Here is a 115,343-nt window from a genome sequence, read left to right as displayed (position 1 = left end):
TCGGGTGACAGCGAAGCAGGGAAGTCGCCGGGTTTACGCCAGCCGCATCCGGGGCCATATGTATCCGTAATAATATAGCGTTCGAAGCGGGCATATCCGGCAGCACCAAGCTTTTTACCATTTGAACCAACTGGATCCGTTACCTGCACTTTTACGCCGGGAACAGAATCGATTGTCCAGAGCAGGACCTGGGCAGACAGACGTTCGCCCTGCCATCCCCTCAGGTGCATCGTCTTTTCAGCAGGGATATCCGGCGCTTCTGATTTGGCAAAACGCTTGTCGATCGAAACAAACGAGGCATGGAGACCGGGTTTTACAGAAAGCCAGCTCTGTCCGCCGGATAATACCGGGTCCGGAGCTTCGGTAAAGGTTTGTCCTTTGTCCCATTCAGGCTGTTGAGAAAACGTGGCCAGGGAAATGCCGCCGCACAGACCCAGGCAAAGGATTCGGTTCATCTGTTTTCTTGCAATCGCTAACATAAAAATGACACATTATATGTTTGATAAAAAAGTGTAAGGGCGAAAGTTACAAAAGTTTGGAAACAATTGATCAACAGGAAGCGATTGTTCACGCTACTGTCATGAATAAAGGGACCTTATTCATGACATATCTGAAGGTAAAAGAAGTTTGGGACAAGTACATGGAGATCGTGTTTGTATAATTAACACCGCGTGAACATAGAAATATCACTCCCGTTTCCCTTCGTTTTTGCGTTTCATCAGGCAAACCATTCTTTTAGCTGGCTTATCCTGGACTGGCTTACCGGAATTTTTTCATTGCTGTTCTTAAGCAGTACGGTGTAGTCGCTCGCCTCCTCAATGCGGATGGATTTAATAAAGCGAACGTTGACCACATCCGACCGGTTCACACGGAAAAATTGCTGTGGATCTAATTGTTCTTCAAGTGCGGAAAGTGTTTCTTCCATCAGCGGGTATTTTTTCTTTTCGTCCACTACAGCAAAGACGACGCCGTTCACAATACGGAAAAAAATAACATCGGCTGCATCAATTACAAAAAGCTCGCTGCCCACCCGCACCGGGAACCGCTTTCTGTAACCCGCACCAGGGTTCTGTTGCAATATCCCCGACAGTTGTTTCAGTATCTGGTTATCCTTGGTAAAAATACGCTTCAACGTTACGACCTTATCCAATGCGGCATGTACTTTTTTAGCGGTAAGGGGCTTTAGCAGGTAGTCAATACCGTTATGTTTTAAAGATGCATTCCAGAACTGATCATAGGCTGTTGTAAAAACAATCACTGTTTTCAGGTTGATTTTCTGCAACGCAGTAAGGGCATTCCCATCCCGCAGTTCGATATCACAAAATATCACATCAACCATTTCATTGTCATCAAGGTATTTCACAATCTCCGAGCAGGTACTGTACATCCCGGTAATGGCTACCGGCTCCCGGTAAGCAGTTACAAACCTGCGTAGCTGCTCTGAAGCAGGCAATTCATCTTCTACAATAACAATATTCATTCGTTCATTTTTAATACAGAAAATTTTATGCTCCCGGCAATTTCAATTGTTTAATTAGTGGCACCTGCACACGGAATATGCCGTTTGTAATTCCATAAACTATTTTTTTCCCGGTTAATATCTGGTACCGGTGCTCAAGGTTCTTCAGCCCGATCCCTTCGGATACTGCTTCGCGGGGATACACCTTGTTTTCTATTATAAGTTCTTCATTATTGATGCTTATTCTAATGGTAACCGGCTGCTGCAGCGAGGCCGCATTATGTTTTACTACATTTTCCAGCAATAATTGCAATGTGCCGGTGATGATAAACAGGGCGTCATTGGAAATGGTTGCTGTTGTAAACATGCGGAGGGGAAAGGCTTCCCCAAAACGGCATTTTAAAAGATAGAGATAGTCCTGCATATATTGCAGCTCGCCTGTTAGTGTAACCAATTGCTGCTTGCCCGAACGGAGATGATACCGGTACAGTTCTGATAATTTTTGAGAAAATAACTCGGCCTGTTCCGGAGACTGGCGGATCAATGCGGAAAGGATGTTAAGGTTGTTGAATAAAAAATGAGGATCTACCTGTTGCTGCAGTTGCACCAGCCGCGCTTCAGACAGCATATTTTCTTTTTCAATGATATCCTGATTGAGCTGAAACACTTTCTTATTATACAGGCCGAGTATTACCGCAAAACATATCGGCACCTGAAATACGCCGATCATGGTTTTTGCTTCATTAAAAATCAAAGTGATGGAGGCGCCACCACGGTATATAACCCGGTTAACGAGTACTCCATAATACAGGCCGTAAAAAACCGGGAATAAAAGGAAACTGAGCAGGAACAGGAGGCCATAAAACAAGCCAACAGGTATTTTGCCTTCTTTTTTCCGGATGATCCGGTAACTGATGTAAATAAGAAATAGCGTACCGGATCCGGCCCCTGTAAAAAAGAAAAAACTCTGCCAGTCTGATGGTGTGCCCTTGGGATGCAATCGTGCAAACAAATAAAAAATAAAAGCGGAATAGACCTGTGTGAAAATAAGCGCAAAATACCAGGGATTTATATAACGGATACGTTTCATGATCGCAGCTATTTACCGGAGAATATCATCATTTGCAACATCTTTTTTTCGTTTCACTTCCTGATGAAGTTTACCAAAGGTATATTGAATCCCTAAAAAAATAACCCTGTATTGATTCTTTACGGTCGTCCTGCTATCTACTTGGGTATCATTAAAACTGGTATGCTGTGTATAATAGCTGCCATGCAGGTTATTCCAGTTTACTGTGGCGTACAGTTTGTCCTTTATAATATGATACCCTGAATTTACCTGGTAAAAATAATAGGGGCTTTTACGTCCCAGCAGGGTTATATCGCTTACATTCATACCGCCGCTGCCGCTCAGGTTAAAATGTTTCGTTACATCCCAGTTAAAAAAGCCGCTAATAATACCAGAACTGCCATAATTGTGCTGCTTTTCCTGTATACGGTTCCGCACATCCACGTACCGCAACTCGCCTCCCACACCTGCATTGAAGGCTTTGGAAAATTCGTACCGGCTGTTTATTCCGAACCCTGCCAGCTGTTCCACACCCACATTACCAAACGTGGTGGTGCTGATGCCTGTAGCGGCATCAAACAACCGGTAAGAAAGTATTTTGTCCCTGCTCCCGCTTCCGGTAAGTGTTGCTGTTACAAATATCTTATCATTGTTATAACGCAGCTGCATCACCAGTTTATGTATTTGCTGCGGCCCCAATTCAGGATTGCCGTAACTTATATTAAAAGAATCGGTATTGTTCACATAGGGATTCAGGTTGGTTATATAAGGACGCTGAAGATTGAGATTATATGACAGGGAAACGGAAATTGCCCTGCCAATTTTACGGCTCCAGTACAGGTTAGGAACCAGGGAGAGGTAATTGTCTTTTACCGGGACCGGCAGGTTACTAAAGTAGCCCCCGATACCCGTTTGCTCCAGCCGGATGCCAGCCCGCAGGCTATTCTTTTTAAACCGGGCAGACAGGGCGGCATAGCCCGCATATACCTGCTGACGATACGTAAAGCTGTTGCTGTTATTGTTATCCTTCGTATACTTGTACGTCTCGTCAAATGTGAACAGGCTTGTGTAATCGGCCGATGCCCGGCGGATAATGGTTTTCGCGCCCGCTTCCACCGTAAATTTTTCCAGGGCCACAGGAATGGCATCTAATTGAAACGTATATTCATCATTCCTCGCCAGTGAATGATTGAGCATCCATTTACTGAAAGCGCCATACTGCTGTTCCGTAGCATTATCAATGGTATTGCTGGTGCCATTCCAGTTGAAGCGGAATGACAATTCCTTCGCCGGATTCTTTCTTGATCTCTGTGTATAATCCAATCCGGCAGTAAAGCCGGGTAATTTATCCGAGCTGTTCGATTTAATTGATCCATTCTCGCTGTTCCCTTCAGATAATTGTGTGTATACCTGCTGATCGAGGACATTATCCGCCGACGCCCTGTCCGCTGTTATATATCCTATTACGGAATGCAGGCTGTCAATTTCGTAGTTCAGTTCCAGGGTACCGCTGGTGCTCGTTCTCCGGGTGGTATTTTCGCCGCTGACCGTTCGCTTTTCAAATGCTGAGGGCACCAGGGGGGTGGTAACCGTTGTCTTAAATCCATTCAGCGGTTTCCATGTGCCGTCAATCATTGTATTCAGGGTGATTCCCAGTTTACCTGCACGGCCGGTAACCGTAAGCCCATCTGAGAAGTGCGTACGATCGCTGGCATATGCTATGGCAAATCCTTTGTACCCGGTAAATTTTTTTGTTATGATATTGATAATTGCCGTTACCCCTTCCGCATCATAGCGGGCGCCCGGCGCTGTAATAAGCTCGATGCGGGAAACAATTTCTACAGGATAACTGCGAAGCGCCTGGGCAATACTCTTTACAAACAACGTGGTTTCCTTTCCGTTGAGCAATACTTTGTAAGTGCTTTGCCCGGCAACCCGCACCTCGCCCGTTCCGTCTACCGTTACAAAAGGGAGGTTGTTTAACACCTGCGATACCGATTTTGACCGGGCTGAACTATCCGCACTTACATTATAGATAAACCGGTCGTCATGCACCTCCAGTATTTTTTTACGGCTGCTTACCTGCACTGTCGCCAGCTCTTTAAAACGCTTCCGGAAGCTATAGTGCAGGGTATCAACTTTTCCATCTGCTATTACTGTGTCATCAATAGGCTCCATGTTACTAAAGGCGGCTTTCAAATGGTATTGCATGCTGTCCGTTGTTAATGGAATAATGCCATTTTTATCCGCAATCAACGCCGTTACCTTGTTTTCGGGTGTTAATGAAATCAATAGTATCGTCGCTTTTTCCGCAGGTTGGCCGTTTTCGAGTTTAAATTGGATATAAACCTGCCGGTTTTGAGCTATTGATGGTGCAGCCCCGCTAATAATAATAATAATAATAAAGATTGTCAACGCTACTGCCTTTTGAAACATTTCTGTTTTTTACACAAGATTAGCGACAACAAAAGGCCTATCAGGAAAGAAAGGATCGAGTGACGTAAAAAAAGAATTAAATGACGGTTTTATATAATTTGATCGATTTAAGCAAATCGCTTATAGCATGGTAAAGCCCGGTGGCGATAGTTCAATAAGAGTCATTTCTAAATTGATTTACGACCTGTTTCAGGGACGAATGTGCGGACCGGAACAAAAAGCCGCTGGCTTTTGACGATAGCTTAAAACAGAGATGCGGCCGCTATACTGCTTTATTAATTTTTCGTTGCATCCTGAATTGCACAACAGAACCTGCAATAAACAGAACAAAAAGGACAAGAAGTGTTTGACCGATCAACGGATCCTTTGGTCCGTTGGCCAGGGGATGACCGACGGGAATACGGTTAAAGGTTTCATTAACCGTGGGTATCAGCGATAAGAAAAAACTAAAAGAAAGAAAGAAGTTCTCTACAAAGCGGGCCCGGTTATTCCCCCGCTTTTTGGCGTAAAGAAAATAAGCGATCAAAATCAAAACTACGATCAACAAAGCAAGAATATGTCCCGGATTAATACCGGTAACACTTGATAACCCGAGCGCTGTTAACGAAGTGACTAACGTACAATAAAAATATATCTTCCCGGTAAGCCTGCCCAGATCTATTTTACCCTTTTTTATTAAACCGATAACTGCTGCAACAATTGCAGCAACACCTATAATTGTGTGAAAAATCCCTAAACCTGATAATGTCATGATTTGAGTTTTAAAAGTTTACTGATTACACAAAATTGCACTACAAAAAACAGAAGGCTTTTGTCGACCGGGTCAATTATTTGGCGACCTGGTTCAAAAAAGCCTGATTTGAATATATTTTAATCAGGCATTATCTACCGTCCACGAAAAGTATGAAGCGAATGCGTTCGCTATTGCTGGCTATTTTGCTTCAGCCGGTAATTCGTTGGCGAAACCTTGTATTTATCATGAAAACTTTTAGTGAAATTGGCCAGGTCATTAAATCCGCAATCAAGGGCAATGTCTGTAATACGTTCACCGGAGACTGCCAGCAATTCTGCCGCTCTTTCCAGTCGTTTGGTTTTGATATAATTGGCAGGGGAATCATCGTATAATTTTTTAAATTCCCTTTTGAAGGAAGAAAGGCTTAGATTGGTTTTTTGCGCCAGCGTTTCGATCCCGATTTGTGAAAACAGGTTGGCTTCTATAATTTGTTTGAACGTATAGGCAGCGGGCGAAAAAAGCTGGGATAATATGACCTGTATGGTTTCCACCTCCTGTGTCTGCGATAATAAAAGGATGATTTCTTTCAATTTCAAAATCAGAATTTCATCATTTACCAAAGAGGGATTTTCAAAATAAAAGAGAAGGCCTTCTATATATTTCTGAATCAAAAAATCATTATTGATTTTTGCGCCTGACTGATTGGTTATTTTATTACTGGGCTGGAACAACAGGGGAAGCTCCCTTTCATAAATTTTCCTCAGGATGTCAGGATGAAAAGTAACAATTACGATCTCTCCATTCCTGTTAGCCTTTGATTGCTTTATTTGTTTACCGGAGTTTATGCAGTTCAGCAACAGGGAATGGCTGGCGGGAATATGGATATGGTCGTCTTCAAATTGGTATTGCATCGCACCCTTCAACATATATAAAAAACAGGCTTGTTCGGAAACAGGAAAAGCAAATTCAAAAGGCGGTTTTAACTCCACTTTTTGAATGCATGTTTTCCCAAACAAATCGATTTTTTTATACTTGGTAACCACCTTAAACTATTTCCTATTCTGACTGCCGCTTACCCTGATAATAAATGTTGAACCCTTGTAATAATGTGCGGCTAAATACAAAACGTTCATTCAGCACGAAATCAAACTTAGAAAAAATTGCTTACTTGGGCACAATTATTTAAGGGACAGTTTAAGGAATCACATCACGCGTAACATTGTTGTGGCGCCATACGGGGCCCTATCATACGCACCGCTATCCTGAAATAAAATACGCTTATGAAATGGCCGGTCTTTCAAAAGGTTGGCGGTTGTGCATGACTGTTCCGCGCTTTTTGTGGCAGTCTTAAATTCTTCCGGACCAGAAATTTAAAAATGATCTGCTCCGGAAATTGGAGAACAAAAGCCGTTGCGGGGGTTAGGATCGTACAGATAATTGAGGCATAAATCCCGCGGAGGCGAACAAGACGGGCAGAAGATCTTTACTATTATTTTGTATTCCGCAGGTAGATATTTCCGAATTTTGAGCTTAGGTCGTATGCCGGTCCTTTGCCGGGAACAGCAGTGATGGAAGAATAAAAGGATCTTTCCTCCTTCTCGACCGGCTTCAGATTAAAATCGGAGTAGATCTTTCCAAACCGGTTCGTCAGTTTAACTCTCCCGACATTGGATTCTTTCAGTTTAGCGTCAATTTTTCCAAACTCGGTTTGAACGGTCAGCGGGCCGGTATAGTTCTGTACTTCCACCAATCCAAATTTGGATTTTACTTTTATATAGTCTTTTGCAGGCAACACCACTTCAATTTCGATATCGACATTGTTGGTAGAATACGAGCTGATTTTTTCACCTTTGTGCGCCTCTTTATAGTTTTCAAAATCTGCTTTACTTTCAAAGCGTTTTTTTATGCCATCAACCTCTACATAATATTGCTGGTCAATATGTTTGAAATCGATCGTATCGGTAATGATCAATTTCCCGTCAACAGTTTGATCCAGCAATTCAAAACGGTCGTTCTGCTTGTTGTCGTTGATAGTAACCGTTGCTTTGACATAGATCTCATCTTTGTTCCAGCTGCTAATTTTTACCTTCGGAAAGTCAAACTGCAACAGTACCGGCTGACTGTTAGAGGTTTTGTATGTTTTTTCAATAACTCTTTGTGCAAACAAGATCTGTGTCATGCCTGTCAGCAACAGGCAAAGCAATACCTTTTTCATAGTAGTATGAATTTAAAAAAGCAAGAAATAAATATGAGATCCGCGGATAGTTTATTATACTATGTATCCGGTTTAATTTTTACGCAGGTAGATTTTTCCATAGCTGGTTTTCAAAATCAGATCCATACCGCCGCCATTGAGTGTGCCTGTTATATCTGAAGACCTGCTCCATTCCGTTAACCCTGTAAGATCTTCTCCATCACTGTCCTTTTTCTCCTTAGAGACTTCCTTTTTAATATCCAGGCCATCAGCAGCATAAATATTTCCGTTTTTCGTAGAAATATTCACATTGGCTTTCAGACTGGAAGGAATGCTTACATCAACGAATTTATAGACCGAAACCAGTGACACCGGGCCTTTTACCAGGGAAGCAAATGTTGCAGTCAGCTCTCCGTAAATTGTTTTCGCATTAACAGGTCCTGTAATATTGTGCAATGAAATAGCATTGTACATGGTACTGATTTCCAATTCTCCTTTAAAATCTTTTATGTCTACAGATCTGCCAGCATTCATGGCACCTGTCGTTGCAACTTTTACCGACATGGTGTTTGGTACTTTAATTGTAATGAGCTCTCGGTCTCTTCTACCTACTTCGTCTACATCAATAACTCCTCCATTTTCCCGGACACTTAGATTCAGGCCGGTATTGTCTGTTAAACCGGAGCCGGAAACCAATCTGAGACCTGCGGCTCTTTCATCTTTCTCCTCCCGCTTAAGCTCCGGTGCAGAAAAAACGACTTCATTACCATCATATCCTTCAATCGTTACACCAGGAATATTTACTTTCAGTGTACCTGTTTTTTTAGGCAATTTAAATTGCCGCTCCTGCGCACCGGCCAAAGAAACGAGTGCTATAGACAAAATAATGGTTGCTACTATTTTTTTCATTTTTGATACCTTGTTATTTTTAAAAATTGGTTTTCGACCGAAGCAGTGCTGCATAGGCTTCGTTGCGTACTGCATCAATATTCATGGGGTCCTGGGTTATATCTAATAGTTGTTGTTTGACTTTTGTAGCTTCATCGGAAGATAGAGAAGCCAATAATTCCATTTGTACAACAGGATCATCCTGTTTGGCAACAGATTGCAGGATCAAATTCTTTACGCCCTCCCGGTTTTCCTGTTGTTTCAGCACCTCCAGGGCGGCGAGGCGTACATTGCTGTTTTCGTCATTGTTCATGGTATTGGAGAGCGTCTGCAAATCGCTGCCGGATAATAAAGTATTTCTTTTCCCGGTGGCCAGGATCGCTGCCAGGCGTGCAGATGAACTTTCGTTTTGTAACGCGGTTTGCCAGTCATTCGTTATTATATTCGATGCGGCTGTTTCCGCTTTAGAACCTGTGCTGGCGGTTACATTTTTTTCATCCCTGATTTTTTGCCGCTTTTTTACACCCGTTTTCTTTTCCTGCGGATCCGCAATGCCTGCCACCATTGATCGCAGGGTTGTTACTGAATCTTTTTTATCTGCACGAACGGCCGGTGACAGGGGCGCCGGTGCTGTTGTAGTTACGATTGAGTGCTCCTTTGTCTTCTGCTGCGGAAAAAAAACGGCAATCCCGATTACAACAACAATTAATGCTGCAGCAGCCCACCAATACGGAAGCTTCCTGACTTTTGCCCGGGGCGCAACAACAGGTTGTTCCATTCCCAATCTGGACTGGATCTTGCTGAGTACATCCAAACCAGGTTCCTGATCGTCAAAATCATCCCTGTTTTCGGATACAAATTCTTTTAAAATATCTTTCTTCATCCTATGCGACCTCCTTTTGTAATAGCGACAATATTTTCTTTTTGGCACGATGGTATTGTGTCCGTACCGTTGCATGGGAAATACCCAACAGACCGGCGATTTCTTCCTGTGGTAACCCTTCCATCACATAAAGGTTAACGATGGTCCGAAACCCTTCCGGCAGGGAGTTGATGGCTTTTTTCACCTCCTCCACCCGCATTTCAAAAAGCCCCTCGTCTTCCGCTTCCTCCTCTATCACATTTTCATGGGATTCTTCAAAAACCAAGGTGCGCTTCTGCTTCCGTAAAAAGCTGATTGCCTTGTTGGCGGCAACACGCCTCGAAAAGCCGCCGAAATGTTCAATCTGCCGGCCTTTCATAATTTCCTGATAAAGCGCAATGAACACCTCCTGCAACAGATCTTCCGCCTGGGCAAAATCAGTAACCAAACGCAGGATGGTATTGAAAACCGCCTTCTTGTACCGTCCGTAGAGTTCGGAAAAGCAGTCTGCATTACCTTCCCGGCACAGCTTCATCAGCTCCTGGTCATCTAAATTCTTCGGTAGTTGCAACACTTATACGCTGTTTTCCTTTTTTCCTGAACCCTTTTGTTTTCCGGTTCTCTGTATTTAAGGCGCCGGATGCGCTGAAATGTTGCATAAATTAAAAAAAAAATCAGAAATATTTTGAAAACGCGCTTTTTGGCGGCTTATTTAACCGGAAGAAAGCTGCTATCATTGCCGGGAAAAGGGGGATCCGGGTTCTCTGCTCCGGGGTCAGCCGATGTTGAATAAAGGGCAATGGGGGAAGATCTGCGGGAAGCATCAGGTGTTTTATCGTGCTAACGGTACTTTGTTCTTATTACCGGTAATGCCCTGGAAAACGTAAAGGGTCGCAAATGCGACCCTTGAATAACGGATTATCAGATCCTATTGAAGAAGTACAAAGAAAAAGCACCTCAAAAGCAAGGGAGGCGTCTTCGTATCTCTTTAATAATATGCCCAGTATATTTCGGACTCTTCTAATCCGCGATACACCAGTACCCCGCCACCGACGGTGATCCCGATCTGGGCTACAAACTTACTGCGGGCTGTAGTCGTTTGGAGATCTTTGGTAATGGGTTTAACGGTATTGCTTCCTACCCAGGTGCCTAAACTGTTCTTCCCGGTGCCGCCTAATGCACACTGGGTCAGGTTTCCGTTTGAAGAAGTGTACACCATAACAAATGCATCACTGGCATATGCTAAACCCATGCCGCGCTGCGTATAATGTTCGCCGTCAATATTGCCGAGTTTTTTCCAGGCAATATTCTTTTGATAGCGTTCGGGAGCGTTACTAGATGGAGCACCGACCGCCCACTGGATGATGGTGCCATCTTTTTTCTGATAGGTCATATACATATGAAAGGCGTCTGCGGCGAGCGCCGGCGTGTTGGGCGATTCCAGCTTTTCGCCCTCATGATCCAGGAGTCCTCCAAAATTCTTCCAGTCGCCCTGGCAGCCCGGATTTAAATCGTAGTAGCCCCAGCAAAGGTCGTTGCTCGAGTTTTTGTCCCGGTACACCAGGTAGATCCGGCCCTGAAAGAAGCAGACCGCCGGAGCCGCCTCACCCACTTTCAACGGTGCCTGATCTTTCCCATACAGATTTAGCGATGCCCACTCGGTGCCGTTTGCCGGCCTGGAAATCCCCTGCAGTATATTATCTTTATCAATATAGAATAGATAAAGTATACTATTGACGGCAATTATGGCCGGTGAATGTTTTGTGACGATCTTACTGCCTCCCGCCGCAATAGATTGCGGATCCTTCCAGTCGGCTTTCAATTGTTCGTTTTCTATATGAATGTCTTTGATCTTTACGGAACACATCACCAGCTCATTATTCTGGTTCCGTCCGTCTATATATGCTACATATAGCGTTTCATCCCACACGGCCACCGAGGGACTATGGTTGGTAACAACCACCTCCTTTTTAATGGGTATATCTCCGATCCAGCGTGGTTTAAGGCTCTTGAAGGAGGTTGACCTGATGGTTTCGGCCACCTCAGGTATCTCTTTCAATTGGGCATTGGCGGGCATATCCACCAGCTGCGACCATGCGGGGAACTGGTAGTACCGCACATCAATTTCCGAGTCTTTTAACGACATGATGGCTCCCACATGAGAATATAATTTTTTGTCTTTGTCTGCGCCGGTTTGATCAACAAGTTTTTCATCCATCCTGGGTGCAAAAACAACCATTTTATAATTGTTTTCATAGGGATCATCTGCCTTGTCCGTCACTTCGTAGCTGCTGCTGCCCAATAATCGCCCCTTATTTAAGCCCAGTACCCCATCATAGTATACCGCAAATGCATGCTCGTGCCCCCAATACCAGGCCGCGATCCGGTCTCTGAAGTAGGAACTGAACTGCGCATCCAGCCAGGTATTATGATATTCAGGAGATTTATGGTCAATCGTCGCCTTCCGGGAAAACAGCTGGTGATGCGAGAGCATGATCGTCTTTCCGCCAAATTCGTCCAATCGTTTCTTCACCCATTTAAGTTCGTTTTCCCGTAATTCCGGCTGGAACGGCCCCACATAATCTTCATATGTCGTTTCTGCCAGATTCGGAAGCCAGGTGATCCAGTCCCAGTCGGGCAGTACATCCATGATTTTATCTACCTTGCTTTTTACAGTGTCGCCAAAACTTTGCAGGAAGGATAGCAAGCCATTGCCATCGGCCTGACCGGTATCCATACCCAGGAACTGCCAATTGTTGTTTTCCGTACGCAGGCAAAAGAAACTGCATTTTTGTCCCTGGTTTAAATTATCAAGTAATTCGAAATACCCATACCCGTAGGAATAGTATTCGTGATTGCCCGGTATGGTGAAGATGGGTGGGTTTGGATCAAAATTATTGGGATCAATATCCCGGTCATTCTGTAACTCGGCACTTACGCGGGCAAATACATCCTGGAAGTTATAATAACATTCATAAGGCAATCCGCAATAGTAGATATCACCGAGGTGGAGGAAAACGATCTTGCGCCCCGGGTATTGCAGGTAGGCTCGCTTCCAGAGGGCTTTTAAAAACTCCCGGGCGTCATCCATTGAGGTGCCCCAGTCTCCGATCATGACGACCTGCGCATTATTGGGCACCCTCCAGTCGATGGCACCATAATTTTGATAGGCCGGATCCCCCGCATCCCGGTATTGCATTTCAGTCAGGCCGTAACGGGGCATATCCCAAAATTCCTGAATTTTATTCCGTTGCTCCTGTGTTAACATCGGAGCGTTTAAGAGGCTGTTGAGCAGGGCCTCTTCAAGCCGGCTCAGATTTTCCGGTCCTCCCAGCATCCATACGTATACCAATACACATAACCCAAAGCCGTACCAGTCATCCGTACTAAAATCGACGGTTCTGTCTATATAGTGAGTGGCTTCCAAACCCACCAGGTACAGTTCATATAATTCATCCCGGGCACTTCCGGTGTATACATAAGCAGCACCCGTGACGGCAACATCAAAAAAAGCCTGGGAATAATATGCTGCCTGGGCAACGCCCGCTGCATTGTCCGCTTCTTTTGCTTCCGCCCGATCCGGTGGTTTTGGCACCCGTTTTTTTTGCCTCAATTGATCCAGGTGTTCGAATACGCCCAGCATGAAGGGCAGGCGGCGAATTTCCTGGATGCTGAGATCGGGGTGTTCCTTACGCAGATACGATTCAGTCGCTGACGCCCACAAGGCGGCAAGAGGGTTCCGGGGATTTTGAAAACTTGATGACATTGTGGTTTATTTTTGAGGGTTATTTAAAATAAATGCTACCTATGTCAATATTTCAACAACATTGACCTTCCACAAAAAGGATTGAGTTCGAACATTTTTTAAAGGGTTTAAATAGGCAAAAACCGGTAAAGGGGCTTCACAAAACACATCGTCACATTTAAGCGACATTGACAACAATCATTTAGGCCAGAGGGGTTTAAGTCGATGGCTAATATACATAAAACTTTTTAAAACAAAGTTTTATGGTACAAATCAAATTTTCACGGAAGAACAATAAGAAGAATTTTAATGGCAAGCGTTGGGTAAACTGGCCGGTTTTTCGATCATAGGTGGTGTTTATAAAAATCAGGCAGGATTCAGGGTATCCGCTTTTCCGGATAATACTGGTGGGTTATCGAAATTTGCATGCTAAAAAAAGCACGTCATATAATGACAAACAATGAGCACCGGTGATAATGGCTTTTCGTTCTGCAAAAAAACGTAGCAGGCTACCGCGACCCGTCAGCGCTTGGAGGTCCGCCTGAACGAGCCATCTACTTTGATCGCCTCCTTTAAAAGTTTTATTATTGGTTGCGCATCTATCTCCTCAGGTTTGTAATATATTTTATAAAAGATCTGTTTGTTTGTGCCGTGGGTCAGAAAATTATCGCTGTCATTTAATTTATTGCCCTGCCAAAAACCCAGGAGCACTCCTTCTCTGATACCTCCGCGCGGCACTGCGGAAGGCCAGATAATGCATATCCCTTTATTGCCATAGAAGAATGGAACATTATAAGATATTTTTTCTTTACAGTATTCAGGAAGCGTTTCAAGAATTATCTGTCGCAATACGTCTACAATGATTCTTTCTTTCTCCGGAAGAACCGTAAATAATTCAATAAGGTTTTTAATTCGCATTGTAATTGTTTAAACGAGTTACGGCTACTCTTTTCAAATATTGCGGCAGTGGCATTCCGGGAAACCGCCGGTTGAATTTAGTACTGAAATTCCATAGTAACACAATTATTGAAGTTTGCCGCTGCAGATTGCGGATACCGGATTACCGGCAACCGCCCCTATAATCCTGTAATATGTATAGCAGTACCTGTAGTTGATAGATAAAAGGGAGCCGGTTTATGCCCGGAAATTACTTTTGTTCTCCGTGTTCAGTCAAAGGATCTTATTTATTTATAATGCATTGAAATTATGATACGATCGATTAATACCCTTCACAGGTGCGGAGCTTATCTGGTTACGGCACTCTTGTTTTTAGTTATTTTTTGCGGGGCCTGTCGTAAAGGATCTCCTGGTGACGCCGGGGAAAAAGATGATATATTGCTGGATGAGCAATTTGCTGATCAGGAAGCATTCTGGCCAGCCAGGGCTACTATTTCCCAGATAAAAAACGGCTATTTCAGCACCTGGTACAACAGTGACCAGCCGGGCACCGTTAGTATCTGGGCGGAGGGGAAGGATCTTTTTACTGAAAGCAAACAGTACCAGGAAATACAGATTGAACAAGAACATTACAGTGGTCATCAATATGATAAAGGAGGTCTTCTCTTTGGCCTGGAAAACCGGAATAATTACTATTCATTTCAAATCGGGGACAAAGACTTCCGGGTATTCCGCGTAGTGAATGGCAAGTCCACGAATCTCATCGACTGGACACCATCAACTGCGATAAAGGGAGCATTAAAGAATGTAAATAGATTGGCCATAAGAACAGCGAATAAAAAGTATTCATTTCTCATTAACGGAACCGTTGTGTATACCGCAACTATTGCTGATTTGTACCGGCTCGACAAGATCGGATTTCAATTTTTTAAATCTGCATTTGTAAGCCAGCACTGCGAATACCGTATACATCGTATTAAAGCCTTTGGGAAATAATCTTTACTGGACACTGCCCTTTGGCAGCAAGCGAAAAAAAACGCTTCCCGTAACAAGGAAGCGCTGTATACCATCAATCGTCCCAATCGCTTGGTTTCTTCCCGCTTCTGGAACCTGAAAAACGGATACCCAGCTCCGGAAAACAATCAACCGTCTCTTTATCATAGTAAATTAAATACAGCTTGCCGCCATTCTTTTTATTCAGAACAAGAAATCCATCCGCATCCGTTGTTACCGTGCAAAGCTGTGTTGGAAAATGCGATGTCTTCCCATTATCTGTGTAATGCAGATCCACTGTAGCAGTTTTAAGATCAGAAGACTTGACAACAATTTCTGCAGTCATTCCTCCCGCAGGCAAAGGGCTGATATCTCCGCCCGCCTCCACTTCAAAACATTTAAAGGTTCCGCTGATGGATTCCGGGCTGACTTCCTCATCCTTGTTCTTTTTACAGGAGAAATCCGAAATAACGGCCAGCGACAAAAGTATAACAAGACAGACTGATTTCATAAATTTTATTTTTTGTTTTTACCCGCACTGTATAGTTGAATTAAATACCCAACCCCGGGCTTCGGAAAAGTTTCCACTCGCTTCAAAAATATTTTTTCATTTATCAGGTGCTGACAAAAATCTACCAACACTCAATAACAACTTACAGAAACTACATTCATAAGAACAAAGAATACGGAATAAAGGGATATATAACATCCAAAATGTGAATAAATTAAAACAGAACAGCGCCGTCCTTACAGCAGGTAAAAATTTGCTTATTCAGGAATGGCTGATCATCAATGTTTCATACGACTATACAATACTTTCGGACTTATTAATTGGTATTTCGTATTACTTTTATACCAAATTGGTATTATTTTACTTTTTTGCATCCCGGGCTTCAGGTCCGCAAACGGATCAACCCTTCTGAAGACCCGTTGGATTTGATGTATGCATACAATGATACAATACCCGTTCTCGAAACGTGTACATCCCTGTTTGATACACCGGCTCAGGAACATACCTTTAAAATATTTTACAAAATCTGAAATTGATGAAACCGTTACAGTGCCTGATTGTTGAAGATGAACCACTCGCCAGTGAAGTCATCATGCATCATATCAAACAAATACCTTTTTTAAATTTGGCGGGTGTATGCACAGATGCCATCCATGCCATCGATTTTCTTCAAAATGAAAAGATCGACGTTATTTTCCTGGACATTCATCTTCCAAAACTAAAGGGTCTTGACTTTGCCAAATCTCTTAAAAACCCTCCGAAAATAATTATAACCTCGGCATATGCCGACTATGCATTGGAGGGCTATGAACTGAACATCATTGATTATTTACTGAAACCCATTGAATTCAGCAGGTTCTTTTCCGCAGTGAATAAATTACAGGCCGAGGCGCCGCCGGCATATATTCCGTCAGTTGAAAGCCTGCTTCCGGAGAGAAAATATATTTTCTTCAACGTCAATAAAAAAATGGTCAAGGTTTACCTTGATGAAATTCTGTTTATAGAAAGCCTTCGTGAATATTTAAAGATCACCACCGAAAACCAAACCATTCTAACGAAATTTCAGATATCTGAGATAGATGCGATCCTCCCGCATTCAGAATTTATACGCGTCCATCGTTCTTTTATCATTGCCCTGGAAAAAATAGATGCTTATTCTCAAACTGATATTGAGATACATAAACATATGATCCCTGTCGGAAGAAACTATAAAGAACTGGTGCATTCCATTTTAAAAAACAGGTTGTAAAAAGTTTAATCCCGATATGTTTAGCTTGGAGAAAAGAACATTGGGTCTGATTCATTGGGTCTTTTTGTCGAACCCCTTCTTAGTTATGATCCTTGCTCAACCGGGCGCCACGGTATCTCCATCAAAACCCGGTGTAACTGCCAAGATTGATTCTTAAGGATACTTCAAATTCGGTTTCAGAATTGGTTATATTGAAGTCGTAGTCGGTATACATGATTTCCAGCTGGCGTTTTACATTGTTCAGACCAATGCTTTTTACGATTTCTCCACTATCCTCATTTGTTTCTTTTGAATTCCTTATGGAAAAAACCAAAACCCGTTCTTCCAATGTTGCTAAAATCCGAATATAAGAATTGCTTCTCCCTTCGGAAACGCCATGTTTGAAAGCATTTTCCACCAGCGGAAGAAAAAGCAACGGAACAATCGGTTCCCCCTTATCGTCGATGTTCTTTTTAAAACTTATTGTCAGTTTATTCGAATACCGGATGGTTTCAAGATTAATATAATCCTCAAGGATCTTAATCTCCTCATCGATCGGCACAAATTTAGACTCAACAGTATACAGCGTATAACGAAGCAAATGAGAAAGTTTGATGATCATTTTAGAGGTATCCTCCGATCCTTTTAAGGACAGGGCATAGATACTGTTGAGCGTATTAAAAAGAAAATGAGGGTTCGTTTGGTTCTTTAAGAATTTCAGTTCTGTTTCCAGCTTTTCCTGTATAAGACGCTTTTCGTTCTCCGCAGCATTCAGTCGCAGAAACAGTTGTTTGATGGCTAATGCAATACCACTTATAAACCCCAGATCAATAGAAGCAAATATAAAACTGAATAAAGACCAAAGGGGACGGTGATACGGATATTTTGACAATAAATAGGGATATACAAAATCTGCTTCAATAATCCTTACCACCAAAACTGTAAGTACAAACCCAACCAGCCCCTTTATAACGATGCTCCTTGAAATCCCTTTTGTATGCCCGCCTATCAGGTTCATAATATAATACGTAAAAATTATTTTCGGGAGCAGCAGGGAGCAACATAAACAAATGGCTACCCAAAGCCGTTCTCTTACAGAATACTGAGACAATATGGAGCTGTCCCACAAAAAGGAAAGGGTGATATCCTGAACCAGATAGACAAGCCAGAATAAAATATGAAAGAAACCGCGCTTCATTTTTGCAAAAGTTGGAAAAACCTGGTTATTTGCTTATCAAAAATATAAATATCCCGCATTTAAGTACAAAATGCAGCTTTTGAAGCACATAAGATTTTTTGTTACCCCCCTGAAAATAACAATATTGAGCCGGAACGCATGCAATGAACACTGCGGCCAGCAGTAACTACAGGTTCCATGGATCCGGGGAAGTCATGCGTAGCCGTTGTGACCACAACCTGATAAACTGAGTTATTGGGTTTGAGAATCCCAGTGCATGCCATGCACTTAAATGTTTTATCTTTAATGCATGGGTAATAAAGACGGATATTACAGCTACCGGACCGCGGTACCACCGGCGTTTGAGGAGGTATTTACCGGTTTTTATTTTGCTGAAAACCGGTCTGACGCAATCATTACTCAAAAACTTTTACCTTCCTTTCAAACCATAATGGTATTTGGCTTTGGCACCCCTGCCGTTTTGTTTGCTAAACAAAACGAGGCCCTCACGCTAAACAAATGCCTGGTTATTGGCCCCATTAAACAGGCTTTTGACTATGCGCTACCTCCACAGTCGGAGCTATTGGTGGCCAATTTTAAAGGCGATGCTTTTTTTCGCTTTTTTGGTAATGTGCTGGCATCCGGTCCCCTTTTATTACACCCCGACGCCTTAGTGAGCGACAATTGCTTTACCGCCTTATGGTATGCACTGCATTTATTAAACGATAATAACGACCGCGTAAACTATATTCTTGATTTTTGTGTTCCTTACCTGCAGCGCCAGAACCCTATTGCCAGCCAGATGGCTGGTTTTAACAGCAGCAACCGGAGCCTGATAAAAGAAATATCAAAGCAGCAGCGTTTATCAGAAAGATCCATGCAAAGCTATCATAAGAAATATTTTGGCTATTCTGCAAAAGAAATGGATCGCTATCAACGTTTTTTAAAAGCCATTCAACGGTTACAAACTATAACGACATCTTCTGCTACCAAAGTTGACTGGTTTGAAATCATTGATCACTGCGGTTATTATGACCAGAGCCAGCTGATCCATGATTTTAAACATTACCTGGATCTAAGCCCCACTCAATACCTGAAACTGCAGGAGGCCATCTGCCACCCTGCAGATTGACCCGCTTTTACCTCCGCGTACTGCTCATGCCTGAATGCCCCTCTTACCGGCGTTTCGTTTTCTTACAATTCTGGACTGGCTACTATATGCAATTTTGAACCTGCAAAAAACAAAAAATCTTTATGGAAACAAAAATCTTTATTACCGGCGCTACAGGCGCTGTGGGCTCCCAGCTGGTTAAAAAACTTGCAGCATTACACATTCCTTTTAAAGCGCTGGTCCGTACAAATGACAAAGCGGACCTTATACGGCAGTTGCCAAATGCGGAAGTTCTGGTAGGTAGCCTGGCAGATGAGGCCTTTTTAGCAAACGCACTCCGGGGAACAGAAAAAGCCTTTTTGCTTACTAATTCTTCGGCAGAGGCAGCACAACTGCAGCTGAGTTTTGTAAATGCAGCCGGCAGGGCCGGTGTGCCACACCTTGTAAAGCTGTCCCAGTACGCTGCCAGCAAAAATTCACCGGTTCGTTTCCTGCGTTATCACGCCCAGGTGGAAGACCGGATCAAAGAGCTTGGGCTTACGTATACTTTTCTCAGGCCCAACCTGTTTATGCAGGGACTGCTTGCTTTTGCGTCCTCTGTTAAGACCGAGGGGCGGTTTTATGCTGCCATTGGCCATGCAGCGGTAAGTATTGTGGATACACGGGATATTGCAGCTGTTGCGGCCGCTGCCTTAACAAAGACCGGGCACGAGAATAAAACATATACGATTACCGGTCCTGAAGCACTTACCCATTACCAGTTAGCGGATATCCTTTCGGGGGTATTAGAAAAGCCAGTAAGCTTTATTGATGTAGCGCCTGAACACATGCAGGAAGCACTGAAGGCAGCCGGGCTACCGGAATGGCAGTTGGCCGGTATATTGGAGGATTACGCCCACTATGCCAGGGGAGAAGCCGCCGCAGTGGATGATACGGTAAGCAGGGTAACCAGTGCTCCTGCCACCCGGTTTGAACAGTTTGTTCGTGATCATAAATTCCTGTTTATTTAATAAAGAGCCGGCGTTCCTCATTTGCAGATGATACATCTGTAAATGAGGATTCTTTTAATTTAAAATCGGTTGCCCAACCTTGACGGGTATATAGGAAACAACAATTAAAATACCTGATTATCTTTGGCAAAAAACAAGGACGGCAAACCCCTGAAAGGGTCATGTTATTACTCCCTCGCTGAAGATGTTTTGTCCTATTCTAATAAATCCAAATAACAGAAAGCAAGTAGGTTTATATTATTTTTAATCTTCAAATTTCAAGAATCTCGTACTGTTTGAAAATACCTTCATTTCTTCTTCCTACATTCCTACCGGAAGAGAATGTGTATGCAAAAATTGTGGGAACTTAATCTACTTCAATACATATTCACCATACGGTCCACCAATTGTTTCATAAACCAAACACTGAAACCAGAGACTGGTGAATATACGCTTATGTAAAAATCGAATAGCGCTATTCACTACATTTACAGGTTTGCCCCCATTGATATCTTATCAAAATACTTCTTTTAGCCATGAAATGCTGGGTTGTTTCTTACCAGCACTCTCCATCGTATCGATTTTTGGCACAAAGAGAGTCCTTGTATTGCTTGGGAGATATCCCCGTTTTTGTCTTAAAAAAAGTTGAGAAGTGCGAATATTCATTGAACCCCAGCTCATACGCGATTTCTTTTATTGGTACATCATTTTCCTGGAGAAGTTGTTTAGCTTTAACAAGCCTCCTGTGATGAATGAAAGCCAGGGCAGAAGTCTTCAAGACCTTGTTGCAGAGAATTGAAAGATAATTAGCGCTTACGCCTAATTCTTTGGCATAGAATGCAACAGGGGTTTGTCGGTATAAGTTACTTTCAACGAGCAGTTGAAAATTGTAAATGATAGCAGGTCTTGGTCGTTGACTTAAATTATCAAAGGCCGCCCTATTGAGCGCTTTTAATAACTGCAGAACAATTCTACAGCGAAGCTCAATTAATCCTGAAACAATTGGTCTTACCTGAAGTTCTGTTTGCACCGACTTAAACTCGCCCAATAGCCTGAAGAAATATTCCTCATTCAATTGCTCTGAAGAATTATAATCTGCTCCGATATTTGCGAATTCTAATCCAACAATAACGTTTTGCAATGCTGATGTTCCAATAACTAGCTTATGTATTTTACAGGGCGTTTCAAAATTCCACTTATGCGATTGGCCAGGAAATACCATATGGATCTGAAAAGGAGCTAAATTTATCTTTTCGCCATTAATTTGATGTATACCATCTCCCTGTTCTATAAAAAGAAGCAGCAAAAAATCATGGATTTCAAAAATAGACATCTGGTGGGGGCCTGTTATTAATTCGCAGGCTATATCACTCCCTTTCGTATATACCTGGAGGTCAGCAAATTTTACTAGCTTGTATTTATTCATAAACGTTTTAGGAAAAAAACAAAACTTTATAATGGCAATCAGCTACTTTAACTTCCCTATTCATATTTAGAGCGTCAAAATAACCGGCGTATAATTCTGATCTGTTAAAAGGCAATGGCACAAATAATACCGAATGATTTAATTTCCGAATTTCTCTATTCTAATAAAAAAAGCGGCGATAAAAAAGCGACTTTTTGAGGTAAAAAAACGAAAATATTTATACGTAAAATGAAGAAGAGATTGAGCAGTATATAAATGATCTAAACCGTTACAGATCCACTTACCTCGTGAACTTAAAATATTTTTATGCTGATTGTTTTAACAGATTTAATTATTCTACACCCCTAAAAAAAGCCCTGCTTTTTTCAAACAGGGCTACCCTTAAACCGTACAACTAGTGCTATTCGCTTTTAAACTACTCCCTTGTTGCCAGGGTTATTTTGGAAGTTTGTCTTCCGCCATCTTTATCAATCTGCACAATTCTGATAAATAGTTTGGGCTCTTCGCCTGTTACCTCCGAGCTGGTTTTTTTACAGGAAGATATAAACAGACCCAGCCCAACAAACATACAACCCATAAAGAGTAGCTTGTTTTTTCGATGAAAGAGTAAGAGCATCAAACCGGCAGCAAGCAACGACAAGCCTGCGTAAGTCAGCGATTTGTCAATAGAATGATCGAACTCATAATTCAATTTACTGCCTGAAGTGCCATTTACTGCTTTTGATTTTACGGTGCCGATTGTTTTGAAATTAGTGCCGTCTGAGGAAGCCTGAATTTCAAAATGATCGTTGTTCTCTTCCGTTTCTGTTGACCATTTTACCTGAAGCTGACCTTTTATGATTGCAGCTGAAACAGGACCAAAAGTAACAGGAAGTGCCCCTTCCCATTGTACTTTATAAGTTCCGGGTGCCTGGCTCTGGCGTCCGGCGGCATCTACAAAGCTGTATTTGAAGGAAGTTGATGTTGAGCCGGCCTCCAGGTCTGTAAATGATAAAAGTGCGGGATCAAAGTTATCAATCATCTGGCCTGCGGTTACCACTGCTCCGTTATAGTAGAGGGTTCCGTTTGACGGCAATTCGGTAATTGCAACGGATTTTCCGTTGCCCAGGGTTCCGTCTTCCGGATCATTCCCTTTAACCGGAGCGGTAATTGTACCAGCAGGTATGCTATTACCGCTGGGGGTGGCTATGTTCTGCGTTACATCATCAGATGTGGGCGGTCGCTGTATAGCAAAATTAGCGCCGCTGACATTACCTGATATTGTAAGGCCGGTCAGATTACCATCCGGTGTACCATCCTGACCGGTTCCGGAGCCGAGATGTTCCCCCTCTGCAACCCAGCCACTTGGAAGTACAACTGCAGGAGCAGGACTTCCTACCGTTGCGGACTGCGTCGTGATCCGGAGAGAATATTCGCCAGGTAGTACAGAGTTATTAAAATTATACGTACCATCGGAATTAACCGGTACCGTCGCAAATACATTCCCATTAACATCTACCAACACTGCATTCAATCCGCCGGCATTTGTCCCGGTTCCATTCACCGTATTATCCTTTAAGCCATTGGCATCATTGAACACCGTTCCACTCAAGCTGTAAGCAGTTAAAGAAACGGCCATAAGGAACCCGTCTGCTGCAGCTCTGTTGGTGGCAGACCAGGCAGTTCCACCCCCATCTCCATCCATAGAAACCCTGAAAGTTAAAGCAGTAATACCCGTACCATTAACTACAACACTTCCGGAGGCCGCAGATGGGCTACTAGTGTTCGTACCAGCTGTGTATGCTGCTGATGAGTTGTTGATGGTAGTGCCGGAAACATTAAAAGCAAAGTTACCGGACAATCTCGAAACCGTATACCCGGAGCTGGTCAATTGGCAGCGCATTGAAAAGCCCTGAGTACCAGAAGCCCCGCCAAGACCGGTTAAGTGGATAACGGGATTATTTACCGGGCGGCTAAACGTAAGGGTGAGATCGGCAAAGTAGATGTTCTTTGTATTTGTCGCCACCTTGTTCGAACCATTGGCATTAATCAGGGCATCTGAATATCCGGCAACTTCAATTCCATAATCATTCGCTATGGCAATTGCCGGCGTTGATCCATTTGTAGCATATTGAGCATCCGCAGATCCCCCCAAAGCATTCATCAGCATATAATGGGCAACGCCGCCTGGCGTATTCGTCGTACTGGTATTGCCACCAAATACAAGTCCAGGTGTCGTGGCGCTGCCTTCTATCGACGGGTACTGCTGGTTGCTTATGCTATACGTTACCGTAGTAGCCGGACTGTATACCCCCGCATCTCCGTTATAAAAAGTAACTACTTTATTTGTAGTAGTCGGTCCGTTTCCCGAAGGCCCTCCGCCGTTTTCAAATTTCAGGGTTTTTTGCGCCTGCGCTGCATAAACCGCGAGAATAAGTGCCAATGCGCTTACAGCTTTAAAACATTTTGAGGTCATAGTTTTTGTATTATAATTATAGCTAGTTAAAAGAAGTTACAATATCGCTCCCGCCTTTACTTAAAAAAGTAATAACATACAGGATCCTAAAAAAAGAGAATTCTATGCATCGCCGGCAAAATAAGTATATAAGCGCCGCAAGTCATCTTAATGCTGTTAAACGCTACTGTACAGGAACGATTATGTCAATCTGGTTCTTAGTTCATTTGTTGGTATTTAAAGGTAACAGAACTCAAAAATCGGGCATTCTATTAGAAGCTTCCAAATACTGGATGTAAAAGCGCAAACCAAAAATAGAAATATATCCATATTCAAATGATATACGAATTATATCGATTGTTTAAAAAAATATGACAACTTGTGTTTTTCACTTTGTATCGCAGTGCAACGCATTATCTAAAAGTTATCAAACGGCTTCAGTACTGCCACCGTATAGTACATAGGAAAGTCTTTGGCCGATAAGACGTACTTTTTTTTATACTCTGGCTTATGCACTTTTATCTTCCCTATATTCATATAAAGTCATTTATCGCACACATAAAAACATTGCCGCACAGGGTAACAGCCGGATTCTTTATTTGATTATGTATTGTATTTGTGTTTTAAATTCATCTCCGCAGTAAATTGACGTTTGCATTGATCCTGATACTGTTTAGGCGACAATCCTGTTTGTAATTTAAAAAAGCTGGAAAAATGGGATAGGCTGCTGAAGCCAAGATCAAAACCAATTTCTTTTATTGATAATCCGAAAGAATTTATCTGCCTCTGTGCTTCGAGTATGATTCGTTCCTGTATAATGTCCAATGCCGTCATCCTGATCTTCTTTTTACACAGAACAGACAGGTAATTTGGAGTAATATTTAATTGGTCGGCATAGAATGCAACTGATTTTTGTTGCCGAAAATGCCGCTCAACCAGAATCAGAAACTGCCGAATTATCGGCTCATTTTTAAGCAGGTCCAAGTTGCAAAATCTTATTTCTGCAACATGTTTAATCAAAAGAGCAAAGATTCCACATCGAAGACTTACCAAATCCTCAAAAGTATTGATTTCCGTTAGTTCGGTCTTAACAAGTAGCAGCTCTGACAATAGCCGTTGATAATAATGATGCTCAAGTTGAGTGACCGGGCGATAATTAAAATCGGTAATCCAAAAGCCATAATGAGAAATCTTTTTTTGAAAGAACAATTTGTTTATCATCAGTTTATGACAAATTGTATTTGCAGCCAGTTCCCATTGATGCACCTGTCCCGGAAATAACAGGTGAATCTGACACGGTCGGACTTTATAGGTGATTTTTTCTATGGTGTGTGAACCACCACCATCTTCAAAAAGCAGGAATATGAAAAAATCATATGTCAGCGGGTCGATCATATGATCTTCTCCTTTAAATAAACGGTATAAGACTGGAGTCTTATTCGGATTCTCCTTAATTGATTCCCATTGTAATATGCGAGCTCTTTCTTTTGATTTCATATATTGATCCTATATCCTCTGCGGCAGTTTTACGTTTTCTCTCTTCATGTATTGTTTAAGCCAAAATGATAGATATTGTATGAAGATTTTTCAAAATCAAGTATAGCCAATACAATACTGGAATTCAAAGAACAAAGGTTAAGACTTGGCCGATTCCTTTAGCGATACAAAATAGTATTTGAATGGTAAGAAAGCGAACCTACAGCCGGAGAATGTTTCCGGTATAGTATTAATGTTTCATTGTTAAGTTGCTACAATGTGCGTCCGATCTTTTGGCATAGTACTTGTCAGATCAGGTATTTATCGCTGGTCTGTTTCTTTTCAATATATAGCTGTTCGCAGCGTCTGTCAGGTAAGGCTGTTCAAAATCAACAACACAAATAATCGAGTCGCCGGTTTATGAATAAATTTGAGATATTTCAACACAACTGCACCCCCCCAAAGGAGCACCAGATAAGTGCAACAACGATTAGTGATCTGCTGCACTATAAACCGCAACGTTTACATGTTCTTCATCGAATAAACTTTTATGTCATGCTCTTATTTACTACTGGTAGCGGCAGACACCAGGTAGATTTTGATGATGTAAATGTTATACCAGGGCATATGCTTTTTGTTGCAAAAGGCCAGATGCAAAGCTTTGATCCATTAGAAACGTATGACGGTTTTGGTCTCATGTTTACTGAAGAGTTTTTTTGCCGTGATAATTATTACCGTGAGCTTTTAAATAAAACCTTGCTTTACAATGACCCCTTACAGCTATCCTACTTTGATGTAGGAGAAAGGTTTGAAGAGCTTAAGGCGGCATTTCAGTACATTATTGAGGAGCAAAAGAGGCCGGCGCATGAGTTGCAGGAACTGCTGCTGCATAATTATCTGGTCAACATGATGCTTATTGCCGAAACGAAACACAACGCCAGGCAAAAGACGATGGTACCTGCTTATCAGAATTTGTTAATCATCAAATTCAAGGATCTTGTTGATAAACATCTGTCGGAACAATGGCCTATAGCAATCTACGCTAAAAAGCTAAATGTTACACAACGTACATTGGAAAATGCTTTTATGAAGGCTGAAGATACGACCCCCAAAAAGTGGCTTACAGATCGGCTGGTCCTGGAAATTAAGCGGCTATTGACACATGAAAACGTAACGATAAAAGAGATTGCCGACTATTTCGGCTTTAAAGAACTTACTAATTTTGTTAAATTCTTCAAAAAAGGCGCGGGTGTAACTCCGGCGGCATTTCGCCAATCCTTGCGAAGTTGATACCCAGGAATTCACTGTCGAATAAATAAATGGTACCCCAGCCAAAAAAGGGCTGCAATCTGTTTGTAAATGAATATTTTTTTATATGTTTCAGCTCTACATTCCTTTCGAATATGAGAAAAATTAGCAATGATGAGGATTGCCTGTTTTTTTTGAAACAGGATGCACCAGCGGCGCTTGAGTATCTAATACATATTTATTTTCCGGTTCTTTGCCGTTATGTCGAGAAAATAACGACAAATCGTGCAGAAGCAGAAGATGCTACAGAAGACGTGTTAATTAAACTATGGGACCGGCAATATTTTTGATGAAATCAAAGGGTTTCTGTATACCGCTGCTCGAAATGCTGGTTTGAATCTGCTGCGGTCCCGTAAACGCGGCGAGAAGCGAAACACAGCATTTACCGAAATAAACCAACATTTCATAATAGATGGCATTCTTGGAAAGTAGACTATGACTTAATCATTTATTCAAAAATTCTTCCTCTAAACTGTTCTTTCATCTCGTCAAAATTCTGATTTGGCCTTTTACAGACGTAAATATATTGGTAGAGTTCTTCGTCATTATCTGAATATGGGTTATATATAGTGCGTACTTTTTCTATATCTCCAAAATATGGCTCAAAATAATTACCAATTCTGTAGCTTAATGCAATCACTATATGGGGCATCTGCCCGGTCGGTGACCAGGTATAAAAGCTTCCGTGATAGGAGAAAGATTCAGGTAAGTTATATTGATCTCTAAACAAATTCACTGCTCCCGCTTGCCCATAATGTTTACCCCAAATCAAACAGTTTTCTTTTTCGCTTGTCGGCAGGTTATCATATACTTGTTTTAACTCCTGCATAGTTGTCCGCCATTTTTCTTTGGTGTAATATTCATCATATTTCACGCCATACGCTCCTCCATCAATATCTTTCCTTCCAAAAGGATAAATTTTTGACAGATAACGATTGAAACTATAAACAGGCATTCCAAATGGCACTAAAACACCGGCTAAAAGCATCAAAACTGTAACAGGATAAAAAACCCATTCTCTTTTTATAAATAGATACCGTTCCATAAATACAGCGCCAAAAGGAAGAACTGTTAATACAATTGGAAAGAAATAATATGCCTTCCCGTTTTTGTATAGAAGAGACAGAAAGGATAAACCTATAGCAACTGCCAATGGCGTTATTACTGATTTGTTTTTTGAGATAGCTAAATAATAAATTCCTGGAAGGAAGAGCAATAACGTTGTAATCGGGTTAATATCAATCAGGAGTTTTTTAATGTTGGCGGTTCGGCTCAGGCTTTCTAATTGCGTCTCGTAAAGCCTTGAAAACATTTGAAACGCTGGATAGTTATTAGAAATTTGCCAAATAGTATTGGGTAAAACGCAAATGCTAAAAACAAAAATGTTCCACCAGAATTTGTTTTGAATAAGCGCATTTCTGGTTCGCTTAAATATTAATAATGATGTTAAACCAAAAATGAAAAATACAGCGTCATATTTGGACAGGAAGCCCAGGGCACAAAATAAAGTAAGTAACCATAATGATTTTTTGTCGAGGTATTTTATAAACCTTAATAATTGATAAAAACCTAACACCCAAAATAACTGGCTGAAAACTACCGGTTGAAATAATTGTTGGGAGCGTTCAAAACCTGGTGCAATAATTAATCCCAGCAATACAAAAAACACCGCTCTATTATTTCCGCCCAATTCTATTGTAACCCTGGCTATAATTATTAAAATGATAACACCTGCTAAGTGTGAGAAAATATGATGAACAAAAACAGAATGTGAATGAAATAAATTCTGGATAAACGCCAATACACCAATTAAAGGGGGAAACTCCATGTAACCAAATGCAAGATGCTTACCGGTTTCTATATGTAGCAATTCATCTCCCTGGAAACCCGAATGATAGTCAGCTACAAGATGAAGTACCAGTTTTAAAAGGCAAATAATAAGAAGTGTAAGCTTTATTGGATTGGTCAATGATGAATTTTCAGGGAGTGGAAAATGAATTGTGCTCAGGTTATATTTTCTATATTTAACTGGCAATCTCTTTACCAAACGACAAGGTATTGCCGTCGGGGTCTCTGATAGCAAAATCTCTCATGCCATATTTTCGGTCAGCAAGCTCTACTAAAACAAATGCACCTTTTGTTATAATATCATGAAAATATTGATCCACTTCATCGCAAAAAATATAAACATTTCCTTCGCCCGTTGCTCTTCTGTTAATTCCTACACCAGGAGCCGATAGTTGGATCAAGACATTCCCGCACTTTAAACAACTCAAGGTTCCATATCGCCAATCGACGGCAAAACCAAGGACACCTGTATAGTATTTAATAGACGCCTCTAAATCACTAACGGAAAAAATAGTGGCTGAACATTCCGGGACCATATTCTATAAGTTTATAAAAATATTAGATATGAATATTTAGGCAATACCTGCATCAAAGAATGGATTTCTGTTTGTTATATAGCTTTTGCCCATAAAGATAGAGGTTATTGTAAATATCAAAAAAAACAGCCTCTTCTTTCTCATTTAGCGAAGTATTTGCAAAAAACACGACAGCAATTTGTTTATTCAGGTCAGAAAGCATAAAAGTCCTAAATTTACATTCGCCGGTTTGCGGACGGCTGTAAACAGAAAACGCACCAACTCTTCCGCAAGCTCTTTTTTAATACCCCGACGCCATTTATAAAGAATTTTGACAGATCCGCTACAGAAGTGTGCACACCTCCATCAGGATAGGTTATGGCTCCGTATAATGAAATATGCTTTATGGTATCTTTTGTTTTTGATACAGTTTTGAATGTCTATTTGTATCAATTTCTGAAAGGAACCAACCTGTTTGGTTCATATTTACGGTAATAAAAATATTTTTTTGTTATATTCATCCAGCCTTTCACCCGTGGCACATTCTACAATATGACCGGCAAGCCTCGCGTCAATATTCGAGTATTTCCGGTATGTGCCAGGTTTATGGTTCAAAAATTTTCCTTAGAGTAGTATTTTTCTCCAGTAATAAAATAATCTATCAGGAAGCTGTCCAAAGTTATAGGTGCGTCTTGTCCGTATAAAATGGATATCGATCTGCAAGCCCGGAAGTATGTGTAGCCAGCATTCTCAGCGTAATCTTTTCGTGCCGAAAGTATGGATGAACAATTTTAAAAGGAAAATATTGATTAATGTCTTCATCCAGAGTTGCCTTCCCCAGTTCCTCAGCTTTAATTATACAGGCGCCTGTTACTGTTTTGCTTATTGATGCAATGTTCATGATGGTGGAAATTGTGAAAGGCGTTCGCATCGTTTCGTTGGCAAAACCATAGGCGTTTTTTCAAATCAGTCTTTTATTTACTATAATTGCAGCGCCAATACCTACTATACCGCATTCTTCCATCTTTGTCTCAATGATGCTATCAATATTTTCAGAGGCTGAAACCAAAGGTTTTCCCTGCTGAGCATTCAAGTCCAGAAAATAAAATATGATCCCTTCGAAAATAATTAAACATGTATCTCTCATGGTAAATTAATCTTTTGCATTATGGCCCCGTGTTTTTCTAAAAACGATTTATTTCAATTATTTCGCGCTAAAATTCACTTCCAATACAGTTATATGAAGCCATTATCTAAAAAGGTTTATTGCCGGGATCTATTCATTATAAGTATACATTCTTAGATAGCCATGTGTTTGATCCACCGTAACACTTTGTTCATCCTTGACCGTATTTCCATTTACCTCGGCCCTATAACTGATTTTAAAAGGAGTTCCACTTTCTGCAAGCTCGCCTGCTAAGTTAATGCCTATTTTAAATAAAGGTTCGGTTATTTCTAAAACGTATGTTTTTGTATTTCCGGTAAAATTAGCGGCATTCAGGACGATGGCATCTTCTCCTGATCTAATCTGACCATTCACTTTCCAAATAGCTGTTTTCCCGGCGGTATTGTTGCCACTTGCACTAATGCTTACAACGCTGCCATTTGCCGCACCTGTAACAGTAAATGTAAATTTTGCTGTTTTTATCTTATTATCGTCAGCAGTACTTTTGTCCTTCCCACAGCTCGAAAACAAAGCGGGCAATGCGATCACCGTCATAAATAGGTAGATTTTAAAACGTTTCATAACATACAAGTTTTATTTCAATGAGAATGGACAAAGTTAGAATAGCCATGATACTCCGGCTATCCCTACAATCAGCCTTTTTAGTCAGCTATTTATAGGGGGGTAAAATCGACCATTATCATTATATTTTTGTGCGGAATCCTGATTATGAGTAAAAAAGATTAAAAATAAAATTCACTTTATGAAGCCTCTTTTACTATTGTTACCATTTATTATAAGTATAATGTGGGCAAATGGACAATCAGCTCCTGATAGTATATCAAAGGAGGTCCGGGATATATCGGATCCTCAAATATTCAGGCTTCCGTTTTCAAGAAGAAATGCTGATTTAAAAAAACAGCCAACTTTGGCTATTCTAAAAACAGGGCTTAATGTGATGCGGTATTCGGGTATCGCTATTGCTGCCGGAGGTGTTGTACTTTTGACGTATATGACTTTTTACGCCAAAAAACCTAATTGGGGAGAAAACAACAGCAGCGAGCCTTTTAACGGCCTGGACAGGGGTTTATATATCGGTGGCTATGTTGTAGGCGCGATGGCATTGGGTGGTGGGACTACCATGATTATTGTCAGTGGCAGAAAATTAAAAAAACTTAAAAGAAGCACAGTATATGTATCTCCCTCAAGCATGGGATTTACCTATCATTTTTAGCCTTACACGAACTATTTCCTTAACTGCGACACACTATCCTTTTTTTACAAGAGGTAGCAATTATGCGGGCTAATCATATTTTTGTATTAATTTTTATAATAATGCGCCTGTTACGCAGCCTGATCTGTTTGAGTTGTATATTTCCATTGTTGAGTAATGCCCAACAATACAACGATAATTATAAAGATAGTTTGCAACATGTACTGACAATTAATGCAACGGATAGTATTAAGGCCAGAGCTTGTTTTTTGCTATCGTACGAATGGTCATATACCGATACGGTAAAAGCGCGGCAGTTTCTCGAACTCGGCACAAAATTTTCGGGAAACAACAAGTACCTCCATGCGCTATCTGCCTGTTACGCAGGATTCCTATTTTTTGATACTGATACAAAAAGGGCGGAAAGATTATTTTTAAGATCAGATTCGCTGTTAACTCCGTTCACAACTCCCGAAGCTTATCTTTTCAGGTCAAAATGCTGGCGTAATTATGGAGCGCTAAGATTGAATGCAAATGATTCAAAAACAATGCTGGCTGTTTTGATCACTTATGCCATCCCTTTTGCGATCAAATCGGGAGATAAGGAATACCTGGCAAAAAATTATGCAGATATTGGCCTGGTTTTTATGAATCAGTTGCAATATGACAAAGCAGAAACATATTATGACAAGGCTATTTCGATTTTACAACAGACAGGGAAAAGCAAGTTAGACAACATGGATATTTTTATTAATGCTGCCAGAAACCTATTATACATAAATAAATTGAGTGAGGCAAAGGAACTGATTGATGATATAAGTCCTTTTGCGCCTTCAGGTACAGTTTATGAAACAGATGTTCTTATGAACACCGGTATTTATTTGATTGAATCAAACCAACATTCGGAGGCATTAAAAGTACTCGACGAGGCTCTATCGATTGCACACAAATTGCAAAATGCAGATCTTGCAGAAAGAATTATGTTTGAGCAATATAGGGCATATTCGGGTTTAGGAAATTATAAGAAAGCAATAGTCATTCTGCTCCGGCTTGTCAAAAACCCGGCAAGGAATTCCAGCCAAAACAAGCTAATGATATACCAGGAACTCGCAACAGCCTATGAGAAAAATGGCAATACGAAAGCAGCCTATAAATGGCAAAAAGAATATAGCAGGTTGCTCGACAGTGTGGATAAAAGTAAACTCAAAGAAGAAATAAACGGGCTTGAAATAAAATTCCATAGCGCTGAGAATCAAAAAAGAATAACGGAATTAAATGCCTCAAACATTACCGCAAAGCTAACAGCAAAAAACAGCCGTCTGGTTAATTGGTTATTAGGCTCGATAAGCCTTTTATTACTTGCTACAGTCTTATTCGTTTTGGTTTTTTATAGAAATAGTAAACAATCGTCAATACAGAAAGCTCAGATTGAAATTACAAAAGCTGTAGTACAGGCACAGGAAGGGGAAAGAACAAGGATCGCACGGGATTTACACGATGGCTTGGGCGGCATGCTGACAACAACGAAACTGAACCTGGAGCGCGTTGCTTATGAAAACGGAAGTCATCACGATAACGAAATACGTAATATCTTAAGACAGCTGGACAATTCTGTTTTGGAGCTTAGGCGTATTGCACGCAATATGATGCCGGAAATGCTGCTCAAACTAGGTCTTGAAGCAGCATTGAGGGATTTGTGCAAGCTCCTGGTAAAACGCAATCTCCATATTAATTTCCAATTTTTAGGGGAAGAAAATGCTATTAGTATGGAGACAAAAATTATCATCTACCGGATTGTCCAGGAGCTCCTGACCAACTGTGTCAAACATGCCAATGCCCAACATGTAATGCTTCAGTGCGCGCAGCATGGGTCTGTGTTTTTTATTACTGTGGAAGATGACGGAAGAGGGTTTGATAACGAGGATCCGGTTAACAGTATGGGCGTGGGACTAAGCAATATTCAAAGCCGGGTAGCCTACTTAAATGGCAAGATGGAAGTCCTTTCTAAAAATAGGCAGGGTACTTCCGTAAATATAGAGATCTATGTCACCTCCTGAACAAACGACAATTAATACAAAAATTTAAGTTTTATAACTGTAGCATTCATTCTATGGTAATAGTGCAACAACCAGGCGTTCCGTTTTTAGGCAATAATCAATTCGCGCGATCTGTCGGGGACTCAATCATTGCCCTCACTCATTATAGTAGTACGGCCGTTTTTGAAGAGTGGCATGCTCATACAACCTCAAGTATTAGCTTTTTACTTTACGGTACTTATGAAGAGCATTTGTTGGGCATGCGATACAAACGTATGCCAGGAGATATAAAATATGTTCCTTTTGGCGAAGCACACCGCTGTGTTTTTTATACGCCCGGCACACGCGCAATAAACCTGAACTTAACGCCCTCACTGTTAAAACAACTGGATCTAGCTGATAACAAAATCATGCAAGTACTACATGATTTTAAACACACCAAATTTGCCTTAGTTAAGCTATTTAAAGAACTGTTGACCGCTGACGAAAGTATGGAAGCAGTGAGTCAGTTGACGCTCCATCAACTTTTTTATCCGGGCATTCTATCTCTTAAAAAATATAATCAGCCTCCCCGTTGGGTCATCATTCTGAAAGAAATACTTCACGACGAATGGAATACTTCTTATGAATTGAATGACCTGGCCAACAGGTGTGGCGTGCATCGGATTACAATTTCCCGCTATTTTCATCAATATTTTTCAATCACATTAGGCAGGTATATCCATCAAATAAGGATTGACAAGGCCATGTCTATGATTAAAGCCACTTCGCTTTCACTAACTGATATTGCCTATAAATGTGGCTTTGCTGATCAGGCGCATTTTACCCGCACTTTTAAGAATATTACTGGCTTTCTTCCCAGGGATTTTAGAAAAATCTAATCGGATTTAAGGCTAATTACATTCAATTTTACAACGTGGTATACCATTATTTTTGCTCTTAATCTAATGTAATAGCATGCTAAAATATTCAACCTTTTTTCGGAAAGTACCAGTTTTACTTACTTGTCTGGTTTTGTTTTATAACAATGGCTATGCCCAATTATGCGACCCCTTTGACGGCAATGCTGACCTGTTCCATGCAAAACTAAATCGGTATTTTACCTCCCCGTCGATAGAGCTATCATTCAGAAAGAGACTTATAGACAGTATAAAATTGTTCGAAAAAGACAGCGTACTAACCTTAAATCGTTTGTCAAAGTGGCTGGATCAACGGGAACGACTGTTAGTTTCACTCCAAAAGCATTATCAATATCATATTTTGTGCAACTATATCAATGCCAAAGATTCCTTTGCAAAAGCAGGTATTAATGATCTGGGTGAAATTATCGGTACACTAAACAATCAGCTTACCAGAATTGCGCAGCAGTTTTCATCCAATAAACTCACCTATGATCAGCTAAAAAAGAACGGGTTACTAAAGTATCGGTACCTGATTGAAAAAGAACTAAAAAATACAGCGCATTTACGTCCGGCTCATGATGAAGCAATAATCAGGGAATTATCAGGTAACACTGTTGACCGGCTTGTTGATCGTTATGACACCCTAATGGGAAGTATAAGGGCCGATGACATACTTGTAAATAATAACAAGTATTTAAATCCCATCAAGGACAGAGGAATTTTGATGAAAGATACCAGCGCCTTTATTCGAGCGGCAGCGAATAAAGCTTATTACTTCGCTTATGAACCTTATATGTTACTGTTAGGAGCCACATTAATTGACATTACTCAACAGCATACAGCACAGGCCAAGATAAATGGTTTTAAAAATCATCCTGAAAAAATATATGCGCAGCGTCTGGAACTTTCCGATGACAGCGTAAAGCAATTATTAACAGGAATTTTCTCCTATGCAAATATCCTTAAAGATTATAAAAAATTGGTGCAAAGCCCTCCAATAAACTCCCAGGCAAAGTTCGATTGGAAACCCTTGTCTTTTACAAAAACAAAAACACTTTTAATAAGTGCGCTTACTCCTTTAGGGAAGGAATACTGTCGGCAATTTGCATGGTTGATAGAGCCTGCTAACGGAGCGCTGGAAATAGGTCCCGGCTTAAACAGGGTAAGAGACAACACTTCCGTTGGTTATCCGCAGGTGCCTGTCAGCCTTTATATGAGAAGCTATAACGGCTCACTAACCGCCCTACAGATATTAATACATGAGGGAGGACATGCCCTGCACACCCTATTAAAGGGCAATCAATTAAGCGTTCCTGCTTACAGCTATGGGCCGAATTTTCTATCTGAAGCCTATGCGATGCTCAACGAGCTACTATTGTTGGATTATTTGCAGCAACAGGCACCTTCTATAGAAAGCAAGGCTTTTTTTGCTAAACAATTTCTCGATAAACTTGCTTTTGAAATATTTACTTCAGCGCAGGAGGGTACATTTGAACAAGGCCTCTATGAGGGAGTAGCAGACGGTACTATTACTAATAGTAAAGATATAGATAGCTTATACTCCAGTATCATGATTCAATATGACAGCTCTTTTAACTATGAACCCAACAGGAGTATTGAATGGATACAGAAACGGCTTGTATTTTATGATCCGTTATATAATGTAACTTATCTTTATGCTATGTTGGTTAGCTGCAAGTTATTTACTATGCTTCAGGCAGATCCGGATAAAACTGCAATAAGGTACATTTCGATGTTGAAGAATGGTTTTGACGCGCCTGCTGAAACATTACTTAAACAATTCATGAGATTTGGCCTGGATAAAGAAAGCCTCCTTAATAGTGCTTTTCAGGTTATGCGGAATAAATCCGCCGAGTTAAAAAAAATGTATACAGATATGCACTGTAGCAACAACTTAAAGTAATATTAGGTCATAAAAAGGGCATGAACAGCACCTATGATCAGATTCGGATAAATAAATTAATTTGGACAATATTAAAGCCAGTATACATGGTTAAATGGCAAAAGAGACTTTACATTTAAGGGGAGATAAAGCAGCATCATAAATATAAAACTCAATGTTATCTGCCAAAATTAAATTAGCCATCGTTGATGACCATCCAATAGTAATAGAGGGGTTAACCAATCTTTTACAAAAAAAAGAGGAAATTAAGATTGTAGGCACTTTTACAAGTGGGCATCATTTTATTGACTTTTTAAAACAAACAGCTGTACAGGTAGTATTGCTGGACGTTTACCTGCAGGACATCAGCGGTATGGATTTGTGCAAAGAAATAAACGCTATATCACCCCAAACCATTATACTCGCATTCAGTAATCACGATGAATGGAGTGCTATCATGAAAATGTTGGAAAATGGAGCAAGAGGATATGTGCTAAAAAGTTCAACAATTGAAGAGCTGCTGAAATGTATTAATGAAGCAATATCTGGTGAAATAACATTTAGCTCAGCTGTGAAGGAAATTATTTCGCAACCACCAAAGAATGATAAATTTCAGGAAAACATAAAGCTCACCAATCGCGAAAAAGAAATTTTAGCGCTGATAGCTTCAGGAATGACAACCACTGATATTGCCAAACAACTTTTTTTAAGCAAATTCACCATTGACGGGCACAGAAAAAATCTGTTACAGAAATTCAGCGCAAAAAACGCGGTAGAATTAATTAATGCAGCCAAGCTACATGGATTTCTTTAAAATATGAAGGACGATTGTTGTTAACCACTCCTGCAAATTTTTTTCAGGGCGAGTACCCTTTTTATAACCGGCACCGCCTCAAAGCGATCGTAAATTCATTCTCTTAACAGCTTTCATTCATTGCCGCTACGCCACTGGCAAATTGCAGGCTCATTTAAAGGGTAGCGAATCGCACCCCTTGTAAATACTTGATTTAATAGAATTCTGCGAAAGACCAAACTCAATCTGACAAAAAGTTAAATGTCAGCCTGTACATCAGAGTTTATTTAATATAACAGAAAACGAGAAAAATTGTTTGGAACCAAAAACGTTCCTTAAATTAGCCCCATGGTTCTTGCCTTGTCCAACATACTTATCGTATTACTTACATTGAATTTGGCCAACAGGTTTTTACGGTGTGTTTCTACTGTACGGGTTGAAATAAATAGTTTTTCAGCGATCTGCTGAGAGCTCAATCCGCTTTTGAGAAAAAACAATAGTTCTTTTTCCCGACGGGTTACCAGCGGCTGTTCTTTCTGCAATGTATCGCTTAAAATAGAAGCAATCGTCTGCTGCATCTCTTCACTGTAATAAGTGCCCCCCAGATAAACCAGATTGATCGCATTTTCAATTTCTTCGACAGATGCACTTTTAAGCAGATAGCCAGACGCCCCGTTACGAATCATTTTAATAAGCGTGCTTCTGTCATCACGTGAACTTATTATCAAAATTTTAACCCGCGGGAATTGCTTCCTGATGGTAAGACATACATCCGTTCCGTCGCCATCAGGCAAATTGATATCGAGCAGAATAATATCGGGTTGCTTTTGCCGGAGTTTCTCAAATAGCTGTGATATAGTGGCAACAGCTTCAACAATAACCATATTGCTGATATTATTAATCATCTTCTGCAGTCCTTCGTTAATCAACGGATGATCATCGCAAACTATTATCTTTATTGATTCCATCTTTTATAATACAATTTCTATATTTACCACCGTACCTTTATCTTTTCCGGAGTCGATGTGAATATCTCCATTCAGCAGGCTTATACGGCTTCTGATATTATTCAATCCAAGACCCGCTTTTTCGAAAAAAGGGTCAAAGCCAATGCCATTGTCTTCTACAGTTAAAAGCAAAAGTTGGTCTTCCACAATACAATTTAATAAAATATTGCCGGCTTTTGAGTGCCTGATGGCATTCGTGATCAGCTCCTGTATAATTCTGAAGATCACTAACTCTTTATCACTATTCCGTAATATCTCCAACCCCTTAAAATAGAAATGAAAACCGACACCTGAGCCACGGAAAGAATGGCAGAAGTCTTTTATGTTGTTTTCCAGTCCGTTATTTTTCAGATGATCCGGTACCAGGCGATGAGTCGTTTGTCGAAATTCCCTGATGGCTCCCTCCAATAATCCAATAGCTTCGTTGATTTCACCAATGTCTGGTTTTCTGACAGCATTTTCCAGCTTCAGTTTAATGCCGGCGAAAGTGCCGCCGAGCCCGTCATGCAACTCCCTCGCCAACCGTTTACGTTCCTGCTCTTCACCGTAAATCAATGCATTTTTTACCGCTACCTCTTTTCCTGCAGACAATAGTTTTAGCTGCTGAAGGCTCCGCCTCCTCCTGTTGTGGAGCAGGATAAAGAATATAGCAGCCGACAGGAGCAGTATTAATACAGTAAGTACAATAATGGATTGTTTTTGCCGATTGGCGTTTTCCAATTTAAGTATCTTATTTTCTTGCTCCGCAACATCAAATTTGGCATAGATCTCAGCGATTTTGACCTTTTCCTGAACTGCATGAAGGCTATCTGAAGAGACTTCCGATGCTTTAAGAAAATGATAGGCAGATCTGTAATCGCCTAATTCGGCTTCCACCTCCGCCTGCAGCTTTAGGATATAAGTACGATTGTTGAGTGAAAAATCATTGGCAGTTTTTGTCAATAGGCTGTCCAGGATAAGCTTACTCTCCTTATACCGTTGCAGGTATTTCAGCGCATTGGCCTTTTCATAAGCCAGCCGGATGCCGGAAATAGTCATCGTTGGGCTTTTCCCGGCATACTCCAATCCCTTATTAAATTGTAAAAGCGCATTGGAGTAATCATTCCTCATTTCATAGTACCTGCCATAATTCAGATAATAGTCTCCATGATACACAGGATCGCCTACCTGGCCCAGGTATTGCCTGGCAGTATCCAGGACCTGCTTTACCTCATCCGGCTTTTTTTTCAGATACGTCATACATCCCGCGATTGAAGTATAAGCATCCGCCAGCACCCTTGATCTCCTGGCAGAAGGCGCTCCTTTAAGACCGGACCGGATCCCACGCCGGAAGTAGGTTATTGCGTTTCCATAATCCTCCTTATTGCTGTAAACCGTCCCGATAGCATTGTACGCAGATGCTATACTTAACAGGTCGCCGATCCGTTCTGAAAGAGGAATAACCTTATTGAGCAGGATACTGGCAAATTCGTCCTGCCTGCTGTTTATCTGCAAAAAGATACCACAGTTGTGCCAGGCTCTGGCCGTTGTCTGCAATGCTTTGTTGGTACTGTACGGCTTAAGCAGCTGAATGGACATTTGGTACAGGTGCTTGGCTTTTGCAGTGTCGCTCATCCAGATGATCTGAGCCTCATAAAAAGGGTCAAACGCCTGCAGATATTTATTCTCACCGGCCAGCGTCCGCGCCTGGTTTAACGTCTCATAGGCCGCTTTGCTATCGAATTCTGATTGCAGGTCTACTGTTTCATATAAAAGAAACACTTTTTTCTCGACGTTTTGCTCTTTAGCTGCAAGTTGTTGCAAGCTGTCTATAGCGTTGATCTGTGCTAAGGTCTGCAGGCAGCACGTCAGGTATAAAACCAATAATAAGTACTTAAGGTCCATCCGAACTAAATTTTCCACAAAGCTTATCAATAAAATCCGTTACCGGTATTTTATAACTAAATATACCGCTTTTACGGTATAAGAAATACCGTTTTTACTGTATTGATTGCCCTTCGGGGATGCCATAGCTTTGTATCAAAACATAATCATTATGAAAAATACAGATCGAAAAAGAACGCTCAGTGTATTCACGGTATTTTTTTTGATAGTATTGATTGCCGGATGCAGCAAAAGTGACAATGCCCCGGATAGCGATGATCCTGACGATCCCTCAAAGGCGACTATCTTTAAGCCTTCGGATTTTGAAATCTATAATCTGAAGAACATTTCACAGAAAGGCGTTCCCCATGAAAAACAATTCGGTTATAACGTTCGCAACAATTCGGACAAAGATTATATCGATAATCCGCAAAATGGAGACTTTGAGGTGTATATGCGTGTTAAGGGTTCTGATGGTGCATGGTATGACCGAACCGAACCAATAGAAAATCTGAATGCCGGGGCCTCTCAGTATGATCGGATGGTTATCAGTGCCCCCAACGGCATCACACTAAATGCTTCCACACTAGAGTACAAAGTAAGAGTTGATGAATAGTCTTAACAACGCTGTAAAAGTCTGTGGCCTCGCACAGGGAAAGATCAAATGATAATCATTTTTAAAATCAGGTCCGGAATCTGGCTCTTAAGGCCTGCTATAACAGCTTTCGAAATATATCCTCAATAAAAAACAACCCTAATGCTGAAAGAAGTATTTACGCTTGTCACCCTGCTTTATACAACTCATTTTGCAAATGCGCAATACACGCAGCCAGAAAAAGACGATACCATCCGGTTATATGCAAAAACCCCTTTTGATTCTCTGACTGCAAAAAAAGCCCTGGCAGAGGGCACAGGCACCATAAAAGGCCAGGCTTTTACAAGACCCCGCTTCGGCGGCTATCCCTTCAAATTCGGGGCAAAAATCCTTGCTAATAAAATTACCGTGCTGCTTTTCCCGGTCACACCCTATTTGCTCGATTACCTGCAGGTAAAAAAGAAGGAAAACCGCAAAAAACTCAAATACGCCTATATTGATGAAACCGCATTCCGGTACCGCCTAACAGCGGTTACCAATAGCGATGGCGAATTCACTTTTCCTAAAATGAAACCCGGCAAATATTATTTAGAGGCGATTCTCCCCTGGAGCGAAACAAAGTCTTACGATGCATATACAGGTACCGGCTATGGCATGTACAGTACTGTTAATTATTATGAAACCCGGTATTACAACCAATCCCACTATGATAAGCTTACTGAATTTGTGGAAGTGAAGGCTGAAGGTGAAGTGCTACATGTTAAACTGAAATAATTGTAATTTATATGCCAACAAAAATGAATACATCCTCTCTCCTTAAACTGGAAATGATAGCGCCGAACAAGCTTTACGCAGCAGTGTTAGGTACTAAGGTATATAGGACAGCAGCTCCGGGCAGCAGGCTGTGAGCATTAAGATAAACGGCGGAGTACTGATCAGGGAAAAATTTGTTAGCGCTGGCATGAACTTATACACTATGCAACGCTGGTATAAAATTAAAAACTCAACGGTATGCAATACAGACTTTTGTTATTTGGTGTTCTCTTTTTTGCGAAGGCCTCCAGCGGACAGGTAAGAACAATTGAGGCCGAGCCGAAAATAAAAACCCTTTACCCCGAAGCTACTTTTGATTCGGCAATGGCGCTTTCCATGCTGGCAAAGGGAACCGCTTCCATTAAGGGGCAGGTATCTATAAAACCGAGAAATCAGTTTGGGGGGAAAGCGCCTTTGGCAAAATCATATTTAGGTTCAAATATGGTGGTGTCCTTGTTCCCCGTAACCCCTTACCTTGAAAAGTGGTACCAGTACCGACAGCAGCGGGAAGGAAAGACTATAATAATAGCCATGTCACCCCTGGCATATCAATCCCGGATTGACACCAAAACCGACGATAAAGGATATTTTAAATTTACGGAGCTGAAGCCTGGAAAATACTTCTTACAAACTTATTTCGACGTTGATTATACAGCCGACGGTGGTTACAGCGTCTCCAGGAACCAGTTTTATACAAAAGAGGTCCATTATACGGAGCGAATAGAGAAATTCGTTGAAATACGGAATGGCGAAGACCCAGTGAATGTAAAATTAAACGATGGCAAAAAAATATACGACAACAGCTATCGTCGAAGAACTTTTTCGGATTAAACCTATGCCACACAGAAAGTCTACATCTTCCATTCTTAAACGCCTCGTTGATGGGTTCTTTATGTTTGTTAATATAAATTTTTGTACTATGAAAGGTATTGATAAACTGCCTTATAGATCCAAGGATATACAGGCCTTATACATATTGTTGCAGGCAACTTAGGGCAGGTAATCATCCTGAATGCAGGCATAAGGCGTTGAGGTCTATTCAATTCTTCAAAACCAATCTTTATAATATGTTCACAAAGTTATTTTCATTACAGGCTGTTGCCTTAATCTTATTTGCCGGTATCTTATTTACCGGCTGCAAGAAAGATCGTCATTTTTCTGCAAAAGATGCCGACGGTTATTATCTGATGACTGAAATAGAGTACCAAGGTAAGATATACACCCGGGCAGACGGTGTGGACGGAGACATCACTATTGAGGATAATGGCACGTATATGGAAATGTATGTAACTATGGATGATGAAGAAGTTGCAGACGACTACTTTACCATTGTTGTAAAAGCATCCGGCGACAAACTGAATATTTATGAGGCCGATGGAGTAACGCAGGTAGGGGATATCCAGGACAACGTACTCGAGCTGCGGGCGGGCAGCAGTAGATTCCGTGCTACTAAAAGATAACACGATTGTTACGCTATATTAATTTTTATACTCTAAGATGGTGCGTACTGTTTGTCTTCTGTATCCCTGTGTTGATTACAGGATGCTCCAGGAGCAAGATCCTGGTGGTATGAGGTTTATTACTTTAGATTCAAGGTTAATGGGCAACTAAAATAGATTTCAGCCGCACCGCTTCTTTTCAATTGGGGGAGGTAGATGGTCCGGGCGGACATTTTTTTGTGATAGGTGTTGAAGAGCCTACCCAATCAGGCACGAGTGATTAATGAATTCTTACTTTTTCTTATAGGGGAAAAGAAATTCTCCGCTTTTGACCTCTCTGAAAGTTTCCAAATTCCCGGAGCTGGTAACGCGTAGTTTTCCTGAGAATTTACCCTTCGCAATACCGTTTTCTATGGATATAATAGTAAGCGTAAAGCTATCTCCTGATAAGGCAGATCCCGTGGACGCTGTCCAATGATAGGTGTTGGGAACGTCATCTAAGAACTCTGTAAAAGATGCTGACATCCGGCAGCTTCCGTCATCCAGCTTATACGTCTTGACAGAGAGCGCCCCCTTTGCATCACGAATGTTAATGGTGAACCCTTTTTTACCCTTCAGCGAGTTACCACTGCCTGTAGTCAGTGCGTTCAGGTTCCATGTCTGGTTTTCCTTTTCTTCCATTTTGGCGAGATAGGGCATGTGCAATTGTTCTCCGTCAACCGTTACTTTGATATAACCCTGCAGATCATCTTTTTCGCCTTCTACATCACTTTTACTGCATCCTGTAACCAATAGAGCAGCAAATAATAACATCCACACGCCTGTAAACCGTATTTGTAATTTTGTCATTTTCTTGAAATTTTATTTTAAAGATTTATTTATCCTGAGCTACTTTTTGATAAATTGTGTTCGTTGTGTAAATGGCCGAGAGAACTCCGGTATTCTAGCTACAAGATCATATTTGTAAGCTTTTCTTATTGCCGGAGTCGTCGATTTTGTAGTAATTGTTATCCTGAATTAACAGGCCTTTGGTGTGTCCACTGTTGAGCCTCTCGCTATGTTCTACATCAATTTTGATCACTCTTCCGTTATACCCGGTGGAGATGTCATCCACAACGGAATGACCTATAATGATTCTTTCCGCGTCATAAAATTTAAGGATATACAACAAATCATTCATAGAGGTCGCTTCAGCATCAATTCGGTTTAGTCTATATGTCCACTTTATTTTCCAATCCAAATTGAGCCGCCGGTCCCAAAAAGGGCTGTTAATAGTGTTGGTAATCAGTTTATGCCGTTTATCCTGCAGTGTATCAGCGTATGGTTCTTTTCCTAAATGGTTTCTGGCGATGGTGTTCATTTCTTCTATTGACAATCTTTCTTCCAAATGGAACTTATTCAAGCCGCCGTGAACAAATAAATTGCCGCCTATTTTTTCAACAATATTTTTGCTTCTTAGCCAGCTACCCAATTCTGACTTCTCCGAGTAGAGGTATAATATCGCTTTATCCCAGTCAGATTGTCCGCTGATTCTTTTTGCTACCTCTATGTATTTAAAATCATTATCGGAAGCGTTCCCGGTCAAATTCATCACTTCGTGGTTACCCAGTATAAAATGAACCTTGCCCCCGCTTTGAGCGGCCTGATTTTCCAAATGATAAATAAACCAAAGCAACGGCACAACCTGGCTGCCTCTATCAAAAAAATCTCCATTCAGAACCAATGATCCTTTTCCAAAAATCCAGTTTCCTCTTTTGTCTATTACTTTATGGGCAAGAAGCAGGCTGTAAAATCCCGTCAGGTTGCCTTCCATGTCTGAAACAGCAATTAACCTGTCAGGTTTTTCATAGTTAAACTCTTCAACCGGATAATTGGAACGGAGCTGTACAGAAAAACGGGGAAACGCTTTGATACCTGTTTCTACGTCAACCCATCCAGTACTATCGATGATTTTTTCTTCCAGTTTATTTGCCCTGGTAACGCAATAACTTTTACGTCCGAAAATATACGGCCCATCAACTCCCTTAAGAAAAGTGGGGAATGGTTTGTTTATCAGAAATCCTGAAGCTTTATCTTCTCTGCCTAAATCATCCAGCCCCGACCAATAAAAGTGGGTAATACCCGTCCTGGAATCAATATCTCCATGTCCAAAATAGATGGTTGTAATTATATAATAAGCCGCAACTACAATCAACACCCATTTAAATATTTTTTTTTTGATAATCCTCATTTTAGTCAAAATCAGATAATCCTTAGGTTCTGTTATGTGAAGGTTACAATTTTATCAGCACTATTATTTTCATGGCCGATCGTACTCCTAAATGGTCCTAATATTTAAAGGGGAAGCGCTTGTTTCGCGGGCATCATATTGTATGGTCCATTAACTGTTCATTGCTTCCATATGGAAACTTTGCTTCATGCACAAAATTTTTGAGTCGTTCCGTTTATTCTTGCTTTACGATAGTATTTCTTATTGATGTCGCTTGCGTCGTCTTTACTGCACCCGTAACAAAATAGCGGCAAACAAACAGAACTACGTTCAAAAATAATCTCTGTATCCTCCATACCCGTATATAAAAATCAGTTTTTGTTACTATAAAATTACTTATACCAATGGTTATAAAGAATACGTGTTTTTCGGTATTTTTTACGCTAACGGTGCTGTTCGTTTCAGCGTCCCCAAACGAAACCCGAATATTAGCATAAAAATATTTGGCTCCGTTGAAGAGGAAATATTACAAAGCGAAATACGACCAAATACAACACCGTCATCTAACCTCAGAAGAGTTAGCGTCTTTTGAAGATTTTAAAACCCTCTCAGTTCTGTTACTAATTTTCTTTAGAGGCCCTAGGGGGAATTGAAAAAGTGACAAATAAAAATATGCACAAAGAATTTTAATCAGCCGCTTTCTTTTCTGTTTTTGTGTGTATGTAATTGTAAAAATCCTGAAAAGTTATTAATGATAAAAAATCACCGTGTTGCACTTTAAAATGAAAATTGCTTTCAATGACCACTAAAAGGTCAATATAATCAAGGCTGTCAAGATCGAGCACTTCTTTAAAGCGGGCATTGGGGTGAATCAAGGACAGATCCGCCTCAAACTCTTCGACTAAAAATGAATTAGTTTTTTCAATAATTTTTATCATCTCCATAGTTACCGATTTTTTACAATCAAAATAGGGGCGTTGGCTTAATAGTATTTTTTATTCAGATACTGCACTTCTTTATCTGGCTGATTCCAGTTGTTGCAATGGGCAATAAATTGGGTTGCATAATAACGGGAAAATATACAATACCGATGGTATCAACGGTGCATTTTTGTCGGGAGTAGCTGATAAAACAGCTGTGGCTGTATAAATCATAATGATGCCTGGTTTTTGTTATTTACAATTGCCTTTTCAGCCGGAGTTGGCTTTCGTACCCAATTATTACAATATGGTTTAAAAACATTTTTTTTCAAGAACTCTGTGATTGAGATTTTTCGATCCATATAATCAGCCAGCGCTCTGAATGCTTTTTTGTTTTCTTTTTTTAAAACCAATAAAGCAGCATTAGAACCAGCTTTTACAGCAATGGGGATTCCTCCGCCCAACTCGGCCCAATGTCCGCCGAGCAGTACATTTTTTACGGGTGTTTGATAATGTGCTATCTTGTTCTTGATGTTTAACCGTCCGGGTTTAGCGCCCATCATGGTGCCATTTTTGTTCCCGGTGTATCGCCAATGAGTGATGGGTGTGGCCACTTCATAAAATAAAATATGGGAGCGTAGTCCTGGTGCTATTACATCCTCCACGTGTTGTAGTATTGCTTCAGCAATTTCAGTTTTTAGCCGCTGGTATGCTTCTGTACGAACGTGATTGCCTCTTACATCCGTTGTAGTACGCCAGTACTCATTGTCATTCATATATGCCGGTACATAAATAGTAAGTGTTCCCTTTCCGTTTGGTGCGAGTGACGGATCTCTTACGGAAGGTGCGATAATAGATATCTCCGATAGAAAGGGCGTGGCTTTAGTGGAAACAATGTTTTTACTATTTTGAGAGGAGAGGTGCAACAGCTCTTCGCTGAATCCCAGGTGATCCGGGGCGCAGTCCAAGCCTATTGATATGGTGATGGAGCTACTGTAAAGCTCTGCCTGTGTAAGTTTATTTCGAAATATCGAAGAAATCGTATCGGGAGGTAACATTTTATTATATAGAGTTTCCACATCGATCGCTCCAATAACATATTTAGTATTGATGAGATATTTACATCCTTTGTGAATAAATCTCACGCTTTTTGCCAGCTCGTTTTCTACTATAATCTCTTGCACCGTCGAGTTAAAAAAAATATTGTTTTTATAATACATAACAATATGCTTCAGCCATTCCGGTATTACCTGTCCTCCTCCTTCCGGCGGGCTTTGAAAATCTTTGTAGTAGGCCCATCCTATTGGTGTGAGACAACCTACTAATTCTGTATCTGCTGCAAAGACGTCCTGTAATTTTTTTTGTTTAAAAAATTTATTCAATCCTCTTTGTAGTCCATTTGGCCCGGAAAATCGCAAATAGGGGATAAAAGCTATCCCGAAGCGTGCGAAAGCCATGGTTTTTTTTAGCTTTTCCCAATAACTCATGCTTTCTTCTGTTCTGAATACGCGATAGTATTTGTTAAATGCTGCCCCTATTTTTTTAGCTGCTTTAAAAAAGCGCTCAATACCTTCCCGATCTTCCGGGAATTCACTGATCCACTGCTGCTTTAACTCGTCCGGATTATACGTTAATAAGTAATTATGATTCGCCCCAATATATCTTCTTACTTTTTTTTGAGTCGTTGCTTTAGGATAATCGCTTCCAAGGATTGAAAATAACATATCCACGACGCCACCGGTGGCGCATTGGTTTAACCAATGAATAGCCGTATCAAAACGGAATCCTTTCCTGCAAAATCCAGCCAGATAACCACCGGCATGTGGCTCTTTTTCCAATACACAAACCGAAAGTCCCGCTTTACTGAGCAATGACGCGGCTGTAAGGCCACCAACGCCCGCACCAATTACAACTACATCATAATTTGATTTGGAGGATATATGCATTTTTTACACTCCTGTTATTTTGATTACGTAACCACTCTCCGAAAAAAAGCTAACTAATTCAGGTACGCTACCTTGATGCTATCTATTGTGAATAAAAGATTGTTTCTTGATATATCTTCCTTTGCTTGTTTTGGTCATTTTCTAAGACCATTTGCTGGATAAATTTGCAGTCTGCACCGTCTGCTGTTTCTCGTTTCAATATATATGCCGGGCTCTTCTCCACAGGGATTCATTTGAAATTGTTAATCTATGTAGCTAGCCATTTCTACTCGTCAAGATCCTTTAGTGGTTTATAAACTCTCAACAGACACTGCTTATTAAGCCCTTGGATTGCCTTAATGTAAAATGCCAGGTACCCTTTTTTGCGTAGCAGAAGAAAAAAACCTATCTAATTTCTTCTTATTGGCTGATACAAGTTTTTTCAATGCACCAGGATTTACTGGTGTAGCTGAAGCTTTTGTTTCCTTTCCATCACTATTCCTATCAATTACTGTCAACTCTTTCGCATCTTTGATCACTATAGTCCATATATCTTTGTCTGTCCATTGCAGGCGAATATCCATTTGATTGTCGCGGTCACAACTGCTACGCGGAATTTTGGAAGGGATTTCTTCATTTATCTGGATCAAATGTAGTATTAGTGTTTTGAAATTCTAAAACTAAAGAGAAATAAATATACATTTAAAATACGTCAGATGCATTCTAATGCCGTTTATCATCTGGTTTATACTGGGATCGGAAGTACCGAATATCTGGAGCCCTCAGTATTTTAAACATTTAATTAGCTCAAGGTCAAAAGCTTACTTAAGTAATAGAACTTGTTTTCCCGGGTTTTATTGATTCGGGTTTTCATTACCTGTTTTTGGGGTAAACAGTTCAAATGGAATACCGGCACGGGTGCATTGTTGCTGGATAAAACGCTTGGTATTGTTTACTGAGCCCTTTACAGTCTTTAGCATATTAGTGAATGGTGCAGACGGGATTGCGGCAGGTTCACTAGGCACAACGGGTTCCAGGAACGCGATTGCCTGTTGCTGTAAAGCACTTAGCAATAGCTCCCGGTTTTTTTTTTATCCAGCCGGATCACCCCGTCAAGGAGAAAACACTGATATTATCCCAGATACCTCTGACCGTATTCGGCGGGCCATGTACATGTCTCAAATAAAAAGCAGCTACATTTTAAAATGCAGCTGCTTAATTTTCTGCTCTCCTTATTGAACAATTATCTAACCAAATTATCGGAGATTTGCTGAATTTCTGCGACCTGTCAGAATAATACTATATATGAAAAATGGTGGCTGAGATTTCTTTTTTGTGCCACTGGCAGTGTTCATACGTTCCGGGCTGCTACTGATTTTGTCCCACTTGAAAGAGAACACACAACATCATTAACCGTTTTGAATTTATAAAAAGGAACCGGATTACTGAAATCATCACTCTTTTAACAGTTCTCTTATCGCCACTACCGGAATGGCATCTTTAACTACCATCTGCTGATGCCCTGTTGCTGCTCCGGAAGACGGGCTTCCCAGCGGAATAGTAGAAGAGACCATCCCCACCATGTTTCCAAATTGATCAAGAATAGGCCCTCCGCTGGACCCAACACCATAATCGGCCGTGATTTCCATCCTTAAGGGCGGTTTGCCGGCAGGGTTATATCCCGCTGCAGCCTGTTGTGCCGGTACAATGATATTTCTTGCCACCATACCACGACTGAAATAGTAAAAAAACCCAACCGGATTGGACAGGCAATACACCGTAGTTCCCACCGGCGCAGGCCCTCCAAAAGGTATCGGTATCATTTTTTTTCCGTTGGTCTGCACTTTAAATAAAGCCACATCATTATTCTGTGAATACGCCAGTATCTTGTCAATGAAGTAGATGTTCTTATCTGCTGTTAAAACAAAATAAACGCTATCGTTTGTTGCTCCTTTCACAAGCAGTTCCTTTAAAACATGATAATTGGTAGCACATACTCCGTCTTCCGTAACTGCAAAAGCGGTGCCCGTAAGATCAAAGTCCACACCTGCACCCGGCTTGCGCTTCAGCAACTTTCCCAATATAAATACGCTATTGCGTCTGGAAGAAAAAATGGATGCTCCATCCAATTGTTTGCTTCGTTGCTTTACTGGGATAATGGCGGCAACCGGCCTTTCTTCTTTTATTAGCACAGCGCTGTCCCGTATTTCTTCTGCGACCCTGGCAGTTTGTGCTTTCTGAAAGACCGGCAGCTGCAATACCTCACTGAAATATTTTTGATAATCCATGTAAAGATCCGTAGTATTAGGCTGTGCCAACAACTGCCCCGTTGACAAAACAATCATTACCGTTAGTAGTGCTGCGAATAATTTCATTTCTATTACTGTTTTTTGCCCTGAGGCAACTCCATCAATTTTTTTAAGCCCTGGTAGTTTTGGATGAATGCAGCAACTCCAGAATACCTTCATTTTTAATAATCAGCATTCCCTGCCGGTCCTCTGTAATTCCCTGCTGCAACCGGTAAGTGTAATGGGGACGTATGCCATCCATGATCGTTGGCATGTATACAAATTGAATGTTTGCAAGATCTCTTAACGCTTCACCTACTTCTATGATATGCGTAGATACCACGAACAGGCATTGCCGGTAATCAGAAAACCCTTCCGTTACCGCCAATGTGCCGTCATAAGCATCTTTTACATTGGTTCCCTTAAACAATTCATCAAACATCAGAAGCAGTCGTTTACCACCGGCGGCCGCTATTGCGGCCTGCTTTACCCGCACGACTTCAGCATAAAAATGACTGTACCCCAACCCTATATTGTCGGCTACATTAATGGATGAGTAAATACCTTCCCGGATAGAGAATTTCATACTATCGGCAGCGACAGGAAAGCCCATGTGCGCCAGGTAGAGATTAATACCAATAGCTTTCATCAAGGTGGATTTTCCTGCCATATTAGCTCCGGTCAAAAACAACACGTTGCTTTCACTCAACATGCTTAAGTTGTTGCCTACGGCTTTTTCCAGACAGGGATGAGAAAGCTCCGCAGCCTCCAGGACATTCATTACCGCCGGGAGTGCTGTTGCATAACCAAACCCCCTGGCTGATGCTACTTCATTCACGGCAATGTAAACGTCCGTCTCATAAATAAAAGACAGGATATCTGCTATCTCTTTATGCAGCCTGTTTTTTAACAGATGATCATAGTATGCCAATGTTTTTAACGGGATAGACTGATAAATATCAATATTGTACAATTGGTGCACACTTTTATCGTCCAGCACTTCCCGTATCGCTTTCAGGCGCCCGGCATAAGGCGATGCAGCTGCCTCAAGGGTGTTTACAAGAAGACGGCATTTGCCCAGCGTGATAATTGTTGCCTGCAATCCCTGCACAATTTTCCGGTACCGTTCATCTCTTGTCACTGCTGAAAGACATTTTTTGAGCACTATTCCCGCTAATGCAACCACCGTATTTTTAGGAGCACCGGAATCCAGGTACTCCCGCATCTGCGCTACTTTTTTTACGTCAAACGGAAAAGCAATATTCACCTTCCTGAAAAACTGAAAAATACTGCTGCGCTTATTAATAGCAGCTTCATCACTCAACAATTCGCGAAACATTCTATCAAGCAGCTGTTCACCTCCACGTGTCCGGGTAAGGTTGAACAGATGATACACCGACCCCTGCCGGAATTTGCCCAGCAGGTTCAGTTCTTCCAATGTCTGTTTATCTATTTCAAAAGGCATTATTGTTGTTTTTAACTGCTTTCCCTGTTTTTTTATTCCTCTTTTTTCCCATTCTTTAGCAGATCAAGTATTCCTTCATTACGTATAATGACCATTCCGTGCCGGTCGTCCGTAATTCCCTGTTCCAGTTTATAAGTATATTCCGGTGTATAACCGTTCATACGGGTAGGCAGGTAAAGGAAATCTATATTCTTTTTTGTTTCCAGCGCCGGCCCGGCTTCAACAATATGGGAGGAAACAATGAAGAGACTATTATTTCTCGTCGCAAAGCCATTGATCACCGCCACCGTAGCCTCAAGGGCATCCTTTACATTTGTACCCCGGAACAACTCATCAAACAAAATGAAGAATGATTTTCCACTGCTTAACTCCGTGGCCATTTTCTTAACCCTTAATACTTCTGCATAAAAATGACTGGCACCTATACCCAGGTTATCCGGGAGATTGACAGTTGTATAAATGCCATCCAGTACTGAAAATTCCATTGCCTCTGCGGCTACAGGAAAGCCCATATGTGCCAGGTACAACGCCGTACTTAAAGAACGCAGGAATGTCGATTTCCCGGCCATGTTGGCACCGGTTAAAAAAATCACATTGCGGCTGACGTTCATGATAATATTATTGCCCACCGGTGCCTTCAGAGACGGATGATAAACGCCTTCCAGCCTTAACTCGCACACACCCTTATCCAATGCCCTGGGGAAAACAAATTTTCTTTCACTTGCCGCACCGGCCACCGAAATACATACATCCAGGTAATAAATATGCTTCAACAGTTCTTCAACCCGTGCCCGCTCAGTCAGCCGGAATAGAGCATCATAAGCCGTTACAGCTCCATAAGATAATTTTTCCCGGTCGGGGGATTTCAATACCGGTTCAAAAACAGGATCAGACAGGAGCCCCTCCATTTTTTCCCGCTCCTCTGTATAAGGTCCGATCGCTCTGACGTCATCACGGTCAATAAAGGCCCTTGTCTGCCGGATCAGCCCGATCACCGCGTTGACACCATTTTGCAACTCCTTCTCCCCCAAAGTGCCCTCTGTATTTTTAGTCGCATCAGGCGCTCCATGAGCCAGGTATTTTTCTGCCATATCAAAAAGCGACACATTAAAAGGAAAGGCGATCCCCGAAGCGGCGAGCTTTTCTATAATCCCGCTGCGCCGGTTAATGGCTTCCTTATCGGACAACGGGTTGCGAAACAATTGTTCCAGCAATGCTTCTCCTCCCCGCGTATGAGAGCGGTTATAGATATCATAGATGCCACTCCCATCATGTTTGCCAAACATGCCCAGGTCTTTCATCGTTTGTTCATCAGTGCGTAATATCATTGAATCAATTAATCATTACTTAAAAAACATCCTATCGCCTTTCCGTTCTCCGGAAAAAAGGCTACTTCCTTTTCCGCCTTACCAACAAAACTATTGCCGCTAGCAGCACCAGGGCCGGCAACAGCCATACAAATACTATGCGTTGCGCAGCTGCACCGGCTGCATTGATCCTCAGGAAGAGATCCCTCGGTGCTATTCTTGTAAAAGACACGGGAAATTCGTGGTGGTCCATCCAGCTGTAAACAGAAAAAGGACCTGCACCTCTCTGATTACCGGCAAAATCAGCATCCCCATACAGCGCGATCCGTTGTTCATTATTTCCGGTTTGTCGTGTTAGCAAAACAGCAGCATCGAAGGATTTTTGTTTCAGATCTCCCGCCGCGGGATCCGGTGGAGGGAGTGTGGAATCAATAATTAAATTGCCGGCTTTGAGCCATACCCGGTCCGGAACGGTCTTCAGTAAAGGCGTAACAGTAAAAGGCCCATCCTTCATCCGGTCAATAGCCGCAACGCCTATTAATAAAACTTTCGCCGAGTCACTCTCCCCTATCTTTTCCGTTGCCGCACTGCTTTTTGCGATCCGGGATGCATCATTAACAAGCTTGTTTTGGCCAGCCAGGGTCTCGTAAGGTATTATTTTATCAGGTGTTTCATCGTAGGTCGGCTCTACCAATTGCCCCTGCATTAACCGGACGCCCAGTTGCTGAAGAATGGGGTTGAGCACCTGCTGTTTACCCGGTTCCGCAAATAACAGCAGATTACCACCTGCACTGATGTACTGCTTCAGTTTTTCCTGAGTGAAAGTACTTAACGCTATTTTGGGATCAGCAAGTGCCAGCAATGTAATAGTATCCGGGATATCCTGTGTTGTCAGGTTCAATGTATCTACATCATACCCGATGTTGACCAATGCCGCCCGGCCCAATCTGGAAGCAGTATGAAGTGCATATTCCCTTTCTCCTTTTTTGTAAATGCTGCGTTCCAGCTGTCCGCTCACAAAATAGACCTTGGGTATCTTTTCCGGTTCGAGCAGCCGTTTAAATGCCGCCGAAACATTGGTCAGATCCGGCCAGAAAAAAGGATCATTAAACGTGCGTAAAAATTCAGTACGTCCCTTATATTTCAACTGCATTACCAGCCGGAACCCTTCCGGCCTCAGATCGACTACCCGGCGCATCTTCTCCGGAGACCGAAAAAAAGACAGATCATAATCAAACAGCTCCGCATTTTCACCGGCTATATATTTAAGATCTTTTCCCGGATAAGCCTTGTACAAGGTACTGTCAGTGGCTTTCGCATCATTATCATAATAATACCTGTAGCTGAACTTTATCTCCGGTTTAAACCGGAGATAAGGTTCCCACATTTCCGTCAGATAACCGGCATTTCGCGACTCAGGCAAGCCCGCGGTTACCGTATTATCCAACAGATTAGTGTAAAGGGTCACCTCCAGCGTACTGTCGCCCATATTTTTGATGAGCTGTTGCACCTCTTTGGGGATCGTATTCCGTTTGGTCGCCGTTGTATCCCAATATCCGGTCAACAGCGGCCGCGAACTGATATAACCCAGAATGAGAGTCACCGCCATAACGGCACAATACCGCCCAACCCTTATGTACCACGGCTTCACTTCCCTGGACGCTCTTAGTTTTATTAATGTGAACGCAACAAACATTCCCGAGACCATAAGAAAATACACAACATCTTTGCTTACGATTAGCCCTCCGAGCATTTTCAGCGTCCGGTTTTGCAGGGAAAGAAACCAGGTCAGGTCCCTTACAACATCATACCGTTGCCAAAGCCCTCCGATACGGCTGAGTGCAAAAATTACAATGAAGGTACCAAGCGCGGAGATGATCTGGTACGTGCTCAGGGCCGACATAAAAAGACCAATAGCAGCATATGCACACACCAACAAATAAAAGCCTAAAGCAGCAGACAAAAGCATTCCGTAATCGACATGCCGGATATCAAGCATTCCCGCAATCATAAAAATGAACAAAATAGCTACCAATAGCAAATTGTACAGTACAATACCAAGGTATTTTCCCAATACCACCTGGCGAAGGGGGACAGGTGAAGAATATAGCAATTTAGCCGATCCGCTGCTCTGCTCCCGGCTGATGAGCCCCATGGTAAGCACAGGGATGAACAAATACAAATTACTGATGACATTTTGAAAGACCTCCATGAACAATCTTATGGTCAGCGGTGGTGCTTTAAAACCTTCAAAGCCCGGGCTGTTCTTTAACATGATATCCTGCGAATTGGCAACATCATATAAAGGGCTTGTATATAAGACTGCGCATTCTATCAAAAAAACGAGTATAACAAACCATGCAATGGGTGAATAAAACAGATAGCGCAGCTCATTTTTTGCTATTTTAAACAGGATTCTCATCAGAATTATACATTTTATTTTTGGATCATCAGAAACGGTACCCGGGTGATTTCAGCTCACTTTCACTTGCGGATCTATTTCCTTTTTCTTCTCACCAGTAGTATGGTGCCTGCTATCAGCAACATTCCCGGCAGCGCCCATATGTAAATAATCTTCTGCATTGCTGCACCGGCGGGTTTTCTTAAAACCAAATTGTCTTTAGCATAGGGCAGGGGTGTATAAACAGGAAACCGGTTATAGTTCAGCCAGCTGTAAAGCGAACGTATCAGATCCCCGTTCAGCCGGAGGTTACTAGCAGCGTCCGCATCCCCGTAAACGGCAATACGCTGCTCTTTATTTTGCTTTTGCCGGGTTAACAGCAGCGCAACAGGATACGATCCTTGTTTCGTATCTCCCCGCTGCGGATCAAATACCGGCGCAACAGAATCTGTGATCAGTTTACCGGCTGCCAACCATGCTTTATCCGGCATGGTTCCAAGTAAAGGCCTTGAGTAGAAATCACTGTTTTTTTCATGAGCAACCCCGGTAATACCCTGCAATTTCACTACGGTACTGTCATGAATATCGTGCGCAATCAGATGCCGCCATAAAAGAAACCAGTATTCTTCTGCCAGATCGAAATAGGCCCGCTCCATATACGCATCTACCTTATCTGGTGTTTCATCTGGCCCGGGCTGCACCAGTTGACCGGGCATTAACTGTACACCCAGTTCTTTTAACAGCGGATTTAATACATATTGTTTACCGGGCTCACCCAATACCAGCATATTCCTGCCGTTGTTAATGTAGGTTTTGAGTTTGTTAAACACAACAGGATCTAAATCCTTTTTTGGATCCGCCAGTACAATGGTTGTAATATCATCGGTTATATTGCCGGTCACCAGGTTGAGAGTATCCACATCAAACCCCAGGTTTATCAATGCGTTCTGCTTTATTATCGGCAATGCCCTTCTTGCGAGAGCATGGTTATCATATTCGCGCTCACCTTTTTTATAAATATTGCGTTCCAGTTCACCGCTTATAAAAGCCACCTTCGGTATTTTACTGCCGGTCAATCGCTTTAACGCCGCGATCAGGTTGGGTTCTATCGATCCCTCTTCAAACATTATTCCGGGAGCTGTGGGCAGGAAAGAAAGAAAAGTGCTCCGCCCTTTGTATTTTAATTGCATCGCCAGGCGATAGTCCACTGCTGAAAGATCCGTTTGCTTACGCATTTCTTCGGGAGATTTAAACATTCCCGGATCCACCTGCAGCTGTTTTGCCACCAATCCGGATATCTGTTTCAGCGTTTTTCCCGGAAATTTCTTATACAAAAAACTATCCTCCGGCAATGCATTATAGTAGTATTCATATTTAAACCGTATATCCGGTTTAAAACGTACATAATGTTCCCATTTGTCTAAATAAATATTGCGCGACTCCGGCAGCCCGCTTTTTACATCAGGATCCAACAGGTTGGTGTAAAGGGTCACTTCAAGTGTACTATCCCCCAACTCTTTTAAGGCGCTCTGCGTCCGGGGGTGAATCGTATTTGCCTTTGTTGCCGTCAGATCCCAATAGCCCATAAACCGAGGCCGGGACGCAGTGTAGCCTATCAGCAGACCGGCCACAACAACAACCAGATAACGGCTTGCTTTAACATACCAGGGACGGGCTCCTCTTCCCGCGCTGAGCTTCAACAGCGTAAATCCTACAAACATGAAAATGATCACCAGGTAATACATCACATCCTTACTCCGTATCAGCCCTTTTAACATCCATTCGATACGGTTGTTTATGGACAGAAACCAGGTAAGGTCTCTTACCAGTTCATACTGCTGCCACAACATTCCTATTCTGGAGAGAATAAAAAGCACGGTAAAGCTGGCGATCGCTGCTACAACCTGATGCGTTGTAAGACTTGACATAAAAAACCCGATTGCCGTTAAGGCACACAGCAGCAGGTAGTATCCTGAAAGAGCAGCAAGCAATGGAGGATAATCCAGGGACCGGATGTCGGAAAAACCTGAGATGACAAAGATCCCTATAATCAGTATAAAAAGGAGGTTAAAAACCATCAGGGCAAGGTATTTGCCCCATACAATCTGCCATAAGGTAACCGGGGCAGCATATAGTAATTTGATGGTACCATTGTTCACTTCCCGGTTGATGATCCCCATCGTAAGCAACGGAATAAAAAGATAAATATGAGGCAGGATGCCGAAAAAGAAACTTTGAAATACTGCTACTGTCATCGACACCGTACCTGCCTCTGTCCATTTGGGCATATTATTCAGCATAAAAAAAGCCTGCTTGGCCGAGGGATACATAATTGCGGTATAAAAAAAGCCGCACATGACCAGGAAGGTAATAGCCAGGAACCATGCCACCGGTGAAAAAACCAGGTTGCGGAGTTCATTTTTTGCTATGTTAACGATCAGTTTCATTTGAAATATAATGTCGATCCGATTTTAGGAATAAAGAAAACGATTACAGATATGCCTGCTATGTCTTACAGCGATGCCTGACCGGATAGCTGTTTAAAGACCTCATCCAGCAACCCTTTATCTATGCTGATCTCTTTCAGCCGCCAGCCGCCAGCCACCGAAGCCGTTATCAACGCTTCGGTAACTTCTTCCTGCAGGCCGTCAAAATGTACTTTTATTTGCTTATCGGTTACAAACTCTATTTGTGTTACTCCTGGTATTTTCAACACTTCTTCACGGGGTGGCATATGCTCCAGGCGCATCAGTATTGCCTTTTCCTGTACATAATTATTGAATGCATCCATACTGTCGGCAAATACAATACGCCCGGCCTCTATCATAATAATATCCCGGCAAAGAATGCTGATCTCAGAAAGAATATGCGACGACAACAGCACCGTATGTTCCCGGGCGATCTCCTTTATCAGTTTCCGCGCCTCTATCAACTGGTTAGGATCGAGCCCGTTCGTTGGTTCGTCCATTACCACCAGCTTCGGTTTGTGGATGATCGCCTGTGCAATTCCCACCCGTTGGCGGTATCCCCCCGAAAGATTTTTGATCAGTCTGGAACTAAAATGCGCAATACCGCATCGCTCTTTTACTTCTTCAACTGCCGGCCGGATCTTGTTCTTCTCCATTAAACGGAGTTGCGCGCTATAGGTCAGATATTCATCAATAGTAAGGTCGGTATACAATGGTGGTGTCTGGGGTAAAAAACCAATTTCCTTTTTGGCATTTTCCGGCTCTTTTCTCAGGTCAATATCATTGATATAGACCTCACCTTCCGTTTGATTCAACACTCCGCAAATAATATTCATCGTGGTAGACTTACCGGCACCATTGGATCCCAGCAGGCCGATAATCCCGGTATCTTCGATAGTAATATCAATATCTCTTATCGCCCATGTACTGGTATACTTATGGGCGAGGTTGTTGGTCCTTAAAATACTCATTGAAATAACTTTTATGTTTAGGCAGCGTTTTACATTACGAGGCTGTGGTATTTCGACGGTCTGTCCGTTCCTGCGGCAGCGCAGGCAATACCGGCAAAAAACACTGGAGAACCATTCTTATATCAACGGAACCGGGAGCAGGGTTCTTGTTACTCCATTGATTCAACGAAAAAAAGTGGTTCAATCCAGTAACGTTATTGTTCATTACATCAAACACCCGCCATTGTGCCCATTTTATATGACGGACAGATGCAGGTACATACCCTAATTCCCATTTGGAATGAACACGTTTCATATCCAGCCGGAAAGTATCAGGAGCAACGCCCCATCTTCCTTTAAGGGTTGAATCCGTTTCCATAACCCCCACGTATAAAGGCTGCGGCAGCTGGAAACCAAAAAGCGACAATATACCCTTCTTTATAATCACGGAATCGAAAGGGATGTTTTTAATAGTAGCCGTTACGGAGTCAGGCAGGTTCGCAGTTAAGTCGCCTGGTGCTGCATTTACCTTGACCTTCTTTTCGTCCGGACTATCAAAAGAGCCACTATATACGCCGTTATTATTTTTAAGATGAATTACAATTCTTAATTTTTGCTCTTTCAGGATCAGTGTCCCCAACCAGGTTCCGGAGATATCTTTTTGCTGCGCCTTCCCCGCCATAGTACAACAAGCCGTTGCAACGATTCCAAGAATCCATTGTAGTTTCATATGTATTGTTTTATCATTTTTTAATCATTCACAGGGCAAACAATATCACACACTGTTAAGATGCCCGTCTCTTACAGCTGAGCCATTGAATTCCTGTCATAGCTGTTACAGCGGTTTTAATCGCTCCGATGGCAAGAAGTATTGAAATGAAACTGACCGGTTTTTAAGATAATGCTGTATCAGCAATACATCCGGTCCTTTTTTTGTACTATGCTCTATTCTATATAAATCATCCAGAAAAGCTTTTGTACTACCGTTATTAAAAAATAGATTGTTAAAAACAAAAAAAACCAATAAGAGCACTAAACCAGTTACCTGCTCTTTGATAAATTGTATGGCATTGGCAAGGTGGTTCTTAACAGTGTGTGGCGAGATATTCAGCTGTTCGGCAATTTCATTTCTCGACATTCCTTCTTTACGGCTCAGGTGGTAGACTGTTTTCTGTTTCTCCGGCAATCGCATATATATCTTATGAATAAGCTGCGCGTTCTCCTTTTTCAGCAGTTGTTCCTCACCACTGGTTCCATATTCCTGATCGGTACTTTTTATCAAATGATAAATTCTGTTTTTAGAGTTCTCCCTCTTTACATACTGACAGGCCAGGTTAACAGCCACTTTGTACAGCCAGCCGCCAATATTATCAGGAACGACTTCATTACGCTTTTCCCACAATCTCAAAAAGGTTTCCTGCACCACATCCTCTGCGGCCTGATGCTGCCGGGTAATATTCAGCACCTTATTGTACAATACAGGAGAGAAATGTTTAACAGCCCTGTTAAACCCGGATTCACTCACCCAAAAAGCGCTTACGTCCTCTTTGGATCTTTGAATATAATTGAAGGTTATAGTTTCCTCTGCATCTTCCATAATTGATACTCTTAATAATACCTGCTTTGATATAAGTATATTTTTAATCGGAGAACTGAAAGCCCAGCTCTTTTAGCATTGTCCTGACGACCTGAAACTTTTTAAGTACGGCAGGATAATTGGCATATGTCGTATTAAAAGCTGTGGAAGTATAATAGAAAGCGGCTTCGAGGTAAGACGTCAAATCATCTTTCTGGCTAGGGGTGTAAACTATTTCTCCAATTTTATACCAAAAAATAAACCCCAGGTCTTCAGGGACTTTCGATCCATCGGGGAACCAGAATGTAAAGTTCTGTTCATAAGTATTATTTTCAGGTGACAATTCCATAGAAATTTTATAGAAACCATTATCTAATTTTGCTGAAGATGATATTCGTAATTTTTTTGTACTGACGGCTGCTAAAATACCTGCAAGATACTTTTTCCGATCCTGTGCATCCAACGTATCGGGATTTATGGATCGTATTACCAGTGTGTTAAATCCGCAATAGGCATTTAAAGGAAATATCAGGTCATCCCTACCCCAGAGCCTGTATTTCAACGAATCCACCAGTAAAATACTGGGTACAAATACACTATTTGGCAGAACAGAAATAAGACCTGATTGTATGATATTCAGCATTGGCAATACTGACTGCCTGCTATTTAACAGCCTATACCAGATATTATTATCAAAGCCCCCTGGTGAATAATTTACAGCAAGTTTAATATAAGCATACACAGGAATATCTGACGTATTGTTGACCTGTTTTCGCTCCAGTGTATCATTATAAAATACAGGGATACCCGTTGCTGTATAAAACTGATAAATACCATGATCTACCGGGTCCGATGGGTTATCGTGGACCACTAAGTAATTGACATCTTTATTACTGGGAACGATGCCCTTCTCTTTTTTACAGGCCACCATTAGTAGCAACAATGAGCCAATAAAAAAATAAACCCTAGACATAAGAATATCTTTATATGATTTAAAATTGTTTCTCCCTGCCGGACTTTATTGATGCAATTCCCTCACGGGTCTCCGCTCATTTATGAGGCTCCCCTGATTAAATTCTATCTCCTCCTGATGAATGGGAAGCACATAGGCGGCCTGATCCTGTGCATAAGGCCTTAGTTCATAATATCCCTGCATATAACGTTCTCCGGAATTATAGGCATAGGAATTATGTCTGATCGTTTTACTAAAGGGAAATTTACTGTTCACCGCATAACGCCGAAGGTCAAACCAGCGATGCGCTTCAAAACAAAGTTCCCTTCTGCGTTCATCCCTGATAAAATTCACCAGCGCCGCGCCTGTTAAAGAAATAACAGAGAGGTCCTCAGGTTTAAACCGCTTTTTTCTGAGTTCCTGGAGTACAGTGGTGGCTTCTGCGTCCCGACCCAATACGGCCAACGCTTCCGCCTTATTGAGGTATATTTCAGGCAACCGGATGAGAAACAGATCGGAAACATCATAAGGAGGGTTAGCGTCCACCTTAGCATATACATAAACGCCGGCATCCGTACGTTTTAGAAAAATGTCCCTGCGCAGATCTTTTGTTTCAAATTTATTCATCAATTCATCCGAAACCTTGTACGTATCCGTGGTATAGGTCGCGCTAAAAAGATCATACCAGCTATACTGGGCATTAACGCCTACATTAAAAATAATTTCCGGTGATGAAAGTTTTAAAAAATGAGTCACATTATCGAAGGCATTTAGATCACTGACCTGATAGTTTTTGCGAATCACTTTATCAGCATAAGCAGCGGCATTCTCCCAGTCTTCCAAATAAAGATATACACGGCTTAACAATGCTTGTGCCGCCGCCTGGTTAGCACGAACCACGGAATTTTCGTTAAACTCTTTTAACTCATTTTCCGCTTGCAGCAAATCATTAATGATCTGTTTGTACACTTCCTCTACAGTAGCTCGTGTAAAAAATTTATCCTCTATATCCGGATTCAGTTTTAATGGAATACCGTAGTCGGTGCCGGCAGTAGCAATATTATACGGTTTGCCATACACATTCACCAGCATAAAATAATAATAGGCCCTTAGAAAGCGCGCTTCACCATCAACCCGGCGCAGGATACTGTCTGGTTCTCCTTTCTCCTGCATTAAAGGCACGTTAAAAATAATGGTGTTGATGCGAGATATTTTCATATATAATATAGCAAATACCGTATTCTGATAGTATCCCAAGGTCCCGTCGCTGGCTATGTAGGGATTGGGTTGCCAATTATAAAACCCTTCCGAATAGGAAACATCCGGATTACCGTTCGGTAAAGTAACAGGAGGGCTTTCTTCCACATCGTCATCCATAACAAATAAACTCTTAGTATCGCCAATCCAATTACTATATGCATCGCCCACAAGTATTTCATCAAGATCGTTTGCAGTTGTTACAAAAGATTGGCTTTGAGAATAAGCAGACAGAAACTTTTTACAGGAGTTCGCAGCAACTAACACTCCGGATAACAATACCGCAATTATTACATTCGGTACCACCGCTTTTATCGACTTGATATTGATACGCATAGTTATTATCTATTAAAAGCTAACATTCACATTAAAAGAATAAACGGGTCTTATGGAAAGATTAATTCCTGGTGATGTACCAGATTGCGAAGGATCCTGTCCGCGCAATGCCTTATTAGCCAGGGTAAAGAGATTGGTACCGGCCAGGCTGACACGGGCCGCTTTTATACGAAGCTGACTGCAAAGCGCCGCGCTAAAATTATAGCTGAGATCGATTGATTGCAGCTTCAGGTAATTACCACTTACCACGCGAATGTCTGCATCATCATACATCTGGTAATAGTCTGTTGCAAATTGTACCGGTAGCCCCATTCCCTGCCACCAGGCCTGGGTGATTGTGTTGATGGTCTGAATACCGGGAATAGTTGTATACTTTTCGTCACCGGGATACCGCCAGCGGTCAACAAATTCTTTTCGAAGATTCTGCTGGGATGTAGGTGCGTAAGTGCTATAGTCACCCGAAGCGATGCGCAATAATCGTATCTTATTGCCAAGACTATAAGAAAGCATAAAATTAAACGACCAGTTTTTGTATCCAAAGTAGTTCCCGATTCCTCCCTGGATCACCGGCTCTCGTTTACCAACTTCTACCATTACTTCCTTAAACACTTCTTCTTTTTTCATTCCCCAGTATTTTTCATACAAGGCTTCTTTATTTTCCGGCTCTGCCCCGTAAAACACCGGTTGCCCCGTATTATGATCCAGTCCCCTGAACCGGTAAGCATAAAAAGTATTTACGGCTTTTCCATTTACGGGTATTGTCCCATTCAAAAAATCCCGATAGTTGATGCCGTTTACATCCACCAGCACATTGCCATTGCTTCCGGTGCGGTTAAGCAGTTTATTAAACACCTGACCCAATTGTGGATCGATCCGCCATACTAGACCCCCTTTATTTCCGCCAGACCCTATATTATCGATCGGGGTAAAATTCAATGCAAGTTCTACTCCTTTGTTTTCCAACGTTCCAGCGTTTATTATATATTGGTTTACTCCATTAATCAATGAAACGCTTTTTGTCAAAAATGCATTACTGGTCTTTTTATAGAAATAGGCAACAGAACCCCGTAGTCTGTTATTAAACAGGGAAAAATCCAGCCCCGCATTGTAAGAGTTTGTTTTTTCCCATTGCAGTCCGGGATTGGGAAAGGCAACAACCGTAGATCCAAAGGCTCCATAATAACTGTCCATTGGCCCTTTTTGAATAATTGTATACGGTGTCTGATTGGGCAGCATATTGCCCTGGCTTCCCCAGGAGAAGCGAAGAGATGCCAGATTGACCCATTTACTGTTTTTGAGAATATCCCGGTCCATGTTCCAACGCCCGGAAATGCCCCAGGTAGGCAGGAACCGTTCATTGCTCCTTGTACCAAAAGCATTGGAAAAATCGGAACGCAGGGTACCGCTCAGGATATAGCGATCATTGAAAATATAACTGGCTGTTAAATAAGCAGAAATTAAATTGGTAAGGTCTTCCGTTATCTTTGCCTGGCCGTTCTCTCTCAACCATTGCGCATATCCGGGATAAACGGCCAGGTCTATATCAGCAAAACTATACCCTCTGTCCGGATAATATCCTCTCCGGATCTGGGCCATACCACTGTTGGAGGTAGAAGACATTTCACCACCCAATGTGGCATTGATTTGGTGTCTTTGCCCCCTGTCAATAAAACTACTGTAGTTGGCTTGTGTCCGTATATTATACTGCTTTTGCTGGTTTGTCTGCTGGCGCAGCTCTCCCCCAAAGGGAAGTCGATCCCTTTCTGTAGATCCAGGATCAACTCGATTGCGATGGACCCAGTTTGTCTTTTCATCAAACCAGGCACGTTGTTCCGTATTCCCTGCCTGATACGACAAAACAACGTTCAGCTGCAACCCGGGTATCAGCTGATAGTTCAGGTCCGCAATGGCCAGATAGGTGTTTCCGTCCAGGGTCTGTCCGGAATGATTCATTTCATTTAATACATTGAACGAGGGAAAGGCAGATGCCACATCACCCATTGGCCTGTAATAATACAGACTTCCGTCCGGATTGTATAACGGTATCGCGCGACTGGTACTGTACGCATAATTTAAAATATTCAATTCATCCGGAATGTATTTCCGACTATTCCTGTTGGCCATAATGGAGAACTGTGCCTTGAAGTTTTTATAATTCACGTCGAATTTTACCTGCCCGGTATACCGTTTGTTAAACTCACCTTTGATCACCCCTTTTTCATCGGTATAACTTACCGAGGCATAGTAACGGGATACCTGCGTACCTCCGGAAATACCCAGGTTGTGGTTGGTAGCAAACACATCATTGGTGATCGCTTTAAACCAATCCGTATTCATGGTCTCCGCGGCGATCAGCCTGTTTTGATAGGTATCATAATCAATACTGCCGTTATAATAATCAATTATCGTTTTCTCATAACCCTCCAGCGTTCCCCAGAGGGGTATCTGCTTTTCAATAAACTCCCGGGACACATCGACACGTTCTTTCGAATTCATCATATACACTTCTTTATCGGTATACCGTGGCCGGCGTGTATAAGTGCCACTCACCTGGTAGTTGATCACCGGAGGGCCCGACTTTCCCCGTTTGGTGGTAATCACGATCACCCCGTTGGCAGCCCTTACCCCGTATAATGCTGTGGCTGCCGCATCTTTAAGTACATCAATCTGTTCGATATCGTTTGGATTGATCCCGGAAATAGCATTACCCACCAGGTTTACAAAATCCAGGTTATTGATCTTATCTGCTGAAACAGGGACCGGGTCTGTTTGTACGATCCCGTCTACCACCCACAATGGTTCCTGGGTTCCCAGTAAAGTGGATGTACCCCTGACACGCAATTTTGGCGCGGCTCCCGGTTGCCCGGAATTCTGCATAAAGATCATACCCGGAACACGCCCCTCCAGCATTTTATCTACCGTGGTCAGCCCGGGCTGGTAGATGGAATCCATTTTTAATGAGGTAACAGCGCCTGTAAGATGTTTCTGTTCTATTTTCTGATACCCGGTGGAAATAACCACATTATCCAGACTGCCCTCCTGAGGCTCCAGCTTTATCGTCAGCGTTTTCCTGTTGTTCAGCGGCAGCTCTTCCGTTTTATAGCCGATATGGCTGACGATCAGTGTGACTTTTCCATAAATACCTTCAAATTCAAAGTTGCCTTCCAGGTCGGTGGAAGTTCCATAAAGCGTCCCCTTTGCAATAATACTTACATCACTGAGCGGCGTTCCCTGCGGGTCGGTCACCTTCCCTTTTAGTGCAATAATCTCCGGTTCTTTTGAAACCGGCATTGGCTCATTGTTTCTGGTTTCAATAACAATGTATTGGTTATCCTGGATATGATACGACAGGCGTTGATTTTTCATACACTGATCCAGCACGGATTGCAATGATACATTGTGCACATTGATCGTAACTTTCCTGGCACTGTCCAATTGCGATTTTGTGTAGACAAAGCTATAGCCTGTCTGCCGTTCCACTTCCAGGAACACTTTCAACAAGGGTTCATTCTTCAGCTTCAGCGTCACCGTCTGTGCGCTCAGTTGTATGCCCATAAAAAGGGCAACAGATAATACAATTACCTTCATAATAGTAGCCCGGTGTTCTGTTTTAGTTTTATAAACTTAGTACGGCAAATATGCCGGCACAGTCATTGCGCTGCCCTCTATTAAGGCGTAACGACAATTTTATTGCCATCAATCTTAAAATGAACCAGCCCCGTCAGTTCCAGCAACTTCAGCACTTTTGATACTGGGACATTTTTCGGAATGGTTGCGTTAAAATATTCATCCGTTTTATTCCCTCTATAAGTCACGTCAACATCATACCAGCGGGCCAGTTGCCGCATAATGCTTGCTATATCCGCATTTTCAAAACGGAATACGCCTTCCTTCCATGCGATTACCTCCCCGGTATTTACCGCCCTGTTCCATCGAATGGAGTTCCCGGTTACCAATGCCTGCTGACCGGGCGCCAGCAGTTGTATTTTACTTCCAGCCGTTACCTTTACCGCACCCTCCAATAAGGTGGTTGCAACACCTGGCTCATCAGTATAGGCGTTTACATTAAAATGCGTACCCAATACTTCAACAGAAGAGGTTCCGTTCACATCAACCACAAAAGGTTTGGCAGCATCTTTTGCCACTTCGAAGTAAACTTCTCCCGTAATGGTCACATTTCGTTGTTTATCCAGAAATGCCGTAGGGTAGGTAATTGAGGATGTTGCATTCAGCCAGACCTTTGTTCCATCCGGCAGTTGCATCTGGTATTGCCCCCCCCTGGGTGTTGTTAATGTATGATATTCCGCTACTGTGCTCTTCCCTTCATAATGGAGTAAGCCACTGTCGTTATTCACCTCCTGTCCATTGTTTGCAGCAATCGTTCCCTGTGTGCTGTCTAAAAAAATCTCTTTGCCATTGGCTAGTTTTAAAACCGCCCTGCTGGTACCGGGAGCAATATCTTTCCCGGACACCACCTGGCTTGTTTTTCCGGGAGCATTAAAAAAATAGATACCCGCTCCACCCGCCAGAAAAAATAACATAAAAACAGCAGCTATCCGCCACCATTTCATTTTGTACGTGCGTGGCACAACGGCAGTATTCCGTATATTCTTTAATACGTATACTTCAATTGCTGTGCCCAGCTGTCCATCGCGTTCCTCCTCATAAGCCCCGGCATTCCATTCGTCCATCATAGCAGTCTCCAGTATAGCACGATAGCGCTCTTCTTCCAGCAAATCAAAGAATTCCTGTTTTGCCGTACCGGAAATAGTTCCTGAAATGTACAGCTCCAATAATTGCTCAAAATGCCTTCGCTTCATATATTACCAGAAATAAATTTCCTGCCTTTATATTTAAAGACGCAGGTTAAAGATAAGTGGGTAGCTCTACGGTCTATTTTTTCAGAAATTAATCGAAATACAGGACCGACCACATTAACAGCAAGGATACCACGTTATTTTTTGAGAATACCGGGTGTGCCCTTAAAAAATTAAGCGCTTTTACAATGTGGTCTTTCACACCATTGCGTGAAATATTTAATTTATCCGCAATTTCATCATAAGTCAGCCCTTCTAATCTATTCATTTCAAACACCTTCTTACGGGTCGGAGGCAGTTGATCGATTACTTTCAACAGTTGATGCTGTAGCTCCTTATACTGCAACTGCTCATCAGGAAGCAGCAATTCGGTTGGCAAATCCAGGGAAGGATTAACAAACCCCCGGCCTTTTTTCCGCAATTCAGAAATAATACAATTACGTGATACAATGAACAAATAATTGGAAAATTTTTCAATCTCTGGCAGTTTTTTTCTGGCGGCCCATATTTTCAGAAACACATCCTGTGTGACCTCCCGGGCAATTTCAGGCTCTTTTAAATACGTAAGCGCCTGGGTATAAACCTTGTTCCAGAAAAGACGAAGCAGTTTGGTAAAAGCAACTTCATCATTCTGGTAGATTAATCCCAGCCATTCTTTTATCAGCCCATCTTCGGAGCCATGTATCGGATCATTTGCCAAGACCGTAAATTAATAAATTTATATATATTGGCAACGAGGCCGTTGATTCTCTCGTGAAAATAGATTTGACTCAAAAAGCCTTAATCCATTAACCATCACACTGTCAAATAATCCCGGTGAGAAAGCATTAGTTGGTCAGGGCAAAACAAATAACGAGTATTGTATTAATAGAACAAAGTCCGGAAAGACTGATTTCGAAAAGAGATTTAGTTAGACATACCAGCTCCAATTCAGTCATTTTTTTAAGAAAAATACCCCTGTTTCGCCGGCTGACTATCGTTATTTGTTCGTAACGATTGGCAGGTGAACTGCAGTTTTTTACATCCCCGGAGGCGCAGCGCTGTTTTAGTTTTACTGCACCTTCAAATTTCAATATATGTCAGTAAACAAATTAAAAATAGTTGCCGGAATTGCGATTCCCGACAGTAAATATGACCCCGGGTTGCTGTATGCCAGCGCTGTGTTGCACGATCTGGGCCTGGTGCCGCATTACAGCAGCTAGGATCTTCGGCTTGAAATGGACGGGGCCACTGCGGCCAGAGATTTCTTGAAAAATCATGGGTACCCAAGAACAATTGCAGCTCGTTTGGGATACAATTGCACTACACACCATTATTGGTGCCTGTGGTTTTTCCAAAAAATATAGAAAAAAATGTCCCCTTTCCGGTGACTCACTCGTTATTAAACCAACCATTAATATTTTAAAACAAATGAAAGCTTTACATATCATTTCAAGTCCAAGGGGAGCCCAATCCTACAGTAGAAGATTAAGTACGGCAATTATTGAAAGACTATTGGAAAAAAACATCGTGAGAACTGTTATTGAACGGAACCTGATAGAGAAAATCCCGCCTCATTTAAATGAAACATTAATAGCGGAGTTTTATAAGGCCCCTGAAAAAATAAATACCAATCCGATGCTCGCATATGCAGATTCTATTTTTTGTGAAGTCAAAGAAGCAGATGTTGTCATTATTGGTACCCCTATGCATAACCTGGGGATTTCTGCTCCATTAAAAGCCTGGATTGATCAGTTAATTCGTTTTGGCATTACATATGGCTATGGCAAAGACGGAAAAAGAGAAGGCTATTTAAACGGTAAAAAAGTTTATTTGGCTATTGCTTCTGGTAGTAGGCTATCCGATTGGCCAGGAAACTTCGATTTTATAGAATCCTACATCAAAGCTGTTTTCAATACGTATTTGGGAATTACTGATATTTGTACATTTAGAGTAGAAGGTACGGCTTCTAACGAATTCAAGGAGGACTATAGAGAAATTATCAAAAACATAAAATAATATGAAAGAGTTTGCATTAATTTTTAGATTGAAAGATATTGCCGACTTCCAGCCTTCCCCCGAGCAAATGCAGGAAAGAATGAATTGGTTGGGAAGTATCGCTGCGCAAAACAAATTGGCAGATAAAGGCAATACGTTATTGCCAATTTTGGGTAGTGCAAAAACTGTAAAATCGGACAGTGTGATCACCGATGGCCCGTATACTGAAATCAAGGAATTTATTAGTGGTTATATCGTTGTAAAAGCGGATACCATTGATGAAGCGGTAGAGATGGCCAAAGAAAATCCAATCTTTAAAATTGGGGGCAATATAGAAATACGAGAGGTGTTAAAACGCGATTAATATTGGATAGGTCTGAATCACATAGCGAGTTATTACCGCATTTATTCAGGCAGGAATATGCTAAAATGACGGCTGTACTTTGTCTTCATTTTGGCTTGGCACATATTGAAATTGCTGAAGATATTCCCAGCGATACGTTTCTGAAAGCATCCGAACATTGGGCTATTTATGGTATACCTGATAACCCGACAGCATGGCTGTATACGGTGGCAAGGAATAAAATAAAGGACTATTTTAAACACAACTCTGTTTTTGAAAAGAAAATCAAAAGGGCTATATCGCTCAATGAAGTTGAGGTTGAGAAGGATTTAGAATTTGATCAGCAAATCATTGCAGACAGTCAACTGGCAATGATCTTTGCTGTATGTAATTCAACAAACTCGATAGAAGCCCAGATTTCATTGGCGCTTCAAATATTATGTGGTTTTAGTGTCGAAGAAATTGCCAATGCTTTTTTGACAAACAGCGGAACGATTAAGAAGCGGTTGCATAGGGCAAGAGTCTGCTTGCGGAATAATAATTTTCAAATTAACTATTTAACTGAAACTGAAATAAAAACAAGGCTGGATACGGTTGTAAAAACGCTGTATTTGCTTTTCAACGAGGGATATTTTTCCAAAACCAATAGTCAGTTAATCAGAAAAGAGCTTTGTTCCGAAGCCGTCAGATTAACATTAGTCTTAACTGAGAACAAATTAACCAATACACCCCAAGTAAATGCCATGCTTGCTTTGATGTATTTTCAAAGTTCGAGACTGAATGCAAGAACAAGCGTAAACGGAGAAGTCATTCTTTTTGACAAACAGGATAGAGGGCTTTGGGACAAGTCACTTATTGATAAGGGGAACTATTATCTAATCAATGCCTGCAATGATGAAGAAATTTCAAAGTATCACTTAGAGGCGGGTATAGCCTACTGGCATACGGTTTCCGAAAATGATAAGAAATGGGGGTGTATCCTGCAATTATACAATCAACTTTTACTTATTAAGTATTCATCCGTTGCCGCCCTGAACAGGGCTTTTGCTTTCTCTAAAGTATGTGGCGTTGAAGAGGCCATCAAAGAGGTGAAAAAGCTACGTCTTCCGGGAAGTAACTATTATCATGCATTATTGGGATATTTGTATTCCAATATAGACATCACTTTCTCAATTCAACATTATACGAGGGCAATTGATCTCACCAAATCTCAAATAGAAAAAGCGACACTAAAACAGGAAATTGATAGATTGATACAGCGGAGAAAAATGGAGCAGCGCTAAAAAAACGGTAGCTATATTGAAAAAATCACAGAAAAACTGAGCAAACTACAGTACGTATAGTTCAAGGATTAAAGAAGTAATAAACAAAGCAATAATAAACGGCAAGATCAAGTGGAGGAAAATTGCAAAACGAGCTATTCTATTTTTATTCCCTAGCTGCTGCATTTAAATACCCATTTGTCTGGCACTAATCTATCTGGCCAGCCGAAAAAAGAGATATAGAACCCAGGCGATCATAAGCAGGTGACTCTCTTTTGAACCACCGATAAAACCTCGGAATCGTTTTTTTCAAGACTGCTTGCGGAATTCCAGATTTAAGGATAAATGAATCACCGCTGCATATGATTTGAATATGAAAATACCGGTAAAATTGTTATATAAATGATCCCCAAACAAAACGAAAATCGAATATTCGCATAAAAATATTTGGCTCTGTTGAATATGAAAAAGTGCAAAGAAGAATACCACGGAATACAACTCCTGCTTACCCAGAAAAGATAGAATCTTTTGAGGTAACAGCAGGAGTTGTATTATCGTTTACTTTCTTTGCCTTTTCTGGTATAATACCGGCCAAAGGCTTGCTGGTTTCAGAGAAAATGACACCAGGTACCGGCTCATCCGGTTGGATACAGCCCTTCACACCCATGCAGCGTTATCTGGACAAAGTGGACCAAATTTATACCCGGAATCCCAAATTGAGGGACTCGGTTAGTGCAAAAGAGCAGGAGAATAAAAGGAGCTTAGAGCTGTTATTAGAAGCATCCCGTAAGGCAAAAGAGGCCGAAAAGCTAAAATCGGGGCCAGCAAGATTCAGCAAGGAGTTGAGCGCCAGGAATTGGATACTATTTGTATCTTAGAACTGGTGTTTTTCATAAAGTTAATAACCAACTTTTAAATGGCCGAATTATTGGCAAGCTTACATATACAGGATAGTTAAAACTACTCCTTTGGGAGTATTGTATATTCCCCAAAGTTGAATTAATTTTGAGATAAATATTTTTGATCTGTGAGGCATTGAGAGACGGCCTTACACAAATTATAAATCACTGGAAAACACTGTCTAAACTATAATTTCAAGCAGCGGTTATCTGGTAACATAAACCCCTCTACTTCCTCTCGGAGAATACAGCTGAAGCAGATGAACCCCCTAATTTAGCATGCGTTTCTAACGGCTTTATGGAAAAATAAAAAACTGCGTCAAATATCCTAAAAACATAATGAAAACAAACCTATTTCTTTTACTACTGGTTTGTCTTGCATCTGTACAAGCATCCAGCCAGAAAACAGGTCAAAAATTATTTATCAGCCTTTTACAAAAACATCTGGATTCACTTGAGCGATTTAATAGTTTTAGCGGTGCCGTTCTAATCGCCAAAAACGAAAAAATCCTTTTTGAAAAAGCTTATGGTTATTCAAACCGGTCTGATAGCATTCATAATAAAATAAACACCAAATTTAATCTGGCTTCAATGGGAAAAATGTTCACCGGAATTTGCATTATGCAACTGGTAGAAACCGGCAAGATAAATCTTAATGATAAAGTAGGTGTTTATATTCCTGATTTTCCTATGAAATCTGTTGCAGATTCGGTAACAATTTATCATTTACTTACGCACACTTCCGGCATGGGTAGTTTTTGGGAGGCGTATTTCAAATCCCCGCATGACAGATTTAAAGATCTGGCAGACTATGTACCATTATTTCAAGACCAACCGCTGTTGTTCAAACCCGGGCAGCGGTTTGAATACAGCAATGTCGGATACATTGTCCTGGGGCTTATCCTTGAGAAGGTAACCGGGAAAAATTATTTTGACTATGTAAAAGAAGCTATTTACAACCCTCTTGGAATGACGGATACGGATGCTTATGAGCTAGACAAAGCAATACCAAACCTGGCTATCGGGTATGAGATCTCTACCGACGAGCCGTATGTATGGAAAAACAATACTTATTTGAATGTTCTGAAAGGTAGCGCCGCCGGTGGCGGTTTTTCAACAGTAAGAGATATCTTAAAGTTCGCAACTGCATTACAGCAGTACAAATTGCTCGATCAAAAAAACACAGCATTAGTTACAACTGAAGTAGGCGCATCCGGATATGGATTGGGTTTTGAAGTCTTAACAATCAACGGGCATAAGATTTTTGGTCATACAGGTGCCTTCCCGGGCATCAAAAACGAATTGAAAATCTATAAAGACCTGGGATACACTGTTATCCTGTTAACCAATGGAGATAATATCAATTGGTGGGATGCCGACCTTTTTATTCAGGAACAATTGGTCGGATCTACCAACACTACTAACGATTACAATTTTACAGTCAATATAATAAAAAAGACGCTCTCAAAGGGTTACGACGAAGGTGTCCGGGCTAAAAGCGTTAACCCTCATAGTCGTATTTTTATGGAATATGTAGGTGAGATGGCAGGCAATAACATGCTGCATCGGGGAGAATTGAAAAAGGCGGTTGACATATTTAAACTGGATACCACCTTTTATCCAAAATCTCCGATTGCATTTAATGTTTTAGGGAATGCGTACCGGGTTTGGGGTGACAAGAAATCTGCTATTAAATGCTATAAAAGACATATTGAAAACAATCCCGGAGATACAAACGCCATTGAAAGGCTGGAAAAATATGTTCGAGAGTAAAAGATAAAATGAAGCAGACTCGGTTAAACTTTACCATAAGAAAATACTATCGGCTGGCCAATTTATGTATCACCAGGCCATGGAATTATTGCTAACAATCTTTATTAAATCCCAAACCGGGCAGGAACTGCATATTCACAATATCAATCATCTCAACCACTATTTAAGTTTTTTAATTCCGGGTATCGCGGAAAAGTTTGGGGGTATAACACAGGCGGTCATCATCTAACACAAGCCCTTTGATAATAAATTCCCGGAGGGTCTTAATTGCCCAAATACGGAACTGGGTTGCTTCATAACTATTTACGCGGTAACCAACAGCGATGATTGCATCAAGATGATAAACCTCAACATCGCGTGCAACCTCAGGGTTACCCTCTTTTTGAACTATTCGAATTTTTCGAATAGTTGTATCTTCCTGAAGCTCCCCGCTTCTGAATATCTCTTTTAAATGGTATTGACCTCTACCCCAAATAATTCGCTCATCCGTTTTTGCGTAAGCCAAAATGTTTCATCGTTGAAGATGACCTCAATTTTTACTACTCCATCTGGGCTGCTGTAAAAAAATGATATCATTTTGTTGAGGTGAGCTATTTTGTGTATTGTCAGGCAAGTCCCTTTTGGAAAAGTGTAAAAATAAAAAAAGGATTTTCCAAGTAATTTGAAAAATCCTTCTTGTTTGGCTCCCCCTGCTGGACTTGAACCAGCGACCCTCTGATTAACAGCCGCGATCAGGCTCTTTTTCTACTTTAATCAGAGTTAACGAAAACCGACTTAATCGTTTATATTTCAATTATTTATACTGACGCCGTAATTTCGAGTGAACCACAAATCAAGGTTTTTTAACCTTGATTTACTGGCAAATTACTGGCAAATTTTGAAGCGAGGGTATTTGTGAATTTGAAATAGAACAAGCCATGTCTGTATCTGTTGTTATTACACTTGACACCCGTAGAGTGAAAAAGAAAACGGGCACCTACCCTGTGAAATTATTGGTCACCAGCAATAGTGTGCCCAAGCGTTATCAAACCATCTTTGACCTTTCCGAACAGGAGTTTAACACGCTTTCTGCAAAGAACATGTCGGCGCACCTACGCACTGTACGCGACCAGTTAAAACAAATTGAACGCAAGGCAGAAGATGTAGCTACGGGACTATCCCCATTCACCTTTTCTGAATTTGAAAAAGATTATATCCTGAATAATCCTTCGTTCCACCAACGAAAAGCTATTAAGGAAACTACCGCATTGATCAACCATGAGTTCAATGAAGTAATGTATGATAACCGGTTCCCTATATTTCGCTTGCCCAAGCCGGAACCAGACTCTATACTTGCTACCTTTCTGTTTTATATCAGCAAATTGCTCAGCGAACACCGTATTCGTACAGCGGCCAATTACCAGACAACTTATAATACCATTGCCAAATTCAAAGGAAATGTGCGGTTTATCGACATAAATGTTGTTTACCTAAAAAGACTGGAAGCCTGGATGCTGGAATTGGGTTATTCCAAAACAACGGTAGGAATCTATACCCGTTGTCTGCGCGCCATCTTCAATGAAGCCATTTTCCAGGGAATTATCAAACGGGAAAAATGTTATCCTTTCGGCCGCAGGTTATATCAGCCGCCATCTTCCCGCAACATTAAAAAGGCGCTTACTTTAGAAGATGTAAGCAAAATTTATTATTATCAGCCGGAATGTGAACGGGAACGGAAAGCTAAGGATTTCTGGTTATTCTCCTACCTGGCTAACGGTATTAACCCCACAGATATTGCACATCTGAGATATAAAAATATTGATGGAGAGTACCTGATTTTTGAACGGGCAAAAACCGAAAACTCCACGCGGTTGGATCCCCGACCTATTACTGTTTTTATTACAGAGGATTTACAAAAAATAATGGATTACTGGGCCAATAAAGATAAAAGCCCCAGCAATTATATCTTTCCAATTCTTGAGCATAATATTACTCCATTGCGTCAGGTAGAATTAATTGAACTTTTCGTTCAGGCTATTAATGATTGGATGGCCAAGATTAGGAAAAAGCTGAACATCGAAAAGAAAGTTACTACTTACGTGGCAAGGCATACATTCTCCACCATCATGAAACGAGCCGGTGTAAGTACTTCTTTCATTCAGGAGTCATTAGGCCATACGAATATTAAAACAACGGAAAATTATCTGGATAGCTTTGAGAATAAGATAAAAAAAGAGTATGCAAGTCAATTAACAGCATTCAAGACTTTATGAGCGTTTTCTTCCAAACACGCGATACCCTCTTATATTTTTAAAAAAAGAAGTAACTTTATTCGAGGCCCGCCGGCCTTGATTGAGTCATTTTTCGCCATTCATTTAATACTTACACCTATGGACTGGAAAAGTATCGTTAACAATAACATGGTTTTAAGGAATATGTCCGCAGATCTGTTTGGGAGGTCTGAATATTCAACTACCCCAGGGCAGTTTACACCCTACTTCCAATATAAGGTCGGCCCGAAGCAAAATGATTACCTTCTGTATTTTCCGAAAGAACCTTTTTTAATGCGATATTATAACGAGTTTTTCAATAAACTATCAGGCTTAACGGGTTCTGATATTTACAAATACATCGAATTTCATTGGAGAGCTTATGACGACAAAGCAGATTTTCTCCGCTTTTTGCGTTATGAACTAAGTGACCGACTGAAAAAGAAACTCTCAGCGAATTACCGGCAGAAGTACCAAACTGCGATGGAGTGGGTTTTGGAAACAAAGGCAATATGGCAAACTGAACACGAAGCAGGTTTTAGACAAGAGATTGAAAAAAGCGTTCAGGAAATTCTGGATAAAAAACAAAACGCAACATCCATGGATTCAATAGCTCAACAAGTTGCTGAAAAAGTACAAGAGTACCTCAATAAAATTACTGACGCCGCCGAGGAAAAGCTAACTTCGGCTTTTGTAAAGTTACCATCTGCCAATATCGAGCTTAACAATCGCGCCCATGAAGAGAAGCTTATTCAGTTCTTTTTGCTTCTCAGAGATACAAAAGCGCCAGCTCATTTCGGAAAAACCGAACAACTTTTTAAACGATTTGCTGATATTGATATCGCATCTATTTTGCATCTTAATTTTGATAGCTATAGAGACAAAAAAGTCCCTACTCTTCAAAAATCTATAGGCCGATTAAACAGCCAAATGAAACCTAATCACCCCAAGATTAAAAAGCTATCGGAGGCGATGCAGGAGTTCTTTTACTAGCTTATAAAATGGATTGCATCGTTCTTCACAAAGATTCTGAAAATACCGCACTCTCTTTAGTTTTGTGTTTTAAACTAAATTGGAAACAGCCAGCCCTTGAAGGCTGGCTGTTTCTCAAGTGAGATCAACTTTAATACCGTGCTCTTAAACGAGTACCATTAAGATGTAATACTTCAGTTTTAATCAGCAATTTGGTAAGGGTATTCATCTAAGGCATTATACCACGGATTGGGTTGGAGTTCAATTTTCTTTTTTTGCCAATAAGACCCAATAGGATTAGGCCAAAGATCTGGTGTTTTTGTCAAGCGGTACATTAAATTACCCTCTATTAAAGCAATCGTCCCTTTATTGGAGTTTCTAACAGAACTATTTTCACTCCCCCACAAATATCCAAATCTGTCATCATTATATCCACCGTTTGTGGTAGTCAATTTTTTAATGTCAAATTTCAAAAAATTCGGAGCGTTCATAGGTATTCCAGCGGTGTTATCCTTATAAAAAGCCAGATAAACATTTGCCGTGTTTTCTTCAATTTCATCGCGCGTATTTGCATCATCAGGATTCACTGCATGATAAGTTCGAATGTTTGAGTTCCTGTACTCAACTCTTGCATAAGGCTTTTCGTAGGGGCCGTAATTAATATCAAAAGGAGCCTCTACATTCGTGTCATCAACCAGGTAGCGCAGCCTGAAACTAATCGGTATACCCGGATCATCTTTTGAATAGGTAGCATTTGCACTCAATGTCTCTATAAAGCCCTGTAATCCATTTACCACAATCGGCCGATCAGCACTAACCCCAATACCTGTCAACCTCACCTTTATATCCGCATTATTCAGGATGTCTTTTTCCTGCTGCGTCAGCTGTGTACCACCACCAACAACACCACCCAGTATGTTGATCTGTTTATTTACTATACTGTACAGGGTCGATGCATCCGTGCTTGATTCAATGGTCATTATACCCATTCTTCCATAAGTAACACTGCTCACATAATACGGGCTGTAACCTCCAAACACACTGCTCGTGTCAAGACCTGTCGGATCAAACAATTCACTGTAATCCGAAGGCACATCTACATCAATGGTAAAGTTTTGGTGGAAATACTTAATCTTAATTCCCGCATTACCCTGAATGTCATGGGAGCCGTTCTGTGAGGAGCTTCCTCCGCTTGCTATAAAAATATCGATATTCTTATTGTAGCCGTACAGGGTCTTCAATTCCTCATATACGTTAAAAGAATCCTTTTCAACTTGCAACCGGGCAGCGCCTACACGGCCGGGGTTCAGGTTCTCCAGGTCTGTAAGAGCCGTGCGTACAAAAGCCCGGTCGTTGCTCGGCCTTGCCATATAGGTTCTGGCAACTGCTCCGCTGCTCACAGGAAGACTGGTAGAAATATTAATTGGTCTTATATTGCCGGAAATCCCGGTTAACATCGCCGGGCTAAACGCTGTAGAACTGATACTCCTGCCATTTAAAATTGCTCCGGGGAAAATATTGAGGCTCATTGCCTGATCCTCCACTACAAACACATTGGATTTAAAGCTCTGCCGGTACATGATCGCATTCGGATCTTCATTGCCGCCGTTAATAGGATGAAAAATAATCCCAGGACCGGTGGGATAGGTTCCCATAATAGGATCTGGACCATCGCCCGGGTCACCATTCCTCTTTCTGCGTCCCAGCAGCCCGTTTGCATCGTTTGGATCGCTATACTTCGGCGTAGTAATGCTGAAAGATTTTAAATCTGCTTTTTTCAGATTTGCATACCAGCCGGGTTTCCCGGATTTAACATTCTCCGGAACTTCAGCAATATCGCGTTTGGTACAACCAACGCAATAGATCAGCAGTAGCAACATGGTTGCACGTACAATTCGATTCATCAAAATTTGTTTTAAATTATTATACTAACTAAATAGATCTTCCGAACATAATACTTTAGGCGCCTAATCCAGAAACCTGTAAAAGGAATATTATCGTTTTTTTAGCTTTAACTCCTGAACGTCTTTGATCATAACGCCAATTTCCTGCCTATTAAATAAATATTGTAAAGTCTCCAGCTTAGAATATGCAGGACTTGTGCTCTGGATAGTGCGGCTACTCTTTGCTTGAAAGTTTCCTGAATACCCAACAATCCATTGTATCGCCGGATCTTCAACTGATCCAAAATCATACTCGGGTGTGTCCCGAGTGGAGAAGTCAGCAATAAGCCCATCGAAGAAATCCCCGTCTCCATTAGCATTTTTATCCTGGTACATTGCCAGATAAAGCTTATAGTCATTCAACGTAATATCGAAAAAGCCAACTGGCTTACCATAAGTACGAACTGGAGAATCACTGCCATTAGTCACACCAACCAACTTAACATTCACATATGGTTTAAGTACATTAATTAATAACTCACTTGAGGAAGCAGTATATTTGCTCACGATAAAGTAAACGTTTTTTACCCCCTGTAATGGCCCTTCTTTCTCAAACCGAATTGTATTTGCAGCAATTCCGTAGTCAAAATCAAACAGCGTTACAATTTTACCATCAACAATAATCGGCTGGTTGTCATATCCCAAAAGGGGTTGATTAACCAAAATATCTGCTTTTCCATTTTGCATCATCTGATTATAATGCTCAGTAAACATTATAGCCCCATTTACTGTTTCCGGTACAATATTATTAGCAATATATTGTGCTGAATTTTGATACCCTCCACCATTATATCTAAGATCTATTATCAAGTCAGAAATTCCCTCTTTCTGAAATAAACTAAAGGCTGGTTGCAGGTATTGGCTTGTATTCTCCAGACTTGTAAACTCATTGTATGCCAAAAAGCCAAATTTTTTATTGCCATTTTTGATGATACTGTATTTCAATACCGGGTTTCGATCATAATCCCTTTGTCCAAGTTTTACCAACCTTTGATTACCGAGGTTATCTATAATCTCAAATTGTACAAATATTTCCTTCAATGCTGAAATCCAAAAATGGTAAAAGGCGTCTGAAATTTGAACCGGCTGATCACTAATCTTTGTAATCCGGTTACCTCTTTTAAGTCCCGCACGACCAGCTGCAGAATTGGGGTCCACATACAAAACGTAAATTTCAGAATTCCCTTTCACCACAAATGCCAAACCAAATGCGTTTTGAATATTATAATCCTTTTTGTGTCCATTTGCAGACAGATCATCTAATTGAGAAGTTGAGCCCCCGATAATTGCTGAATATTTAGGAGATAATGGTGAAAACAAATTCTCCTCATAGCTTTTTCCTGTTTGAGGATTTATGGCAAATCTGGATAATTCAAATATTTCATTTCGATAACCCTCAATTGCATCTATCCCTTTTTGATAGAATCTTTTGGGATTAAATTTTTTATACTCAGGAAGTTGCTCATTCCACAAATAAATCTGAGATGCGTATAAATAAATCGAGTCAAGCATATTCAAAACCTGCTTATTATCAGGGTTTGAATTATTGTTTATCAAATCGCGCTTCTTGCAGGAGCAAACAAACACCAGCAGGCATATAGAACTAAAAGAGAAGAAAGTTTTAAACTTTAATAACATCCGAATGTTCATGCGGTTCGTTTTTTCTATATCCTTCGAAAACCTTTCATAAGTTGCCCTGCCTTTCAATATTCATTATTCCCATAAAGTCTATGGTATTATGGAATAATAATCACTTGGAATTAACTGATAATAAATTTCGTCCTTAGTAGAATTGGCTTCTGATCCGTAGATCGCATGATAATAAAAAGTGAAATTGCCAATGTAATAGATCGATGATTTCAGCTTGTTATAGAATTCGTACGGGCCTTCAGTGCGATGACTATACGATGGAAGATAATTATTGTATGATGTTGTATTAACAACTTTTTCATACTTGACAGAAAGGAAATTAGGAACCCCAGTATATGGAGAAGCTCCCAGCCTATCTTTAAAGAAGCTAACAAATAAATCTGCCCTTCTGTAAAAAGGATTGCCCGTTTGTTCACTATAGCTTCCATTGTGCATTTTAACGTATGGCTTATCAAAGGGGCCGTAATTAATATCAAAAGGAGCCTCTACATTCGTGTCATCAACCAGGTAGCGCAGCCTGAAACTAATCGGTATACCCGGATCATCTTTTGAATAGGTAGCATTTGCACTCAATGTCTCTATAAAGCCCTGTAATCCATTTACCACAATCGGCCGATCAGCACTAACCCCAATACCTGTCAACCTCACCTTTATATCCGCATTATTCAGGATGTCTTTTTCCTGCTGCGTCAGCTGTGTACCACCACCAACAACACCACCCAGTATGTTGATCTGTTTATTTACTATACTGTACAGGGTCGATGCATCCGTGCTTGATTCAATGGTCATTATACCCATTCTTCCATAAGTAACACTGCTCACATAATACGGGCTGTAACCTCCAAACACACTGCTCGTGTCAAGACCTGTCGGATCAAACAATTCACTGTAATCCGAAGGCACATCTACATCAATGGTAAAGTTTTGCTGGAAAAACTTAATCTTAATTCCCGCATTACCCTGAATGTCATGGGAGCCGTTCTGTGAGGAGCTTCCTCCGCTTGCTATAAAAATATCGATATTCTTATTGTAGCCGTACAGGGTCTTCAATTCCTCATATACGTTAAAAGAATCCTTTTCAACTTGCAACCGGGCAGCGCCTACACGGCCGGGGTTCAGGTTCTCCAGGTCTGTAAGAGCCGTGCGTACAAAAGCCCGGTCGTTGCTCGGCCTTGCCATATAGGTTCTGGCAACTGCTCCGCTGCTCACAGGAAGACTGGTAGAAATATTAATTGGTCTTATATTGCCGGAAATCCCGGTTAACATCGCCGGGCTAAACGCTGTAGAACTGATACTCCTGCCATTTAAAATTGCTCCGGGGAAAATATTGAGGCTCATTGCCTGATCCTCCACTACAAACACATTGGATTTAAAGCTCTGCCGGTACATGATCGCATTCGGATCTTCATTGCCGCCGTTAATAGGATGAAAAATAATCCCAGGACCGGTGGGATAGGTTCCCATAATAGGATCTGGACCATCGCCCGGGTCACCATTCCTCTTTCTGCGTCCCAGCAGCCCGTTTGCATCGTTTGGATCGCTATACTTCGGCGTAGTAATGCTGAAAGATTTTAAATCTGCTTTTTTCAGATTTGCATACCAGCCGGGTTTCCCGGATTTAACATTCTCCGGAACTTCAGCAATATCGCGTTTGGTACAACCAACGCAATAGATCAGCAGTAGCAACATGGTTGCACGTACAATTCGATTCATCTTGTATTATCTTAGATTATTTAAGTGTTAATCATTCAATTAGGTAAATTCAAAATTTTTTGCTCATAAACAGAGCTGGTATTCATTATCCGTTAAACTGGTCTGCCGGCATACCGCTATTTAAATAAAAATGATGTTCAACTTTTCTCACTAATCCACCTCCATTATCATAAACAGAATAGTTAACTTTTACTTTATCATTTACTATGCTGTAGTCATCAATTTTGATAGTGTATCCAGAGGGAAGTTTTTCAACAGCTTTCAAATCGACCTGCCAAATTTTAGGCTTTATTCCATTTATATACTGATCCTCCCAACTGGTAAGAATTGCATTCCGAGAAATAACGCCTGAGCTGTTTCCTGCTATTCCTGTAAGAATATAGTCAGTTTCATTAACAGGAATATAATGATAATAGGAAGTCGGAAAGTACGCGTAATTTAAATCAATATCCTTTTTAAAGCGCACAGTAAAATCCTTATTATAACAAACCAATTCTGTGCCCCGGCTGCCCAATTCGCCACCACGCAGATCGTTATCGATCCCTTCCCGTATCAAAACTGAACCATTATACCACTGCACGATAGCCCCATTAAACATTGCACACCCTACGTCAATTTTAGAGCGCACCTTATAAAGCCTTACAAACACCTGTGTCGATTTTAGATTTACATTAGTAATAACCTGGGAATAACGCGGTTTGCCATTATCTAAATCATCGTCATAATTTATAAACACAGCAATAGTTGCTTCGTCACTATTAATTCGTTTGTTCGGCGCAGTCAATTCGAATGCAATCTTGAATTTGTCCTTGATAAACTGAAGCGAATCAACTTGGTCGTAGGAATGTGTCAATATTACGTTTCCTGAAGGGCCTTTAATATGCAACTCCAGCTTATCATTGTAAGTTACAACATAGCTGTACTGATTACCCGAACTATCCTTCTTTACCTCAGATTGCCATTTATCCTTTTTAGATTCAGCCACTGTATCCTTGCTCTTATCACAGGAAGCGAAAAATATTGTACCAAGAGTAAGGGCCATTAAAGCAAAAAATGAACTTTTCATGCATTTATATATTTAATTGGGAAAATCAAGCTGAAATACGGTTTTGAATTTACTATTATCCTTCAAATACTTTGCCGTAAAAGAAATAGGAACACCGGGGTCCAGTGCTGTAAATGAGCCCAGGCTTTCCGAAATAAAATCAGACAGACTTTCTGCTCCAGGATTAATCAGCAACTGAGTTATAGAGGCTCCATTCGGGCTTCCTAACAAGTACAAAGTAATTCTGCTGGACTCAACCAGTGTTTTTTCCTCCATTGTTAATGATTCTTGAGTTTTATTAAACAGCTTTTTCACTAGTTTCTCAAACACCATTTGAGTTTGATAACTGTTGTTATTGGTTTCTATCAACAAGAAGCCAAAACGACCATAAGTAACTGAATTAATATACACAGGAGAAACACCCTCAAGAGTACCGGCCGGTAGCGAGGCCACATCTAACAACTCTCCCTCCAGGGGATCTTCCATATAATATTGAAAGTTCTTAACAGTATAAGTTGCTATAAGACCTGTTGAGTAGTCCGTACGTCCTGAAGTATTATTAAAAGAGGTGTTCACTGAGGAAAATAATCGCTTTTCATTTAAATTGTAACCATATGACAACTTGGTTTCATTAAAGTAAGAGAAAGCAGAAGACGCGAACAGAAAATCCAGAAGCTGCGTTCCCACAAACCCAGGATCCATTAGTGCATCGCGTAAAAAAATGCGGCTACCAGACAAAGATGGAGATGCAATACTACCATACCCCTTTCCCGAAGGAAATGTTACGCCAACCTGAATCGGCTTTTTAGTATAGCCCTTTAACGGAGCAAAATCCCCGGTACTAATTGAAGCTGATTTAATAATTGACCCCGGATATACGTAGGATTCGTTATCGGGAGTAACAATCATCTCATCGGATTCGTAGAAGGACGACTTTCCTAAACCATAGGACCAGCTACTGTCTCTTAGAAACAAAAGCGTATTAAGTTTCTTTGACGCAATAATCTCATCCAAAAATTTTCTGCTTTTACTGATAATTACCGGGTTGAAAGTTTCAATCTTTAGATCCTTAAAGTGGTCTGCCAATAGCTTTCGGTTGCCAGTGTTTTTTTCCTCTTTAACATGTGCCGGGATTAAATCTTTTTTTTGACAACCAAACAAAGAGAAAAGGAGCGCTAATAAAATAATACTTTTTCGCATAAACTTAAAAACTGATAAAATCATAAGATACCATTGTTAATAAAATCCTATAGCGCTCCTTTTTGAACAAAGCACACTACATTCTATTGCTAATTCGAGACATTGACCTGGAACGGATTCCTGAATGTTCCAAAATCGCTCAGATAGTTTAATGTATAATACAAGGGTACACCAGGACTTTCAGGAGAGAAGCCGCCACTCTTAGCAATAACTTCCGCAAAACCGGCCAGACCTCCCGTTACAGCCTGAACGGTAGATTTTCCGTCAACCCCAATTACATAAACATAAACTTTAGAGTTTTCAATAGTTTCTCTTTGCTCTTTTGTAAGACGAAGACCCAGTGTGATGCTGAAATTATTCCCAAGTTTACTTGAATCACCAGCAACTAAACTACTTACCATTTCCGCAGACAATGTTAAGGCCACGCTTAAAGTCTTTCGCACCATATCGTATGAAGAATCCGATTCCATAATAAAAATACCTTTTCTACCATAGGTAACAGAGCTAACGATTAACGGATCGTATCCACCAAACTGCCCCATATCAACTGTTGGTTTCAAGAAGGGTTCGTAAATGGGGGGTTCGATGTTTACAGCAAAATTTTCTTGAATAAATTCTGCTCTTACCTTCGTTTTTTGCATTCCCGCAGCAGACGTATCAAGATAACTTACATCCAGGATATTACCAACCTTCAGGTTCGCGCCAAATGATTTTTTCAGCTCCTCAGTTTTTTTGAACTGGTTCATTTCGTAAGTAAACGATTGCACCTGTGTTCCTGTTCCAGCCTTTAAGGCGGCCCGTATATAAGAGGCATCCTGTATTGGCGACGGCATCACAGTTCTGTAAATACTATCAGTTGGGAAGTTCGCGTACATCGTAATTGGGTTCCGGTCGGTTATTGGTATTCTCAAAGGAGTGAAGTTTTCTACATCTACCGCCTGGTCCCCGCGCAATATTGCACCTAAATACAATTTCATCCTGGTTTCCGGGAGGATTGCCGGAATCTCAGTCGATTCATAGAACGAAGTTTTTCCGGCATTATTGGGCCACAAACTATCTCTCAAAAAAGTTATTGTATTTTGCTTTTTTTGATTAAAAACACCTTGCGCAGTAGAATTATCCATTAAATTAAAAACGGTTGGTTTATACTGATACCGTTTAAGATTCATGAACTGGGTGCCGTTCTTCAGCCCATCTGGGTTGGCCTTTTGTACATCCATTCTTTTTGAACAGGAGACCAACACAGCAATCGCCATCACAAGCAGGGAATACTTTTTCATTGGAAGTTAAATTTTTATTGTTTGTTTAAAATATGAGCATTTAAAAAGATGGTTAGCAACGGATAAGACAACAGTTTTTTGATTCTATAATGATTCTCAACATGTTAGCATTCGAAAAACATTGGTTAAAGGTCCATGTGCTGTTAATTCAATATTTAACTTATTGAATTCTCCATCAATTCAAACGCAAAAGTATAGTCTGCAAAATTTTGAATAGAGTAATACTAAAGTTTTCTTAAATATTTTACTCTTTTGAGTAGCTGCCGCCCAACATGAACGGTCCCTTGTCACCAATTTTCGTGACAAGGGCTTCATTATCCTTTAAAAAAATCAAAGGTTCTTACTTAATTTTGACTCTGCAATATTAGTTTTTCCCAATGTAAATAAACACCCAGGAGGGAAGAGCCATTACTAGCCGATCAAATTATTTAATTATGAACCGCTATTCGAGAAACAGCCTTTATATATCTGAAGCAGAACAAGCACGTCTGAAATCCACCCAAATTCTAATCGCTGGTTGTGGAATCGGCAGTAACATTGCAGAGTGCTCGCTCAGGCTTGGCTTTGAGAACCTTTGCCTCATAGACGGTGACACTGTCGAACTTTCTAACCTAAACCGTCAAAATTACCACTCCTATGACATAGCCCATTATAAGGCTGAAGCATTGGAGGATCGATTAAAAAAAATCAATCCGGAGGCTAATATAAAAATCATGTCATCTTACATTACAAACGATAATATTGATACTTTCATCCAAAGACAAACTATTGCCATCAATGCATTGGATTTTACATCATCTGTACCATTTCTCTTCGATACACTCTGCCAGGAAAGGAGTATTCCAATTTTACACCCCTATAATTTTGGTTGGGGCGCATTGATATTTGTAGTACTTCCCAATGGTCAAAATTTAACTACGATTTCATCTGACCCTATTGGTTTTGAAAAAAAAGTAGCTGCTTATTTACTTAACCACTTAAAGGGAAAACAAAAGGAATGGGTTAGCTCTATTTTGGACCGTTATGAGAAAACGGGCAGCAATATTCCTCCTCCTCAGTTAGCTGTTGGCTCCTGGTTGGCTGCGGGTGCCTGCACAAACCTTCTATATAACATTGCAGTAAACAAACCTATAAGATCCTTTCCTGATTTTTATTTTTTGACTGCAAACGAATAATTGTTTTAAATGATGGAATGGTTTGCTGCAGCGGCAATAGCTTCTGAAATGTTTTTTGCATTTAGCTTCTTTAAGATATTTTTTCTGTGAAATTTGACTGTATCAAGTGAGATAAACAGACGTTCTGCCATCTCCCCCATTGTAACTCCCTGACCGGACATAATTAAAACCTCTTTTTCCTTCTTATTCAATTTTACCTTTTCACGTTCAATCCATTTATTGGCGGTCATATCAAATTCATAATACGTATTTGCCGCTCGTTTAGAAATCTCAATGTTTCCAGAATGACGATGTGATGAAAGAGATACCAGACATAAGGCGATCCAGATATTTGCATCCCTATCTAGCAGAAGTGGAGTTAATTTATGGTTAATTAAAATAGTTCTTTGAGTAGATTGCATTAAATGAAAATCATAGGAAATGGAATAGTCCGTTTTTTCATCGCTGGGGATATTATTGTAAAAATGAAATCCAGCTTCATTTATCTTTAGCAACAATTCAAGATCACTCATTGGCACATTTTGAAGATAAAAAAGATAGCCTTCTCTTAATACCTGTGCCGGGGTTTTCCCGCATAAAAAAATCGGATTATCAGAAACATACGCAAACCCCCGTGTATAATAATCGATCAAATAGATACTCTGATAGGTGACTAAAGACATTGATCGCACGCACTGTATGTATGGTTTTACTTTTGTGTAATCTAAATTATGACTGTTTTCTTGCAACTTAATTGGTCGAAAGAAATCATTTACGCTGATTCCCATAACGCGAAGTTTTTCAAAGTTTCAATACCAATTTAAACTATTTTTTTGATTTAAACTACCCTTTTGAGGGTTTTTTAAGGCCTTGTAATTGACTTTCCATCTGAATGTCTTCCCTTTGCATAGATTTCTTTTACTTAAACTACATTTCGTATGAATCGATTAGAATTTAACCTATTAAAAAAAAAACCTTTACAAGCTGGCCGAATTTATTGTTAATGAGAATTACAGCCAACATTCAAAAACTGCCTTAAATGTTGATGCGTACCGACAGTCTCTATTCAATGTATTGCAGGAAGACGCTTCAGTATTTGATTGTTCATGTTTTTTCACAGCTCTTTTAAATTCCCAAATAGTTGGTTCTGTTAAAGTTACAAAGTGGGATGGATTAATATCACTTCCCATTGAAACTATGTTTAAAATCGACGTATTGAATTTTTCCAGACAAAATAATTACCGGGAGATCTGGCATATCGGGCGATTCGCAGTTTCCAGAACTGAAAAAGACGGAGCGAAGCTTTTAAAACAACTTATTGCTTTGGCAATTTATCCAATATGCGAAAAGAACGGCGCGGTAATGGTCGCCGAATGCGATAAAAAATTCGTAAGAGGTCTCAATCTTCTGGGGATAAAAACAAAACAGCTAGGCCCCGGAATTGAATATTTAGGATCAGAAACCATACCTATTTATTCAACAAGTGAATGGTTACGAGAATTTTTATATGCTACTCCCAATTTTGAACACGTAGCAAAGTTTTATGAAACCAATGGTCTTTTTAATGATCAGCTTAACAATGATAAATATGACCTGCTTAAAATATCTGCATAACAGAAGTATATTATTCATCAAACTGATAAACCTTTGATGATACATATTCATAATCAATACATAGCAAGGCAAAAAAGCATTTTAAAAGTTTCTCATAAGCAGTTAGTTTTGGTTTAGCCTCCTGTTTCTACAGGAGGCTACTTTTCATTAGATTTGAGTGTCGCAATTGCCTCAAAAAGGATGAATCGATTTCGTTTTTGATGGGTACTTTTTTTTTGGCACCAAAAACCCCTATAAACCTACAAATAATCAAATTGCGCGTATTAAGGAAAAGCTAAAGACGCTAACAAGTTAGCTTGATAGTACCAAGATGATATTGGGGCGCAAAAGTATTATTATAGACTAAATAAATGCCTACCTATTGAGGATCTCCGGAAGTTTGAAGCAGTACAAAACGTTGAAATTGGATCCAACACTTGTCACGCAGGAGCGTTATTCAATGTTTTTTCTATCCAATTATTCGTTTCCTCCACCAGTAATGGGATTATATTCGTTTTTCCTGCTTTAAAAGAGTGATCCGCGCCTTCAAATCTCACAAGGGTTGCCTTTTTTAAGGATTTACATACGGGTTCAATTAACGCCCACATAGCCAAAGCGTCTTTGCTTCCTTGTAAGAAAAGTGTAGGAATTTTGAGCGTTTTCAGATGGTCTGCCCGATCCGTAGAAGGTTTGCTGGAAGGGTGTAGTGGAAATCCGTAAAAGATAATTCCTTTAACCGCGCTCTTCGGATAGGCCGATAGATATTGTGAACTCATTCTTCCTCCAAACGATTTTCCAGCGACAAATAACGGTAGTTTAGGATGCAATTCATGGGCTTTTGTTATTGCCGAAGCTATTGTCTGGTGGGCCGCAGGTGGGGAATCTGGACGTCTCTTCTTGTTTTCGGAAAAGGGGAAATTAAACCGAAAGCTAGCAATACCTGCTTTTGAGAGTGCGGTAGCCAGGCCCTCCATAAATGAATGGTCCATGCCCGCACCTGCGCCATGGGCCAACGTCAACATACATTTGGGGTTCGCCGGAGCCATATATTTTGCAGACACTACACCAATTTCCTTAGAAATGAATAGTTTGAATATTTTTGTACTCATTGTGGAATTAAAGTTACAAGATGTCTGCGGTTTTGCTTTACTCCAAAAGAATGAAAGTGCTTTTTGTTAGAAAATTCAGTAGCTCTCTTATCCAATACCTGATAAAAATATAGCCCTATTGTTCCCACAGTGAATACTATCAACTTTAGCGGAAGACTACATATCACAATTAACTATTCTTAATCAGTTCCTATTCAATGGGTTCAAATACACGATTCATCGTGCATTGACTTTGCCTTTTTTCTAACCCATCTTGCCTCCATAAAACGAATTTTTATGGATACAGTTTTTTTACCTAATGAAGGAGACTTCCGCCGGTGGATCAGGGAAGCCGTGAAAGAATGCCTGGAAAATATTCCCGCACCCGCTAATCAAACGAGTGAAGAAGGCGAGCCATTGCTAAACCGGAAAGAGATCGCTGGCATGTTCCGGATTTCCTTGGTGACCCTGCATGATTGGATGAATCGCGGCTTGCCATTTCATAAACAAGGCGGCCGGGTTTATTTTATCCGGTCAGAAGTGCTGGAATATGTGAAACAAAAAAAGAACATTCATTATCAACCGAATGAAAAATGAAACGCATTACTACAACTGACGCAAAACAAATCGACCTGGTCGATTATCTTGAATCTCTGGGATTTTATCCTGATACCCGGGTGAGCCGTAACCAGGAATATTGGTATTTATCCCCTCTGCCGGGAAGAAATGAAAATAGTCCTTCCTTTAAAGTTGATCGGAGAAAAGGCCTGTGGTATGATCATGGAGTTGGCAAAGGCGGCAGCATTATTGATTTTTGTATGCAATATCACCGCTGTGGTATCACTGACGCATTGAACAAATTACAGGATTTTCTTTCTTTTCATCGCAGCCCAGTTCAAAATCTAACGGTTCCGGTTAGCGCTCCATTTCTTGACAAAGAGAAAAAGATCCGGGTAGTTTCCATAGGCTCAATTGTATCACCGGCGCTTATCACTTACCTGGAACAGCGGAAGATACCGCTCGAAATAGCACGGGAATATTGCCGGGAGGTGCAATATGAGCTCAACACCCGAAAATATTACGCTATAGGTTTTGGCAATGATGCCGGGGGTTACGAGTTGCGTAATGCATACTTTAAAGGAAGCGTGGCGCCTAAAAGCGTATCCTTTTTGAACAACCGCGCTGAGGAGATCAGTGTTTTTGAAGGTTTTTTTGATTTCCAAACCTATGCTGCCATTCAAAAAACAGCGATCACTAATACAAACATTTTGGTGCTCAACTCCCTGGCTTTTCTTGAAAAAGCCCGGCCGGTGATGGAGCAGCATACTTCCATATACCTATACCTGGATCGTGATAACGCCGGACAAAAATGTACGACTCAGCTTGTAAAAGAAAATTCAAAATATAAAGATCATAGCCTGCTTTATGAGGGCTATGCTGATCTGAACGAATGGCTGACCCGGCAAAACCTTTCCCTTCACAAGCAGGGGTTGGAAAAAAATGAACCCGAAGAAATTGCCCGCCCCGCTCAAAAACGGGGTATGGGTCTCGGCAGATAGTGAAACATTTTTAATCAATAAAATAAAAACAATGACAGATTTTAAGAAAAGAGTATTGTATTTAAATTCAGGAAAACAGATCCGGTTTTATGGCGACAGTATGGCTATAGGGCCCGGTTTGCAGATCGGGGAAGGTACTGCTCCGACAATTTTTGCCTACATAGAATCGCAAAATGTCGGAGGCAGTGTGGACGCGGCTACCACGTCTTCCTCAAACCAACAGAAAAAGACCACCGGAGGTGCTGTACAAAATCCATTCAGTTTAACAAATGCGGATCTCCACGAAATTGCCGATTACAACATCCAGTTATGGATGAACTTAAAGAATAATCTCCGCAAATATGGTGTAGATAATCCGAAAGTTTTTAACAGGGATGAGCTGCGGTAATACAGCAACTGCCAATTTTTCCGCCGGGAATTATTGCAGAAAAGAAATACTCTCGGGAATTATAAAAAGGCGATTAAGCCAGTAACATAGCCCTCCTTAATCCCCATCGGAGGGAATGGCAAGGTGTACCAATTGTTGCACATTGGCTCCTTGCTGTTTAACTCCGAAGTCGTAACAGTTGAATACCCTTTAAAGCACCCTACAGCAAATAAAATGACGAACATTTTGAGCGATCAAATACAGGAAAACCTCTTCGACGTTGAGGTAGCCAGCAATGTTTTGGTAATACCAAAACGGCTGGCCCCTCATCCCGCTGGGGCGTGATTCGGGGAGCTCATGCCGCTTGGGGCGGCATTCGAAAATAAAAACAATCCTATGAAGCAAGAATATAAACCCGTTAAAAACAAAGGCGGCAGGCCGTTTAAGGCTATTAAACGCAATGTAGTGTTGACGCTCAAGTGCAGCAGGTATGAGCAGGTGAGAATTGCTGGTAACGCTAAAAAAGCGGGAATGTCCTTATCCGAATTTTTACGCTCAATGGGGCTGCACGGAAAAATTGTCGTAACAGAAAAAGCATTGCCCAAAGAAATTTTATTGCTTACCGGCACCCTCAATCACATGGCAGCAAACCTGAACCAGCTTACAAAAAGGCACAACAGCGTGATGGATATTTTAACGCCGGTAGATCGTGCTGCGCTGGATATTTTGTCAAAAGAGTTGAAGGGAATTGCAACTACTATAAAAATATATTTACAATGATCGCTACGATAACCATAGGGAAATCGTTTGCCCATTGTATTGGTTACTGTTTGGAAGATAAGCAGAAACTGACCGATGAAAAGAAAAAAGAGCTGACGGCCGGGGATGGTTTACGCCATAAAAACCGGGCGGAGATCCTGGCCTATAACCAGTGTTATGGTAATAAAAAGGAGCTGGCCGAACAGTTCAGCGATGTAAGAAAGCTGAGCAAACGGGTAGAAAAACCCGTGTTGCATGCCTCTATCCGGTTGGCTCCGGGAGAAACACTTGCCCGCCACCAGTGGTTATCCGTTGCAGAAGAAATGGCCAAAGAATTAGGTGTTGCCGGTAACCAATACCTCGTCGTTCAGCACCACGACACCAAAGAGCAGCACATTCACCTGGTAGCGAACCGGGTGGGCTTTAACGGAAAGGCCGCCAGCACCAGTAATAATTTTTACAAAATGGACAAGCTCTGCCGGACATTGGAAAAGCAGTACGGACTTACAGCCGTGCTCAGCCCCAAACAATTTTTACCAAAAGATCAGCGGTTATTGCCGAGACATGACGTCCGGAAAGAAAAAATGAAGGAAGACCTGAAGCATTGTCTCAGGCAGGCAACAAGCCTGGCTGACTTCTGCGGGAAGATGGAGCAATTGGGCTATACTGTTATCAAAGGGCGGGGAATTACATTTATTGATGACAAAAAAGTGCAGGTAAAAGGCTCAGAGCTGGGCTATTCCTTAGCCACCATTGAAAAGATCCTGTTGGCAAAACAGGTGCTGCAAATAGGACCGGATGGGCAAAAAGCTGATAAACGCTTGTCATCGCACACACCTTTTATACCTGGGATACTTGATTCGGGATTAATCGATATGAGTACAGCCGGCACCCAGATCGCGAGCGCCGCAGCCGACCTGATGGCCGAACTTTTTAAAACCTATTACCCCGCACCGGACAAACTGTCTGCAGCCGAGGCCATGAAACAATACTACCGCTACAATAAAAAGAAGAAGAAAAAACGCGGCTTTGGCATTTAGTAAACTTTTCTAAAAATAGAAATCTATATCATTATGGAAGAAAAAATAAACACAGAGGAAAAAGAATCGGTACTATTTGTATTGAACGAATTTTCTGAAAGGTACCAGGAAAGCAACAAAAATATTGCGGCCCTGACGGGTGAAGTTAAAGAGCAGCATGGGAAAATTCAACAGGTTATTGAGAACCTACAGCAGCTGAAACTCACCGAAAATAATACAGTGGTAATAGTTCAAAAGGAAGCAGATAGATTGGAACGTATTATCGGCAACCAGAATTTTCCTGCTAAGGAAATTGAAGTACTGCGCCGTGAATTATCTGTTGTTCGTGAGCAGTTAGCTGAGCCGCTGATTCAAAAACTGGAGCACCACCATCATGTACATAAGATCATTGTAGCTACCGGGGCTCTTTTTGTTACCGTCTGCCTGCTTTGCTGTGGGTGGTACAACACCAATCAAAAGCTGGGGCAATTCCAGGAAAATGATACCAAGTACAGGCTCATCCGGCTGGATACAGCCCTCGTTCCAATGCAGCGTTATCTGGACAAAGTGGATCAAATTTATACATGTAATCCAAAATTGAGGGATTCGGTTATAGCACAGGAGGAGGAAAATAAAAGAAATATGGAGCGACTGGAAAAAGCGTATCGTATGAATCAGGAAGCGGAGAAACTGCGGTCCGGCGTAAAGCAACGTCAAAAATCTGTAGGCACAAATAAATAACTGTCCAGCAAAATATTGAGTAATGAACAATCTGTAATTACCTGGCCTTCATGTTCCGTAAATGATTTTTTAAAGAGTCCAAATCTATTGCTTTACGCCGGCTTTTGAAAATATATTATTTGACTATGCCATTAATAAAGCGTATCTTTAATACAGTTACAGATACAGTTAAACATTCGCGGGTTATCACTCCCTTCCTTTCTCCTCAAAAGTGACTCTTTTTCAACAAGGTTTTCTGCATTCCTGTTTTACGAATAGTAGTATGACTATTTTAATTTTTTTTGTTGCGCTGTGGTATCTTTCACTGTTCAGCCAAACCTTTTTTCAGCACCGGTATGCAGCACATGGAGCATTCACGATGACTAAGTTCTGGGAGCGTTTCTTCTTTCTGTTTTCCTATATTACACAAGGATCTTCATATATGAGCCCACGGGCGTATGCTATCATGCACCGGATGCATCATGCTTATACAGATACAGAAAAAGATCCGCATTCTCCAAATTTTTCTTCCAACATTTTCAGTATGATGTGGCGTACCAGAACCATTTACTCAGGTATTGTACACAACCGTTATCCCGTAGAGCCAAGATTCGTAAGGAACTTACCGGAGTGGGGAGGTTTTGACCACTGGGCAAACTCTCCACTGTCACGTCTGCTTTGGGTGGCAATATATATATCCTTCTTTTTAATCTTTGCATCTTCTTTCTGGTGGTTTTTATTGCTCCCTGTTGTTATTACGATGGGCGCGTTTCATGGTGCGCTGGTTAATTGGTTCGCCCATAAATACGGATATATAAATTTCAGACTCGGAAATACGTCGCGCAACTTGTTAGTAGTGGATGTGCTGATGCTGGGGGAATCGTACCACAATAATCATCATAAAAAGCCTTCTTCTGTAAATTTTGGCAGCCGCTGGCATGAAATTGATCCGGTATATCCTATTATTCTGTTATTAAAACGATTGCGCATCATACATTTTTCAAAAAAGACAACGCATCTTAAGACGTGATGCCTCTTCCTTGTTTTATGTACAAATTAAATACTTTCTATGTCTAAAAATCAATTTCACGCGGCTAGCAGGCTGACAATTCTCAGCGGAGATAAAGAAATTATATCTGCCAAAATTTGTTTTACCAGCAATGCGATCGCTTTATTAAGCAACTATGCGGCAACCGGAGCTGCTATACATTTAGACGATTGGGAAGGGTATAAAGAACTAAGGAGCGGATCTTTCTACTATATTGTTACCGGCATTAAAAAAGCGGCTATTTCCGCTTAGGGATAGTGTGTTTAGCATTTCTTGACCGAGCTTCTTTAACTCCTTGCTTACTGATTATAGCTTTAATAATCCCTTTCAACCTGATAAAATGATTTCTATGACCAATAATAAAATAACAACAGCACAGATCGCTTTACTGCGGAAGGGGGATATCATACGCAGATTTCCTTCTAACGGAGCACCAGAAGAACAGTTTGATGAGACATGTAAAGAAAATACGGATGCCTTCGAAATCCGTTCTATAAATCTTAAAAATGATATGATAGAGCTAGTGACGCCGAGTGATAGCCGGGTGATTTTTTCCTCCCCGGGTGATATCAGTCATTTGTTTATTAAATCCTACAATCTCGTTGCACAAGGGATTTGGTGGATGTAGCGTAAAATTTTATTCCTGATTATTTCATTCTTTCTCTTTAGCCTCATTTTTAACAAAAATATTTATTACAATGAACATGTATGTTTCGAATCTGGGGATTCATATTTCTGATGCAGATCTTCGTGGGCTTTTTAATCCATTTGGAACAGTATATTCTGCCAAAGTAATTACGGATAAGATCAGCGGCAGAAGCCGGGGCTTTGGATTTGTGGAAATGGCTTCCGCTTCGGAAGCTGCGATGGCCATGCATACACTGGATGGCAAAGAGGTTAAGGGAAAAAAAATTGCCATTTCCGTAGCAAAAGAGAGATAGGAGCTGACTGATAAAACAAAAATGGTAATTAACAGGCAGAAGGTGCCAGTCACCTTTGTCTTGTTTACGTAATCATGACATAAGAGTTCGCGTTTCATATTATTTTTTAAAATAAATATTCATAAATAGCATGCATTTCAAAAAACAAGACCTGGCAGGTACTCATTATACCTGGAATAACGGGCGGCATACTTTTAGCGGTGAGCCTACCCGCAGAAGATTTGATAAGAATAATGGAGACCAGGTTCTTTTCCTGATCAATTTCTATGCATCGCTAGCCGGACCAGTGAGCTTGTATGAAGGCCGGATTATTGAACAAACAATCACACGGGACCTGCCGGATATGGCAAAAAGTGAAGTGTCTGCCTTTAACTGGATCAGGAGGAGTGCTTTTACTCCTCGTTAGTATTTGTCCGTTATATTAAGGTGCGCTTTCCTGTTTCCGTGTTTGCTGCATAATGAAACATAGGCGTTGTTGAAAAACAAAGTGTTCTTATAATGTAGAAAGCAAGATTTTTTAAAATCAACCAGGATAACTTCATTATTGCCGAAGCCCGAAAGTAATTTCAGAAGCCTTATTCGGCAACCACATAGGTCAATAACTGCATAGCTATTACCGGAAAATATCCTTGCTTGGTTGTATACTGCCAACCGGAGCGCTCTGTCTTAAAAAATTCTCCCACTTCTCGATTACTAACGTATAGTCGATAATGTCTGGAATTCATTCTCCTACTTCTTCTCAGCTCACCGAAGATTGTTTTCCCTTCAAATTCAAATTGAACCGGAATGCGCATGGGTTTTATATGATTTTCTAAAGTCGTTGTTCCCCACGGAATGAATTAAAACCACTGATGGTTTATTTTACGTTATATGTGTGCATGTCTTCCCGGGATTTTTTGAATGCGTTTCTTCATCAGGGAAATGGCTTGCGCTTCCGTTTCGAATGTATTATTGATATTGACCAGGTTCCTGGCCAATTTATCGTACCGCTTCGTCATTAGGTAATAAAAAACGTGGAGATAGTGAATTCCGTCAAAGATAATGGCTTTTTGACGGGCGAACTCATCCTGTTTTTTAAAGAATTCCAGCGGCATTTCTGTGTAATGCATTCCCGGCCTTAAGTGATGTATGATATGATATCCATCATTCCAGCAGGTATGATTATATGGTGTATTGATACAGTTAATAGCATTGGTATAGATATTTCCGGGATTTTCATTGTCGATAAAAGAATGTTGCGCCCAGTTTCCCAGCATCATAACCAATCTTGCAAAGAGTAAAGGAAATACAAACACGATCAGAGTTGCTTTCAGATTTAAAAAGCAAAGTACAATACAAAAAGCGATATAGCTGCATTCTCCTACTGTCAGACGGGTATATAATTTTTTCCGCTTGCGGGTGTATAGATACTGAAAAGTTTCTATTACACCTTTAAAAAGAAAGTGGAAGAAATAAAGTAAAAAGCCCCTTAAGCTATCCCGTTGATAGGGCATAGTGCTACTGGAGTCTTCCTCATCATTGTTTTCGACATGATGCATGCCCATGTGATGGCTAAAGTAGCTTTCTGGTGTATGCCCGAATAACGGGCAAATGATCCAGCTGATGTAGCCATGAATTTTTTGCTGATATCCGGGCTTGAACATTTTCCTGTGACACAGGCAATGAAACATCAATCCGAAGCGACCTTTAAAATAGAATTGAGAAAAGTAAAAATAAACAAGGGCTGTCAGCCACCAGATCCATCCGCTTAATAGGGGTGTAAACAGTAGCACTGCTACAGGAAGTATAAATAGGTGGATCCGGGTCAGCAGGTATAGAAAGGGCAGGTCTCTTTTATCGTTCATAAAGCCCAGCCAGAATCGTTCATAAGAGTTAAACCGGCTCTTGTCCGTATAAGTAGGATCTGTTAAATCGGATAATACTTTCATCAGAATATTTTTTGTTACTCAACGATTGGCAAACCGTTTTAATGATCTGATGTAAATTCTGAGCACTTACCTGACTTATAGAATGCTGCTATACTGTTTTATGCAAACACTAATGTAGCATTAACACCAAAGCTTTAATCATTACGGTTGTCATTAGTCAAATTTTTTTTATATAAAAATAAGGGGGCCAATCTCCCCCTTATATTGGTTATCTACCACCTTCTTTTATCAGACCGGTCTTCTCTTTGATTAGCAGCAGAAACGTTGATCCTGCGGCCTTCAACATCCTTTCCGTCCAGTTCTCTCATTGCTAAAGCGGCATCCCCTAAAGAACCCATTTCCACGAAACCGAAGCCCCGGCTCTTACCAGTGGCCCTGTCCATGATTACTTTTGCTGAGGACACCTGACCAAAAGGTCTGAAAAGTTCGCGTAAATCATCGTCTGAGGCATAAAACCCCAGATTAGAAACATACATGTTCATTGTAATAAATATTTTTGTTAAAAATGAGGCAAAATGAAAGCGGCAAAAAAGAGGAGAGGAGAAATAAAAACTATTGTGTAATAGATATTGTAACTGATCTTATCCTAGATGGTGGCGTATTTATGCCCGTATACTTTATGAAGGTAATACATTTCGGGTGTAACAACTAATTTATTTTATCAGCTAACGATATAGGGCTCATGCGCCCGTAATGCACTTTTATTGTGTTATTAGGTCGGCTATTGAATGTAACAAATTTCAACTGCCTGTTAATTGCTGATCCTAAGCCTTTCACAAATAAGCAGAAGCCGGAAAAGGTATATGTGTACCTTTAAAGGATGGTTCATCAAAATCTTCTGATTGTCCTGGTTCTGTTCTTTTTTATGGTGCTGTTATATCTTTTAAGTGAGCGGGTGAAGATGTCCTATCCTATTTTTCTAGTAATTGGCGGCCTTAGTATTTCTTTTGTGCCGGGCATTCCTAATGTCAATATTGATCCCGATATCGTCTTCCTGATATTTCTACCTCCGTTGCTTTTTGAAGCAGCCTGGAATACTTCCTGGAGGAGTTTTCTGACCTGGAAGCGTTCCATTTTCTCGATGGGGTTTGGCCTGGTGTTTTCCACATCTCTGGCCGTTGCTTATTTATCCATAATGATCATCCCTGATTTTACGCTCGCGTTGGGTTTTTTGCTAGGTGGCATTATCTCGCCTCCGGACGCCGTAGCAGCTACTTCTATATTAAAGGGAATGAAAATGCCGAGGAGTGGCCTTACTATTCTGGAAGGAGAAAGCCTTGTAAATGATGCAGCTTCTCTAACTGTTTTCAGGTTCGCAACAGTTGCCATACTGACCAATCAGTTTGTTTTTAGAAAAGCGACAATCGATTTTGCAGTGCTTGCATTTATGGGCGTTGCTGTAGGGCTTGTTGTGGCCTATTTACTGTTCTGGATACTTCGTTCATGGGCAAAATCATCCCGTATGACTACCCCCATAACTATTATTGCTCCATACCTGATGTACGTTATTGCAGAAGAATTTCACTGGTCCGGGGTACTTGCTGTAGTTAGCGGAGGACTGTATCTGTCTTCCCACGCAAAGGATTTTCTTAATTACCGTACACGACTTCAAAATAAGGAGGTATGGAATATATTGGTTTTTTTGCTGAATGGCTTTGTCTTTATCCTCATTGGTCTGGAACTGCCTATGATCGTGGAAGGGCTTGGAAGTTATTCCCTGAAGGAGGCTATTGGATATGGCCTCCTTATTAGTGGCATTGTTATATTGATCAGAATTATCCTGGTTTATCTCACCTTTTTCCTGCCTCGTCTCCTGAGCAGCAGCATAAGAAGAAAAGAACCAACGCAGGGATGGAAGCTTCCGTTTATTATTGGCTGGGCCGGTATGCGCGGAGTAGTTTCACTGGCTGCTGCCCTTACTATTCCGCTGACAATGGATAATGGGAGCAGTTTTCCACACCGTAACCTGATCTTGTTTATTACTTTTGTGGTAATCCTGATAACGCTGGTTTTTCAAGGCCTTACCCTGCCCGTTTTCTTACGGATTCTTAAGGTGGAGGACGCAAAGGAGAACCTTCTCCCAAATGAACAGATGGATGCCATTCGGTTACGCCTTGCCAGGCAGTCGGCCACATACCTGGAATCCAATTATTCGTCAGAAATGGCGGAATACAGCTCTATACAACGCATCATGGAACAAATTCGCAGAACTATTAATGCAACTGCGGCAGGTAAAGAACAAGACGAAAAAGACCTCCTGGATTCAGCCCAGGATCTCAATAAAAAGATTCTGCTTGAGCTATTGCAACTCCGGAGGTTGGGGCTGCACAGCATACATGAGGAAAATCTATATGATGAAGAGGTGATAAGAGATCTGGAGAACAACCTCGATCTGGAGGAATCCAGGCTAAATAAGCGTTGAAAGTTATTCTTAAAACCTAGGGCAGGAATGAGTTCGCGTACGTCATAATTACTTAACACGGCTTTTAAAAAATGCAGCCTTCGCTGAACCTGCCAATAGAATAACTGTCAGCACCTCACTGCTTTAGATAGTTTCCCGTGTTTCGGATTGGAACAGTAGGGTTTTTAAGCACTCTGCTTTTCTGCCATAGATTACCCTCTGTGTTAGCTTGCATATTGTAAGTCGGGCATGATATTTAAATTATCAGGATGGGAATAGTAGGTACATTTGCAGCAGAAGGCATTAACGCCAACACCGCTCTTTTGAAATTATATATTAAAAATATGGTTTGTATCCGTTGCAAAATGGTGGTGAAGGATGAACTTGTTAAATTGGGGTTGCATTACGCATTAATAGAGTTGGGAGAGATAGAGGTTATCGAAAATATCACCAATGAACAACGTGAGTTTTTGAAGATAGCGCTATTGAAATCGGGGCTTGAACTTATGGATGATAAAAAAAGCGTACTGATTCAAAAAATAAAAAATGCCATTATTGAACTGGTTCATTATTCAGAAGACCCCTTGGCTGTTAATCTCTCCGGCTACTTAAGCGATAAGCTGCATTACAATTATACCTACCTGGCTAATCTTTTCTCCGAGGTGCAGGGGATAACAATCGAAAAATTCTTTATTGCGCATAAAATTGAGCGTGTAAAAGAATTACTGGTATATAACGAGCTAAAGCTTACTGAAATTGCTTATCTGATGCATTATAGCAGCGTGGCCCATCTGTCTAATCAATTCAAAAAGGTGACAGGACTTACCCCCTCTCATTTTAAGCAGCTCAAGGATAAACGGCGGTCGATGCTGGATAACTTATAGCGGACGATTTTCTTTAATTTGGTTATGTGTGAATTATATAACCTTTTCGCAAATAGCTGTAAGAGATAGGATATTTAATAAAGCGATATTTGCGTGTATTTGTTTTGTTGCTATTTAATCATCATTGTTATGTCATTACCCATTGGTTTTGTGTTAATTCGTTCTTTTTTGTTTCGAAAGAATAACATCCCAATTTTAAGGGAAGCGAGAAGAAATGAAAATGCAGGTCTCTTTGAAGCGGCGATAAAAGATTACGAATCAGCTCTTGTTGAATTAAAGATGATCAGATTTCACCATGCCTTAAAGGATAAAATTTCCAATAAAATCAAACTCCTGCACACAGTCCTGGACTATCATAAAAACATGCAGTTCATCCGGTAACGCAGTATTGTCTGAACCAATAAAAAGTAATTTATATAAATTTAAAAAAATGAAATCAGCAATTGAGGATAATGCCTCAACCGCATTGGGGGAACAAACCATTCCTAAACGGTTTATTTCTGTATTGGCACATGAGATCCGGAACCCATTGACGAATATCAATCTATCGCTGCATATTTTAAAATCGGGAATTTCTGATGACCGATTGATTCCCTTTCTGAATATTATTGACCGGAGCTCGGAAAGGATTGATGGCCTCCTAAAAAATTTACTTAATTTCCGGGATACAGATGAACCAACCGAACAATATAATGCCGTTTATAAGTTATTAGATGAGGCACTGGCCCTCACTGCCGACAGGATTCTATTAAAGCAGATTAAAGTAAATAAAAATTACGACAAACAGCGCTGTGCAATTATACTTAACAGGTCTCAGATGTGCCTCGCCATTACCAATATTATCATCAACGCAATTGATGCTATGCCCACAGATAATGGCAAATTAAGTCTTTTGACAAAAACAATTGATGAGGGATATATAATACAAATAGAGGATAATGGCTGCGGTATTTCTAAAGATGATCTGAAGAACATTTTCAGTCCGTTTTTTACAAAAAGACCAGGAGGACTGGGGTTAGGACTGGCAGTTGCTTACGATATACTGATTTCTAATCACGTAAAGGTAAAAGTAGAATCAGAATTACTAAAAGGCACCCGGTTTATTCTATTATTTAAAAAACCTTTTTTCATCGTTCCGGAAATCGCTGATTGAATTATAGATGTATCCGATAAAAATCGGCGTTGATGATGAGCGGCCAAATTTATCTGTTCATTGATTTTTTAGCTTATAGCCAGGTAAGTGCAATCTACCTACTGTCCTTTTATAAAAGATCCGGCACAGGAACGTTTCTGATAGCAACAATAAATGATTTTATTAAGTCTCTCCGAAGCCATTACCTGTGAATGATGTAACTTTTTAGAACAAGTGTGTAATAACCTGCCGTATAAATAACTGCACCTTTGATTTGTGAAAATTCTTTCACAAAATAAAATTTCTAAAATGAATACAATGAACGACAAAGCAAATAAAAGCTTTAAAATTACGGGGGATTGGTCTGTACAATCTAAAAATCTTAAAACTAAATTTCCACAACTGACAACGGATGATCTTAAGTACGAAACAGGAAAGGAAACAGAACTTGTTAAAAGAGTTTCTGCAAGACTTGATAAAAAGCCGGAAGAGGTAATGGGAATCATTGCAAAGGGGAACCTCTCTAAATTATAAACCATCCTGTGTTATCCATATACAATAAAACACCCATTATTGTAACACGTTGAGATACGTGAAAAAAAATGGCAGGTCTTAACCCCCCTGTCATTTTTATTAAATTTATTGGTATTAAACTCTCTAGCATTGGAAAATCCGGAAATAGAAAAAGCTAAGGTCTTCATTATTGTCGAAATATTGGAATATATTCCCAATTCGGTTGTCATCAAAACAATTATTCGAAAAACAACCGGAAACGTCAGCGCTGTTTCATTTGATTCCGGAGAGGCGCTGTCTGAAAAAACATCTCCCTTTGATACTTTTATTCAGATAATAGATGGAAGGGCTGAAGTACTGATCGATGGCAATTCAAGCTTGCTGCAAACCGGTCAATCCATAATCATTCCGGCCCATTCCCGGAATACTATAAAAGCGAATGAACGTTTTAAAATGATTTCAACAATCATCAAGAGTGGCTATGAACAATAGACGCTCATTCAGGCTGCTTGTAGCGGCAGATGACCTGGCGCTACAGCAATGAAGATCAGGTGATATTGAAGTGGAAAGGAGGAGATCATTTTTATTTCATTGCTCCAAATATATGTATGTAAAGCAGAAACAAGCTTGGTTACGTTCTGGTTGGGATTAATGGATTCATTTCTTAGGTATTGAAAAGATTATGAAACACTAATGGTTTTTTTTATGACTAATCAATTTTCAAATTCAAAGAGCAATACAGTGATGTTCAATGATTTTGCGCATTCGGGCAAGAGTTTAAAAAAGTTTATCCGTTCCGGAAACATTTTTACCATTATGCTATTAGATACAACCATCATTCATTACAATGCAGCTCCGCATGCTGATAAATTTGATGAGTGGCTTTGTAAACATAACGTGGAAAACATAAAGCAGAAAGAATAACGTTAATTACTGCAATGTATATTGCAACTGGTCGCCTCTCATTTGTGAATATTTTATTTCGTCAGGTGTTTATTACTTTTCATTAGCTAAATATGAACCCTATGGGAATTTTATCCCGGATCATTACAATAATTGTTGGTATTGCCGGAGCTTTATTCTGGTAGTTGTGGGCTCGTTTATTTACTGTGGATTTATAGTATAGCCGCGTAAAAGGAATCCAGCATAAGATAGCAAAAGGCGGAAAATAGAATTGAGTGCGGTCATTTAATATTACTGATGAACAACGGGATTTTTTGGAAACAGCACTATTGAAATCGGACTTGAACTATCAGATGATAAAAAGCATTTTAATGTATGAAAAAGATATTTACCGTATACAATACGCTTATTTTCTTCCTTATTCTTGATATATTATGGATTATAGCATTGATAATATTTGTGCTGCTGAAAGTGGATTTCAGTTAAATCGTAATGCCTGTTCAGAAAAGTGTTGTCGGCAAAGCTGCAACGCAGATAGCAGAATCACCCGCAGACCTCGTAGCCGACTTATTTAGCGCCCTTTATCCATCGCTAGAAGCTACGGCGGCATAGCATCTGCTGCAACGGTTATTGCAAAAGTACAGAGCGATAAAAGAACCTTGACCGATTGAAAAACAGGGCCCTATAAATCAGGAAGCGGACAAACTGCGGTCCGGCGCGCGGCAATTGCAAAAAGTTATTGATCACAAATAGCTATTCAGTAAAATTTTATTTAATGCATCGTCTTTGGTACCAGGCAGAAACCAGTGCGAGGTTATTTAGCCCATAGCTGGTTTTGAGAGAGAACCTTTTTCCTTTTCGGATATTTTTTACACTGACAGCCCTAAATTTGGCATAGAAATTACATCCCGGTTAAATGAAAGAGAACTTAATACAAGCTTCCGCAGAGCCGCTAATTAACTATTTTAATGCATTGATCCCTTTAAATGCAGAGGAAACCAACCTAGTTACTTCGCTTTTCAAACCGCGGCTGTATCGCAAAAGGCAATATGTGCTCCAGGAAGGAAATGTATGCAATGAATTTAGCTTTGTTGTTAGGGGATGCTTGCGGATGTATAAAATTGACGATAAAGGGAACACACATATTATCCAGTTTGCTGCAGAAAATTGGTGGACGGTAGATATTGGCAGCTTTCATGGCAGAAAACCATCGGCATTAAATATCGACGCCCTGGAAGACACTATGCTTTTACAGATCAATTATGACAACCTGATTTTGCTTTATACCCAGGCACCCAAATTTGACCGGATCTTCCGGGTGCTCATAGAAAACAGCTATGTCACGCTGCAAAATCGCCTTTTGCAGAACATTAGCTCCACCGCTGAGGAACGTTATCTTTCCTTTATGCAGGTATACGCGCACCTGTCCAACCGCTTGTCACAAACGCAGATCGCTTCCTTTTTAGGCATTACGCCAGAGTTTTTAAGCCGGTTGCGGAATAAGATGGCGAAGAAAAAGTCTTAAACTAGATCAATACTGTTTCTTGATGGAGGTCATTGGAGCGATGGTCTGTTCGTGCTGAAATTTGCCATGTTAAATTCATTGTATTATTCAAAAAAAGAAACAGTATGACAACAATATCTAAAGTAGCCATAATAGGCTTGGGCAATATCGGACAGGTAGTAGCGGCTAACCTGGCAAAGTCCAATCGCTCCTTTATTGCTGCGGACAGAAACATAGCAAAAGCCAAAGAACTTTCAGCACAATGGGGCGTTTCAGCCAGGCCGGAAGAAATACCGGCTGCCGTAAAAGAGGCTGATATTGTGGCTCTTTCGATTCCTTTTGGCTCCATTGCAGGATTTATAAAGCAATATGCAGGGGATTTAGAAGACAAAATCATTGTGGATCTCTCCAATCCCATTGCGCCTGATGAAAATGGCGGGTTTAAAAAAATTATTGCACAAAACGAATCAGCAGGCAAAATTAATGCAGCTTCGCTTCCCCGTAATGCAAAGCTCGCAAAAGCCCTCGGAACCTTGGGTGCGGCGTCATTGGCTAATACTGCGTTTCAATCGCCCGAAAGATCCGTCCTTTTTTATGCTACAGATGATTCCAGTATTGATGGCCTGGTGGAGCAATTGATCCTTGATACAGGCTTTGATCCGGTTCGTGTTGGAGGACTTGATCAGTCCATGCGCATTGAGGTATTTGGTGATCTTCACGAATTTGGTGCGTTAGGTAAAACGGTAACAGCATCAGAAGCAAAAAGTGTTCTATAACCCGGTTAAAAATAAAATCATGGAAAAGCTAATTTCGGGGTTGGTTCTTACTTTATTATTTAGCTCCTTGGAGCTGTTTGCACAATCCGTTAAGCTGGGGCAGTATACGCTGACAGTGAATAAGATTTCCGTTTCTAAGGTAAAAATAATGGGCAAGGATGCTGTAAGGGTTGTTAAAGATTCATCCATAAAAGCTGTGGATGAGCCGACCTTTGCCAGGTTAACCGGTGTTCATTTCAAAAACGGCACTATCGAAGTGAAAGTGCTTAGCAGGCTGCTCCCCAACGCACCAGAATTTGCAAGAGGCTTCATCGGCATTGCCTTCCATATTAATGACAGCAATACAAGATACGAGAGCATATATCTAAGACCCACAAATGGAAGAGCCGATGATCAGGTGCGCAGGAACCATTCCGTACAGTATTATGCCTATCCGGATTACAAATTTGACCGGTTGCGCAAGGAATCACCAGAGCGGTATGAATCCTATGCTGATATGGCGTTAAATCAGTGGATCACGATGCGTATTGAGGTGACGGGTGAGCAGGCCCGACTGTTTCTTAATGGCAGCAAGCAGCCCACTCTTGTGGTAAACGACCCGAAGCTTGGGCCAGGGGCGACTGGAGCCATCGGACTATGGGTGGATGTTGGAACCGAGGGCTTCTTTTCTGATTTAAACGTGCTAAAACAAAAGTAGCACTCGTGTTCTTTGATTTTTTGTATCTTAGAACTGGTGTTTTTCATAGGTTAGCAACGGCCAGCTTTTTCAAAGGCAGGCCTTTTTTTACTCAACATATTAGATACTCAGCAAGAAATATCCTCTTAAGAGGTCCCTATCCCTTCCAAATTAGGCTTTTGAGTAACTGCCTGCTTATTGACATTTATTGAATATAATATAACACACTGAGAATAAATTTTATATGACAATATTTGCATGAATTTTTAATTATTTTTCATACATTTTCCTTTATTTGTACCTTTGCATTATGAGTAAGTTACAGGCTTTAAAAAGAAATTTAAGGCCGGGTGAGGTATACCGGCGGCGGGATTTAGAGAAATGGTCTAAATCTGTAGACCGGCATTTGCAACAACTGGTAACAGACGGAACCCTGGAAAAACTTTCCGGAGGACTTTATTATGTGCCTAAACAGACCGTGTTTGGCAAAGCACCGGCCAATGATAAAGAGCTGATAACGTCCTTTTTAAAAGATACAAACTTTCTTCTTACCTCCTATAACGACTACAATACCCTGGGTGTGGGAACCACTCAACTATACAATGCTAAAAGGGTATATAATACGAAACGTCATGGGCAATTTAAATTGGGAAACCGTGTTTTTAATTTTGTTCGCAAGCCTTATGTACCGCTGAAAGTAACAGATGAGTTTCTGTTGGTGGACCTTGTAAATAACATAAACGAACTGGCAGAGGATCGTGATGTTGTGCTGGAGAAAGTAAAAGAAAAAACAAAAGGCATGGATGCGCGCCGGCTTAAAGCATTGGTGAACCGGTTTGGAAAGGTTGCTACCGTCAAATTTTTTAATCCTTTGTTGGCATAAGCTATGAAAGAAATATACCTGCACGAACATAATGATTTTGGTGACCTGCTCCGGATACTACAGGATGAAAGCGGAATACTGGATACACTTATTGAAAAAGATTACTGGATAATGCACAGCCTGTACGGGCTAAAAAAACAGGGATATAGCTTTCAGTTGAAAGGAGGAACCTCTTTATCCAAAGCGTATGGAATCATTGACCGCTTTTCTGAAGATATAGATATCCATATTGATCCGCCAGCAGTATTAGGCATCAACGAAAATCCAAAAAACGATAAACCAGCTAATTCTCAAAAGAAAAAGGAGTATTACGACCAACTGGCAACAGAAATAAACATACCTGGAATAATTAAGGTAACGCGCGACACCGAATACGACAATACAAAAAACTATAATAGTGGCGGTATCCGATTGTTTTATCACCAGTTGACGGCAACCCGCCAGGGCATTAAAGATGGCATTTTACTGGAAGCCGGGTATGATACCGTAATGCCCAACAAACCGGTAACAATAACATCCTGGGCCTATGAAAAGGCTAAAAGCCTGGCAGCCTTTCCCATGAAGGACAACCGGGCAAAGGAAATCATTTGCTACGACCCACGATACACCTTTGTTGAAAAGTTGCAGACCATTGCCACCAAATACCGGGTAGAACAAGCAACCGGGAAAGCCAGCAACAACTACATGCGGCAGTATTATGACATTTATTGCTTACTGGGCCAGCAGTCTGTAATTGATTTTTTGGGAACAGATGCATACCAGGAACACAAAAAAAGGCGGTTTCCAAAGCCTGACCTGGAAATACCGGCCAAAGAAAACGAAGCATTTTTGCTTACCAATACCCTGATCCGGGCCAGCCTTGAACTGCGGTACCAATCTTCCCAGGATCTTTACTACAAAGGCCAGCCTTCTCTTTCAGAAATTTTAGAGCGCATTGCCAATTACATACATCTTATGTAAATCGCTATAAGCTGAGAACTACAAGTCCAGCCTAATGCCATTTTACATTTGAATGGGAAGAATCGGTTGCAACGGAGTTTGCCGTTTATTTATATAACCTATTTATAATCAACTCTTAATGTGAGAATGACAAGCTTACGGCAAAAAATATGTCAAAAATAATTATCCCTACGGTTTATCGGATCGACTGACTGGATGCGAGCACGGTACATGGTGAGGATTTAGATAATATGGAGTTACATTTAAGGGCAGTGTAATGCCTTTGAGCAGGAGGAAGAGTATATACAGCGGTTTAAAAAATAAAATACAAGAATGAATGACTTGTCACGCTGGTTTTCATTAAAACTAAGTATTTTAGTAGTGTTATGTCTCTTGTTGATTGATGAGAAGTGATAGCAAGCTGGCTATTCATATTAAAATTTTCACAGGAGGCGATCAACTGGCCCCAAATTTAACTGTGTCGGTAAATGAATATTTAAGAAATGCCAGTGTAATGGAGGTAAAGAAAGAATTGGCGTATGTTTAAATTTTATATATTCTAAATTAACTGCAATGTTTGTAATCCTAACTGCTGATGATCTATATATTGCTCGAAAGCTATTTCAATTGGAGATTTACAAAAGAAATGGGCAAAGTTATGAAGACTTCTTCTCAAAAATAATGCGGCTGCATAATATTGATTTCATTCAAATTAAACCACAGGGGCAATTTGGTGATAGAAAAAATGATGGATTTATCAAATCGACAGGGCAGTATTATCAAGTATATGCTCCGGAAAATCTTTCACACAAAGAAAAGGATACGATTGAAAAGCTTGTGACCGATTTCAATGGCCTATACGCATACTGGAATGCCACAGTAACGCCAATTTTAGAATTTAATTTTGTATTAAATGATAAGTATCAAGGCACATATCCCTCCTTACATCCGGAATTAACAAAAATAGAAGAAAATCATGTCGGCGTAAAATGCAAGCCATTTTTAAGTCAACATTTAGAAGATATCTTTTTAAAATTACCGCACAATAATATTGAAGATGTACTTGGTAAAATCCCCACAGCAGAAGATATAAACTTAAATGTATCAAATCTTAATGAAGTTATCGAGTACTTAATAAGTTTAAAAGACGGCGTATCACCCGAGACTTTCCCAGTAAATCCAGACTTTGAAGAAAAAATAGTATTTAATTCCCTGAGCTCACCGGCAGCAACATTTCTGCGTTATGGTTCTTATCAAGATGGAGCTCTTAAAGATTTTTTTAAAGTAAACAGCACCTTTGCTAAGGATGATCTCAAGAATACATTTTCGAAATTATATAAAGACGCTATACAGGAAATCCCAGATTCAGATAGTAAAAATGATTTAATCTTTTTTGATATTGCAAAAAAGGCTTATCCTAAACAAGGGAAGGTTTACCAGGATGCTGTGTTTGTTCTAATGGCTTACTTTTTTAGCTATTGTGATATTTTTGAAGAGCCTCCTCTAAAACAACAACAAACTTTGTTTCAATGATTCTACCATCAAAGCATATTAGAATATCAGAATCTTTAATTGGGCTGGGAGCATACCTTTTGAAATACCTAAATGATGGGCCCAAATCGGTTGATCAGCTTTGGTTTAAAGTTGGCAAGCAAAATGAAACAAAAAAGGCTTTTTCGTATCATGGTTTTGACAATGTTGTTTTAGCTTTAAATTATTTATTTATTATTGGAGCTATTGATATTAATTCTGAAGGACTAATTTATAATGCGGTTAATAAAACTATCAGCAAATAATCCTGGGTTCAAAACAATTGAATTTAACAGGATAGGCCTTTCCCTTATTGTGGGGAAAAGGCATAACAATGACTATACAAAAAATAAAAAGGACACTTACAATAGCGTTGGGAAATCATTGTCTATTGCCTTAATTAATTTTTGCTTGGGCTCGCAAAAGAACCCTGAGTTTGAAGCAAAACTGAATGACTGGGAATTTACATTGCAGTTCGAACTTAGTGATATTTTATTTACCGCTACACGCAAGTGTAATAATCAAGGAATAATTTATTTAAATAATGAAGAGAAAACGCTCAAAGAATATACAGACTTTCTTTCTTCAAGGGTTTTCGAAATTCCAGAGAATACAAAGTACCTGACCTTTCGTTCATTGTTACCACGGTTCCTTCGCCCTCGAAAAGCCAGCTACAACTCCTTCGACAATTTTATTCCTGAAGAGCAAGAATTTCAAAAGGTTATTAACAATGCCTTTCTGTTAGGACTTGATGTTTCACTTGTTTTTAAGAAATTTAACTTAAAAGATGAGTTTGATAAGATTGAGGACATGCGGAGAGCATTTGAAAAAGATACGATTATAAAGTCTTTTTTTGAACAGAATGAAGATGATGACTTTGAAATTGATGTAGTCGATTTAAAAGTGAAAACTCAAAAGCTTGAACAAGCCCTATCAAAATTTGAGGTAGCAGAAGATTATCACGAAGTAGTGAGAGAGGCCGATGAATTAAAATTGCAAATTAAAGCACTTGATAATAAAGCGGCAACCATTAAAATAGCACTTTCCAATATTGAAAAAAGTTTAAATATCACCCCCGATATTCCCAAGAAGCGTATCGAACAGTTGTACAAAGAGGCAATGGTCAGCCTGCCAGATGCTGTTATAAAACAGTTGGCCGATGTTGAGGGGTTTAATAAAAAAATACTGGATAATAGATCCCAACGTTTATTGAAAGAAAAATTGAGTTTCGAGAAAAAACTTTCTGAAATAGTCGCGAACTCTAAGCGATTGGGGAAGCTGAAAGATGCCAGACTTGAATATTTGAATAGTAAAAGTGCTTTAGATGAGTTTACTAAGATGAACGATCAGTTGAAAGAACTAAAAATAAAGCTTGACAGTATTGAAAAGTATCGTCAACTAAAGCAAGAGTATAAAACCAAGTCGGAAGAGTTAAAAAGAGAGTTTAGTTTAGAAAATACCAAAACCTCGAACTACCTGGAAAGCAACCGCCTTTTACTTGAGAACAATATTCTAATCTTCAAATCCCTGGCAGAAGAGTTCTACGAGCATAAAAGGGCGGGAATTGAGGTTAAAAGCAATGAAGGGGTAAATAAAAATAGATTTGAAATAAGAGCAAAAATTGATGATGATAAAGGAGACGGGGTTAATGACGTCAAAATCTTTTGCTTTGATTGGACCCTGCTACTTGCAAAACATCATCACAAAATGGAGTTTATTTTTCATGATAGCCGTCTGTTATCAGAAATAGATTCCAGGCAACAAGCCTCACTCTTTAATGTAGCGAATAAAAAGACAATAGAAAATAATCTTCAATATATCATTTCAGCCAATCAAAATACGCTCGATTCTGTAAAAATTGAAATGGGTGAAGAAGAATATAACAGGATTATTTCTGACAATATTATTCTGGAGCTTACTGATGAATCCGAAGAATCAAAGCTGCTGGGAATCAAGATAGATTTAGATTATGATAAGGAATAATAATTCTCATCTGCTTTATTAGTCTAAAAGCGTAAACAAACTACTTAAACGTTATGAAGAATGAGGAAAACGATTTCGCTTACTTTTTTAATGAGCTTATTAACTCAGCCTATAACGATTACAACTCAATTACCTTCTCTTCTTCGGAAATCAAAGCTCTGGTATTCAGTAACAGTATCAATTTGCACAGAGTAAATGATACCCGCAAGTGCTCAGTAAAATACTGTCGGAAAAAAGCGGTCATGTCCCATCTGTTCCAAGAATCTATATTAAGAAAAATTGCGAGTGCTGGTCATTTGATAGCCCCTAATGTTGACTTAAAGAAAATTAAAGTTGAATTAATGGAAGTAGGGGTAAACAGGGCCTTTACTTTTCCTGGTTTTTGTAAAGAGCATGAAAACTTATTTGAGTACGAAAGGAAAGAATCTATCGAATTTGAGCAAGAGTTGCGTTTCTTGATTTATAAAAATGTTTGCTATCATCAGGTTTTTTGGGATGTAGCTGTCAAAAAAACAGTGACAGCCATGAATCGTGCAGTTGAAAAGAAGCATAGTAAGTTTGAAAACATATTTGGAAATAAATATTCGGAAGTCTTCGCAGATTTGGGTATTGATTTGGAAAAGATGTGGTTCCCTGATCTAATACAGGAGCACTATCAAAAAGATTTAAAAGATCGAAAAAAGGAAATTTTCCGTATTTCAAAATTTAAAAACCAAATATGGGAAGATATAAAACATAATAAGGACAAAAACATTAGATCGTATGTTGTAGAACTAAGCAGCTCGATCCCCATATTTCTCTCCTATAATGGAGAATTAACCATAAAGTACAAAAGGAAATATTTTAAACATCCTGTTAATTATATTGTGCATCCATTTAAGAATAGCACAATTGTAGTTTTCTCAGTTGCTTCAAGTCATTTCAAACTCCTGAAAGAAACACTTGGTTGCTTTTCTGCAATTGAAATAGTACAATTTATTTGCCACTCAATGGTATATGTTTCTGACAACTGGCTAGTGAACCCCGATTTTTATAACCGCTTATATCCACTGGCTTTAAGAGAGATTATTGAGTCGGCTCATACCTTACCTATACCCCGATCTGAATAATCCTGAAAAAAGACACACTTCCGCTTGCCAATATCGCACAATAAAATCCCAATAACTTAATGCAAAATTTCATAAACAATCTAACTCAACCGCAAGCCACATTGCTGGCAGCAATATTAAGCGCCTTAATAGCCATAGCCGTTATTTTTATCAACAAGTTTTTCGAAAGAAAAGCAAAAAGAAAAGAGAAGTCTGACACAATTAAAAAGTATGCAAACCCTTTGATTCTTTCTTTGGAACAACTTGCCTGGAGGTTAAAAGAAATTCTGGAATTCAAGGGCGTTTATTTATTGCCGAATGCACCAGAAAATGGCTTTTTTAAATATAAGTTTGAAAGCACGACATACAGACTATGTGCAGTATTAGGATGGTTGGAAGCCGCAAAAAAGGAACAGTCCTATTTGTCAGGGTTCAAAATAAAACAACATAATACTATTCAAATAGCGATTAAATCTTTTCAAAGAATATTGGCTGATGGTTCACATGTAGAAGTATCAATACTTGACGAGCTTTCAAAACTTTATAAGCTTAACCAAGTTAAATTACCAGATAGTGAACGAGCCTTGGTTGGAGTAAAAATAGAGGAAATTGTTTTCAAGCATATCCCGACAAATATAAAAGCAGCAGTAAGCGAGCTTGACGAGCCTATTCAATTGGAGCTAATCAGGGAAATATTAGATTTGATTTGCTCTAAAACAAGTCAAGCTTCTATTAGTAAAGAAACTATCCAGCAATTGAGATATGCATCAATTAGTGAAATCTCCAGAGAGTATTGCTGGATATATAGGGATTGGCAAAACGCAATAGGAGAAACGATGTTAAGGCCAATTCAAAATGCTAGTAGAAGATTTGATATATTAAGTTTCTCTGACTTTGAAGAGACAAAGCGTTCCAATAATTGGCTGAAAAAGACAGATGGACTTTTTACGGCTATTAATGTTTCGAAAGAAGACAGATTTGATAGTAGAGTATCGCAACTGCGACAGCTCTTTGGCGTAACGGTTAATTTGATTGTCGTTTTAAAAAGTTTGATAAAAAAACAGGAAACAATTTCGCAAGCATCAATCACTTCATTGCAGGAGTTCAACACTCGAATTGGAAACAAAGAGGGGAATCAGTCCAAAAAACGATTAAAGATTAGAATCAGGTATGAATAGCATCTTTTCTCTCACTAGTAAATTTATTTTCACGCATGACGTTTGAGCGCAAAGGGATGGTATTAAGAGTAGGACTCAGAAATAATGCTAAAGGCATCATTGAAAGCCTTGACAAAAAGTATATATCCAGAGATGGAAAAAAGCAAAATATTCCAGATATATGCGTGTTTTGCGGATCGTCAGAGAATTTGACAAAGGAACACGTATTACCTCGCTGGGTTTTTGAGAATGCACCTAGCAAGTTTTTCACAACTGATATTAATGGACTCGACCAAGCATACATAAAAACAACTATTCCTGCGTGTCTCGTATGCAATTCTGATATCTTAAATTCTTTAGAAAAGTATGTCCAGGCCAGTTTCAAAAATAGAAATGTTAAAAAGCAGCCATTTACTGTAGAAGAACTCGAAAACGTTATTCTATGGTTAGAAATAATTGATTACAAATTTCAAATACTGAATGCTCGGAGAAGATTTAGGGCATCGAAAAATTTGGGATATATCTCATACTTGGCAGATTTCCCCTTGTCTGTCTTAAGAAAATTGGTAGATTATTCACCCAAAAAGACAATA

At 40.6% G+C, this 115,343-nt stretch carries 105 protein-coding genes and 1 pseudogene (2 of these 106 running past the window's edge); 53 read left to right on the top strand and 53 right to left on the bottom strand.

The window, feature by feature from the left end; translation table 11 throughout:
• The 12 genes from K7B07_RS11045 to K7B07_RS10990 form a co-directional block, all read right to left on the bottom strand.
• Positions 1-455 carry the beginning of a DUF4091 domain-containing protein gene (locus K7B07_RS11045; RefSeq protein ID WP_223709609.1) on the bottom strand. 1,312 nt of this gene lie to the left of the window's left edge, so the window shows 455 of its 1,767 coding nt (coding positions 1-455); it begins with the start codon at positions 453-455; its stop codon lies off the left edge, out of view.
• Between the two features lie 263 nt (positions 456-718).
• Positions 719-1,480: a LytR/AlgR family response regulator transcription factor gene (locus K7B07_RS11040; protein ID WP_223709607.1), complete on the bottom strand. Its 762-nt coding sequence runs from the start codon at positions 1,478-1,480 to the stop codon at positions 719-721.
• Between the two features lie 25 nt (positions 1,481-1,505).
• Positions 1,506-2,549, bottom strand: a complete 1,044-nt coding sequence (locus K7B07_RS11035; protein WP_223709605.1) for a sensor histidine kinase — start codon at positions 2,547-2,549, stop codon at positions 1,506-1,508.
• 12 nt (positions 2,550-2,561) lie between these two features.
• Complete coding sequence (locus K7B07_RS11030; RefSeq protein ID WP_223709604.1) at positions 2,562-4,964, bottom strand: outer membrane beta-barrel protein; 2,403 nt, start codon at positions 4,962-4,964, stop codon at positions 2,562-2,564.
• 262 nt (positions 4,965-5,226) lie between these two features.
• Positions 5,227-5,715 (bottom strand): hypothetical protein, encoded by a 489-nt coding sequence (locus K7B07_RS11025; protein WP_223709602.1) that lies wholly within the window; start codon positions 5,713-5,715, stop codon positions 5,227-5,229.
• A gap of 170 nt (positions 5,716-5,885) precedes the next feature.
• Positions 5,886-6,686 carry a helix-turn-helix domain-containing protein gene (locus K7B07_RS11020; RefSeq protein ID WP_420847743.1) on the bottom strand — a complete coding sequence of 267 codons (801 nt, stop codon included), beginning with the start codon at positions 6,684-6,686 and terminating at the stop codon, positions 5,886-5,888.
• Between the two features lie 500 nt (positions 6,687-7,186).
• Positions 7,187-7,912: a DUF4097 family beta strand repeat-containing protein gene (locus tag K7B07_RS11015; protein ID WP_223709599.1), complete on the bottom strand. Its 726-nt coding sequence runs from the start codon at positions 7,910-7,912 to the stop codon at positions 7,187-7,189.
• A 72-nt stretch (positions 7,913-7,984) separates the two neighbouring features.
• Complete coding sequence (locus tag K7B07_RS11010; RefSeq protein WP_223709597.1) at positions 7,985-8,800, bottom strand: DUF4097 domain-containing protein; 816 nt, start codon at positions 8,798-8,800, stop codon at positions 7,985-7,987.
• 19 nt (positions 8,801-8,819) lie between these two features.
• A complete protein-coding gene (locus K7B07_RS11005) occupies positions 8,820-9,662 on the bottom strand; it encodes a HEAT repeat domain-containing protein (RefSeq protein WP_223709595.1) in 843 nt (280 codons plus the stop codon).
• Between the two features lies 1 nt (position 9,663).
• Positions 9,664-10,215: an RNA polymerase sigma factor gene (locus K7B07_RS11000; RefSeq protein WP_223709593.1), complete on the bottom strand. Its 552-nt coding sequence runs from the start codon at positions 10,213-10,215 to the stop codon at positions 9,664-9,666.
• 414 nt (positions 10,216-10,629) lie between these two features.
• A complete protein-coding gene (locus K7B07_RS10995; RefSeq protein ID WP_223709592.1) occupies positions 10,630-13,407 on the bottom strand; it encodes a metallophosphoesterase family protein in 2,778 nt (925 codons plus the stop codon).
• A gap of 501 nt (positions 13,408-13,908) precedes the next feature.
• A complete protein-coding gene (locus K7B07_RS10990; RefSeq protein WP_223709590.1) occupies positions 13,909-14,304 on the bottom strand; it encodes a DUF1801 domain-containing protein in 396 nt (131 codons plus the stop codon).
• A gap of 288 nt (positions 14,305-14,592) precedes the next feature.
• Here K7B07_RS10990 and K7B07_RS10985 point away from each other — a divergent pair, with 288 nt between their 5' ends.
• The gene (locus tag K7B07_RS10985) at positions 14,593-15,279 is read left to right on the top strand and encodes a hypothetical protein (RefSeq protein ID WP_223709588.1); all 687 of its coding nucleotides are present in this window, start codon (positions 14,593-14,595) and stop codon (positions 15,277-15,279) included.
• 73 nt (positions 15,280-15,352) lie between these two features.
• On the opposite strand, the gene K7B07_RS10980 is transcribed toward K7B07_RS10985, so the two are convergent.
• Positions 15,353-15,787 (bottom strand): hypothetical protein, encoded by a 435-nt coding sequence (locus K7B07_RS10980; protein WP_223709587.1) that lies wholly within the window; start codon positions 15,785-15,787, stop codon positions 15,353-15,355.
• A gap of 535 nt (positions 15,788-16,322) precedes the next feature.
• Here K7B07_RS10980 and K7B07_RS10975 point away from each other — a divergent pair.
• A complete protein-coding gene (locus K7B07_RS10975; RefSeq protein WP_223709585.1) occupies positions 16,323-17,036 on the top strand; it encodes a LytR/AlgR family response regulator transcription factor in 714 nt (237 codons plus the stop codon).
• Between the two features lie 121 nt (positions 17,037-17,157).
• Here the strand turns inward: K7B07_RS10975 and K7B07_RS10970 are convergent, their stop codons facing one another.
• The gene (locus K7B07_RS10970; protein WP_223709584.1) at positions 17,158-18,213 is read right to left on the bottom strand and encodes a sensor histidine kinase; all 1,056 of its coding nucleotides are present in this window, start codon (positions 18,211-18,213) and stop codon (positions 17,158-17,160) included.
• A gap of 289 nt (positions 18,214-18,502) precedes the next feature.
• Here K7B07_RS10970 and K7B07_RS10965 point away from each other — a divergent pair, with 289 nt between their 5' ends.
• Together K7B07_RS10965 and K7B07_RS10960 are read left to right on the top strand one after the other, a co-directional pair.
• Positions 18,503-19,324, top strand: a complete 822-nt coding sequence (locus K7B07_RS10965; protein ID WP_223709583.1) for a helix-turn-helix domain-containing protein — start codon at positions 18,503-18,505, stop codon at positions 19,322-19,324.
• 122 nt (positions 19,325-19,446) lie between these two features.
• A complete protein-coding gene (locus K7B07_RS10960) occupies positions 19,447-20,313 on the top strand; it encodes an SDR family oxidoreductase (protein WP_223709582.1) in 867 nt (288 codons plus the stop codon).
• Positions 20,314-20,848: 535 nt separating this feature from the next.
• On the opposite strand, the gene K7B07_RS10955 is transcribed toward K7B07_RS10960, so the two are convergent.
• From K7B07_RS10955 to K7B07_RS10945, 3 genes are all read right to left on the bottom strand, one after another.
• Positions 20,849-21,718: a helix-turn-helix domain-containing protein gene (locus K7B07_RS10955; RefSeq protein WP_223709581.1), complete on the bottom strand. Its 870-nt coding sequence runs from the start codon at positions 21,716-21,718 to the stop codon at positions 20,849-20,851.
• A 415-nt stretch (positions 21,719-22,133) separates the two neighbouring features.
• Positions 22,134-24,173: an autotransporter outer membrane beta-barrel domain-containing protein gene (locus K7B07_RS10950; RefSeq protein WP_223709580.1), complete on the bottom strand. Its 2,040-nt coding sequence runs from the start codon at positions 24,171-24,173 to the stop codon at positions 22,134-22,136.
• Between the two features lie 582 nt (positions 24,174-24,755).
• Entirely contained in the window at positions 24,756-25,649 is an 894-nt protein-coding gene (locus tag K7B07_RS10945) for an AraC family transcriptional regulator (protein ID WP_223709578.1), read from the bottom strand.
• A gap of 399 nt (positions 25,650-26,048) precedes the next feature.
• Between K7B07_RS10945 and K7B07_RS10940 the strand changes: the two genes are divergently transcribed.
• A complete protein-coding gene (locus K7B07_RS10940; protein WP_223709576.1) occupies positions 26,049-26,918 on the top strand; it encodes an AraC family transcriptional regulator in 870 nt (289 codons plus the stop codon).
• A gap of 466 nt (positions 26,919-27,384) precedes the next feature.
• Here the strand turns inward: K7B07_RS10940 and K7B07_RS10935 are convergent, their stop codons facing one another.
• The 5 genes and pseudogenes from K7B07_RS10935 to K7B07_RS10915 all read right to left on the bottom strand — a co-directional run bounded on the left by K7B07_RS10935 (position 27,385) and on the right by K7B07_RS10915 (position 31,046).
• Positions 27,385-28,905: an ArnT family glycosyltransferase gene (locus K7B07_RS10935; protein ID WP_223709574.1), complete on the bottom strand. Its 1,521-nt coding sequence runs from the start codon at positions 28,903-28,905 to the stop codon at positions 27,385-27,387.
• A gap of 55 nt (positions 28,906-28,960) precedes the next feature.
• Positions 28,961-29,320, bottom strand: a complete 360-nt coding sequence (locus K7B07_RS10930) for a VOC family protein (protein WP_223709572.1) — start codon at positions 29,318-29,320, stop codon at positions 28,961-28,963.
• 658 nt (positions 29,321-29,978) lie between these two features.
• Positions 29,979-30,245: pseudogene (locus K7B07_RS27890) on the bottom strand (serine hydrolase domain-containing protein); the annotation flags it as partial.
• Between the two features lie 15 nt (positions 30,246-30,260).
• On the bottom strand, positions 30,261-30,446 hold the full coding sequence (locus tag K7B07_RS10920; RefSeq protein WP_223709570.1) for a hypothetical protein: 186 nt from the start codon (positions 30,444-30,446) through the stop codon (positions 30,261-30,263).
• A gap of 129 nt (positions 30,447-30,575) precedes the next feature.
• Entirely contained in the window at positions 30,576-31,046 is a 471-nt protein-coding gene (locus K7B07_RS10915) for a hypothetical protein (RefSeq protein WP_223709568.1), read from the bottom strand.
• 181 nt (positions 31,047-31,227) lie between these two features.
• Here K7B07_RS10915 and K7B07_RS10910 point away from each other — a divergent pair, with 181 nt between their 5' ends.
• The 5 genes from K7B07_RS10910 to K7B07_RS10890 all read left to right on the top strand — a co-directional run bounded on the left by K7B07_RS10910 (position 31,228) and on the right by K7B07_RS10890 (position 37,332).
• Complete coding sequence (locus K7B07_RS10910) at positions 31,228-31,698, top strand: hypothetical protein (RefSeq protein ID WP_223709567.1); 471 nt, start codon at positions 31,228-31,230, stop codon at positions 31,696-31,698.
• Between the two features lie 101 nt (positions 31,699-31,799).
• Positions 31,800-33,734: a tetratricopeptide repeat-containing sensor histidine kinase gene (locus tag K7B07_RS10905; RefSeq protein ID WP_223709565.1), complete on the top strand. Its 1,935-nt coding sequence runs from the start codon at positions 31,800-31,802 to the stop codon at positions 33,732-33,734.
• A 53-nt stretch (positions 33,735-33,787) separates the two neighbouring features.
• Entirely contained in the window at positions 33,788-34,594 is an 807-nt protein-coding gene (locus K7B07_RS10900; protein WP_223709563.1) for a helix-turn-helix transcriptional regulator, read from the top strand.
• Positions 34,595-34,868: 274 nt separating this feature from the next.
• Complete coding sequence (locus K7B07_RS10895; RefSeq protein ID WP_223709562.1) at positions 34,869-36,539, top strand: M3 family metallopeptidase; 1,671 nt, start codon at positions 34,869-34,871, stop codon at positions 36,537-36,539.
• A 154-nt stretch (positions 36,540-36,693) separates the two neighbouring features.
• Positions 36,694-37,332, top strand: coding sequence for a response regulator (locus K7B07_RS10890; protein WP_223709561.1), 639 nt, complete (start codon positions 36,694-36,696; stop codon positions 37,330-37,332).
• Between the two features lie 314 nt (positions 37,333-37,646).
• Here K7B07_RS10890 and K7B07_RS10885 read toward each other — a convergent pair whose 3' ends face one another.
• Together K7B07_RS10885 and K7B07_RS10880 are read right to left on the bottom strand one after the other, a co-directional pair.
• Positions 37,647-38,279 carry a response regulator gene (locus K7B07_RS10885; protein WP_223709560.1) on the bottom strand — a complete coding sequence of 211 codons (633 nt, stop codon included), beginning with the start codon at positions 38,277-38,279 and terminating at the stop codon, positions 37,647-37,649.
• 3 nt (positions 38,280-38,282) lie between these two features.
• On the bottom strand, positions 38,283-40,202 hold the full coding sequence (locus K7B07_RS10880; RefSeq protein ID WP_223709559.1) for a tetratricopeptide repeat-containing sensor histidine kinase: 1,920 nt from the start codon (positions 40,200-40,202) through the stop codon (positions 38,283-38,285).
• A 151-nt stretch (positions 40,203-40,353) separates the two neighbouring features.
• Here K7B07_RS10880 and K7B07_RS10875 point away from each other — a divergent pair, with 151 nt between their 5' ends.
• From K7B07_RS10875 to K7B07_RS10860, 4 genes are all read left to right on the top strand, one after another.
• Positions 40,354-40,797 carry a hypothetical protein gene (locus tag K7B07_RS10875; RefSeq protein WP_223709558.1) on the top strand — a complete coding sequence of 148 codons (444 nt, stop codon included), beginning with the start codon at positions 40,354-40,356 and terminating at the stop codon, positions 40,795-40,797.
• A 141-nt stretch (positions 40,798-40,938) separates the two neighbouring features.
• Positions 40,939-41,550 carry a carboxypeptidase-like regulatory domain-containing protein gene (locus K7B07_RS10870; RefSeq protein WP_223709557.1) on the top strand — a complete coding sequence of 204 codons (612 nt, stop codon included), beginning with the start codon at positions 40,939-40,941 and terminating at the stop codon, positions 41,548-41,550.
• A gap of 237 nt (positions 41,551-41,787) precedes the next feature.
• Positions 41,788-42,420, top strand: a complete 633-nt coding sequence (locus K7B07_RS10865) for a hypothetical protein (protein WP_223709556.1) — start codon at positions 41,788-41,790, stop codon at positions 42,418-42,420.
• A 236-nt stretch (positions 42,421-42,656) separates the two neighbouring features.
• Positions 42,657-43,049, top strand: a complete 393-nt coding sequence (locus K7B07_RS10860) for a hypothetical protein (RefSeq protein ID WP_223709555.1) — start codon at positions 42,657-42,659, stop codon at positions 43,047-43,049.
• A gap of 270 nt (positions 43,050-43,319) precedes the next feature.
• Here the strand turns inward: K7B07_RS10860 and K7B07_RS10855 are convergent, their stop codons facing one another.
• The 18 genes from K7B07_RS10855 to K7B07_RS10770 form a co-directional block, all read right to left on the bottom strand.
• A complete protein-coding gene (locus K7B07_RS10855) occupies positions 43,320-43,877 on the bottom strand; it encodes a hypothetical protein (protein ID WP_223709554.1) in 558 nt (185 codons plus the stop codon).
• 106 nt (positions 43,878-43,983) lie between these two features.
• A complete protein-coding gene (locus tag K7B07_RS10850) occupies positions 43,984-45,258 on the bottom strand; it encodes a metallophosphoesterase (protein WP_223709553.1) in 1,275 nt (424 codons plus the stop codon).
• A gap of 665 nt (positions 45,259-45,923) precedes the next feature.
• On the bottom strand, positions 45,924-46,181 hold the full coding sequence (locus K7B07_RS10845) for an acyl carrier protein (protein WP_223709552.1): 258 nt from the start codon (positions 46,179-46,181) through the stop codon (positions 45,924-45,926).
• Positions 46,182-46,387: 206 nt separating this feature from the next.
• On the bottom strand, positions 46,388-48,103 hold the full coding sequence (locus K7B07_RS10840) for a phytoene desaturase family protein (protein ID WP_223709551.1): 1,716 nt from the start codon (positions 48,101-48,103) through the stop codon (positions 46,388-46,390).
• 335 nt (positions 48,104-48,438) lie between these two features.
• Positions 48,439-48,732, bottom strand: coding sequence for a hypothetical protein (locus K7B07_RS10835; RefSeq protein WP_223709549.1), 294 nt, complete (start codon positions 48,730-48,732; stop codon positions 48,439-48,441).
• An 804-nt stretch (positions 48,733-49,536) separates the two neighbouring features.
• Complete coding sequence (locus K7B07_RS10830) at positions 49,537-50,457, bottom strand: S1 family peptidase (protein ID WP_223709548.1); 921 nt, start codon at positions 50,455-50,457, stop codon at positions 49,537-49,539.
• A gap of 43 nt (positions 50,458-50,500) precedes the next feature.
• Complete coding sequence (locus K7B07_RS10825; RefSeq protein WP_223709546.1) at positions 50,501-51,835, bottom strand: MutS-related protein; 1,335 nt, start codon at positions 51,833-51,835, stop codon at positions 50,501-50,503.
• 32 nt (positions 51,836-51,867) lie between these two features.
• Positions 51,868-53,163: a MutS-related protein gene (locus tag K7B07_RS10820; RefSeq protein WP_223709544.1), complete on the bottom strand. Its 1,296-nt coding sequence runs from the start codon at positions 53,161-53,163 to the stop codon at positions 51,868-51,870.
• 61 nt (positions 53,164-53,224) lie between these two features.
• Entirely contained in the window at positions 53,225-55,564 is a 2,340-nt protein-coding gene (locus K7B07_RS10815; RefSeq protein WP_223709542.1) for a Gldg family protein, read from the bottom strand.
• 74 nt (positions 55,565-55,638) lie between these two features.
• Positions 55,639-57,990: an ABC transporter permease subunit gene (locus K7B07_RS10810; protein WP_223709540.1), complete on the bottom strand. Its 2,352-nt coding sequence runs from the start codon at positions 57,988-57,990 to the stop codon at positions 55,639-55,641.
• Between the two features lie 65 nt (positions 57,991-58,055).
• A complete protein-coding gene (locus tag K7B07_RS10805; RefSeq protein WP_223709539.1) occupies positions 58,056-58,982 on the bottom strand; it encodes an ABC transporter ATP-binding protein in 927 nt (308 codons plus the stop codon).
• A gap of 34 nt (positions 58,983-59,016) precedes the next feature.
• A complete protein-coding gene (locus K7B07_RS10800; RefSeq protein ID WP_223709537.1) occupies positions 59,017-59,691 on the bottom strand; it encodes a hypothetical protein in 675 nt (224 codons plus the stop codon).
• Between the two features lie 105 nt (positions 59,692-59,796).
• On the bottom strand, positions 59,797-60,558 hold the full coding sequence (locus tag K7B07_RS10795) for an RNA polymerase sigma factor (RefSeq protein ID WP_223709536.1): 762 nt from the start codon (positions 60,556-60,558) through the stop codon (positions 59,797-59,799).
• Between the two features lie 43 nt (positions 60,559-60,601).
• Entirely contained in the window at positions 60,602-61,510 is a 909-nt protein-coding gene (locus K7B07_RS10790; RefSeq protein ID WP_223709534.1) for a hypothetical protein, read from the bottom strand.
• A 45-nt stretch (positions 61,511-61,555) separates the two neighbouring features.
• Positions 61,556-63,082: a RagB/SusD family nutrient uptake outer membrane protein gene (locus tag K7B07_RS10785; protein WP_223709532.1), complete on the bottom strand. Its 1,527-nt coding sequence runs from the start codon at positions 63,080-63,082 to the stop codon at positions 61,556-61,558.
• 12 nt (positions 63,083-63,094) lie between these two features.
• Positions 63,095-66,670, bottom strand: coding sequence for a SusC/RagA family TonB-linked outer membrane protein (locus K7B07_RS10780; protein ID WP_223709531.1), 3,576 nt, complete (start codon positions 66,668-66,670; stop codon positions 63,095-63,097).
• Between the two features lie 80 nt (positions 66,671-66,750).
• Positions 66,751-67,902, bottom strand: a complete 1,152-nt coding sequence (locus K7B07_RS10775; protein ID WP_223709529.1) for a FecR family protein — start codon at positions 67,900-67,902, stop codon at positions 66,751-66,753.
• A gap of 88 nt (positions 67,903-67,990) precedes the next feature.
• Entirely contained in the window at positions 67,991-68,599 is a 609-nt protein-coding gene (locus K7B07_RS10770; protein WP_223709528.1) for an RNA polymerase sigma factor, read from the bottom strand.
• A gap of 376 nt (positions 68,600-68,975) precedes the next feature.
• On the opposite strand from K7B07_RS10770, the gene K7B07_RS27620 reads away from it, so the two are divergent.
• The 6 genes from K7B07_RS27620 (at position 68,976) to K7B07_RS10745 (ending at position 74,153) form a co-directional block, all read left to right on the top strand.
• Complete coding sequence (locus K7B07_RS27620; RefSeq protein ID WP_262903502.1) at positions 68,976-69,101, top strand: hypothetical protein; 126 nt, start codon at positions 68,976-68,978, stop codon at positions 69,099-69,101.
• Positions 69,102-69,156: 55 nt separating this feature from the next.
• Positions 69,157-69,897 carry an FMN-dependent NADH-azoreductase gene (locus K7B07_RS10765; protein WP_223709526.1) on the top strand — a complete coding sequence of 247 codons (741 nt, stop codon included), beginning with the start codon at positions 69,157-69,159 and terminating at the stop codon, positions 69,895-69,897.
• A 1-nt stretch (position 69,898) separates the two neighbouring features.
• On the top strand, positions 69,899-70,240 hold the full coding sequence (locus tag K7B07_RS10760) for a YciI family protein (protein WP_223709525.1): 342 nt from the start codon (positions 69,899-69,901) through the stop codon (positions 70,238-70,240).
• Between the two features lie 2 nt (positions 70,241-70,242).
• Complete coding sequence (locus K7B07_RS10755) at positions 70,243-71,502, top strand: RNA polymerase sigma factor (protein WP_223709524.1); 1,260 nt, start codon at positions 70,243-70,245, stop codon at positions 71,500-71,502.
• A gap of 449 nt (positions 71,503-71,951) precedes the next feature.
• Positions 71,952-72,359: a hypothetical protein gene (locus K7B07_RS10750; RefSeq protein WP_223709523.1), complete on the top strand. Its 408-nt coding sequence runs from the start codon at positions 71,952-71,954 to the stop codon at positions 72,357-72,359.
• Between the two features lie 360 nt (positions 72,360-72,719).
• A complete protein-coding gene (locus K7B07_RS10745) occupies positions 72,720-74,153 on the top strand; it encodes a serine hydrolase (RefSeq protein WP_223709522.1) in 1,434 nt (477 codons plus the stop codon).
• A 172-nt stretch (positions 74,154-74,325) separates the two neighbouring features.
• On the opposite strand, the gene rhuM is transcribed toward K7B07_RS10745, so the two are convergent.
• On the bottom strand, positions 74,326-74,658 hold the full coding sequence (gene rhuM, locus K7B07_RS10740) for a RhuM family protein (protein ID WP_223709521.1): 333 nt from the start codon (positions 74,656-74,658) through the stop codon (positions 74,326-74,328).
• A 451-nt stretch (positions 74,659-75,109) separates the two neighbouring features.
• Between rhuM and K7B07_RS10735 the strand changes: the two genes are divergently transcribed.
• Entirely contained in the window at positions 75,110-76,405 is a 1,296-nt protein-coding gene (locus K7B07_RS10735; protein ID WP_223709520.1) for a tyrosine-type recombinase/integrase, read from the top strand.
• Between the two features lie 117 nt (positions 76,406-76,522).
• Positions 76,523-77,395 carry a hypothetical protein gene (locus K7B07_RS10730; RefSeq protein ID WP_223709519.1) on the top strand — a complete coding sequence of 291 codons (873 nt, stop codon included), beginning with the start codon at positions 76,523-76,525 and terminating at the stop codon, positions 77,393-77,395.
• Positions 77,396-77,574: 179 nt separating this feature from the next.
• On the opposite strand, the gene K7B07_RS10725 is transcribed toward K7B07_RS10730, so the two are convergent.
• The 6 genes from K7B07_RS10725 to K7B07_RS10700 form a co-directional block, all read right to left on the bottom strand.
• Positions 77,575-79,278, bottom strand: a complete 1,704-nt coding sequence (locus K7B07_RS10725) for a thiol-activated cytolysin family protein (protein WP_223709518.1) — start codon at positions 79,276-79,278, stop codon at positions 77,575-77,577.
• Between the two features lie 90 nt (positions 79,279-79,368).
• Positions 79,369-80,967 (bottom strand): S41 family peptidase, encoded by a 1,599-nt coding sequence (locus tag K7B07_RS10720; protein ID WP_223709517.1) that lies wholly within the window; start codon positions 80,965-80,967, stop codon positions 79,369-79,371.
• Between the two features lie 78 nt (positions 80,968-81,045).
• Positions 81,046-82,680 carry a thiol-activated cytolysin family protein gene (locus tag K7B07_RS10715; protein ID WP_223709516.1) on the bottom strand — a complete coding sequence of 545 codons (1,635 nt, stop codon included), beginning with the start codon at positions 82,678-82,680 and terminating at the stop codon, positions 81,046-81,048.
• 85 nt (positions 82,681-82,765) lie between these two features.
• Positions 82,766-83,746 carry a hypothetical protein gene (locus tag K7B07_RS10710; RefSeq protein ID WP_223709515.1) on the bottom strand — a complete coding sequence of 327 codons (981 nt, stop codon included), beginning with the start codon at positions 83,744-83,746 and terminating at the stop codon, positions 82,766-82,768.
• A 12-nt stretch (positions 83,747-83,758) separates the two neighbouring features.
• Entirely contained in the window at positions 83,759-84,949 is a 1,191-nt protein-coding gene (locus K7B07_RS10705) for a thiol-activated cytolysin family protein (protein ID WP_223709514.1), read from the bottom strand.
• A gap of 65 nt (positions 84,950-85,014) precedes the next feature.
• Positions 85,015-86,205, bottom strand: coding sequence for a thiol-activated cytolysin family protein (locus K7B07_RS10700; protein ID WP_223709513.1), 1,191 nt, complete (start codon positions 86,203-86,205; stop codon positions 85,015-85,017).
• A 434-nt stretch (positions 86,206-86,639) separates the two neighbouring features.
• Between K7B07_RS10700 and K7B07_RS10695 the strand changes: the two genes are divergently transcribed.
• On the top strand, positions 86,640-87,380 hold the full coding sequence (locus tag K7B07_RS10695) for a ThiF family adenylyltransferase (protein WP_223709512.1): 741 nt from the start codon (positions 86,640-86,642) through the stop codon (positions 87,378-87,380).
• 5 nt (positions 87,381-87,385) lie between these two features.
• Here K7B07_RS10695 and K7B07_RS10690 read toward each other — a convergent pair whose 3' ends face one another.
• Complete coding sequence (locus tag K7B07_RS10690; protein ID WP_223709511.1) at positions 87,386-88,147, bottom strand: helix-turn-helix transcriptional regulator; 762 nt, start codon at positions 88,145-88,147, stop codon at positions 87,386-87,388.
• A 286-nt stretch (positions 88,148-88,433) separates the two neighbouring features.
• Between K7B07_RS10690 and K7B07_RS10685 the strand changes: the two genes are divergently transcribed.
• Complete coding sequence (locus tag K7B07_RS10685) at positions 88,434-88,973, top strand: hypothetical protein (RefSeq protein ID WP_223709510.1); 540 nt, start codon at positions 88,434-88,436, stop codon at positions 88,971-88,973.
• Between the two features lie 419 nt (positions 88,974-89,392).
• On the opposite strand, the gene K7B07_RS10680 is transcribed toward K7B07_RS10685, so the two are convergent.
• On the bottom strand, positions 89,393-90,061 hold the full coding sequence (locus tag K7B07_RS10680; protein ID WP_223709509.1) for an alpha/beta hydrolase family protein: 669 nt from the start codon (positions 90,059-90,061) through the stop codon (positions 89,393-89,395).
• A gap of 276 nt (positions 90,062-90,337) precedes the next feature.
• On the opposite strand from K7B07_RS10680, the gene K7B07_RS10675 reads away from it, so the two are divergent.
• The 11 genes from K7B07_RS10675 (at position 90,338) to K7B07_RS10625 (ending at position 96,859) form a co-directional block, all read left to right on the top strand.
• Positions 90,338-90,637, top strand: coding sequence for a helix-turn-helix domain-containing protein (locus K7B07_RS10675; protein WP_223709508.1), 300 nt, complete (start codon positions 90,338-90,340; stop codon positions 90,635-90,637).
• Positions 90,634-91,599, top strand: coding sequence for a toprim domain-containing protein (locus K7B07_RS10670; protein ID WP_223709507.1), 966 nt, complete (start codon positions 90,634-90,636; stop codon positions 91,597-91,599). Before K7B07_RS10675 ends, K7B07_RS10670 begins: the two co-directional genes overlap by 4 nt.
• A 31-nt stretch (positions 91,600-91,630) precedes the next feature.
• Positions 91,631-91,987: a hypothetical protein gene (locus K7B07_RS10665; RefSeq protein WP_223709506.1), complete on the top strand. Its 357-nt coding sequence runs from the start codon at positions 91,631-91,633 to the stop codon at positions 91,985-91,987.
• 375 nt (positions 91,988-92,362) lie between these two features.
• A complete protein-coding gene (locus tag K7B07_RS10660; RefSeq protein WP_223709505.1) occupies positions 92,363-92,746 on the top strand; it encodes a plasmid mobilization protein in 384 nt (127 codons plus the stop codon).
• Positions 92,743-93,765 (top strand): relaxase/mobilization nuclease domain-containing protein, encoded by a 1,023-nt coding sequence (locus K7B07_RS10655; RefSeq protein ID WP_223709504.1) that lies wholly within the window; start codon positions 92,743-92,745, stop codon positions 93,763-93,765. Before K7B07_RS10660 ends, K7B07_RS10655 begins: the two co-directional genes overlap by 4 nt.
• A 33-nt stretch (positions 93,766-93,798) precedes the next feature.
• On the top strand, positions 93,799-94,485 hold the full coding sequence (locus K7B07_RS10650) for a hypothetical protein (protein WP_223709503.1): 687 nt from the start codon (positions 93,799-93,801) through the stop codon (positions 94,483-94,485).
• A 262-nt stretch (positions 94,486-94,747) separates the two neighbouring features.
• Positions 94,748-95,494: an acyl-CoA desaturase gene (locus tag K7B07_RS10645; RefSeq protein WP_223709502.1), complete on the top strand. Its 747-nt coding sequence runs from the start codon at positions 94,748-94,750 to the stop codon at positions 95,492-95,494.
• Positions 95,495-95,533: 39 nt separating this feature from the next.
• Positions 95,534-95,764 carry a hypothetical protein gene (locus K7B07_RS10640; RefSeq protein ID WP_223709501.1) on the top strand — a complete coding sequence of 77 codons (231 nt, stop codon included), beginning with the start codon at positions 95,534-95,536 and terminating at the stop codon, positions 95,762-95,764.
• A gap of 97 nt (positions 95,765-95,861) precedes the next feature.
• On the top strand, positions 95,862-96,140 hold the full coding sequence (locus tag K7B07_RS10635; RefSeq protein WP_223709500.1) for a hypothetical protein: 279 nt from the start codon (positions 95,862-95,864) through the stop codon (positions 96,138-96,140).
• A gap of 70 nt (positions 96,141-96,210) precedes the next feature.
• A complete protein-coding gene (locus tag K7B07_RS10630; protein ID WP_223709499.1) occupies positions 96,211-96,453 on the top strand; it encodes an RNA recognition motif domain-containing protein in 243 nt (80 codons plus the stop codon).
• Positions 96,454-96,583: 130 nt separating this feature from the next.
• Entirely contained in the window at positions 96,584-96,859 is a 276-nt protein-coding gene (locus K7B07_RS10625; protein ID WP_223709498.1) for a hypothetical protein, read from the top strand.
• A 460-nt stretch (positions 96,860-97,319) separates the two neighbouring features.
• Here the strand turns inward: K7B07_RS10625 and K7B07_RS10620 are convergent, their stop codons facing one another.
• The gene (locus tag K7B07_RS10620) at positions 97,320-98,381 is read right to left on the bottom strand and encodes a fatty acid desaturase family protein (RefSeq protein WP_223709497.1); all 1,062 of its coding nucleotides are present in this window, start codon (positions 98,379-98,381) and stop codon (positions 97,320-97,322) included.
• 212 nt (positions 98,382-98,593) lie between these two features.
• Positions 98,594-98,863, bottom strand: coding sequence for an RNA recognition motif domain-containing protein (locus tag K7B07_RS10615; RefSeq protein WP_223709496.1), 270 nt, complete (start codon positions 98,861-98,863; stop codon positions 98,594-98,596).
• Between the two features lie 338 nt (positions 98,864-99,201).
• Here K7B07_RS10615 and K7B07_RS10610 point away from each other — a divergent pair, with 338 nt between their 5' ends.
• From K7B07_RS10610 to K7B07_RS10525, 18 genes are all read left to right on the top strand, one after another.
• Positions 99,202-100,803 (top strand): Na+/H+ antiporter, encoded by a 1,602-nt coding sequence (locus K7B07_RS10610; protein WP_223709495.1) that lies wholly within the window; start codon positions 99,202-99,204, stop codon positions 100,801-100,803.
• 248 nt (positions 100,804-101,051) lie between these two features.
• Complete coding sequence (locus tag K7B07_RS10605) at positions 101,052-101,666, top strand: helix-turn-helix domain-containing protein (RefSeq protein WP_223709493.1); 615 nt, start codon at positions 101,052-101,054, stop codon at positions 101,664-101,666.
• A 129-nt stretch (positions 101,667-101,795) separates the two neighbouring features.
• Positions 101,796-102,047 (top strand): hypothetical protein, encoded by a 252-nt coding sequence (locus K7B07_RS10600; protein WP_223709491.1) that lies wholly within the window; start codon positions 101,796-101,798, stop codon positions 102,045-102,047.
• A 49-nt stretch (positions 102,048-102,096) separates the two neighbouring features.
• Positions 102,097-102,819, top strand: coding sequence for a sensor histidine kinase (locus tag K7B07_RS10595; protein WP_223709489.1), 723 nt, complete (start codon positions 102,097-102,099; stop codon positions 102,817-102,819).
• 297 nt (positions 102,820-103,116) lie between these two features.
• A complete protein-coding gene (locus K7B07_RS10590; RefSeq protein ID WP_223709488.1) occupies positions 103,117-103,332 on the top strand; it encodes a hypothetical protein in 216 nt (71 codons plus the stop codon).
• Positions 103,333-103,461: 129 nt separating this feature from the next.
• On the top strand, positions 103,462-103,803 hold the full coding sequence (locus tag K7B07_RS10585) for a cupin domain-containing protein (RefSeq protein ID WP_223709487.1): 342 nt from the start codon (positions 103,462-103,464) through the stop codon (positions 103,801-103,803).
• A gap of 213 nt (positions 103,804-104,016) precedes the next feature.
• Positions 104,017-104,235 carry a hypothetical protein gene (locus tag K7B07_RS10580; RefSeq protein WP_223709485.1) on the top strand — a complete coding sequence of 73 codons (219 nt, stop codon included), beginning with the start codon at positions 104,017-104,019 and terminating at the stop codon, positions 104,233-104,235.
• Between the two features lie 895 nt (positions 104,236-105,130).
• Positions 105,131-105,739, top strand: a complete 609-nt coding sequence (locus tag K7B07_RS10575) for a Crp/Fnr family transcriptional regulator (protein ID WP_223709483.1) — start codon at positions 105,131-105,133, stop codon at positions 105,737-105,739.
• 104 nt (positions 105,740-105,843) lie between these two features.
• Positions 105,844-106,494: an NADPH-dependent F420 reductase gene (locus K7B07_RS10570; protein WP_223709481.1), complete on the top strand. Its 651-nt coding sequence runs from the start codon at positions 105,844-105,846 to the stop codon at positions 106,492-106,494.
• A gap of 19 nt (positions 106,495-106,513) precedes the next feature.
• The gene (locus K7B07_RS10565; RefSeq protein ID WP_223709480.1) at positions 106,514-107,191 is read left to right on the top strand and encodes a 3-keto-alpha-glucoside-1,2-lyase-like domain-containing protein; all 678 of its coding nucleotides are present in this window, start codon (positions 106,514-106,516) and stop codon (positions 107,189-107,191) included.
• Positions 107,192-107,480: 289 nt separating this feature from the next.
• Positions 107,481-108,053: a hypothetical protein gene (locus K7B07_RS10560; RefSeq protein ID WP_223709478.1), complete on the top strand. Its 573-nt coding sequence runs from the start codon at positions 107,481-107,483 to the stop codon at positions 108,051-108,053.
• A 3-nt stretch (positions 108,054-108,056) separates the two neighbouring features.
• Positions 108,057-109,013 (top strand): nucleotidyl transferase AbiEii/AbiGii toxin family protein, encoded by a 957-nt coding sequence (locus tag K7B07_RS10555; RefSeq protein ID WP_223709477.1) that lies wholly within the window; start codon positions 108,057-108,059, stop codon positions 109,011-109,013.
• A 552-nt stretch (positions 109,014-109,565) separates the two neighbouring features.
• Complete coding sequence (locus K7B07_RS10550; RefSeq protein WP_223709476.1) at positions 109,566-110,525, top strand: ABC-three component system protein; 960 nt, start codon at positions 109,566-109,568, stop codon at positions 110,523-110,525.
• Entirely contained in the window at positions 110,522-110,788 is a 267-nt protein-coding gene (locus tag K7B07_RS10545; protein ID WP_223709474.1) for an ABC-three component system middle component 6, read from the top strand. The genes K7B07_RS10550 and K7B07_RS10545 overlap by 4 nt, the downstream gene beginning before the upstream one ends.
• Positions 110,760-112,505, top strand: a complete 1,746-nt coding sequence (locus tag K7B07_RS10540) for a DUF2326 domain-containing protein (RefSeq protein ID WP_223709473.1) — start codon at positions 110,760-110,762, stop codon at positions 112,503-112,505. The genes K7B07_RS10545 and K7B07_RS10540 overlap by 29 nt, the downstream gene beginning before the upstream one ends.
• Before the next feature lie 53 nt (positions 112,506-112,558).
• Positions 112,559-113,614: a hypothetical protein gene (locus tag K7B07_RS10535; protein WP_223709471.1), complete on the top strand. Its 1,056-nt coding sequence runs from the start codon at positions 112,559-112,561 to the stop codon at positions 113,612-113,614.
• Between the two features lie 59 nt (positions 113,615-113,673).
• Positions 113,674-114,771: a hypothetical protein gene (locus K7B07_RS10530; RefSeq protein ID WP_223709469.1), complete on the top strand. Its 1,098-nt coding sequence runs from the start codon at positions 113,674-113,676 to the stop codon at positions 114,769-114,771.
• Between the two features lie 35 nt (positions 114,772-114,806).
• Positions 114,807-115,343, top strand: partial view of a hypothetical protein gene (locus K7B07_RS10525; protein WP_223709467.1) — the 5' portion only. Its footprint extends 240 nt past the window's final position; 537 of the gene's 777 nt are visible here — the first part of the coding sequence; its start codon is at positions 114,807-114,809; the stop codon falls past the right edge of the window.

The sequence above is a fragment of the Niabella beijingensis genome (genome assembly GCF_020034665.1).
Lineage (GTDB): Bacteria > Bacteroidota > Bacteroidia > Chitinophagales > Chitinophagaceae > Niabella > Niabella beijingensis.
This window is presented reverse-complemented; position numbering and strand designations above follow the sequence as displayed.

Coding starts and splice junctions, on each gene's coding strand:
- K7B07_RS11040 (WP_223709607.1), bottom strand. CDS start 1,480: ATGAATATTGTTATTGTAGAAGATGAATTGCCTGCTTCAGAGCAGCTA.
- K7B07_RS11035 (WP_223709605.1), bottom strand. CDS start 2,549: ATGAAACGTATCCGTTATATAAATCCCTGGTATTTTGCGCTTATTTTC.
- K7B07_RS11030 (WP_223709604.1), bottom strand. CDS start 4,964: ATGTTTCAAAAGGCAGTAGCGTTGACAATCTTTATTATTATTATTATT.
- K7B07_RS11025 (WP_223709602.1), bottom strand. CDS start 5,715: ATGACATTATCAGGTTTAGGGATTTTTCACACAATTATAGGTGTTGCT.
- K7B07_RS11015 (WP_223709599.1), bottom strand. CDS start 7,912: ATGAAAAAGGTATTGCTTTGCCTGTTGCTGACAGGCATGACACAGATC.
- K7B07_RS11010 (WP_223709597.1), bottom strand. CDS start 8,800: ATGAAAAAAATAGTAGCAACCATTATTTTGTCTATAGCACTCGTTTCT.
- K7B07_RS11005 (WP_223709595.1), bottom strand. CDS start 9,662: ATGAAGAAAGATATTTTAAAAGAATTTGTATCCGAAAACAGGGATGAT.
- K7B07_RS10995 (WP_223709592.1), bottom strand. CDS start 13,407: ATGTCATCAAGTTTTCAAAATCCCCGGAACCCTCTTGCCGCCTTGTGG.
- K7B07_RS10990 (WP_223709590.1), bottom strand. CDS start 14,304: ATGCGAATTAAAAACCTTATTGAATTATTTACGGTTCTTCCGGAGAAA.
- K7B07_RS10985 (WP_223709588.1), top strand. CDS start 14,593: ATGATACGATCGATTAATACCCTTCACAGGTGCGGAGCTTATCTGGTT.
- K7B07_RS10980 (WP_223709587.1), bottom strand. CDS start 15,787: ATGAAATCAGTCTGTCTTGTTATACTTTTGTCGCTGGCCGTTATTTCG.
- K7B07_RS10975 (WP_223709585.1), top strand. CDS start 16,323: ATGAAACCGTTACAGTGCCTGATTGTTGAAGATGAACCACTCGCCAGT.
- K7B07_RS10970 (WP_223709584.1), bottom strand. CDS start 18,213: ATGAAGCGCGGTTTCTTTCATATTTTATTCTGGCTTGTCTATCTGGTT.
- K7B07_RS10965 (WP_223709583.1), top strand. CDS start 18,503: ATGGGTAATAAAGACGGATATTACAGCTACCGGACCGCGGTACCACCG.
- K7B07_RS10960 (WP_223709582.1), top strand. CDS start 19,447: ATGGAAACAAAAATCTTTATTACCGGCGCTACAGGCGCTGTGGGCTCC.
- K7B07_RS10955 (WP_223709581.1), bottom strand. CDS start 21,718: ATGAATAAATACAAGCTAGTAAAATTTGCTGACCTCCAGGTATATACG.
- K7B07_RS10950 (WP_223709580.1), bottom strand. CDS start 24,173: ATGACCTCAAAATGTTTTAAAGCTGTAAGCGCATTGGCACTTATTCTC.
- K7B07_RS10945 (WP_223709578.1), bottom strand. CDS start 25,649: ATGAAATCAAAAGAAAGAGCTCGCATATTACAATGGGAATCAATTAAG.
- K7B07_RS10940 (WP_223709576.1), top strand. CDS start 26,049: ATGAATAAATTTGAGATATTTCAACACAACTGCACCCCCCCAAAGGAG.
- K7B07_RS10930 (WP_223709572.1), bottom strand. CDS start 29,320: ATGGTCCCGGAATGTTCAGCCACTATTTTTTCCGTTAGTGATTTAGAG.
- K7B07_RS10920 (WP_223709570.1), bottom strand. CDS start 30,446: ATGAGAGATACATGTTTAATTATTTTCGAAGGGATCATATTTTATTTT.
- K7B07_RS10915 (WP_223709568.1), bottom strand. CDS start 31,046: ATGAAACGTTTTAAAATCTACCTATTTATGACGGTGATCGCATTGCCC.
- K7B07_RS10910 (WP_223709567.1), top strand. CDS start 31,228: ATGAAGCCTCTTTTACTATTGTTACCATTTATTATAAGTATAATGTGG.
- K7B07_RS10905 (WP_223709565.1), top strand. CDS start 31,800: ATGCGCCTGTTACGCAGCCTGATCTGTTTGAGTTGTATATTTCCATTG.
- K7B07_RS10900 (WP_223709563.1), top strand. CDS start 33,788: ATGGTAATAGTGCAACAACCAGGCGTTCCGTTTTTAGGCAATAATCAA.
- K7B07_RS10890 (WP_223709561.1), top strand. CDS start 36,694: ATGTTATCTGCCAAAATTAAATTAGCCATCGTTGATGACCATCCAATA.
- K7B07_RS10885 (WP_223709560.1), bottom strand. CDS start 38,279: ATGGAATCAATAAAGATAATAGTTTGCGATGATCATCCGTTGATTAAC.
- K7B07_RS10880 (WP_223709559.1), bottom strand. CDS start 40,202: ATGGACCTTAAGTACTTATTATTGGTTTTATACCTGACGTGCTGCCTG.
- K7B07_RS10875 (WP_223709558.1), top strand. CDS start 40,354: ATGAAAAATACAGATCGAAAAAGAACGCTCAGTGTATTCACGGTATTT.
- K7B07_RS10870 (WP_223709557.1), top strand. CDS start 40,939: ATGCTGAAAGAAGTATTTACGCTTGTCACCCTGCTTTATACAACTCAT.
- K7B07_RS10865 (WP_223709556.1), top strand. CDS start 41,788: ATGCAATACAGACTTTTGTTATTTGGTGTTCTCTTTTTTGCGAAGGCC.
- K7B07_RS10860 (WP_223709555.1), top strand. CDS start 42,657: ATGTTCACAAAGTTATTTTCATTACAGGCTGTTGCCTTAATCTTATTT.
- K7B07_RS10855 (WP_223709554.1), bottom strand. CDS start 43,877: ATGACAAAATTACAAATACGGTTTACAGGCGTGTGGATGTTATTATTT.
- K7B07_RS10850 (WP_223709553.1), bottom strand. CDS start 45,258: ATGAGGATTATCAAAAAAAAAATATTTAAATGGGTGTTGATTGTAGTT.
- K7B07_RS10845 (WP_223709552.1), bottom strand. CDS start 46,181: ATGGAGATGATAAAAATTATTGAAAAAACTAATTCATTTTTAGTCGAA.
- K7B07_RS10840 (WP_223709551.1), bottom strand. CDS start 48,103: ATGCATATATCCTCCAAATCAAATTATGATGTAGTTGTAATTGGTGCG.
- K7B07_RS10830 (WP_223709548.1), bottom strand. CDS start 50,457: ATGAAATTATTCGCAGCACTACTAACGGTAATGATTGTTTTGTCAACG.
- K7B07_RS10825 (WP_223709546.1), bottom strand. CDS start 51,835: ATGCCTTTTGAAATAGATAAACAGACATTGGAAGAACTGAACCTGCTG.
- K7B07_RS10820 (WP_223709544.1), bottom strand. CDS start 53,163: ATGATATTACGCACTGATGAACAAACGATGAAAGACCTGGGCATGTTT.
- K7B07_RS10815 (WP_223709542.1), bottom strand. CDS start 55,564: ATGAGAATCCTGTTTAAAATAGCAAAAAATGAGCTGCGCTATCTGTTT.
- K7B07_RS10810 (WP_223709540.1), bottom strand. CDS start 57,990: ATGAAACTGATCGTTAACATAGCAAAAAATGAACTCCGCAACCTGGTT.
- K7B07_RS10805 (WP_223709539.1), bottom strand. CDS start 58,982: ATGAGTATTTTAAGGACCAACAACCTCGCCCATAAGTATACCAGTACA.
- K7B07_RS10800 (WP_223709537.1), bottom strand. CDS start 59,691: ATGAAACTACAATGGATTCTTGGAATCGTTGCAACGGCTTGTTGTACT.
- K7B07_RS10795 (WP_223709536.1), bottom strand. CDS start 60,558: ATGGAAGATGCAGAGGAAACTATAACCTTCAATTATATTCAAAGATCC.
- K7B07_RS10790 (WP_223709534.1), bottom strand. CDS start 61,510: ATGTCTAGGGTTTATTTTTTTATTGGCTCATTGTTGCTACTAATGGTG.
- K7B07_RS10785 (WP_223709532.1), bottom strand. CDS start 63,082: ATGCGTATCAATATCAAGTCGATAAAAGCGGTGGTACCGAATGTAATA.
- K7B07_RS10780 (WP_223709531.1), bottom strand. CDS start 66,670: ATGAAGGTAATTGTATTATCTGTTGCCCTTTTTATGGGCATACAACTG.
- K7B07_RS10775 (WP_223709529.1), bottom strand. CDS start 67,902: ATGAAGCGAAGGCATTTTGAGCAATTATTGGAGCTGTACATTTCAGGA.
- K7B07_RS27620 (WP_262903502.1), top strand. CDS start 68,976: ATGTCAGTAAACAAATTAAAAATAGTTGCCGGAATTGCGATTCCCGAC.
- K7B07_RS10765 (WP_223709526.1), top strand. CDS start 69,157: ATGGGTACCCAAGAACAATTGCAGCTCGTTTGGGATACAATTGCACTA.
- K7B07_RS10760 (WP_223709525.1), top strand. CDS start 69,899: ATGAAAGAGTTTGCATTAATTTTTAGATTGAAAGATATTGCCGACTTC.
- K7B07_RS10745 (WP_223709522.1), top strand. CDS start 72,720: ATGAAAACAAACCTATTTCTTTTACTACTGGTTTGTCTTGCATCTGTA.
- K7B07_RS10730 (WP_223709519.1), top strand. CDS start 76,523: ATGGACTGGAAAAGTATCGTTAACAATAACATGGTTTTAAGGAATATG.
- K7B07_RS10725 (WP_223709518.1), bottom strand. CDS start 79,278: ATGAATCGAATTGTACGTGCAACCATGTTGCTACTGCTGATCTATTGC.
- K7B07_RS10720 (WP_223709517.1), bottom strand. CDS start 80,967: ATGAACATTCGGATGTTATTAAAGTTTAAAACTTTCTTCTCTTTTAGT.
- K7B07_RS10715 (WP_223709516.1), bottom strand. CDS start 82,680: ATGAATCGAATTGTACGTGCAACCATGTTGCTACTGCTGATCTATTGC.
- K7B07_RS10710 (WP_223709515.1), bottom strand. CDS start 83,746: ATGAAAAGTTCATTTTTTGCTTTAATGGCCCTTACTCTTGGTACAATA.
- K7B07_RS10705 (WP_223709514.1), bottom strand. CDS start 84,949: ATGATTTTATCAGTTTTTAAGTTTATGCGAAAAAGTATTATTTTATTA.
- K7B07_RS10700 (WP_223709513.1), bottom strand. CDS start 86,205: ATGAAAAAGTATTCCCTGCTTGTGATGGCGATTGCTGTGTTGGTCTCC.
- K7B07_RS10695 (WP_223709512.1), top strand. CDS start 86,640: ATGAACCGCTATTCGAGAAACAGCCTTTATATATCTGAAGCAGAACAA.
- K7B07_RS10690 (WP_223709511.1), bottom strand. CDS start 88,147: ATGGGAATCAGCGTAAATGATTTCTTTCGACCAATTAAGTTGCAAGAA.
- K7B07_RS10680 (WP_223709509.1), bottom strand. CDS start 90,061: ATGAGTACAAAAATATTCAAACTATTCATTTCTAAGGAAATTGGTGTA.
- K7B07_RS10675 (WP_223709508.1), top strand. CDS start 90,338: ATGGATACAGTTTTTTTACCTAATGAAGGAGACTTCCGCCGGTGGATC.
- K7B07_RS10670 (WP_223709507.1), top strand. CDS start 90,634: ATGAAACGCATTACTACAACTGACGCAAAACAAATCGACCTGGTCGAT.
- K7B07_RS10665 (WP_223709506.1), top strand. CDS start 91,631: ATGACAGATTTTAAGAAAAGAGTATTGTATTTAAATTCAGGAAAACAG.
- K7B07_RS10660 (WP_223709505.1), top strand. CDS start 92,363: ATGAAGCAAGAATATAAACCCGTTAAAAACAAAGGCGGCAGGCCGTTT.
- K7B07_RS10655 (WP_223709504.1), top strand. CDS start 92,743: ATGATCGCTACGATAACCATAGGGAAATCGTTTGCCCATTGTATTGGT.
- K7B07_RS10650 (WP_223709503.1), top strand. CDS start 93,799: ATGGAAGAAAAAATAAACACAGAGGAAAAAGAATCGGTACTATTTGTA.
- K7B07_RS10645 (WP_223709502.1), top strand. CDS start 94,748: ATGACTATTTTAATTTTTTTTGTTGCGCTGTGGTATCTTTCACTGTTC.
- K7B07_RS10640 (WP_223709501.1), top strand. CDS start 95,534: ATGTCTAAAAATCAATTTCACGCGGCTAGCAGGCTGACAATTCTCAGC.
- K7B07_RS10635 (WP_223709500.1), top strand. CDS start 95,862: ATGACCAATAATAAAATAACAACAGCACAGATCGCTTTACTGCGGAAG.
- K7B07_RS10630 (WP_223709499.1), top strand. CDS start 96,211: ATGAACATGTATGTTTCGAATCTGGGGATTCATATTTCTGATGCAGAT.
- K7B07_RS10625 (WP_223709498.1), top strand. CDS start 96,584: ATGCATTTCAAAAAACAAGACCTGGCAGGTACTCATTATACCTGGAAT.
- K7B07_RS10620 (WP_223709497.1), bottom strand. CDS start 98,381: ATGAAAGTATTATCCGATTTAACAGATCCTACTTATACGGACAAGAGC.
- K7B07_RS10615 (WP_223709496.1), bottom strand. CDS start 98,863: ATGAACATGTATGTTTCTAATCTGGGGTTTTATGCCTCAGACGATGAT.
- K7B07_RS10610 (WP_223709495.1), top strand. CDS start 99,202: ATGGTTCATCAAAATCTTCTGATTGTCCTGGTTCTGTTCTTTTTTATG.
- K7B07_RS10605 (WP_223709493.1), top strand. CDS start 101,052: ATGGGAATAGTAGGTACATTTGCAGCAGAAGGCATTAACGCCAACACC.
- K7B07_RS10600 (WP_223709491.1), top strand. CDS start 101,796: ATGTCATTACCCATTGGTTTTGTGTTAATTCGTTCTTTTTTGTTTCGA.
- K7B07_RS10595 (WP_223709489.1), top strand. CDS start 102,097: ATGAAATCAGCAATTGAGGATAATGCCTCAACCGCATTGGGGGAACAA.
- K7B07_RS10590 (WP_223709488.1), top strand. CDS start 103,117: ATGAACGACAAAGCAAATAAAAGCTTTAAAATTACGGGGGATTGGTCT.
- K7B07_RS10580 (WP_223709485.1), top strand. CDS start 104,017: ATGACTAATCAATTTTCAAATTCAAAGAGCAATACAGTGATGTTCAAT.
- K7B07_RS10575 (WP_223709483.1), top strand. CDS start 105,131: ATGAAAGAGAACTTAATACAAGCTTCCGCAGAGCCGCTAATTAACTAT.
- K7B07_RS10570 (WP_223709481.1), top strand. CDS start 105,844: ATGACAACAATATCTAAAGTAGCCATAATAGGCTTGGGCAATATCGGA.
- K7B07_RS10565 (WP_223709480.1), top strand. CDS start 106,514: ATGGAAAAGCTAATTTCGGGGTTGGTTCTTACTTTATTATTTAGCTCC.
- K7B07_RS10560 (WP_223709478.1), top strand. CDS start 107,481: ATGAGTAAGTTACAGGCTTTAAAAAGAAATTTAAGGCCGGGTGAGGTA.
- K7B07_RS10555 (WP_223709477.1), top strand. CDS start 108,057: ATGAAAGAAATATACCTGCACGAACATAATGATTTTGGTGACCTGCTC.
- K7B07_RS10550 (WP_223709476.1), top strand. CDS start 109,566: ATGTTTGTAATCCTAACTGCTGATGATCTATATATTGCTCGAAAGCTA.
- K7B07_RS10545 (WP_223709474.1), top strand. CDS start 110,522: ATGATTCTACCATCAAAGCATATTAGAATATCAGAATCTTTAATTGGG.
- K7B07_RS10540 (WP_223709473.1), top strand. CDS start 110,760: ATGCGGTTAATAAAACTATCAGCAAATAATCCTGGGTTCAAAACAATT.
- K7B07_RS10535 (WP_223709471.1), top strand. CDS start 112,559: ATGAAGAATGAGGAAAACGATTTCGCTTACTTTTTTAATGAGCTTATT.
- K7B07_RS10530 (WP_223709469.1), top strand. CDS start 113,674: ATGCAAAATTTCATAAACAATCTAACTCAACCGCAAGCCACATTGCTG.